Consider the following 115343-nt stretch of genomic DNA (forward strand, 5'->3'; position numbering starts at 1 on the left):
GCCAATGGAATCTCACATCAAACGGCTTCGACGAACCCCCCGAGCTCTGCGCTTCGATTCGCCGCAGCAGGTCAAGGGACTTGAGCGAGGGGCGGTACCACTGGCAGGCGCGGGAACGCCGGTGATCGGAGCCCGTCCAATCTAGAGCCGCCCACCCGCTGTCGGGCATGCTGGCGGCCGAGAAGATCGCTGCGGTGATTTTATCAGGCCGCATCTGGAATATAGTCTCATGCGACCTGCAACGGGCCGAAGGCGACGGTTTCAGTCGGGGACGGCCTCAAAAGCCTTGACCGAAGAAGGCCGGATGAGGCCTATTTGACCCCAGCACCGCTGCTCAATGCGGCTTACCCAATGGCGGAGTTTGACTAAGTTAGGAAATCCTATTCACTCAGGCCGCGACTCCTTGTTTACGAAGTCGTCAGCAAGGATCCAGCAAGCCACTTTTAACAGAGCCAACACAGAAGGAAACCCGTGGCACTCAAATTGAAAGCCGGAATCATGTTGATTGTGGCAATTGCCGCAGCCTGTCAGGCGCGCGCCGAAGATAGTGACCTGTGAACTGCCCTCTGGGGAAGTAAAGAACTTGCCGGCAGACCTTGAGGCTTCCGTGCCCGGCTTTGCTGCGCCAAAGAAAGAATTCACCTTGCCTTCCATGGATCTCTACAGCCTGGAAAAGCCAATTTCGGCCTTTGGCTATATGAGTTCAGAGGTCTTGATACAGCCGGGGCGCATATTGCTTGCGATTTCTGGCACCAACTTGGACGCTGTGATCAAATCGCAAGAATTGACGGTAGCCGATATGGATATCTTACCTGCGCTGAAACAGGTCGGCCTAAATACAGCGATCGTTGCGTTTCGGAGCGGCCAGGAAGATTTAGCATCGAAGGTATTATTAGGTTGCGAATATCAGATGCCTGAGGCTGCCTGGCCCATCGGCGGATCGGTCGATGATCTGAAGTTGGCCCAATAACCCTATCGAGCCTGTCAGTCTATGATATGATAAAAGGATTAAAATATCAGGCTTTGATATGTTAATCGGTCATATAAAAGCAGGCTACAGTCTGTCTCAACGAGATCGTCTCCCGCTCCGGCTTCAGGACATGAAACCTGACTCCAAACCCAAGCCTGTCAACAAGATAGCCGATCTTACAAAGGCATCTGGATCGGCATTGCGCGCAAGCCGCAATGGCGCTGCCTGATCCTGCTCACGGGGCTTCGCCGAGATAGTTGGCGAGGGAGTGCCTGGTTCAGAGCACTCGAACCTGTTGGTCGGACGGCCGTCCGAACTTGGTGGATCAATCTCGCCTCAAGCTTGCCAGTTCCGGCGTGACGTTCAATTCGTTTGAGAGCCGGGTTCCTGCCAACGGGCGCCGTAAACCCTGCCACGGGACCGAAACGGCTCCGCAGCATCTATGGCGATCGCAACCTTTGGCGACTTGGTAGAGGCGCTCGAGGAGAGCTGGACGCAGTTCGACCGCTTTCAGTTGGGCGTCGAGGTCACCCGCGTGGGACGCGCTCAACCGAGCAGCTGGTACATCATTATTCGAAATTCTTGGTCCTGTTTCCTGGTTCAGCGCAAAATTACATCCGGCTTGCGACAAGGAGAAATACGATGAACTTCCGAACCATCATCGCAGCCACCTGCACCGCCCTTGCAGTTATTGCTGGCTTGACCGCTCTTTCGAAAGAAGGCCGAGCCGAACCGCTTGTACTCGAGACTGATCTCAACACGAGTATCCTTCAAGCAGAGATACCGGACACTGAATTGACTCGCGACGCAACGCGCCTGGTTCGGAAGGCGGAGGGCGACTTTCTGTTTGAGCACTCTGTTCGCGTCTATCTCTGGGCTTCCCTGGCGGGCCGGCGCAAAGGCCTCCCCTTCGATCCAGGGCTACTGTATGTGGCAGCCTTGTTTCATGACTTTGGTCTGACAGGCAGGTACGGCCAGAGCCATCTGCGTTTCGAGGTGGACGGCGCAAACGCCGCACGTGACTTCTTGAACAGCCACCGCGTGTCTGAAGCTTCAAGCGAGACTAACTGGCTTGCGATTGCGCTGCACACGACGAATGGAATTTCCGCCAATCTCCCGATCGCGGCTCTGGTTGCCGAAGGCGCCAATATCTTGTCGGGGCAGGCTACGATAATTTCACGAGTGCCGAGCGCAATGCTGTCGAGGCGGCTCATCCACACCCACCCCAGTTTGCGGATGGCTTCATGCAAATCCTCTACAAGAGTCTTGAGCATCGTCCATACACCACAAGGCACCGGGCTTGCCGACGTCATGGCTTATAAAGACCCTGCCTTTCGCCGCAGGGACTTCAGCATCTGATGCGCAATTCGAAATGGGCCGTTAGCGACTAAGTGGACAGGCAAAAAAAACGTGCTTCCAGGAGCAGCAAACTCAAGGAGTTCATCATGACACCCGACACCACTAATCCATATCCAGAACAACAGGAGGCATCCATGATGGCGTGGCGCGTCCATGACTTCGGCTCGCCCGAGGCAATGAAATTCGAGCCTGTCCCGAAGCCGGCACCTGGCCCAGGCGAAGTTCTGATCAGGGTCAGGGCCGCTGGAGTGGGCCCATGGGATGGATGGATCAGGGCAGGCAAGAGCGCCTTGCCTCAGCCCCTGCCGCTGACGCTCGGCTCCGATCTATCCGGAGACGTCGTCTCGATCGGCGCCGATGTGGCCGATCTTGCGGTTGGGGACCCGGTCTATGGCGTAACCAATCCGAGGTTCATCGGAGCATATGCGCAGTATGCGGTGGCGTCGGCGGAGATGATTGCTCGCAAGCCTGCAACGATCAGCTACGCAGATGCTGCCTCCGTACCGGTGATCGCGGTCACGGCCTGGCATGGCCTGTTTGATCAAGCGCAACTCGTCTCCGGGCAAAAGGTGCTCATTCATGGCGCCGCCGGAAATGTCGGCGCCTACGCCGTGCAGCTGGCTAGGCGTGCGGGTAGCGAGATCATCGCCACTGCTGCCAGGAGAGACTTCGCCTACCTCCGTGAACTGGGCGCGGATACTTTGGTCGACTATCACAGCGAGCGCTTTGAAGACGTTGCCCGGGATGTGGACGCTGTCCTTGATCTCGTCGGCGCCGAAACGCAAAGGCGTTCGTTTCAGATCCTGAGGCGCGGCGGAAAACTGATTTCGGCTGTCTCACCTCCCGATCAGGATCTTGCCAGGCAGCATGGGGTTGAAGCGGCGTTTTTTCTTGTCAGGGTCGGAACCGAGTACCTGACGAAGATCGCCGAGCTGATCGACAATGGCGATTTGAAGACGCGGGTGGGTGTCATCCTCCCGCTTGAGGAAGCGTACGTGGCCCATCTGATGCTTGAGGGCGTCCGCATTGCGCCAGGGGGGAAGATTGTTCTCTCAGTTTAAGCTAACTGCCCGGTAAGGTATCAGGGAGCTTGTTCAGGATGGAGCGGGCAAGCGTGACTGACCTATCACCTCGAGCAGCCGATCACACGATCGGGTAAGGTTCTTCATCGGCGTCGTCGCGACGCCGAGAAGGAGCCCGGATGCCGCGTCGTCGGACGACACGTACCAGGCCGACAGCGGCGATGGCGACATTCCAAAGCTGAAAGCTGCGCGAGCCGCTGCCACGTCTGATACATCCTCGGGCAATCTCAGTAAGACGGCCAAACCGGTCGCCTCGGCGCTATCAACACCAACACGCGACCGCAGGTAATCCAACAGCGCCTCTTGTCTGGCTGCGTAGGCGCGCTTGGTTCGGCGCAGATGGCGGATATAGTGACCCTCCTGCATGAACTCTGCGGTGGCGACCTGTATCGCAGGTCCAGGGGCCGGCGCCAGACAGGCTGCCATCTCAGAGAACCGGCCGACGAGATCGGCCGGCGCGACAACGAAACCAAGCCGTATTGCCGGGCTGATCGTCTTGCTGAACGAGCCGATGTGGATGACGCGCCCACCCCGGTCGAGTGATGCCAGCGCCGGCGCGGCGCGTCCCGTCAACTGAAGCTCGCTCAGATAGTCGTCTTCGATGACCCATGCGCCAGCGTTGCTGGCCCATTCGAGGAGACCAAGACGTCGGTCAAGCGACAACGCCGGCCCGAGAGGGGCCTGCTGCCCTGGAGTCACGACGGCAATCTTGGCGTCGGGATGCTGACGCAATCCGAAATCAATATCGATGCCATCCACATCGACGGGAATTGGTGCGAGCGAAAGGCCGGAAAGCTCAAGGCCTTTTCTTGACCAAGGGAATCCCGGATTTTCGACCCAGGCGGCATGGCCAGCCAGAGCCAGGACGCTGAGCGCTAAGCCTAGGCCCGCGCCGAATCCACCGGTGATGATCACCTGCGAAGGCGAGCAGTTGATCCCTCGGGCGACGGCGAGGTAGGAGGCAATCTCGCGCCTGAGCTCGAACTCGCCGCGCGGATCGGGATAAAGCGGCAACGCACCTGCCTTTGTGCGGGCAGCCTTCGCGTGGATGCGTGAGAACAACGTCGCTGGGAAGGTGTCGGTTGCTGGGACGCCCATCTGGAAGAATGCCGGTCCCTTCGTCATCTCCAGATAGGTCTCCAGAAACGAGCCTGCCTGTGGCAGAGGGTCGCCTTTTTTGATCGCGTGAGGGCGCTGCGCAACCCGGGTACCTGAGGCTCGGGACGCTTCGATCAATTGTGCGGCGGCTAGTTTTGCGTATGCAGTTCGAACTGTTCCCCGCGCGACACCAAGCTGGGCAGAAAGATCCTGCCATGACGGGAGTCGTGCGCCGGGCACCAACACCCCGCTTTCAATTGCCAAGACGATCCCTTTGCGGATCTGCTCCGATAGGGACGTTTTGGCTGACCGATCGACATTGAAGTTCAGTGGCTTGTTCATGAGCCATGGTACAGGATTTTGCTTCGTTCTTGGTACTTTATTCTGACCTTCCGACTGGCCATCTTTCCAGTGTCAGAAGGAGAAAACCATGAAAATCCGCATTATCCTCCCCGCAATCTGCGTCGCACTCGCCTTTAGTCTCGGCGGGCAGGCCGTTGCCCATGACGGCCAAGCCGAAACGGTCATACCCAAATTCGATCAGGCGATTGCTAATATCCCCGGTAAGTCGCTTCGTGTCGTAGAGGTTGATTATGCACCGAGCGCAGCATCGCCGGCACATAGCCACGCCAGGTCCGCCTTCATCTACGCCTATGTGCTCGCAGGCGCGATTGAATCAAAGGTGAACGACGGCCAAATCAGGATATACAAGGTTGGCGACAGCTGGTTTGAACCACCTGGCGCGATCCATTCGGTGAGCCGTAACGCGAGCAAGACAAAACCCGCAAGGTTGCTCGCAGTCTTCGTTGTCGATGCTGACGAGACCACTCTTACCACCCCGATCAAATGAATGGGATCCGGACGCTAACCAATGACAAGCCGGTGGGACGACAGCCATCTCGCTCACAACCGCACCGACCCGCTCGGCGGGATACCCCATGTCATGCAGAGCGGCTCAGCCGGCCGGTTGTCTAGTTTATCGACCGGCCTCGCAGCGAAGGAGATATAGATATGAATACAGACGAGCTTTCCACCTTAGGAATTCCTGACAGCAAACTGACCCGCGATGTGACGCAGTTTATTCGCGACACGGAGAGCGATCTGCTTTTCCATCATTCTGCGCGCGTCTTCTGTTGGGGTGCCATGACAGGAAACCGCAAAGGCATGATCTTCGATCCCGAGTTGCTCTACACGGCTGCGATGTTCCACGACATTGGCTTAACGGCGCACTACGAGAAAAGCCAGCTACGCTTTGAGGTCGATGGGGCCAACGCCGCGCGCGAATTCCTCAAGAGTTACGGCGTCACCAACAACGACCTGCAAATCGTCTGGAACGCAGTCGCTCTCCACACGACGCCCGGCATACCGGAATTCATGGATCCTGAGATCGCGCTGCTCCAGAGCGGGGCCGGCATGGATGTTGCCGGCCGCGGCTACGATCGGTTCACAGATGAAGAACGGCAGGCTGTTGTCAAAGCTTTTCCGCGTGAAAACCACTTCAAGGAAGGGATCATTGACGCGTTCTATCATGGCATGAAACACCGCCCCCACACCACCTTCGGAACCTTCAATGATGATGTCCTGACGTTCAAGGACCCGAAGTTTCAACGGATCGATATGTGCAGCGTCATCTTAGGTTCAAGGTGGCCGGGTTGAACTGGGTCACCGGCAGGGTGCAGTGCCTTGATGACTTCGTGTCTCGGAAAAAGCACCTCTAGCTCGCCTCGCTCACGAATTCGCGCGGGGAGCTCTTCGACAATCGGGTGTCGGCTGTCGAGAGCTCGACAGATTTGCACGACGGAAGTGAGAACGAGGGTCAGGGCGCAACTCGATTTGTTGTGTGGCCGACTTTTCATCTGCCCCTCATGGGCGCATGGGCGGAACCGCCCTTTATGAACTTCCGGCGGTCGGGTTACAGCCATCCAGCTTTTCTGAAGCGGGAGTAGAGGATACCACAGACGACGACGATGACGGTCAGGACGACGTAGTAGCCGTACTCTGTCCCTAGTTCCGGCATGTGCTCGAAGTTCATGCCGTATATGCCCGCGATCGCAGTCGGCACGGCGAGAATCGCGGCCCATGCGGCGAGCTGCCTCGTAATGGTCCCCTGCCGCTGCTGCTCCAGAAGGTTGGATGCCTCGAAGACCGATGTGATGATGTCCCGCAGGCCGCCCACGACGCTATCCACGCGCCGGACGTGATCATGGACGTCGCGGAAGAACGGCTTTGAGTTCTCGTCGACGCAGGGCAGGTCCAGGTGGGTCAGCTTTCCGACGACTTCCGACATCGGCCCCAGCACGCGCTGGAACTTGATGACCTGACGTCTCATTCTGAAAATGCGCCTGATCTGCTCGCGTTCCAGGAAAGAGATCAAAACGTGCTTCTCGAGCTCGAGGACCCTGTCTTCCATGGTTTCCACCATCGGAAGATAGCCGTCGACAACGAAGTCTATAATGCCATGGAGAACATAGTCCGGGCCGTGCTCGAGGAGCTGCGGCGAATGCTCGAGCTGTTCCCGGAGACCCTTATGCGACTTCGCGGATCCATGCCTCACCGAAATCAGGTGATGCTTGCCCACGAAGATGCATGTCTCGCCATAGGCTATCTTGTCGCCTTCCAAATGCGCCGTCTTGATGACCACGAAGAGTTGGTCGCCGTAGACGTCGACCTTCGGCACCTGCTGCCCGTTCAGGGCGTCTTCCACTGCCAGCGGATGCAGCCCGAACATCATCTTTAGACTGTCCATTTCGTCGGAAGTGGGTTCTGCGAGGCCTATCCAGACAAACTCGCCGTCTCGGGTTGCGAAGGACTGGGATTGAAGCGCTACCTCCTCGGCGCGCTTGCCGTTTCGGTAGATGTACGATGCGATGACTGTCATAGGATACTCAGAAGTTGGGGTAGCAGCGCGGCTATTCGCCGGTTCATCAACGCGGAGAGTCGTGGAAGGTTCGCTCCCGGCGCTACAGCCAGTGTAGATCAGATGCTGAACTGTTCGACGATTTCCAAGACCCTGTTTGCGGGAAGCTTGAAGTAGGTCGATGGGTCGACGCCTAGCCCCGACTGCGCGATATGAGGTTATCCTACCACCGCGTAACGCCAAATTCGGGTTGCCGATCAGCGTGCGTCGACCGCGATAAAACGATGTCGCGGAGGCGATCATGGTGTCGCCAATGAACAGCGCCGAACCTGTTAACCCTGGAAAGAGCGTCGCCGCACCAATGCCGGTGACGCGACGAGGCACGATACCTGCTCGAACAGGCGCAACTTGCTTAGAGAAAGACATCCGTGGTTAGGTCTGAACAACCCGTCATGCGCTTGCACAGCGCCGCCGCTGCGTTTGCGAGGAGGGAACGCTGGCCGATTGGGTCCCAATGCTGTTGATGTTTCGAGAAACCGAAATATAACAGCAACTGCCTCCCTTCCCAGACGATGCCCGCCATCGGTCCCATTTGCGCAACACAATCCTAGCGAAAGACGAATATGACAAAACGGAAAAGGACCTCGATCGTCAGTACCGGGATTGGTGGACTTGACGAAATCCTACGCGGTGGCCTGCCGGCATCCAATCTTTACATGCTGCAGGGCGCGCCGGGATCGGGCAAGACAACGGCCGCGCTACAATTCCTGCGAGCCGGCGTCGAGGCGGGCGAAAGCTGCATTTACGTGACGCTTTCGCAGACAGCTGCGGAACTCGAAGCCATTGCCGTGTCGCACGGCTGGACGCTCGACGGGATCCGCGTCGAAGAGCTGTCCACATCCGGCGCGGTCAACGAGGCCGACGACCAGAGCATATTCTTGACCACTGATCTCCGGTTGGACGAGACCAGAAAAGCCATCGAAGCCGCGATCGAGAAACATAAGCCCCGCCGCCTCGTCTACGACTCCCTACTTGAGATCCGCTTGATCACCGGTGACTCGCCGCGTTTCCGTCGCGAGTTGATCGGCTTCAAGTCCTTCCTGGCGAAACAGGACGTCGTGGCGCTGTTGCTGGACACGCAGACAGCCGGCAACGACCGCAGCGGTGAGGAGGTGGAGGGGCTGGCGCACGGTGTCATTCGCTTCGACAAATCACTGGAAGAATATGGCGGCGTACGCCGCCGCATCGAGGTCTCGAAGATGCGTAGCGTGCCTGTGGCTGACGGCTACCACGATATGGCGATACGTGAAGGTGAGGGCGTCGTCGTCTTCCCTCGTATCACGCCGAGCACAGCGCCAGAGATCGCCAAGCCACAGCTGATCAAGTCTGGCGTGGCCGAACTCGACGAGATGTTCGGTGGTGGTCAGGAGGCCGGAACAACCACACTCGTAATCGGGCAATCCGGCACCGGCAAATCAACGATGTCATCTCTTTATGCGACGGCGGCGCTGGAACGAGGCGAGAATGTCGCGCTGTTTCTCTTCGAGGAGCGCTTGGAGACGTTCTTCCGCCGCTCCGAAGGTTTGGGCATGGAACTGCGGCAATTCCACAAGGATGGTAAGCTGGTCCTGCGGGATTTTAACCCGAACGAGATTTCGCCCGGTGAATTCGGGCAGATCGTTCAGGAGGCGGTTACCCAAAACAGGTCGCGAGTGGTGGTGATCGACAGTTTGACCGGTTACCTCAACTCTCTGCCGCATCGAGAGAAAGCCGTTCGCGACATCCAATCGCTCCTGAAATACCTCGCCCGGTCCGGTGTCCTGACCATGCTCATCGTCGCGCAGCACGGCCTGCTTGGTCAAAATGTTGGGATCGACGTCGATGTCAGCTTTCTTGGCGACACCGTCCTCCTGCTTCGGATCGTTGAGCACGAAGGCCGCCTCCGCCGAAACATCACGGTGGTCAAGAAGCGTCATGGACCGCACGATCTCAACGTCCGCGAGCTGCTGATCGAAAGCGGCAGCGTAAGTGTCGTGGCCTACAATCCCTTGCCTGATCCGAAATGAACATCGTTACGCCCGAAAGCGAACTGGACTGGGTTCTCGTCCTCGCTCCTTTTCGCAAGGACGCGGAGTATATAGCGGCGTCTCTTCGTGAGCAGGCGGTCGAGGTCAAAGCAGTCAAGGCCGACGAAGATCTGGTCGAGCATCTTGCCTTGTCACCCGGGATCATCGTTATCACCCACGAGGCACTCAGTTCCGAGGTCGTAGGCAAAATCGCAGAACATCTCGCCGAGCAGGCTGGCTGGTCTGAAGTTCCAATCGTCGTTTTGTTGGAGCGGTCTGCGCCAGTCGCGAGAATACGCACCCGATTGCAGGCTTCCTGGCCAGATGCTCGCCTTCTGTTCCATACCCGCCCGATCGCACCGTTGGAATTCGTGAACGCCATCCAGTCGAATATGCTGGTGCGACTGCGCCAGCGCCAGGTTCGCGATTCCATCGAACGGGAGCGAGAGCTGCGTCTGGAGCTTAATCATCGGGTAAAGAACATCCTGGCGAGTGTCAGCTCGATCTTCCGGATGACCAGGCGCGGCGCGGCATCTGTCGATGACTTGGCCGACGATTTTACAAGCCGCCTTCAGGCGCTTTCCAACGTCCATACTGCTGTCTTCGAAGCCGGCGGGGAGGAGGTCTCGCTGTGCGACGTCGTGGGCCTGACGGTTTCTCCGTACAACAGTGATGGCATGAGCCGCATCAACGTCAGCGGCCCTGAGATCATGGTCGGCCGCGAGGCCGGAACCACGATAGCGCTGTGTTTGCACGAACTCATAACGAATGCGATCAAATACGGCGCATTGTCAGAGCCCGATGGAACGGTCGAAATCGTCTGGACGATCGCGGAAGCGGGCGGCCCCAAATTAAGCTTGAAATGGATTGAAACGGGCGGTCCGCCGGTGCGTGAACCGACGCGGCAAGGCTACGGCACGAGATATGTTCGCTCAGCGTTCGCGTCCTTGTTCGGATCGCTTCCCGACATCTCCTTTGCCCCAGACGGCTTTCGGTGCAGCGTGAGTGGTCCGTTATCGCGCGTCACGCCGCAAAACCACAATACGGCAGATTAGCATTTGTTCAGGCAGCACTGTTCCTGCGCCGCGATTTAACCAGAGTGGTTCACCGAGCGCGAGGCCTTGCCGGGATCCCGCCGCGGTTCCATTGCCCACATCCCAGTCGAAGCCCGCGGGCCCCAGGCTGCCAATCGACCACTGTCACAACAAATCCATCAGAATCCTATCACCGTACCCCTTTGCGGCGCGTGGCGTGGTCGGACCATCCGACACCCTCTCGCATGAACTCTTCCGAGGCTTTTGCGTTGTGGTAGTTCTGCCCGCAATTCAGGTCAGCCACGAGGCACGATGGAATCCCCAATCAATTTTCCCGCCGAACGCCTTCAACAAATCCTCAACAGCGCCATCGATACCGGGATCATAACCCTCGACGCTGAAGGCAATATCACCAGCTGGAGCAAAGGTGCCGAGAGGCTGCTTGGGTGGTCGCAGGAGGAGATGCTCGGAAAGACGCTGATCGAAATCTTCCTAGATGACGAGGGCGCCCCCGATTTGCTGGCAGCTGAGCTGGAAGATGCTCGACTGAACGGCAAAGGAGGAGGCGAAGGCTGGCGGATGCGCAAGGACGAGGGACGGATATGGGCGGTGGGAGAGACAACGCCGCTCTTCGATGACGGGCGCGAGCTGGTTGGGTTCGTGAAAATCCTCAGGGATCGTACCGAGCAGCGACAAATCGAGATCGCCCTTCGGGAGCGCACCCGAGCTTTGGAGATCCTCAATCGCGCGGGCGCCAGCCTTGCACGCGAGAACGATCTGGAGAAGGTCGTTCAGTTGGTGACCGACGCAGGCGTCGAGCTGACCGGTGCGCAGTTCGGCGCGTTCTTTTACAATGTCATCAACAAGGCCGGCGAGAGCTACATGCTCTACACACTCTCAGGTGTGGCCCGGGACGCGTTTTCGAAGTTTCCCATGCCGCGCAACACCGAAGTCTTTGCGCCGACGTTCCTCGGCCAAGGCATTTTGCGCTCTGACGACATCACGAAGGATAGCCGCTACGGAAAAAACCCACCACGCCAGGGTATGCCGGAAGGCCATCTCCCGGTCCGAAGTTACCTTGCAGTTCCTGTTATTTCCCGAACAGGAGAGGTTATCGGCGGACTCTTCTTCGGCCACGAGAATGTGGGTGTATTCGATGAGGAATCTGAAAAGGGCTTGGCGGGTCTTGCTGGCGAGGCAACAGTCGCCATCGACAATGCGCGGCTATTCGACGCCGCTCAGCGCGAGCTGCTTGAGCGGCGGCGCGCCGAGGAGGCTCTAAGGGAGCTCAATGCCAATCTCGAAGATCTTGTCAGGCAAAAAAGGGATGAGCTTACACGCAACGCCGATGCTCTTCGACAAGCACAAAAGATGGAAGCGGTCGGGCAGCTGACGGGTGGTGTCGCCCATGACTTCAACAACCTCTTGCAGATTATTGTCGGCAACCTGGACACGCTGATGCGAACTTTGCCGCTTGAAGCTGGCCGCCTGCGTAGAGCGGCCTCACAGGCGATGAATGGTGCGCGGCGCGCCGCGGCGCTGACCCAGAGACTTCTGGCTTTCGCTCGCCGACAGGCGCTTGACCCGAAGCCCGTTGACGCGAATGCGCTCATACGAGGCATGTCGGAGCTGCTGCACCGTACGATTGGCGAGATCTACCAGATCGAAGTAGTGCTAGCTGGTGGCCTCTGGAGGACAGAAGCGGATCCGAATGAGCTTGAAAGCGCCTTGCTCAACCTGGTGATCAACGCACGCGACGCGATGCCCGGTGGTGGGAAACTGACGGTCGAGACTTTCAACGCTCATCTCGACGAGGCGTATGCCGCAATGCACGCCGAAGTCATTCCCGGCCAGTATGCCGCAATCAGTGTTTCCGATACTGGAACGGGTATGGAGGCCGAAACCCTTTCTCGCGTTTTTGAGCCGTTCTTCACAACCAAGGATCAAGGTAAAGGCACAGGCCTCGGGCTCAGCCAGGTCTACGGTTTTGTCAAACAGTCAAAGGGTCATGTGAAGATTTACTCAGAGGTCGGAGAAGGCACGACTGTCAAAATCTATCTCCCCAGGCTGTTGGCCGAAGGCGCGGAGGAAGAGGTGGCCGAGCGCGCGCCGATCCCTGAGGCGGCAGACGGCGAATTTATCCTCGTCGTCGAGGATGATCCGGATGTGCGGGCATATTCGGTGGAGTCGCTGCGAGAGCTGGGCTACCAAATATTGGAAGCGAAGGATGGCCCTACTGCCCTCCAACTACTGGCGGCCCACGGACCGGTTAATCTGATCTTCACCGATGTTGTCCTTCCCGGGGGGATGAGCGGAGCGGACGTCGTCGCTAGGGCAAGAGAAATGTATCCAGAAATGAAAGCGCTGTTCACCACCGGCTATTCGCGCAATGCTATCGTGCATCATGGCCGCCTGGATAAGGGCGTAAACCTTCTGACAAAGCCGTTCTCGTTCGAAGACCTGGCGGTACGAATAAGGGACGTTCTTGACCTCTGAAATAAAGTTTCAGTATGGATCCCCAGGGCGGCGAGGTGGTGGCTGAAAAGTCTCGGAAACTGCCCCATATTTGGTCCCCGCTTCTGGCGCGGCAACCGGCGGCCTTTGTGTTTTCCGGAGGCCTAGTCAGGCTTCGATCAGCCAATGGCCTTGATGCTGGTAGTCTTCTAGGGTTCCATCGACTGAGACGTCATATGACCAGCAGCGCGCCACGCAGCCCTTAAGCGGTGTTGGACATTGTATTTTAAATTGGCGCCTTTAGATTTTAAATTAGACGGAATGTGAATTAAGAATGGCCGGATGAAGACCGATCCTACCATGGGTTTCTCCTGTCTGCGTTGATCGTTTGACCGGTAAAACGGCTTCCAAACGCCAGGGATTGATCTGCTGGTCACTCACCGATGGCGGCGCGAACCAGACCGGCCGGGAAGGGTCCCCGTGTGAGGCAATTTGATTGAGCCCGGGTGACCTTTAACCCACACGGAGGCCCAACATGCTCCGGCTCGGCCGCTCGAGGGAAATCAATGAAGCGAAGAGACGGAACCTGAAGGTCAAAACGAAGTTCGGCACCGAAATTCTCCAAAAGGAGCCAATGATGGTACCGAACGCATCCCTTGTTTCGCGCCTCGCCGTTGCAGGCGCGTTCATCTCGCTCGCACAACCTGCAAGCGCTCAAACCTCTGACAAGCTGACGAACAAAGCCAAGGAACTGGTTGCCCCGATTACCGGCAAGACCGACGAGCGCCTGCAGAAGGTCGCAACCTTCGACCATCAACCAACCGGCGTTACCGTGTCCGAAGATGGTCGAATTTTTGTGAACTTTCCACGCTGGTCGGAAGATGTGCCCGTGTCCGTCGCCGAGGTCATGACCGACGGTTCAATCAAACCCTATCCCAACAATGAGTGGAACGCTTGGCGCAATGCCAAGATGTCGGAGATCTCGCCGAAAGATCACTTCGTCACGGTACAGAGTGTCGTTGCGGATCAGAAGAGCTCCCTCTGGGTCGTCGACCCAGCTGCACCCAACAGCGAAAAGACAGTCAAGGACGGGCCGAAACTGGTCCAGGTCGACCTCAAAACCAATGCCGTCAAGAAGGTCTATCCCTTTTCGCCAGACGTCGCTGGACCCGCAAGCTATCTCAACGACGTGCGAATCGCCCCCGACCGCGCCTTTGCCTATTTCACGGACTCTGGCATTCCGGGCGGCCTGGTCGTGCTGGATCTTCGCTCGGGCAGGGCTTGGCGGGTGTTGAGCGGTGATCCATCAACGCAGGCCGAAAAGGATGTTATCGTCGAAACCGACGGCAAACCATTACGCCGTCCGGACGGCCGCCAGCCGCAGTTCAACGCCGACAGTATTGCGCTTACGCCTGACGGCAAGACCCTCTATTGGAAGGCATTGACCGGCAAGACCATGTATCGGCTGCCGACCGATGCCTTGCAGAAGGCGGAAACGGATCCCAATGCGGTTCGGCCCGAGAAGGTCGCCGAGACCGAGCCGACGGATGGCCTTTGGATCGACCAGCAGAACCGCATCTACCTCAGCACGATGGCGAACAATGGCATCAAAATCCTTGGCGCTGATGGAACGGTGACGCCAGTGCTCGAAGACAGCCGATTACGCTGGCCGGACACATTCGCCCAAGGACCCGATGGCACAATGTACGTGACCGCATCGCATATTCAGGACTCGCCTTGGTTCAATCAGGCTTGGACCGACAAAAACTTTACTCTCTTCAGATTCGCTCCGCCGAATTGAAAGGCACGTACCTGCTCACGCAAAACACGTTACCGCTTCAACGTGATCCACACTTAAAATAACCGCGCAAATTTGCCGGCTTTAGCGCAAGCGGAAAGTGGCCCAATCTTGCTGAAATCCAACAGAAGCTGACCAGAGCGGGTCGGGACGCCTGTGACGACGTCGCGACGTCAAGAGGTTCTGGCGCTGAAAGCGAGGGAAATTTGTTCATGTTGCAGGAAACTCTCGTGAAACGCGTTTCCGCAGGCGTGCTCGACGTTGGCTATTACGAGACAGGGCCTGCGGATGGCATGCCGACCATTCTTCTTCATGGCTTTCCATACGATGCTCATGCCTATGACGAGGTGGTGACTAATCTTGCCGGCGCTGGCCACCGCTGCATCGTGCCATTTTTGCGTGGCTACGGTCCAACCCGGTTCTTATCGTCGGAAACGCGGCGCTCAGGCGAGCAGGCGGCACTAGGCGCGGATTTGCTGGCGTTGTTGGACAGCCTCGGTATCGAAAGAGCTATCCTCGGAGGCTATGACTGGGGTGGTAGAGCCGGCTGCATCGTCGCTGCGCTATGGCCTGAAAGAGTAGTCGGCCTTGTGAGCGCCGGTACGGGCTACAACATCCAGGACATCGCTGGCGCCGCCGAGCCGGGACCGCCTGATCAGGAGGCACGTGACTGGTATCAATACTACTTTCACACAGAGCGTGGCCGCAAAGGCCTGGACGAGAACCGGGGCGAGATCAGTCGTTTTCTATGGAAGACCTGGTCACCATCCTGGTCCTTCGATGACGCCACATTCAAGAGAAGCGCGGCCGCTTTCGACAATCCTGACTTCATCGATGTCGTAATCCATTCCTATCGGCATCGTTATGGCGTCATTGGAGGCGATCCAGCTTATGCAGAAATCGAAGAGAGATTGGCACGCAAACCCGATATTGCCGCTCCGACCATCGTAATTTTGGGCGCGGACGATGGCGTCGACCCTCCTCAATCGAATGACGAGGAGGCCAGAAAGTTCATCGGGTTCTACCACCGTCGCATACTGCAGGGTGTCGGGCACAACGTGCCGCAGGAAGCGCCGACCAGTTTCGCGGATGCTATCCGGGAACTGCGCGAGCGGGATTGAGCGGCGTTTGGCCTTGCGATGTGATTGCTCGACCAAGCTTCTACCTCACCAAACGATTTGGCACACTCGGCCGGCCTTATCAATGCAGCTGTGCGATGAGGCGGTTACACGACCGCCTGTCCAAAAGCGATCACCTGCCATTCGCTGTTGGCAGAAATCGTTTGTGGGTAGCGGCGAAGACTGGATTGGGTCATCGCCCATCGTCAATATCTTCCCTTCCCTGGCATCGGCTACATTCGTGCTGCAGGCCGGGCTCGTTCTCCTGGGGTCGAATATCGCAACCGCGCCGCCCAATAGAGCCGGACGAAACGCGCCCCCGAGCCTTGCCAGGCCAGTGAACGAACCGGCGCGGCGCGCCTATCCGAACCTTCAGGTCATCGATGAGACGGGACTGGTCGTCGCGCCGTTTCCGCAGGCGGCGCTGTTTCTTGCCGGAAAGGCCCTAACGCCGTATAGCCGGGCCGGTGGCTCGGCCGGGTGCCTGACTGATTTCTTCGTCGGCGCGCATGCTGCGGTTCATTAGGTTTTGCTACCAACGCGAGAGGTTGGTCGACACCGGTCATACTTCCCAACTGTCGTTGCGATCTCAGCGGCTCATTGATTTCGGAATTTCGGCCGGTTCGCCGCCGGGACGACCCGCTCGAAGAAAAGCAGTTGCTCCTCGCCAGTCATATTTGAGGCTTCAAATATCAGCCTGTCTACCCGCCGAACCGCCCCAGCCTTCTTAGTCAAAGCTGCAATGACCTTGGCCGGTGTCTTTGGTGTCAGCGTCATCGCAAGGGCTTTTGGCCCCGCCTCGAGTTTGGCGATGCCAAGCCGTCCCGCTGCAAGCTGCAGTCGGGTTGTCCGCAAAAGCAGGAGTACATCCTGCGGCAGTTCGCCAAACCTGTCCTCGAACTCCTCTTCGAGGTCGTCCATCTCGCTCAGTGTGGATGCCCTCAAAAGCTTGGCGTAGAGATTGAGCCTCACCGCCGGATCCGACACATAGTCCGACGGTATAGTGCCCGCCACACCGAGGTTCACGATGGCACGCAGCGGAGTACCCGCTGGTTGTTTGCGCAATCTCGCGACGGCACCTGCAAGCAGCTTCTGGTACAGGCCGATGCCAATAACCTTCATGTGCCCGGCCTGGTCCTCGCCAGCAATGTCGCCCCCGCCGCGCAAGTCGAGATCTCGAAGGCTGATTGAAAGGCCGGCGCCCAGGCGGTCGTTCTCGACGAGGGTCGAAAGCCGCAAGCGCGTTTCATCGGAGAGCTCGGCGTTTTCTGTCAGAAGAGTGGCGATGCCCTGAGCTCCGCCGCGCCCGACACGCCCGCGCAACTGATGGAGCTGTGCCAGCCCGAACCGGTCAGCCTGCCATACGAACATGGTATTGGCGCGTGGCACGTCGAGGCCGTTTTCGATGATATTGGTGGCGAGAAGGACGTCGCCGTCGCCTTCCGCAAAGCCAACGATTGCTTCATCGATGGCCGCCGCCGGCATGTCGCCATGCGCGACCTTGACGGAAAGTTCCGGAACGATCTTTCGCAGTATCGTCTTGACGACGTCTATGTCCTCGATACGAGGCACTACAACAAAGCTCTGTCCTCCGCGGCGCTTTTCGCGCATAAGGCCGGTCCGCATTGACGCGTGGTCGAATACCGAAAGCGAGGTACGGACCGGCCGGCGTCTAAAGGGCGGGGTGGTCAAGAGGCTCACTTCGTGCACGCCCACCATCGCCGACTGCAAGGTCCGGGGGATCGGCGTCGCCGACATGGCGAGCGTATGAAGAGACGGTACGAGAGTGTTCATCGCCCGTTTTTCTTTCAACCCGAAACGGTGTTCCTCGTCGACGATTACCAACGCAAGATGGGCAAAGCGGACGTCTTTCGCAAGGATCGCCTGAGTCGTGACAATGACGCCAATCTCGCCAACGGCCAGTGCCGCCTTCACCTTTTTCGCCTCCCTCGGCTTGAGCAGGCGAGACAACATGCCGACCGAGACGCCGGTCCCTGCGAAGCGACGCGTAAACGTGGCAAAGTGCTGACGGGTCAGCACGGTGGTCGGGGCAATAACGACCACTTGCCCGCCGGCAAGTGCTACTGCTGCTGCAGCACGTAGTGCGATTTCGGTCTTGCCAAAGCCAACGTCTCCGCAGACAAGGCGATTCATCGCGCGTCCAGTCGCGAGATCGGAGAGGACTGATCTGATGGTTTCGGCCTGATCATGAGTTTCGGTAAATGGAAAACGCCGCGTGAAGGCGGAAAATCCGGCACGGGGCGGAACGAATGCCTCTGCCCGCGATGCCTGCCTGTGCTTGGCGAGCTTTAAAAGATGACGCGCAGTCGACTGGATGTCCGCTGCGATCTTTTCACGCTTGTTCTGCCAAGCATCGGTGTGAAGGCGGTCGAGTGTGACGGCCTCGGGTTCGGAGCCATAGCGCCACAGCTTTCCAAATTCCTCCATCGGCACGAGCACCGAATCCCCATCGCGGTATTCAAGGCGAGCGGCGTCGCGACAAACGTTCTCGACGGCTATGCTTTCCAGGTCTCTCAGAACCCCAACGCCATGGTCTTCGTGAACAACGACATCGCCGATCCGAAGCTCCGGCTCGACCAGAAGTGTACTGCAATTGGAAGCCGTGCTTATTCCATCGGCTGCGGCGACGACCGCTATCCTTTCTGTCACGTCGATAAACCCCTGGTCCAACTCACAGGCCAGTTTAAGAACAGTTCCGGGCTCGGCCTTCAGGACCGCCTCCCAGGTATCGATGGACTGGGGCGCCGTCCCGGTTGCTTGTCCCAGACGCCGACAAAGGGCTTCCGAGCCGTTGCCTTTCCCGGAAATGACGACCTTCAGCCCATGTCGCAGGCAGTCCTGCATCCAATTAATCAAGGCTGTGCGAGGGTAGGTGTCGGATGCCTCTGTAGGTAGGTCACCGCCTTCTTCGAGATCCAGTTCGCGTGCCGACACGCTGCTGGCCTGCCGCTCCCATTCGGCGCGGTCGAGGTAGAGCGAACGAGAGGAGGGGGCCTCCACCTCGCCGAAATCCTTGCGGGACTGGCGAGCGTCGTCGACGATCTCAAGATAGCGCTCCACCTGGTCGGTCGCACCCGGAGCGAGAACTACGGTGGCGTCGCCCAAGAAATCGAATACGGTTGGCATGTCTTGATAAAGGCGCAGAAGCAAGCGCATCACGGTATCCGAAGTCGGAACAAATTCTTCTGTAATGCCTTCGGTCAGAATAGCTTCGGATGCCGGACCGAATATCACCTTATCGAGATAACTCTCTGTCCGCTGAGACACACGGTCAAAGCCTCTCAATTCCAGAACGCTATCGTCCTTTGAAAGGACGATACGCAGAGGTCCTGGTGCGCCAGCAGGGTAGATGTCAATCACGCCTTCCCGAACTGCGAGCTCGCCGGGATCGTCCGCAACGCCTTCCTCCACATAGCCGGTCCGTTGGATGAAGTCTGAGAATGCGTCGCGATCGAACGCTTTTCCGACGACGAGTTCGAGACGGCTGTTTGCGATGACGGTCGCTGGCGGAATCCGTTGAAGCGTTGCATCGAGCGAGGTCAGAAACAATCGCGGCGCGTCGCTGGGCATGCTCCAGATCCGTAATGCGTCCATCCGCAAACCCATACAGCGCTGCGAAGGCGGCACGCGATCATAGGGCAGGCAGTCCCAAGGCGGCAAAACAATAATCTCGATGTCGGGGAAAAGGGCGCTGACGGCGTCAGCAATTTTGGTAGCCGCGCCTTCGCTCAATGCGACATAGCACAGCGATCGTTCCGAGCGTCGTAGCGAGGCAACCAGCCTCGTTGCTACCAAGCCGGGCGGCGGCTTAAAACCTTGCATTTTTTGGGCTGCGGGAGGAGATGCGGATGCCTTTTCATCTCTATACTCAACGATGCTCACAGGAACTGCCATTCTCTCGTCAGTGATATTACCAACGTGTAAGAACGGGGTCTTAATCAGCTTGTTCCACTCAGACAGAGGCAGCCTATCACTCCGAAGGCATCCTCAGCGGTTTCGCCCAGTGCCCTCACGCTGAAATTCTTCGGGCTGAAGGTCGGCGAGGTCTCGGGCGGCAAGTTCGAGGAGAGGATACGCGAACTCGTCGAGGCGGACCCCGATCTGGCGGAAATCATGGAGCCCTTCCTCGCTGGTCGACGCAAGCTGCGCGAAGAGTTCGCCAAACCGGACAAGAAGGTTCTCCAGGAGGCAAAGCATGATGAAGTTTGCAAGCGCCTGATGACGGTGCCAGGGGTCGGGCCGGTTGTCTCCCTCGCCTATGTCTCGACGATCGATATTCCCAGCCGGTTTCGCAATTCGCGGGCGGTGGGAGCCGTACTGGGCCTCACCCCGGTGCTCAACCAGTCCGGCGAAAGCAAGCGGGTCGGTCACGTCTCCCTATGCGGGGATGCCATGATGCGAAAGCTCTTCCGTTCCAAGGCATGCCGACTGTTCGATACCTATCAAGGCGGCCAAGCCTAAAGTGTCCATGCCGAAGACGTAAGCATCAGATCGTAACTAATACACAGGTAACAATCTCGCGCCAGACTCACGCCGGTCCGCACGCCATTTTCCGAGCAAACGCCTCTTTCGAGCTTCGTCGAGACTCCATATTCGAGTACGTTGGCGAAAAAACGCTCCACCTTTCACCTGCCGGTTTCCTTTTGTTTTCTGCCTGAGCGGAGAGGCTTTGGCTTTGGCGCGCGTGGATCAATTTCTGCGAACAAAGCTGAAACGTTCACCGAAAGAACCCGCGCAAACGCCTCGAGCGTAGCGACGGTGACATTTTCCATGCCTCTCTCGACCCGTCCGACATACGAGCGATCGATCTCGGCCTCGAGAGCCAGTCTTTCCTGAGAGAGACCTTTGGCCACACGAAGTCGTCTGAGATTCCAGCCGATGGTTTGTCGAACGTCCATCCCATAACAAACGCATATTCACGGCTTGACAATCGACGGACTGATAGTCCCTAATTAAAGCTGCAAGGAGGACGCTCCCATGGAACTACGCCAGCTCTCCTACTTCGTCGCGGTGGCCGAGGAGCTGCATTTCGGCCGGGCGGCCGCCAAGGTCCGCATCGCCCAGCCGGCGCTCTCCAACCATGTGCAGGCGCTGGAGCGCGAACTCGGCTGCGCGCTGTTCATCCGCTCGACCCGGCGGGTGGAACTGACCAGGGCAGGGGAGATCTTTCACGAGCGCTGCGTCGGGATCCTGAGCGAGGTCGATCTGAGTGCCGAGATCACTAGGGCGGTGGCCGGCAAGACGATAAGGCAGATCAGAATCGGCACCGTCTATCCGGCGACCACCGGCGTTCCTGGCGAAAATCGCCCGCAAGTACCCGGATATCCGCATCCATATATCAAGCGGCAATACCGGCGACATCATCCGCGGCCTGGAGAACGGCCAGATCAATCTCGGTTTCATCCGGCCGGTGGAAAACATCGGCTCCTTGCGCTTCTCCTCGATCGCCCATGAGCGGTACCTGCTGGCGGTGGCCAGGAGCAACCCACTGGCGGAGCAGGCGGAGATTGGCATCGAAGATCTGCGCTCTGAGAAGATCATCGCCTTCAATCGCAAGAACCTCTCCTACACAGAGCGGTACTTCAACGAGAAGTTCGAGGAATACGATCTGACCCGCAACATCGCTTACAGCTGCGACGACACCTATTCGCTGGTGTCGCTGGTCTCGGCCGGCCTTGGCATCGGCTTTGCTCCGGAATGGACCGAGGGCCTGCCGAACCGGGCCTTCGAGCTGAAGGCGGTCAGGGGCATCGACTTCCGGATCGGGCTTGGTGTCGCCTGGAATAAAGAGGATCCAACCGCCTCGCGCGACGACATCGTCGATATCGCCCGCTCATTGGCACGGCCGGGCAGGTGAGGCGAGGGAGCCCACGGGTACCATGCAAACGGAACGGCTTTGCCGGGGGCAGTCGGTCCCGGGTTCCGCTCGTTCCCGAGCGGCGCTCCGCTAACCCTCCTGCGGCTGCCCTTTTAACCGGTCAAGCCCTGCGCGAACTGGCGCCGGCGCGGACGCGCCTTTGCCTGGTATGCTCATTGTTTGTGAGGGGCGTGCCTGCCGTGGCAGGCAGGGCGTCGACACGAGAATTCGACCGGCCAGGAGCAGCGCATGTCGATCGCTGCCATAGCTGAAACGCCGTGTCTCTACGAGGGAGGATCGGCTTGAGCACTCAATGGGATCTGTCGACCGGTATGTGCAGGAAAGCTCCCGCCTTTTCGGCGGCTGCTCGCAAGTGCTTGTCTCTTGTCCACAGCGTTGCTCGCTGCTCCAGGAGGATCGACGCCAACAAGTGGGCATCCGTGTAGCCAATACCCATGCTGAAAATGCCATGTCGATCGATCATTGTCATGACTTCGTCATGCGTGGCGACGATTGCTTTGCGCTGGGCCGCAAGAAAAGCTAGGACGCTGCGGCGATTCCGCAGGCTGCCAAGAGCCATTTCGCCGATGACGCTCGGGTGCAAAGTAGTCGATCATCTTCGATCACGCAGCGTAGCTCGGCATTCATATGGCGGAAGTGATCAATCCAAATCGAGGTGTCCGCGAGTATCACTTAGACGCCGGGCTCCGGCGGCGCGGAGCTGCCTCGGCGTCGGGCATGGTTCCTCCCAGCGCAATGAGGCGTTTTCCCGATTCCACGCGAACAAGTGTCTCCAACGCTTGGCGGATAAGCGCTGCGGTCTCCTTGGTGCCGGTCAAGGACCTTGCTTTGTCCAAGAGTGTGTCGTCGAGATTGATCGTTGATCGCATCATCCGCCTCCGTGACAGAGCACACAAAGTGGCACCATTTGATGATAAAATCTATGCATGGGAGCAGCCAAGGCGCGCGTCGGCCGTTCGCAGAAGGATGACGTCCTTGCCCTGGTCAATTCCAGTGGTCTCGTCGAGCCGAGGGACAGTGGACAGCCTACATCCCGCGTCAGCGCCTGCACGTGATTGGAACGCGCCGGCTGGGCGTCTGCGCCGTGGTAGCATCCGGTCCTGTTTCAAGGGCGGCGGGAAGCAACTCAATGAGCAGATGCGCTGAGGGCTGCTTTTGCCGTTGCCAGCGAGCTTGGCGCACCGGATCGACCGGCAAGCAGGCTCAAAGGTTCGTTTCACTTATTCAGCGCATCTTTTAAAGCCTTGGCCGGCGTAAACGCCAGCTTCTTGGCCGCGGCGACCTTGATGGTCGCGCCAGTTGCCGGATTGCGCGCCTCGCGCTCCGGCGTTGCTTTCACTTTGAACTTCCCAAATCCTGGCAGCGAGGTTTCGTTACCGTCCATCGCAGCTTGAGTGATCGAGGCAATCACGGCCTCGACGATCGCCTTGCCCTGTGCCTTCGTCAGGCTGTGGTCGCCTGCAATCTTGTCTGCGATTTCATTCGTGGTGGTCATTGTGCTTCTCCGCATCATTGTTCCTGCGGAATCCCTGACAGCGGATTGAGCTTATGTCATTGAGGCACTGCGGCATCGTGTGTTGAATTGCCCGGATTTCCACAGTTTCCGAACGTCGCCAGCCTAGCCCGCCTTATCCGTGCCGCTTCCAGGAAAGGAAGCGCAGCTTCCGTCCACCGCGGACACCTGTTCCTTCTCTGCGCCCGCTTTCCAATTCTGCCCGCGCAACTCTTAGCATCGCAGGAATGAGCGCGTTGATCGAATCAGTCTCGAAGCAAAACGTCTGCCGGCCTATACTATTGCCGATCTCGGAAATCAGCAGTCGCCTTGGCTTTGACGAAGCGACCAATTTTGTAAAATTCTTTCGGCGAGAGACAGGTTCAACTCCGCGCATACTTCGCTGAGAGGCTATCCGAAACGCCGGATCTTTGACCTGTCGGACGCGTTGCATCGAGGCCGCAGGTGTCCATGCTGCCACACTGTCGGGCTGCGCTACGTCTAGCTCTCTGCCTTTAAGGCATGCTTGACGCGGAGGATGGTAATCACAACAGATCCCACAACCACCGGAACAGCGACGAGCATGATCATCGGATCGAAATGGAATCCTGCGTGGTCTGCTGTCTCAAATATAAATTTCAGCAAGCTCAGCAAGTAGTAGCTAATCGCGATCATCGAAAAGCCTTCGACCGCGCGCTGGATCTTGACCTGCGTCGCGGCCCGATCAGCCATCGCCTGGATCTGTGTAGAGTTCTGGAACTCAATCTCGACCTGGATTCGGGTTTGTAGCAGGTCGAGCAGGTGCATCGCAGCCCTTGATAGGTGCTCAAGCCTCAACGCGGTTGCTTCGCAGGTACGCACCGCAGGCTTGAACCGGCGCTCCACGAAGGTTCCGAAACGTTGAAAGCCGGGGACATGGGTTTCCCGTAAAAGCGCGATCCTTTCTTCAACGATTTTGGCATAGGCAGCGGTTGCGCCAAACCTGTTTCTGGTTTCCGCGGTGGCTGAAATGATATGCGAGGAGAGAACAGTAATTTCCTCGAGCAATTGCTTGTGCTGATGTGCAGGCGTACTCAAGTTTCGATTGGTCAGCCGAACGAGCTCCGCGTCATATCCGCCCAGAAGCGGGGCAAGACGACGCGCCTCCGGCAATCCGAGCAGCGCCATTGACCTATAGGTTTCGATCTCAAAGATCCGCCGTACCATGCGCCCCAGCCGATGTGCATTCAGGTCCTTGTTGAACAGGATGATCCTGCTTGAATTGTCCCCTCGAACGCGAAAATCGGAGCAAACTTGCGCCGCCCCGCCGCCGATTGATGACGCGGCGGTGTCGCCGAAGTCGAGGGATTTTAGAACCGTTCCCAGCTGGTCCGGAGGGTTTCCGAGGACAAGGATACTCACGTGGCAAACGAGGAGAGGAGAGCTCAACCCTGCTAGCCGCGCAAAATCACCCTCACAAAGGTCAGTTTCCGGCCAATCCTCGGGCTCGCTGGCCAATTTTCGGACCCGCGTGACAGTCACGAACTCAGTGTGCCGTTCCACTCTGACGGAAATTCCACCATCAGCTTGGAGACTATCGTGGAACTCCTTGATCACGCCATCCGACGGCATGAAAGCAAAGTGTTCGACGATCGCCGGACCGGTGAAATAAATCGACGGTCGAGCGTGAAGCTCCGAGTTGAAGTCTGCGGGCTTCTGTTCAAAAGCAGCTGGACGAGACACCTGTGGTGCGGAAGCAGACCCCGTTGGGAAGAATGCTTCCTCTGCGCCCTTTGAATTCATGTCTGTCTTCCCCATTTCCGAAAGCACACCATCGGCAAGCCTATATGAAGCCAATGCAGTCAACTTGAAAAGCCCTGCGTGAGTGCAAATGATTTGGCGCCCTCGTCGAGGTGCGAGCTGTAGCGGTCGACTTGTGCGGCAAGCCAGGGGCGTTGCTTTCCTGTTAACAGGACTAGACACTCGGTCGGCTGACGCCGAGCGTGCCCCCATGCACACCTCCGAGCTTTTGAACGGACATACGGGAGGTAAGGCCGATAACACCTTCGTCAGGTCCGACGAACCGTTTCCTTGTTAACACGCGTCTTAAGCAACCATTCAGACGACATGCATTGTCATCTTCTAGTCTTTCCAGGCATCCTGCTCGGGCAGCTCAAAATGGCCGCAACATTGTGACGCGAGGTGAAGTTATGCTGACCGAACGCGAGGATCAGTTTTACATTGGTGGGAAATGGCAGGAATCTGGGGACGCAAACCGTCTGCCTGTTGTGAATCCCGCGTCGGAACGTGTTGTCGGGCATATTGCTGCGGGCGGTGCTGATCACGTCGATCTCGCGGTTGCTGCTGCGCGCGACGCGTTCCCAGCCTTTTCTCAAACATCGGTGGCTGAACGGCTCGGTCTGCTCGGCAGGATGCATTCTCTCCTGAAAGAAAGAGCAGAGACGTTCGCGGAGGCGCTTGTTATGGAAATGGGGGCGGCGATCAGCTTCGCGCGGGCTTCCCAGGTTCCTTTTGCTTCCGAGCACATCCGTGTCCAGATGGAAACTCTCTAGAAGTACCGCTTCGTAACGATTGATGAGCGTACCGCGACCGCCAAGGAGGCGATCGGGGTTTGTGCGCTGATCACCCCCTGGAACGGGCCACTTTAACTGCGAAAGGCGCTCCCGCGATTGCGGCAGGCTGTACCGTCGTCCTCAAGCCCAGTGAACTATCACCTTAAAGAGGCGCCGGGCTGTTGCCGTTACAGCCGCGCAGCAAAAGCGGCCCTCGTCGCACTGGACAGACAGATCATATGTTTGGCATTCGCGACGGCAGCACGAGCCACGGATATCAGAAGCGCGGGCGCAAGCCGGGTAAAAGGAAGGATTTCATGAGCGATCCGGACTTGATTGCTAAGCGACAGAAAGCTCTGGCTCGTATGGAGGCTGCAGAATGAATGGTGGCGAGCATATCTCAACGCTAAAGCCGAAGGCATCTCATCAGCCCCCGCTCCTCCCTAGCAACCCGGCCTAGCCGGTCGGATCGGGGGCTGATCCGAGGAACAAGTGTCGCGTTTCTAATTGGCTAGAACCGTCGCGGCTCTAACCAGCTTTGACAAGTCGAAATAGTGGGTCCGGCGTTCCGATCCTTTCAAGAGCTGAGAATGAACGCGTAACGACATCATCTTTACGAACTTACCTTGTAAAGATGATGTCGTTACGCTATATGGTCCTTCTAGACAGGAGCTTCCCATGCCGACCTCGCACACAGGCAAAAGCCCGGACGCAAGCGTGGCGCTGAATATGCGCATCAAGCCTTCGACGCGCAACTTGATTGACCGCGCCGCCGAGATGCTAGGCAAGACACGTACAGATTTCATGCTGGAGGCTTCCGAGCGCCGTGCCGAGGAAGTACTACTTGACCGGACGATCTTCACTGTCAGCGCAGAAATCTACGCTGAGTATCTGGCCCGGCTCGATGCGCCAACACAGCCCAATGAGCGTCTTAAACGCACCATGTCGACCAAAGCGCCGTGGGATGAGGTGTGACCTTAAGCGTACCCGCGCCACTTGGTGACCATCACGAGCTAGCCGAATTCCATTCTGGTGTCCCTGAGCTTGACGATTGGCTGCGTCTCCGCGCCCGCGCCAATCAGGCGCGCGGCGCATCACGTACCTTCGTCGTGTGTGAGGCGAACCGCGTCATCGCCTACTACGCCCTCGCTTCCGGCGCGGTAAGGCAATCGGAAGCGCCGGGGCGTTTCCGGCGGAACATGCCTGATCCGATACCAGTCGCCGTGCTTGGACGCCTTGCCATTGATCAAACCTATCAGGGACGTGGTTTCGGCAGGGCGTTAGTGCGCGATGCAGGTCTGCGCTTGATCAATGCCGCCGAGATACTGGGGATTCGCGGCGTTTTGGTCCATGCGATCTCGCATGACGCACGAGCCTTCTACGAAGCGGTTGGTTTCCTGCCTTCCCCGTCCGACCCCATGATGCTGCTAGTCGGGTTGCATGACCTCAACAACGCGTTGACCTCCTTACCAAGCTGATTGCTAAATCGCTGAAACCAAATCACGAACTTCGGCGAAAGTAATGAGGTGCCGAGGGTTCCGGTCCGTTCAAGAGCACTAACGGGCGGGGCCTCGGCTCAGTCGCACCGATTTACAACGATTGCTTCGAGTCTTTCTCGCAACACCTGAGCGGGAACTGTAATCTTGGACAGATTTGGCTGGATTAGAGTGATTCAGTTACGGTATCCGTCGGACTGCGAAGCGATTTGCGCGAGCGGGACAGCGAGAGAAGGCACGTCCGCATCTCCTAAAGCAGGACCTTGATGAACGCGGATATGATAGTCGCCTGGGCGGTGGAAAATGGATTCCATGCGATGGATTCCGGGGAATTATCGTCGCCATGACAATGCGGGCGTGATCACGATCGAGATAAAGAGGATGCCTCTCGCACTGTCCTCCAGCTCCTGAACTGGATGAGGCTGGACTTTGCCGTTTGTAGAGCGCCCCATTCTAACATTTTGGTGCCGACGCTTGGGAGCCTTTCAAGCGATCATCGCGCGATTGTGGATGCCATCCCACGCCTGCCATTCGCGCATGGTGAAAAAGGTTAGGCGCTTGTGGTAATCCCCGTTGACGATCTCACCAATCGCGCACCTTATCACGCTTTGATAGCGCAACGATACCGGAGCCAGTTCTTGATTGGACAGCCAGCTCCGATTACGAGTCCGATGGCGACTTGCAATAAAAAGGTAGCGATGTCACCAAATGAACCAGCAAAAGCCTAGAGCAACGCTACGAACCGTTGCCCAGCACCTACTTCGGCTTTCTGTTTGCGGCGGTCGTGATCTCCAGCCTGCCGCTGCTCGTCCTCTACCTTCTGTTCAGAAAGCACCTTCAGGCCGGGTTCTCCATGGGCGCGGTCAAGGGCTAGGCTCAGCCCGTGTCGTCACTAATTTGCAAAAGCAGGAGTAACGAACATTCTTTGTGTAGAAATCCTTGGACCGCGTCAGGCGCAGGTCTCCCAACGGCCGGAACCGCAAGCCTCCGGTGATATAGTCAAGATCCAGGTCCTGATCGCGCCCATGTGCACGGAATGGCAATCTTGGCGTTCTGGCAAGCTTTCGTGTGAGCTCGGTCATGAGGCGGTCGGCGTTGTTGTCGATGCCGCACAATCAAAGCGCCTGAAGGTCGGCGACCGCGTCATCGTCATGCCGCATGCCGGCTGTGGCGTCTGCCCGGCTTGCCGCTCGGGGGAACATATCCACTGCACCTCGCAGCGCGATCTTTTGGACGAGACGGGTTCATCGTCCGGCATCGGCTGTTACGCCGAATTCCTGTTGAAGCCGGATTACCTGTTGCAACTTGTCCCTGACGACATCGAGACGCATCACGCCGCAATGGCGATTTGTGCCCTCGGTCCGAGCTTCACGGCGATGCACCGCATGCACGTAACCGCACAGGATACCATGCTGATTTCCGGCTGCGGCGCCGTCGGCCTTGGGGCGATCATCAATGCGCGAACAATTGGCGCGCGCGTCATCGCGCTCGAATTGAACCCATATCGCGCTGCACTGGCGCAGGAGTTGGGAGCAGAGCTGGTCATCGACCCCCGTGCGCCGGACCTTATCGAGCAGGTGCGGGCCGCAAGCGGCGGTTATGGCGTGGATGCGGCCCTCGACACCAGTAACAATGAGGGCGCTCCCGCAGTGGTCCTGGAGTTGCTGCGGGCGCGGGGGAGGCTTGCCTTCGTCACCTGGAGCGGTTCGCTACCGGTCAACCGCATCACGGGCAAGGGCATCGACATCTTTGGCGCTTGGCACTGGAACCATGACGTCTTCGCCGAAGAGTTGTTGCAGCGCGTGCGCGATGCCAGGCCGCTTCTCGACAGATTGACCACGCATCGTTTCGCCATGTCGGAGGTCGCGTCTGCCTTTGCTCTTCAGGAAACCGGCAATTGCGGAAAGGTGCTGCTCTATCCGGGCAAAATTCCTCAGGCCTGAAGGCCTCAGAGACAAGATGCGGCCGGGGACGCGTTGGCCGCCGCCCGCCAACAGAATCAATTTGGGAGACTATTCATGACGTTCAGACTCGGTGGCTATGGGATCGAATATGGGGGTGATCCCGAAGCCTATGCGCGCACATGTGGAATTCGGGTACAACGCGGCCTACATGCCGACCATCAAGCTCGAGAACCGCCAAGAAATCGCCGATCTGGTGAAAAGCTTCGCCGCCGCCGATCTCGTCATTGCCGAGGGAGGTGCCTGGAAAAACCTCATTGCCCATGATGATGTGACGCGGAAAGCCAATCTCGAATATGCCGTGCATCAACTGGCTCTGGCGGACGAACTGGGAGCAGGCGCCATCGTCGCCTACCACGGAACCGTTGGCCATCCCGATGACCGGTGGCAGCTGAGCGACAATTACGACTATGGCCCGCATCCAGACAATCAAAGCGAGGCTGGATTCCAGCGCGCGGTCGATACGGCCCGCTATGTCATCGATATGGTGAAGCCCAAGCGCACCAAGTTCTCGTTGGAGATGGTGCCGTGGCTGGTGACCGATACCCCGGAAAACTATCTCAAATTGTTAAAGGCGATCGACCGGCCGCAGTTCGGAGCCCATATTGATGCGGCAAATATGGTCATCTCGCCGCGGCTCTATTTCAATACAGGAAGGATGATCCAAGATTGTTTCGCCCTTCTTGGACCCTGGATCGTTTCGTGCCACGCGAAGGATCTGGTGATGAAAGGCGGACCTGGAACGATCTCTTTCCATTTGGATGAAGTCGTGCCCGGCGAAGGTAATCTCGACTACAAGGCTTATGTCACCGAGATTGCCAAACTCGGGCGCGAAGTTCCGCTCATGCTCGAGCATTTCGATGTGCCCGGCTATCGGCGTGGCCTCGCGCACATCAAGACGGTCGCACGCAGCGCAGGGGTTGTTTAAGAGCGGTGACCAGCTACGAAACTCTTGTGACGATTGGACGGGCCGTGCGCCCCAGGCGCGTCACCGTTCGTTTATACTCCCGAACACATCGAGCAGGCACGCTGAACGAGCCGCAGGCGAAACCTTTCAGGTGGAAGGGGTGTTCATCGGATGCGGAATGCCGCGAGCAAATGTCACGGCTTCCTCCTTCAGCCAGTCGGCAAACCGGACCGCGCTTTTCTTCTTGCCAAATGACGGGCCCTCGATCAGGCGATAGGCATAGCCGGGCAGAATGGGTCCCTCAATTCTGCGCAACGTTCCGTCGCGCAGTTTCTCATCGACGAGTACATTGCTCGTCAGCAATGGACCCAGGCCACGTTCGGCGGCGTGAATGGCCAGTGTCTCTTCACTGAACCAGGATATCTTGAAATCGCCGCCAACCTCGTGCGGCGTCTCCGCCAGCCACGTCGACCACGTCGGGCAAGGGAATGCGGGGTTCTTCCACTTGTAGGCAAGCAGGGGGCGCTTGCGGTAGTGGTCGATCACGGGCTGCCGCTCGGAGTTCGATATCGATGAGGCGGCCACGGCCAGATAGACGTCCCGCAGAAGTATCATCGGTTTCGCCGCGAGATCGACCGGCCCGTACCGTATGGCGAGATCGATGCTTTCGGCCCGGAGGTCGACCACTTTTTCCGAGGCGTGGACGTTTACGACGACATCGGGAAAAGCGGAATGAAACCGGTCGAGCCTCGGCATGAGCCAGCGCTCGGCTAACACCTTCGTCATCGAGACGGCGACGACATCGGCTTCTTTTTCTCCGGAAACCTGAGCAAAGGCTTCGGCCAACTGATCAAAGCCGTCACGCAATCTCGGATAAAACGCAGCGCCCGCCTCGGTCAGGACGACTGCCCTTCCCGAGCGTTCGAAGAGCTTCTTGTCGATCAATTCTTCCAGTTGCCGGATCTGGTGGCTCACGGCCGTGACCGTGACGAAGAGTTCTTTCGCCGCTGCGGTGAAGCTGCCGTGTCTTGCGGCAGCTTCGAAGGCCCTCAACGAATTCAGCGGGGGAAGTTTTCGCATTCCAGCTCCTCGACGTATGGATCGGCGGGTCTTCATAACACGGCTGCATCTCTTGGAAGGGCGATAGAACTATTCCATCCTTGTTAGAGCCGTTGAAGCCTTGATGCCGGCCGGACGCAACGTCCTGGGCGGTCCTGCTATCTGATATCGATACCCGCATCCATGGAAAGACAAAACCCGCCTGTCCGGCGGAGCGCGCCGTCTTCATCCGATTTTGAAATGCGCCTCGGTCGGGTCCATGTTGTTTACGGGTACCATGTCCTGGGGGCAGGCGGAGAAGACGATGATGAGATCCATCTCCGCCCTGAGGGCGATGTACTCGCCCGGCTTGCTGGCCGGAGGCTGGAATGAAAGGGCACCGTCGGCTTCGACCGGAACGTTCATGAACAGGTTGAGAGGGCTCGGGGTTCCCCCGGCCTTGAGCTGGATTGCCGCAAGCGCATTGTGGAGATTGTCGGTGCAATTGTCGTGATAGCCGTGTGCACCGAGTTGTCCGTATCGGTGAATGTCGCAGGCTGCCATCAACGTATCGTGGATACCGGGGGTCGTATCCTCGACGATGGTGAGAATCGGTTGGCGCCTGTTCGTCTTGAATACATCCCCGGCTTTCGGAAACAAGGTGAGCATCGACGCCCGGCTGTGCTCCATCGACATGAATTCGGTCAGGTCGGTTGCGTTATAGGCCCAAGTATCGACAACCTGGGATCCATGGGTGTTGATGACGGTGACCACGCGACCGGCGGCGACATGTGCGGCGATCCCTTTTCGGGCGGGAATCCGATACACCGAATTCGAATCCAGCTCTGTCTGCTTGTTCATTCCTCGAGACCTTCCGTGTCGTATCGTTGTGAATCAAAGAAGCAGAGTGGCTTAGCGAATTCCAATAATAATAATGGCATTCACTATAGCTAAAACCTATAATCAAATGAACCGATCACAGGGCGACAGGTTTGGCGTAATAGGGTAGATCATCCGTCCGCGCCTGATAACGGCCGGCCTTTTCCAGCTCATCGACATAGGACACAATTTCCTCCAGCGGAGCGAACCAGACATCTTTCGTGGAAAGGGTGTGTTCAAGCCAGCGCTCGACGACGCGCCATCGGGCCAGACGCCCCGTCAGGAACGGGTGCCAGATGCCCATCCAGAATCCACCAGCCTCGTATTGCGCATCGAACTCCTCGAAGGAGGCCGCGAGACCTTCCGTCGGCGACTTTACGGGCATCATGTAGCCGATCTCCGCGAAATGCGCGAAGGGAGGCCAGTCGTCCGAGCCCCAGTGCGGCGGCACCTCGAAAAGCGCGCCTCCCGCGGTTTTCATTCTGTAGGGAATGTCGTCCGCCATCAGGGATGAATCGTAGGTGAAGCCGTGTTCGATCAGGAGGTCGATCGTCGACTGAGTCGCGTTGTAGACGGGCGCTCTGTATCCCCGCGGTCTGCGTCCCGTCATCCTGACATGCACGTCGAGCGCCTTTTCGAACCAGTGGCGCTGTTCCGGCGGCGAAATCTCGCTCGGGTCCTCGTGGATGTATCCGTGATGGCCGATCTCGTGGCCGCCCGCCAAGATGGCATCAACGATGTCGGGATACTGGTTCATCGTCCAGGCCGGGATGAAGAAGGACTGCTTCAGACTAAGGCGCCTGTAGGTCTCCAGAATGCGCGGGACGGCAACCTGATCGTACCTGCCCATGGTGATCGGGTACAAACGGTCGAAACTGTCTTTTGGTTTCGCGATATGGATGAGACTGTCCGCGTCGATGTCGAAGGAGATCGAGCAGGCGCATCGTGCTCCGTTTGGCCAGGGGATCGGGTTCTGGATCATGGTTATTTTCCTTGTGATCTGAGAATATGGTCGATGCGGACCGCCGATCGAAGCAGGCGGCCATCGTGGCCATTCGGTGCTGAGAACAGAGCCGAGGTATTGCCGCCGGAACCGTCAGTGCCGGTCGGGATCGCGAAGCCCGGCATGTCGAGAAAGCTTCCGATCATCGTCAGCGACAGGGTTTCCAGGTTGACCCGCGAGAACACGTCGTCGTCTTCCACATCGAGAAGGTGCGGAGCCGCATGTTTGACCGTGGGGATGACAAGTATCCGGCCTCTGAGTGCCTGTGCCGCGTCGAGCATGAGTTGTCGCCGCTCGCGGTAAAGCGTGGTGACCTGCTCCTGAGAAAACCCTGATGATGCGAGGAGCCGCGAACGGACCCTACGGTCCAGGATGATACCGTTCTTGCTTGTCACGACGTCCTTCAGAAAAATCCACGCCTCATGGGAACCCAACCAGCCGCTTGTGGCGATGAGGTCGCGCACCCGTGAAATGACATCGACGCGGCCGGAGGTCACTCTGGCACCGGCCCGCGCAACCGCTGCCAGCGCGATTTCCAGATTTTTCCTGACGTCGGGCTGGACATCCAGTTCATTGAGGATCGCGCTATCGATCACGAGATCGAGTTGGTCCGTCGGGAGGGGGCGGACAGGCTCCGGGGCGATCCCGCGCATGGCCTGATCGATCAGCAGGCAATCCGAAGCGGAGCGCGCGATGGGGCCAAGCGTATCGAAGGAGCTGGCAAGCGGATGGACGCCCCGCATGGGATATCGACCCGTGGAGGGCCGAAATCCGTGCAAGCCGTTGAAAGCGGCGGGAACGCGAATGGACCCGGCCGTATCGGAGCCGATAGCGGCGAGGACGACGCCCCGCTCGACCGCGATCGCCGAGCCTGAAGACGACCCGCCCGGGACGCGCTGTTCCGGGGCATAGCCGGGAATCGGAGTTCCAAAATGGGGGTTGATGCCAAGGCCGGAGAACGCAAACTCGCTGAGGTTTGTTTTTCCGATCGATATGAGCCCCACACCGTGGATCGAGGAGACAACCTCGGCATCCTCTCGGGCCGGTGCCAGATTTCTGCGGATCTCCGATCCCGCGGTCGTCACGGTTCCGGCAATGTCGAGGAGATCCTTGACCGCAATCGGAACACCGTCGAAGGCACTCAGCGGCTTGCCCTCCCGGTGGCGACGATCCGACGCTTCGGCCCGAACCAAAGCCTGATCGGCCTGGATGGATATGAAGGCATGGGGCGCGGAGACGGCCCGCGACAATGCCTCATCGACAAGCTGCATCGATGTTGTTCGACCGGTGGCAAGGGCCAGCGCGACTTCGGAAAGGCTTTGCATTTGGAGTTCTTTCCGGCTCACTCGGCAGCGATCGGGCAAACTTGGCCGATCAGCTGGTCGACGAGGCACGGCACCGCCTCAAAAGCCTCCCGGACCGATTTTTCATGCCTTTCGTCGCCGAATTCCTGATAGTCGATGGCAAGCACGTGGCTCTCTTCGACGCCGAGATAGTTGGCGCAGGTGACAATGTGCGTCTCCAGATGGTTCATGTGTTCGCGAACCCCACCGACGCCGAAGCCGAACTCGCCTCTCGCGCTGAGTATGACGAGCGTCTTGCCCGACATGATCGGTGCCAGGGGGTAGTCGCCTCTTTGAAGATCGAAAGTGAAGGTTTTCCCGATCCGGATGACTTTGTCGAACCAGGACTTGAGAGCCGCGGGCATTCCATAATTGTGCATCGGCGCGCCGATGACGATCAGGTCTGAACGGCCGACCTCGTCGATGAGGGTGTCGGAGAGCTTCAGTTCCCGCTGTTGAGCCGGAGTGAGCGTCTCGGCGGGCGTGAAGACGGCGGCGATCCATTCTTCGGTGATGATCGGCGGTGGAGACCGTCCGATATCACGCGTTATGACGACCGCCGACGGATCCTTTGTCTTCCAGTGATCGACAAAGGCCGCAGAAAGCCGACGGCTTAAGGATCGGTCGCCGCGAGGGCTCGCATCAATATGCAAAATCGTGGTCATGAATATGCCTTTCGCTGAAGATCTAAGACCGTTGGATCATCGCGCAGATCGGCATGCATGCGTTATTGAGGTTTCTTTTGGAACTCTTGAGTTAAACTTAAGAATAAATCCCGGCCAGAACGCAGAGGCAGCCATATAGGGCTGCCAAGCAATCCCGTCTTACATGCTTCTCCCCTACTTTCCACTTTGGCTCAACCCGGGTTGAGAAGTTTTCATTTTCATAAATCTGTCACACCTGCGGAAAGTGGCGTCCGGGAGTAGGAGCAACAACCTGACAGGGGAATCCAATGTCAAAATCCGCCAATTTCACCTCAGACGAACTGTCGGCATACGACGTCCATGGCATCGCGCCGGTTCCAGTGTCGCACCGAACGTCGTCACCACTCGACCAATTCTGGATCTGGGCCGGCGCGAACGTCGCTCCGATCAACTGGGTTCTGGGAGCGCTCGGAATCCAGATGGGGCTTAGCCTCTGGGATACGTTTCTCGTCATTGCGATCGGCAATCTCGTGGGGGCAGCGCTTTTCGCCACATTCTGCCTCATGGGATACCGAACCGGCGTTCCGCAGATGGTTCTCACTCGCCTCGCCTTCGGTCGCCGCGGCGCCTACCTGCCGACTTTCGTGCAGCTTCTCATGGCGATGGGCTGGGTGGCGACGAACACCTGGATCGTACTCGATCTTTCGGTCGCTGCGCTCGATCGCATGGGAATTGGTGGTGGGATGGAGGTGAAATATGCGATCGCCCTCGTCATCATGGTGGTCCAGATCGGGATAGCCGCCTGGGGCTTCAATGCGATCAAGTATTTCGAGCGCTACACGATGCCGGCGATCCTGCTGATCATGGTCGCGATGACATTCATGGCGTCTTTTACGGTTGATATCCAATGGTCCACCTCAACAGTCACGGGTATCGCGCGGTGGTCCGCGATGAGCCAGCTGATGACGGCAATCGGTATTGGCTGGGGCATATCCTGGCTGGTCTATGCGTCTGACTACACGCGGTTTTCAAAACCAGGCTTGAAACCGTCCAGCGTCTTCAAGGCAACGTTCCTGGGAATGTTCGTGCCCACGGTCTGGCTCGCCACGCTCGGCGCGGCGATTGCTTCCGCCGGCGTCGGGTCCGATCCGGCCCAGCTCATCATCGCGGCGTTTGGCGTGATGGCCTTGCCGGTCCTGCTCGTGCTGGTTCACGGGCCGATCGCAACGAACATCGTCGTCATTTATTCCGCCGCGCTTTCAAGCCTTGCCATGGATATCAACAAGCCCCGCTGGGTCGTTTCGCTCGCTTGCGGCGTTGCGGGATCGATCATTCTCTACGGCTTCATGCAGTCGCAAGATTTCGCGCATGCGTTCGAAACGTTCATGGTGACGATGGTCGTCTGGATCAGCCCCTGGGCTGGCGTAACCGCTGCCGATTTCTTCGTTATGCGCCGCGGGTCGATCAATGTCGACGAATTGTACAAGCCGCACACGACGAGCCGGCTCGGTGACGTCAACTGGACCGGCGTCCTGTCATTGCTGGTCGGCGTCTTCGCTGCCTATCTCTTCCAGATGAGCGTCGTCGAAGTCCTTCAAGGCCCCCTTGCCCTTGGCCTGGGCGGAATTGATCTTTCCTGGCTGGCCGGCTTTGTCGTCGCGTTCATGGCCTACATCGTTTCTCACAAGCTCCGAAGGACCGCGGATGTCGGCGCGTCCGCACTGACGTTGCCTGTCCGTGGCGAATGAGACCGAAGGGGTCGCGGCAGCGCGACCATCTCTCCGAGAAAAGGAAATGCAATGACTATCGTTCTTCAACAGGACAGCGTCCTGAAGGCGCTTTCCGGCGGGGCTGAAACCGATTCTTTCCTCGGCAACGTGGTGGAATTGGCGATCGTCACGAGCGATCACAAACGTACCATGGACGGCCTGCTGAAGCTCGGCATTGGACCTTGGCGCGTCTACAAGTTCAGCCCCGAAAACACGGAAAACCAGACCTACAGGGGTGAAGCGGTTTCATTCGAGCTCACCGTCTGCTTTGCGCAGTCTGGCAATATGGTCTGGGAACTGATGGAGCCGGTCTCGGCCCGACGATCTTCGCGGACTTCCTCAAGGCGCACGGCGAAGGCATTCATCACGTGGCCTATGACTGCAACAATATCCCCTTCGAGGAACGGATTGCGGAATTCGAGCGCCGCGGTTTCAAGAAGATACAATCGGGGTCGTGGATGGGGCGTAACCACTTCGCATTCTTCGCCACCGAGGAGGATACAACCACCTGCTTCGAGACATATGCGTTCCCGGATGACTGGGACTATCCGGAACCCGACTCCTGGTATCCACCGCTGCGGGATTGAGCCCGACTTAAAAATCCTGCCCGCCCTTTGAGGGGGTGGACAGGACCGACGGCTTCAAGGATGCCGAAATGGCTTGGTTTTATCTCGCGCTGGCGGGGTTTTTCGAGTGTGGGTCGGGGATCGAACCGAAATATACGCACGGCTTCACACGGACTCGGTAAACGTCCGGTGGCTCCGTTTCATGACCATACGCCCGCGTCAGGAAAACCTAGGCCGCTAATCCACGCGACCGTCATTGAAAGCCTTGCGCAGGATCTCCACGAAATCCAGTGCTACACGCGATAGCTGGTCGTGAATGGGGTAAAGAATGGCGATCTGGTATGTGATCGTCGGCTCGAAAGGGCGCAGTTCGACCTTGTCGGTAAAGGCCGCGCTGATCACAGGGTCGATAAGCCCGACGCCGTGACCGGAAGCGACGAATTCGCAAGCGCTCGTGAGGAATTCCGTCTCAACAACGACATTCCAGGCGGCATTCATCTTTGAAAAAGCAGCGGCGATACTGAGGTAGAGGGGATCGCCCTTGAAAAGAGTCACGAAGGGAATTCCGTCGAGCTCTCGTGGCGTGAGCGTGTCGAAGCGACACAGCGGATGTCCCTTCGGAAGCATGCATACGCAATCGAACGAGAACACCTCCATATGCGAGATAGGATAATTCGTCGGAAGTTCGGAGATCGCGATGTCGAATGTATTCGTAGAGATTAGTTCCTTGACCGCCTGGGATGGCCGCGTGATGATCTTGAGTTGCAGGTCGGGCCTGTCCGCCGCGAACGATGACATGAGCCGTGGCAGCAAGCTTATCGAAACATTGGGATAGGCAACGATGCTGAGGGAACCGCGCCGGCCGGACCTGATCTCCCGCGCGGCCTGCGCAGTTCCTTCGATCGCGTCGAGGGCCTTGCTTGCTTCAACGTAAAATAGCTGGGCTTCGGGGGTCGGATGCAGCCGCGAACCACGTCTGACGAAAAGCGTCAGGCCAATCGAATGTTCAAGTGCGGCAATCGTGGTGCTGACGGCAGGCTGCGACATTCTAAGCATTTCCGCGGCGCGGGTCATGGTGCCGTGGAGCATGAGCGCGCGAAAGCATTCGAGTTGTCGTAATCTCATGCCTTCTGGTAATTTCTTCTTCGGCCAACCACAATCGTTTTTCTGCTGTCGCGGATTGATACCTTCAATCGGCATCGGCAGACCTGGTCGTCGGCGCTTCAGGTGCGGCTCGATGCATCATCGCGATCTTGCACGGCTATCTGTTCGGGAAAATATTCCGTGAAATCGAGCATGGAGGCTCAGGCGAATGAGCAGTATCAAGGTTCGGCCGCCTCTTCTGGCGATTTTTGTCATTGGCGTCGTGGGTGTCGGATTCGCGATCGGTCTAACCATCAGGCCGGGCGCGTGGTACGAGTCGCTCGAGAAGCCGTTCTTCACCCCTCCAAACTGGGTGTTCGGTCCAGTGTGGACAGTCGTATATTTGCTGATCGCGATAGCGGGCTGGCGCGTAGCGTTGAGCGAAGGTTTCAGCTCGTCGGCGTTCCGTCTTTGGGGATTGCAGATGGTGTTGAATTGGGCGTGGACCCCGATCTTCTTTGGTGCCCACTCTATCTCGCTGGGGCTGATAACGATCCTGAGCTTGTCGGCGGTTGCTATGTTTTTTATGGCCAAGGCTCGTGACGGGTGGGCGTTCTGGTGTTTCGCACCGTATATTGTCTGGCTGTGTTATGCTTCCGCATTGAACGCGGCAATCCTGGCGCTCAACTGAGATGGATTATTTCCGAGGTGCTCCTCAGGCAAACCGCAAACTATCCTTCGCGATCGCCTGGAGGACGAAGTGCTTCCCCATTTTGCCGAACGGAAGGCGATCGCAAGGCGGATGGATATATTGCGGCCACCGCCGTAGCGAACGGCCTTGCCGTCGCAACTCGCGACACAAGCCCTTTGAGGTCGCTGGGTTGAAAGTGATTAGCCCCTGGCTCCCATAAACATCCTGTGATTTTAGGTGCCGTGGGTTCGACTCCCATCAAGCCCGGCTATGCTCAGCGACTGATTGCATAGTTATTCATTCGGTATCTTCGAATTCCGGAGGACGGGATCTGCATTGCTTCACAGATGGTTGGTCTGGGCGGCAAGGCAGATAGCTTCACGAGATTCCTGATGGTTTCAGATAATTCTCACAGAAACCGGCGACCGGTGGACAACCTGTGTCCGGGATCAAGACGCTGTCACCAGGCATGATGACGGTGAGGAAAACCGACACCATAAGGCTTTGCCAGAAGACATTACCGCATCAAACGGCCCAACGAGCTTGCGCATCACATTCCATTCAAACGAGGAAGGCGTGAATTTTCAGGTGGTTCACCAAGTTCCGAACCAATTAGTCGCTTCGGGCGCGACCACTGCTCACGTGATACTTCGCTAAGAACAAGACCATGACCTGGCCGATCGGGAGCATAGGCGAATCCATCGCGAATTAGGATCGGCTGCTCCACAAGGTGATCAAAATTCTGGAACGAGTATTCGAGCCACTCGACTTCCGGGAGTGCGACGGCCATGTGGACGCCTACTTCCAGGAACGTATTTCCCAAGCAAACCGGAATGCCAAGCTCGGCAGCCAGCCATCCGATGCGCATGACGTCCGTGACCTGGCCATGAACATTGAGCAGATCGGTTGCGAAGTTCTCCATGAGAAGACGCTTTCCACTGGCATCCAGATACTCTCCGCTGTTGATCTGCGTCCAGTTCACGGCGTGACGGAGCGTACGCAAGCCCTCGAAGTCATGGCGAAGAATTGGATCCTCTACCCACAGCAGGTCATGGCCCGCATCGCGGATCGCCGTCAATTTGACGAGCGCCTCCTTGGAATTCCAGGCTTCATTCGGGTCGATCATAATCTGCGACCCGGCGGGGACGACCTCTTTGAGCAGGTCGAGCCGGCGCATGTCCCGCCGGAAGTCGGGATGACCGACCTTGATCTTGAATGCCTGGTAGCCGAGGGCGGCGGCGTGCGAGAACAGCGCGCGGAATGCCTCGTCGCTGAGATGAAAGTCTAGACCGCTGGCATAGGCGCGGACCCGGTCACGGCGGCTTCCGAGCAGCTTATGCAAAGGCAATCCCACTTCCTTGGCCGCCAGGTCCCACAATGCGACCTGAAGAGCTTCGTGAAACGGCAGCGAGAAAGCCCGCTGATTGCCGCCTCGCGGGCGGTTGACGCGATGGACCAGCCCGATCGCTTCTTGCCCCGCGATCGCGGGCCATGCTTCATGCTTGAACACGGCTTCGATCTCTGCTTGATCCGGCAGGGGATGAAAGAGCGTTTGAATAAAGCCGAGCCCAACCTTTCCGGTTTCGCCGATAAGTTCGAGAGCGGCCACGTTGACGTCATCTGCACGGACCTGACTGTCGCCGATTACCCTGTCGCGGGCGAATTGAAATCGGGTTATACGAAATCCGGATAGGGGCATGGAGCGTGCTTTCTGATCGCTTTATATTGATAACTGATCTATCAGAGGTATTATCGGACGGATGAAGAAATCGCAAGCGCGCAAAGCGAAGGCAACTGTACCGGAGGTCGCTGCCCCCCGGCTCAGCGATCTCGCCTATGATCGCATCCTCGAAAGCCTGTTTGAACGAAGGGTCCCTGTTGGCGCATTTATCTCCCAAAGCGAACTGTCCGAGATTGTCAGCGTGCCAGTTGCGCCGCTTCGCGATGCGTTGCGCATGCTGGAAGCCGAAGGCATTCTGACAATCCATCCTCGTTCCGGCATCCAGTTCGTGAGGCCCGGCCTTGAGCTGACGCGCTCGACGTACCAATTCCGCGCGATCATTGAACGCTCAGCGATTCGCGTGTTCGCCGAGGAAGCCGGAGAGGACTTGATGAACAGCCTGGAAGTCCGGCATTCCAGGCTTTTGCGAAAGCTCGAGAAGGATGGTCTAACGCCTGACCATATTGCGGAAATGGACCTCATCGAGCTCGATCTTCACGGTCAAATCATCGCCGCCTTGCGCAATCCACTCATCGATACCGCATACCGGCGCATGCACAACTATCTGCGTTTGCTGCGATTGGAGCGCAAGGTGACGCCCCCCATGCTTATTCGAACGCTGAAGGAGCATCTGGAAATCCTTGAAGCATGCTCTTCGAGAAACGCCGACACGGCCGAGAAGGCGCTTCAAGCCCATTTCCAGGCGGCGATAAATCGCAATCTCGGCTTGGCTTGATCCCAGGCTATCTAGGTCAACTCCGGTGTTGCCGTGCATGCAAAAGGCTGCTATCTCCATCTGATCGATCAGATCGCCATTCTGATATCTGGGAGGATGAAGAGATGCAGATCACCAAACGCGAATTCCTTGTTGCGACAGCAGCGCTAGCGCTTGCCAGTGGTGTCCGCTCCGCAAGTGCTGCCACAGCGATCAATTATTGGCATCACTTCGCCAGCCAGTCGGAAATGGCCGGCCTGGTGAAAATCATCGAGCTGTTTGGGAAATCCCATCCAGGCATCACGGTCACACAAGAGAGCATTCCGAATTCGGAATATATGGCCAAGGTTTCATCGGCTGTCGTGGCCGGCGGGCGGCCCGACACCGGAATGGTCATTGCGGAACGCTTTGCCGATCTGACGGCGATGGGCGCGCTGACCGATATCACCGAGCGGGTAAAAGGATGGAAGGGAAAAGCCAATCTGCCGGACAACCGGTGGGCTGGCATGTCTCAGGACGGCGCGATATACGCGGTTCCGGCCTATGCTTTCGTCGACTGGATGTACTACCGGAAAGACTATTTCGAAGAAGCGGGCCTTTCGGGCCCACCAAGGACTTTTGATGAGTTTGTCACCGCTTGCCGGAAGCTCACCGATCCGGCAAAGGGACGCTACGCTTTCGGAATGCGCGGGGGCGCGGGGGCGTTCAAATACGTCATCGACGTCATGGAGGCCTTTGGCTCGCCAATTGTAAAGGACGGTCAGGCGGCCATCGATAAGGCTGCCGCGGTGGAGGCGATCACCTTCTACTCAAGTCTGTTCTTGAAAGAGAAAGTCGTTCCTCCAAGTGTGCCGAACGACAGCTATCGGCAGATCATGGAAGGTTTCCGAACTGGCCAGACAGCCATGGTCTGGCACCATACCGGATCGCTGATCGAAATCTCGGCCGCCTTGAAGCCGGGAGAGCAGTTCGCCACCGCTCCAATGCCCGCGGGACCGAAGGCACATATCGCGCGTGTTGCCTACGCCGGCAACGGCATCATGAAGGACGACAATATCGACGCTGCCTGGGACTGGATCAGCTTCTGGGGAGAAAAAGACGCTGCGATAGCCTTGTTGGAAGCGACGGGTTATTTCCCGGCATCAACGGCAGCGCTTGAGGATGAGCGCATCAAGACCAATCCAATCTACCAAGCCGCTTCGCAGACGCTCGACTTCGGTCGTCTGCCGAACAGTTTCGTCGGCGCTGCGGGCTGGTCCGAAAATGTCGTCAATCCCACGTTCCAATCCGTTCTGACGGGTCAACTCACCCCTGAGCAGGCCGTCGACCGAATGATCGAGGGTCTGGAGACCGCGCTCCGGTAGTGAAGCCGACGCGACGAGAAGTCGTCGCGTCCCAGAGGACGGCAAGTCGCCGTGAAAAAATGAAGCCAGCCTTGCACCGTGGTCCACTTACGCTTCTCGGCGACCTGTCCGAAACACGCTACTGGGTCTACTTTCTGCTGTTTCCGAGCCTGATCCTGCTTTTGCTGGTGGTCGCCTATCCGACCCTTTATGGCTTCGTCATCAGTGTACGTGAAATGCGTCTCACCCGACCAGCTCTCAACGGCTGGGTCGGGGCAAAGCACTACGTCGCGATGATGTCGGATCGGGTGTTTTGGATATCATTGAAGAACACGGCGATCTGGGTGGCCGCAGCCATCGCAATCGAGGTGACACTTGGCTTCATCGCCGCAGTCGCGCTGAACCGCAATGTTCCAGGCACGAAGCTATTTGGTGTGTTGATCCTGCTTCCCTACTTTTTGCCGAACGTTGTCGCAGGGCATATGTGGGCGCTTTTGCTCGACCCTCGTCTGGGTGTCATCAACGATCTGCTGGTGCGCAGCGGCGTGTTGAGCACCTACAAGGCATGGTTCGCCGATCCGGCCACAGCCCTGGCCGCGACTATCCTTGTTGAGGCATGGCATGGGTTTCCATTCTTCGCACTGCTGTTTCTGGCCGGTCTCAAAGGCATTCCCGAAGATCTTTACAAAGCCGCTGCTGTCGACGGCGCAGGGCCGGTTCGGCAGTTCAAACTGATCACCGTGCCGATGCTGAGAACGGTGATCACCGCGGCCGTTATCCTGCGCGTGATCAGCCTGGTGAACTCACCCGATTTGCTGCTTGTTCTGACAGGTGGGGGGCCAGGAAACGCCACGCAGGTGCTGTCGCTCTATGCCTTCCAAACCGCCTATCGCGAATTCAATTTCGGATATGCCGGGGCACTCTCGGTCGTCATGTTCGTCATCCTCATGGTGTTCGCAACCCTCTACATCAAGTTCACGCGGGTCTCCAAGGAATGACGATTTTCAAAACCCGTCGCGGTCGCCGCCTCATGGCCGATATCCTGACCTATGCCGTGCTCTTGATGATGACGACTTTCTGCCTCGGACCCATCGTCTGGATGTTTTTGACGTCCCTGAAGAACGAAGCCGACATCGTGACCTCCCAGATGCAGTACATTCCCCGCACGATTACGTTGCAGAACTACCGCGCAATCTGGACGCAATCGAATTTTCCGGTGCTGATCACAAACAGCCTGGTGGTGACGACGATCACGGTGGCGATCTGCGTCCTGACTGGAACGCTTGCAGCCTACGCATTCTCGCGGCTATCGTTCAGGGGCCGCGACAGACTAATGCTCAGCTACCTCCTGGTGCGGATGTTCCCGGCCGTCATGGTGATCATTCCGCTCTTTGTGATGATGCGGACCGTTGGCCTCGTCGACAGCCGCTTCGGCTTGGCGCTTGCCTATACCAGCTTCCTGCTGCCGCTGTTCGTCTGGATGCTTAAAGGTTTCTTTGACGCGGCCCCGAAAGAGCTTGAAAGCGCCGCCCGTATCGATGGGTCCACCAGATTGGGCGCCATGGTGCGCATCGTCTTGCCGCTCGCGCGCAACGGTCTTGTCGCCAGCTCGGTGTTTATCGCGATCGCCGCCTGGAACGAGTTCATTTTCGCGCTGATGCTGACGACCGGACAGGGATCGAGGACCTGGCCGGTCGGTCTGCAACTGATGGTCGGCGAGTTTCAACTGCCCTGGGGCGTTCTTGCTGCGGGTGGCATGCTCAGTATTCTGCCAGTCGTCATTCTGTTTGCGTTCGTCCAGCGCGCGATGGTCCAGGGCCTCACCGCAGGCGCGGTCAAGGGTTAGGAGACGATCATGTCGAGCTTGTCCATCAGGGATGTTCAAAAGTCTTATGGCGCATTCAAGGTGCTGCACGGAGTAGACGTCGACCTCGAGGATGGTGGCTTTCTCGTGCTCCTTGGACCGTCAGGATGCGGCAAGTCGACCTTGCTCAATATCATTGCGGGATTGGATGAGCCGTCGTCTGGTGATATCGCGATCGGCGATCGATCCGTGACGGCCCTCCCACCGAAGGATCGAAACATCGCCATGGTATTCCAGTCCTACGCGCTCTATCCGACCATGTCGGTTGAGCGGAACATTGGCTTTGGCCTCGAGATGCGTGGTGTTCCGGAGCAGCAGCGCAGGGCGGAGGTGCAAAAGGCGGCCGAACTGCTGCAGATCGGCCACCTTCTCGATCGGCTTCCAGCCAACCTCTCCGGCGGGCAGAGGCAGCGCGTTGCCATGGGGCGGGCGATTGTTCGCAGTCCGGATCTGTTTCTCTTCGACGAGCCGCTCTCAAACCTTGACGCGAAGCTGCGCGTCGAGATGAGGACCGAGATAAAAAGGCTGCACGAACGCCTCGGCACGACTATCGTCTACGTGACCCACGATCAGATCGAGGCGATGACGCTGGCGACCAAAGTCGCGGTGATGAAGGGCGGCTATGTCCAGCAGCTTGCCGATCCCAGGACCATCTACGAACGACCTGCAAACATGTTCGTCGCCGGCTTTATCGGATCTCCCGCGATGAACTTCATCAGGGGCGAATTGATCTCGGACGACGGCGGCTCCCGGTTTGAGAGCGGTGGCGTGATCGTGCCTGTCAGTATACCAGATAGCGCAGCCAGACGCCGGGATTGTGTCCTTGGGGTAAGACCGGAAGAGCTTAAGGTCGTCGAGAGGGATAATGCCGCGATCCACGGAGTGATAGACGTCGTGGAACCAACGGGTCCAGACACAATGGTCACCGCTGTGGTTGGCGACCACGCGATCGTGGCCAGAGCTGAAGCGCGCTTCCAGGGACGCAGAAGCGATCAGGTTCGTTTTAGCGTCGATGCGCAGAGCATCAACCTGTTCGATGCTGAAACTCAGGATCGAATAGAAACGGGGGTTAACCCACAGCACTTGTGAATTATCGGACCGCGAGTCCGGTCTCTGTCGAGAGCAAGATGACATTGGATAAAGCCACCTCGACATTGCCCACCATCCCTCTTGCGAATGTCTTTCGCCGCGCCCAATCCCTCGCGGATTGACGAAGGTACAGCGCGAAAACGCCGCAGACAGGCCAGGAAAGCGGACGTCGTCGATGTCGTTTCGCGACCATCTCCACGCCTTGCCATCGTTTCCGACGATGCAATCAGGCTTGATGGAGAAATCAGGCTGCTCCGGGATCAACTGGCGGGGAAGCTTCGGCTGCAAAACGCACAACTGAAGAGCATGCTGGATCGGTTCGAACGCTGAACGCCGCATTATCCACTCTCCGGGTTTCGGCCTGAAGAACATATAGTCTTTAAGGCGTCGCCGAAAACGCGGCTTAGGGCTGACTAGCGACCGAAACAGTAACCTGCGCTCGCGCTCGGATGTCCGCTGATCAAAAGAACTGGCGCCGGTTCGTATCTCGCGATGACGTTTGAATCCACGCAGGCGCCGGCATTATAATCGGGCTCAAAATCGACGAGCATAATGTGTCCATCAATTTGCGTTGCTTCATCGATGGCGAGGAACAATGCGGCCTTTGCGACTTGCGGCTCACCAAGCGATGACGCTTAGTCGTGGATGTTTGTGTTTCGTTGCCTGCCTAAGACCTGCGCTGGTGCGGACCGGCAAAAGCAGGGCAACCGGGATGTTTGGAGTTCGCCCCATGACGGATCAGACCTATACGCTTAAGCAATTGGCACAGGGGCATCGACCGATCCGGATCGGCTTTTTCCTGGTGCCGGACTTCCCTCTGATGACCTTTGCAGCGGCGCTCGACTCGTTGCGGCAGGGCAATCGTCTGGCCAAGCGAAAGGCCTTTGAGTGGCTCATCCTGTCGGCGGATGGCGGCCATGTGAAGTCCAGCAGCGGACTAGGCTTCGATGCAGATGCGGCAATCGGCAGGGCGCCGCGCTGCGATATCGTCATCCTCTGCGCAGGCATCAATTATGCCGATGCCTATGATGCCAATGTCTTTGCATGGTTGAGGCGCATCCATTCGGAGGGGTGCGTGCTTGGAGCAGTCAGCACTGCGGTCTTCTTCCTGGCAAAGGCGCGATTATTGGAAGGGCGACGATGTGCCGTTCATTGGGAGTCGCTTGCAAGCTTTCGCAGCGAGTTTCCGAACTGTCTCGCCACCGACGACATTTTCGCGATCGACGGACGTTTTCTGACCTCGTCGGGCGGAACGGTTACATTGGACATGATGCTTTACCTCATCTCTGCAGTGGAGGGTCGGGAGTTGGCAGCACTCATCTCGGACCAGTTCAACCACGCGCGGATACGGCGCCAGGATGACGTTCAGAGGATGTCGCCCGAAGATCGTTTCGGCATCCGGAACGCCAAGCTCGCCTTCGTTGTTCGTCGGATGGAAGCCAGCCTCGGCGATCCGGTCGAAATTTCCGATCTCGCCAGTAGCGTGGCGCTTTCGCTTCGACAGCTCGAGCGGCTGTTTCACGCCAACCTCGGCAAGAGTCCTACCAATTTCTACATAGAGCTTCGCATGACACGCGCGAAAGAACTGCTGGTCTACACGGAATTGGCGATCGGTGAGATCGCCGAAATCTGCGGTTATCAGTCGGCTTCGCATTTCGGCCGTTCATACCGCACGCGGTTTCGCGAGAGCCCTGCCGCGACTCGAAAGGCGGAGAAACGGCGAGAGGAGCCAATGTCATGAACAATGTCGATTCGCGCAGAGAAGATGTCGGATCACCGCATGTCACAGAGGTCCATCCCGTCTTAACGTAAATCAAGACGGATGGGTGACGGACAAAAAGTCCGCTGCGACCGAGCCTGGGGCGAGTGTCTTGCCGGCCGGTCCGACCAACAAAAATTCGGAACAGTTAAAGCGCTAACCAGGAGATGACAACCGTGGACAAGTCTGAGCATTCCTATATCCCGACTCTGGTCGAACAGATGTCGAGCGGCTCGATCGGCCGCCGAGAATTTCTGCGAAAAGCGACGCTTCTTGGTATTTCGGCCGCAGCCGCATATTCTCTGGCCGGCGTTCCGGTGCCAGGCGGCGCCCGGGCCGACGATATGCCGAAGGGCGGAAACCTGCGCATCGGCATGCGTTGCATGGAAATCAAGGATCCGCATCTGGCCGATTTCGCCGAAAAATCGAACGTCATCCGCCAAGTCTGCGAGTATCTGACCCTCACCGATCGCCACAACATTACCCATCCTTATCTGCTGGAAAAGTGGGAAGTCAGCGACGACCTGAAGACGTGGACGCTCCATCTCCGCACGGACGTCAAGTGGCGCAAGGGCAGGCCATTGACCGCAGACGACGTGATCTGGAACCTGAAGCGCGTCTGCGATCCAGCAATCGGTTCGTCGATGCTCGGGCTCTTCACCGGTTATCTCGTGCAGGAATACGAAACCGGCGAAAAGGACGAGAAAGGCAATCCCAAGAAGTCGAGCAAGCTCTGGGCCGACAACGCCATCGAGAAAGTCAACGACCACACCGTCCGTCTCAACTGCTCCTCGCCGCAGATTGCCGTGCCCGAGCACCTCTATCACTACCCGATGTTCATCATCGATCCCGAAGAAAATGGCGCTTTCGGTCCTGACGCGAACGGCACGGGTCCCTTCGTTATCACCGAATACGTCGTCGGCAAGGGCGCCAAGTACAAAGCCCGCACCGACTATTGGGGCACCGGGCCTTATCTCGATACGTTCGAATATGTCGACCTCGGCGACAATCCGGGGGCCGGTATCGCGGCCATAGCTTCCAAGCAGGTCGATGGCCTGTCGGAAGCCGACGCGGTCCAGATCAATGCGATGAAGAATTTCCCGCATGTGGCGGTCCACCAGGTCGAGACGACCCAGACGGTCGTTGCCCGCATGCACCCCGATATCGAGCAGTTCAAGGACAAGCGCGTGCGCCAGGCGATGCGCTATTCGATCGACCGCGACAAGGTCATTCAGACGGCACTCCTCGGCGCCGGCATTCCCGCCGAAGACCATCACGTCGCGCCCTCGCATCCCGAATACGCGGCACTGCCGAAATATCCGCGCGACATCGAAAAAGCGAAGAAGCTTCTGGCAGATGCCGGCTATCCGGATGGTTTCGAATTCGACATGGTCACACGTCCCGATCCGATCTGGGAACTGAACACGGCGCAGGTCCTTGCCGAGCAGTTCAAGGACATCGGCGTAAAGATCAACATCAAGTCCCTGCCCAGCGCCCAATACTGGGAAGTCTGGACAACGGCGCCATTCAGCCTGACTGCCTGGGGTCACCGGCCGCTGGCGATCATGACATTGTCGCTTGCCTATCGTTCGAATGCCGCCTGGAACGAGTCCAATTATTCCAACGCGGATTTCGACAAGCTGCTGACCGAAGCCGAGGGCATCCTCGATCCGAAGCAACGCAGCAAGGTCATGGCGAAGATCGAGGCGATCATGCAGGATGACGGGCCCATCGTTCAGCCCTTCTGGCGCGTCTTCTCGACCGTCATGGACAAGAAGGTCAAGGGCTTCGAGCTCCATCCTTCTCAATACATCTTCGCGCATCAATACGCGATCTCGGCGTAACCTCCCGGCTGGCGCCTGGCCGCGTCCGCGCGGTCGGGTGCTGGGCTCGGACATTCGGATTCCTCCGGCTATGGCGAATTTCTTCCTCAAGCGCTTGGCGATGATGGTCGTGACGATGCTCTGTGCTTCGTTTCTCGTCTTCGCCGTTTGCGAGTTCACTCCCGGCAGCGTGGCGCGCAAATCGCTCGGTCCTTTCGCTACCCAGCAGCAGGTGGACCTGCTGTCCCAGAAACTGAAGGCCAATGATCCGCTGCTGGTACGCTACGGCCGCTGGCTCGGTGTGCTCGTCGGCGCAATTCCCGATCCGCTTCAGGATCCGACCACCGGGTTAAACTTCAAGGATCCGCGCGGCGCCCAGTACTTCGGCAACTTCGGCTACTCCACCCTGAATAAGCTGCCCGTCAACGATGTCATCTGGGATCGTCTCGGCAATACCTCGATCCTCGCCGGGCTGGCGTTCTTGCTGATCGTCCCGCTGTCGATCATTTTCGGCATCCTGTCGGGGTTGAAAGAAGGTGGGGTGCTGGACCGGACGCTATCGGTCATCTGTATCACCTTCACGTCTATTCCGGAGTTCGCGTCAGGCGTCTTCCTGGTGACGCTTTTCGTGATCCTCTGGCCGATCCTGCCAGGCACCAGTCCGCTCAACAGCGATGGCGGCTGGGCTGTGCCGTATCAGTTCGTCCTGCCCGTCGCGGTGCTCGTCATCTATGACTTCGGCTATGTGGCCCGCATGATCCGGGTCTCGATGATCGGCGTCATGGAGCGGCCCTATATCCGCACCGCAATCCTCAAGGGCATGAGCACGCGCCGCATGGTTCTCGGCCACGCGTTGCGGAATGCGATGATCGCGCCGTTCACCGTGTTGCTGCTGCAAATTAACTTTCTGATCAGCGGCGTCGTCGTCACCGAGCTCGTCTTTGCCTATCCGGGCTTCGGCCGCCTGATCCTCGATGCAAGTCTGTTCGGCGATATCGCAACGCTCGAGGCCGCTACATTGATCACCGTCGCCATCGCCGTTGTCACGCAGCTGCTTGGCGACCTTGGCTACATGCTGCTCGATCCACGCATCCGGGTGAGGTAAATCATGGCTGTTCGAGGCAATATCAGTGGAGTGATCGCCGCACCGCCAAAGCGTGCTGCAAGGCCCAACTGGATGCGCATCCTTCATTCGCGCACGGCCGTCGTCGGGTTGTGCCTTGTTCTCTTCTGGGTGCTTGCAGCCCTTCTTGCGCCCGTCCTGCCGCTACCGTCGCCGACTGATTCCGATGTCATGGCGATGAGCAACCCCTATCCTTCCGCTGCCCACTGGCTGGGAACCGATATTCTCGGTCGTGATATGCTGTCACGGTTGATCTTCGGCGCCCGCACAGTGCTCTCCGTTGCGCCGCTGTCGGTGGCGGTTGCCATGATCGTCGGCATCACGATGGGGATGATTGCAGGCTATTATGGGGGCTGGGTCGACGTGTTGATCAGCCGCTTCTCGGACATCATACTGGCATTTCCGGTTCTCGTTATCTACGTCATCCTGATCGCCAATATCGGACCGTCGGTCCTGAACATCGTCATTGCGACGATGATCGCCTCGGCGCCGGGTATCGGTCGCATAACGCGCGGCCTAGTGCTGGGTCTGAAGCAGCAGGAATATGTCGCGGCAGCAAAGCTGCGTGCGGAAAGCACGCTCTACATCATGATCGTCGAACTGCTGCCGAACTGCCGCAGCCTCCTGATCGTCGATGCCTGTCTGCGCATCGGCTACACGATCATCACCATCGGCATCCTCGGTTTCCTCGGCCTCGGTTTGCCGCCACCGAACCCGGACTGGGGTGGCATGGTCAAGGAAAGTGTCACTGTACTGAACGTCTGGCCACACATGTCGCTTATCCCGTCTGCCGCGCTCGTCAGTCTGGTCCTCGGCTTCAACCTGCTCGCCGACGGCATGCGGGAGGCATGGAAACCATGAACATCATCGCGTCCAGTCTTCAAGGAGCGGCCATGTCCATCACGCCAATGATCGATCGCGAACCCCTTCTCGACATTCGAAACCTGCGCATCGAGTTTCGCGGCAAGAGCGAAACGGTGGTTGCGATCCCCGATCTCTCGTTCAAGGTTATGCCCGGCGAAAGCTACGGTCTCGTGGGTGAATCGGGCTGCGGCAAGAGCACGACGGCCATGGCGATCATGGGTTATCTCGGCGCGACCGGCGTTGTTGCCGGCGGCAGCATCCGCTTCAACGGCAAGCAACTGGTCGATGCCGCCCCCAAGGAACTGCGTTCCATCCGCGGGCGGCAGATTGCGATGGTCTACCAGGATCCGATGAGTGCGCTCAATCCGGTGAAGACGATCGGTGCGCAGCTTGCCGAAGTCCCCCTGCTTCACATGGGCGCCAGCAAGAAAGACGCGATGGCCATGGCGGAAGCGATGCTTGCCGACGTCCGCTTGCCGGACCCTGGTGACATGATGAAGCGATATCCGCATCAGCTCTCCGGTGGCCAGCAACAGCGCGTGGTCATCGCCATGGCATTGCTTGCTAAGCCATCCCTTCTGCTGCTCGACGAACCAACGACCGGCCTCGATGTGACTGTCGAGGCTGCGGTCATCGATCTGATCGAAGAATTGCGCCAACGCTATTCGACCAGCCTGCTGTTCATCTCGCACAATCTCGGTTTGATCGCGGAAAGCTGCGATCGTCTCGGCATCATGTATTCCGGCGAGATGGTAGAAGAGGGAACGACATCAGAAGTATTCCGCCGGCCGAAACATCCGTATACGCGCGGCCTTATCGATTGCATTCCCGACATTACCGGCGATAAGCGCAGCCGCACGCTCGCTGCCATCCCGGGTTCGATCCCGCTGCCGCAGGAACGGCCGCAGGGCTGTCTGTTCGGGCCGCGCTGTTCGAGTTTTGTCTCCGGCCTCTGCGACCGTCCGGACCTTGCTCTGGAGCCGGCGGCGGAAGAGCATCTGGTGCGCTGCGTCCGCTGGCCCGAAATTTCGGCAGGAGAAGCGACGGTTGCTCCGGTCGAGACACAGATGATTGCAAGATCGACGGCGATAACATTGTCTGATGTGAACCGTCTCTACCCCGTCGGCCGCCGGAAGACCGTCAAGGCAAACGAAGCGGTCAGTTTCGAAGCGGCAACAGCCGAGATCGTGGCGCTGGTCGGCGAGTCCGGCTGCGGAAAATCCACGCTGGCGCGCATCGTGACGGGTCTCGACAAGGCGACGTCGGGCGAAATCCGCATGGCTGGCGAGAATATCGCCGAACTGCAGGCCAGCGAACGTCCACGCGCGCTGTTGCAACAGATCCAGATGATCTTTCAAAATCCGGATAGTACGCTCAATCCCTCGCATTCGGCCGCTTTTTCCATTCGTCGTTCGATCAAGAAATTCGGTATCCGCAAGGGAAAGGCGGAGATCGAACAGCGCGTCCGCGAGCTCCTGGAAATGGTGCGTCTATCTCCAGCCGTCGCGGACAGAAAGCCGAACCAGCTGTCCGGCGGTCAGAAGCAGCGTATCGCCATCGCACGCGCGTTTGCGGCGGAACCTTCGCTCATCGTCGCTGACGAACCTGTCTCGGCACTCGACGTTTCGGTGCAGGCCGCGGTCGTGACGCTTCTTCTCGATATTCAACGGGAAAAGCATGCCACGATGCTGTTCATCAGCCACGACCTGGCGCTGGTTCGTCACGTAGCAGACAAGGTTGTGGTCATGTATCTCGGCAAGATCATGGAGCAGGGGACCGTCGAGGAAGTCTTCAGTGAGGGTGCGCATCCCTATACCGAAGCACTTCTCTCAGCGATCCGCAGCCCGCACCCGGATGAAGCGCCGCGCGAGCGTATTCGCCTGTCCGGCGAAACACCGAGCGCGGTCAACGTACCCGCCGGCTGCCGTTTTGCGACGCGGTGCCATCGCAAGCTCGGCAGCATCTGCGACACCGCTCCGCCCCCACTGCGCAAGATGTCCGATACGCACGAGATTCTCTGCCACATCGATCAGGCAGATCTGGCCGCCCGGCCTTCCGTCCTTGCTTTCGCCGAAAAGGCATAATGATGCGCGATCCCGATCGGATTGGTGAATTCTGGCGGAAAGCCGCAGGGCTTCGTGCAATCCTGCATGTCATGGCGAGCATCTGCATCGTCGCGACTGGCAATTCTCTTCTGACGACCACGGTTTCCCTGCACCTCAGTGACCCCGCAATCGATCCCCACATCGTCCAGTTGTTGCTGACGGCGTTTCCCGTAGGCTTCCTTGCCGGCTGCCTCTCAGCTCGTGTCATGGTCGTCCGCTTGGGACACGAGCGGGCTTTCCTGGCCGTCGCATTGCTCGCTGCTTTCGGCGCCTGCGGCTACATGCTGACGCAAGCCGCTCCGGTCTGGTTCTGCCTGCGTCTGATAAACGGTTTTTCCATCGCAACGCTGTTCGTCGTGTCCGAAAGCTGGATCAATCTCTACGCTGACCAGAAGAACCGCGGAGCTTATTTCTCGCTCTATATGCTGATGACGTCGCTGGCGACCCTGTTTGCGCAATTGCTTGTCGAAGCGGCCGGAGCGGACTCTCCCCATCTCTTTCAGATCGTGCTCGGCGTCATCCTTCTTGGACTGATCTACGCCCGCTTTATCGGTGGACTCTGGCCCACCTTGCGCCTGCCGCTGGCAGTAGCGGTCGAGGCCGGCAACGCCCACTCCGGGCATCGCTATGGCATCTGGCGGCTCGTCGCTCTCGCACCGGTGGCTGTCGTCTGCGTCTTTCAAGCGGGCATGACGAATATGAATGTCTATACGATGACGCCGATCTATGCGGAGCGGGTGCACCTCGACGCGGCGGTGGCGGTGACACTGGTAACCGCTTTCAGCCTGGGCGGCATGCTCGCTCAGGCCCCGGTCGGATGGTTGTCGGATCGTATGGACCGGCGCGTTCTACTTCTCGTTCAGGGATTGGCGGGAGCAGGACTGTGCGCAGCAATCGCCTGGCCCGGAAGCTATCCGCAGATGCTTCTCTACGGTCTGTTTTTCGCCTATGGCGCAATTGCGCTGACGATCTATCCGGTCGGTATCGCTTACGCTAACTCACAGCTCGATAGCCGCCATATGGTCTCGGCATCGGGTAGCCTGCTGCTCCTTTATTCGATCGGCAACATCATGACACCTGGGCTCGCCGCCCAGCTGATGGAGCTGTTTGCACCGCAGGCACTCTTCCTTCTGCTCGGGAGCGGCGCGTTCCTGGTTGCTGTCGCTGCCTGCTTCAATCTCTTTCGCCGTCCGATCGGCGCCACCAAACCTTGCCTTGTTTCGGGAGGAAGCGAATGACGCCCGCCAAGCCTTATGACCTCGTGATCCGTCGTGGCCGTGTGGTACTGCCGGATGCGACCAGACAGATCGATATCGGCGTTCGCGACGGCGCGATTGCGGCGCTCGGGCCGGATCTGCCCGAGGGGAAACATGAAGTCGTGGCTGAGGGGCGCATCGTGCTGCCCGGCGGCGTCGATAGCCATTGCCACATGGATCAGCAGCCCTGGGAAGGGAAGGCGACAGCGGACGATTTCAACACCGGCACGCTGTCGGCGATGTGCGGCGGCACGACAACTGTCGTGCCTTTCGCCATGCAGATGCGTGGCCAGTCGCTACGCGACATCGTCGAGGATTATCACGAGCGCGCCCGTTCGAAAGCGCGTATCGACTATGGTTTTCACCTGATCGTCGGCGATCCATCAGCCGAAGTGTTGCGCGACGAGATCCCTCAGCTGATTGCCGAGGGCTGCACTTCGATCAAGATCTACCTGACCTATGACGGGCTGAAGCTCGACGATTATGAGGTGTTGAATGTGCTCGACCTTGCGCGTGCTCAAGGCGCGATGGTCATGGTTCACGCGGAAAACGATGCCTGCATTCGCTGGTTGACCGAAAAGTTCATCGCCTCGCGCAAGACTGAGCTGCGCTATCACGAAAAGGCGCATTCGGCGATCGGCGACCGTGAAGCGACCTTCCGGGCGATCAGCCTTTCGGAGCTGATCGAGACGCCGATTCTCGTCAGCCATGTCGCTGCGGGCGGCGCCGTCGAAGAAATCCGCCGCGCCAAGGCGCGGGGGCTTCCGATCTACGCCGAAACCTGCCCCCAATATCTTTTCCTTTCGGCCGAGGATATCGACACCCATGATCTCTCAGGCTCCAAATGCGTCTGCACGCCGCCGCCACGCGACAAGTCGAACCAGCCTGCAATCTGGGCCGGTATCCTGGACGGCACGCTGGAGGTTTTTTCTTCGGACCATTCGCCGTGGCACTATGCGGATAAGATAGCGGGCGGGCCGGGGACACCGTTCCACCGTATTCCTAACGGTATTCCCGGTATCGAGACACGGCTCGCCTTGCTCTTTTCTGCTGGCGTGAACGGCGGCCTGATCTCGCTGCAGAAATTCGCTGACCTGACCGCCGGCGCCCCGGCGCGGCTGTTCGGTCTTCATCCGCGCAAGGGCAGGATTGCCGTAGGCGCAGACGCCGATATCGCGATTTGGGATCCGGATCGCAGCATGACGATCACCAATTCGCTCCTGCATCACGCGACTGACTACACGCCTTATGAAGGACAGGTCGTCAAGGGCTGGCCCATCATGACGATCTCGCGGGGCGATATCGTCTGGGACGACGGAAGAATCATGGCCGAGCCCGGGCGCGGCCAGTTCATTGCCCGACAGCGACCTTTCCCACCGCAGCAAGGTCTTTCGAAGGTCCTCGCATCATGACCGCATCGATGTCACGTCTTGACGGCAAGGTGGTCTTTCTGACGGGCGCTGCGAGCGGTATCGGCGCGGCACTTGCGCGCCGCTGCATCGATGAAAGCGCTTCGGTGATCTGTGCGGATCAATCGCCGGAGGGCGTCTTGGCGCTCGCGCAATCCCTTGGCCCCCGTGCTTTCGGCATCCAGTGCGATGTGACCGACAATATTTCGGTCGGTCGCGCGGTAGGGACCGGTACCAGACATTTCGGTCGACTCGACGGTCTTGTGCACAATGCCGCGGCACCTTCGATGGACGGCACGGTCATCGATCTTGCTGAAAAGCAATGGCGACTGGAAATTGATGTCATCCTGACGGGTGCCTTTCTAGTCGGCAAGCACGCGCTTCCGGCGATGATCGAAGGCGGCGGCGGATCCGTCGTCTTCATCGCATCGCAGTTCGCGCATGTGGCGACCGGCAAGGCCGTCGCCTATTGCGCGGCAAAGGCCGGGCTCGTGCATCTCGCCAGGGCCATGGCGGTCGATCACGCCGGCGATGGTATCCGCGTCAACAGCCTGTCGCCTGGTGCCGTGGCGACGCCGAGATTGCTGCAGCGGTGGCCGGACCTCGAGGCGGCCAATGCCGGGCTCGGGCCTGCGCATTTGCTCGGCCGTATCGCCAAGCCTGATGAAATCGCTGCCGCCGCCGCCTTCCTCTTGTCGTCGGATGCATCGTTCGTCACCGGAACTGACCTCCTGGCCGACGGCGGCTACGTTACCCGCTGATACCTGCGTTGAAGATCTTTTGGATGGATTTGAAATGACCCTTCTTGTCACCGGGGGAACCGGCTTCGTCATGAGCGTCCTTGCGCGGGAATGGCTCGAACGCGATGCCAAGGCGCGTGTCGTCATTCTCGATCGCGCCGGCCTTGATGCGATGGCGGAGCGCTATTTTGCGCCGGTCCGCGATCGACTGACCGTGATCACGGCCGACATTTGCGAGCCCGCCCAATGGGAAGCGACACTCGACGACCACGATATCCGCTACGTGGTCCACGGCGCCACCGTCACCCCCATCTCGCGCGGCAGTGCCGCCGAGGCAAAGCGCCAACCCGAAGCCGAAGATCCCGCCAGGATCGTCGATATCAATTTCATGGGCACCGTGCACATTCTCGAATGGCTGAGAAAGCGTCCGGGCTTTCAACGCCTCGTCTTCGTCAGTTCGGGCTCGGTCTACCGTCATCACGGGCCGGACTGGACGGGCGAACCGCTTCCCGAAGACGGCTATGTTGCACCGCTGACACTCTATGGCATCTCCAAATTTGCAGCGGAGATGGTGGTCAACCGCTACGCTGATCTTTTCGGCCTGTCGGCGGCCTCCGTCCGGCTTGCATCGGTTTATGGGCCGATGGATCGGGTCACCGGCAGCCGTAATTTCCGGCATGTTCCGAACCGCGTCGCCCATATGGCGCTTGCAGGGGAGACCGTGCGGCCGAATAGCCTGGAACCTGTTGGCGACTATGTCACTTCGACGGATGTGGCCGGCGCAATCATCGCGCTGCTTCTCGCAGAGCGCCTGCGTTATCGGCACTACAATATCGGAAGTGGCGGGACTTCGACCATCGGCGACATCATCGGCTGGGCAAAGGAGCGCGCGCCTTCCCTGCAGGTCGAAGTGAGCCCTGCGGAAACCGCCAACGTCATCCAGGACCTTTCACTGAAGGACGGCATGTGGGGAGCCTACGACATCGCCCGGATCGCGCGAGACACGGGCTGGCAGCCACGCAGCGCCAGGCAGTCGTTCCACGACTACATGGATTGGATCGTCGAGAACGAAAATCAGAGCGAGGGAAAGTGATGAGCGCTGGTGCAAAAGATCAATTGCGCGATTTTGTCGGCTATGGCCCGAACCCCCCGGTCATCTCCTGGCCAGGCGGGGTCAAGCTGGCGATCAACCTCGTGCTGAACTACGAGGAGGGCGCGGAGTATTCCTGGCTCGAGGACGGACGAAACGATAATTGGGGCGAGTACAATATTCCCAACAGCCCGCCGCTGCGCGACCTCGGCACCGAGACCCATTTCGAATACGGCAGTCGCGCAGGCGTCTGGCGCCTGGCTCGCATGTTCGACCGTTACGATATTCCGGTAACGATCTCGGCCTGCGCCGTTGCACTGGAGAAGAACCCGGCTGTCGTCGATTGGATGAGTGCCCGCGGCCACGATCTGCTCGGCCACGGGCTGCGCTGGAGCGAATATTCCGGCATGCCGCGCGATGAGGAGGAGCGGCAGCTTCACGAAGCACTGGCCCTTTATGAGAAATTGACCGGCACAAGGCCGATGGGTTGGAATTGCCGATCCTTTCCAAGCGTCAACACCCGTGACCTGATCGTCAGGGAAGGCGGCTTCCTCTATTACTCGGACCCCTGCAACGACGATCTTCCGTATTTCCTCGATCACGAGGGTACGAAGCTTCTCGTCGTGCCCTATTCGAAGACGCTGAACGACAGCCGCTATCTGATCGCGCCCGGCTACAGCAATCCGCGCGATTTTGCCGAGGATTGCCGATCGGCGATCGACTACATGATCGGCGAAGCCGACGAGACAGGCGGGCGTATGCTGACGATCGGCGTGCATGCCCGCTGGATGGGCCAGCCTAATCGCGCCTCGGGTCTGCGTGACGTGATCGAGCACGTCAAGAAAACGCCAGGTGCGGCCTTCATGCGGCGCCAAGATATTGCCCGTTACTGGATCGATCATCATGGCTGACGGCACGCATGCACTGCCGAATGACCATTTGCCCGCCGAGGCGAAAACGATGAGCGGCGCCGAATATGTTGCAGGGGTCCTGAAGGAGGAAGGCGTCAAGCAGATCATTGGCTTTCCAGCAAGCGAGCTTTTCGATGCCTCAGCGGCGCTTGACATTCCGCCGCTCATTGCGCGGACGCAGCGTGTCGCCGTCAATATCGCAGAGGGCTATGCCCGGGCGACGGCCGGCAGGGAGCTTGCCGTTGTCACTGTGCAATATGGCCCGGGAGCCGAAAGTGCATTTGCCGGCATTGCCCAGGCTTTCAACGACCGCGTACCGATGCTGTTCTTGCCGACCGGCTACCCGCGCGGATCAGAAGCCATCGCCCCGAATTTCGAATCCCGCCGCAACTTTCGGCACATTACCAAATGGTGCGAGGCGGCAACGCAGGTCGATGATCTGCCCAAGCTCATGCATGCGGCGATATCGCGTGTCAGGAATGGGTCGCCGGCGCCGGTCCTGCTCGAATTGCCTGTCGATCTGCTGGCTGAAAGGCTTGATGCTCTGCCGGCGGATCATCGCCGACCGCGCCGCAGCGTACCGCAGGCCGGTGATCGTGAGGTGGTCGATCTGGCCAAGAGCCTGCTGGCCGCCAAAAATCCCGTTATTCTCGCGGGGCAGGGAGTGCTGTCAGCCTCGGCGACGCCGGAACTGATCGAGCTTGCCGAACTCTTGAACATTCCCGTCATGACGACGCCGAACGGCAAGAGCGCTTTTCCCGAAGACCATCCGCTTGCTCTCGGAACAGCCGGGCGTGCCCGACCCGCGACCGTCGACCATTTTCTAGCAAAGGCCGACGTGGTGTTCGCGCTCGGCAGCAGCCTGACGCGCTCCTACTACATCCTGCCGATCCCCGAAGATAAAACCATCCTTCATGTCACGCTCGACGATGCGGATCTCGGCAAGGACTATGCGATCGCCCAGGGTGTGGTCGCAGATGCCGCCTCGGTCCTGAAACAGATGATCGCACTGATCCGTCGCGATCACCTGCCTCTCGGCGAACGTCAGCAGCCGGCGGCGGAAATCGCTGCCGTTCGCGCGGCTTTCATGGAAAAATGGATGCCGCTCCTGACGTCGGACAGCACGCCGATCTCACCTTACCGTGTCGTCTGGGAGATCATGCAGGCGATCGATCCGAAGACCTCGATCGTCACACACGACGCCGGCAATCCGCGCGACCAGTTCTGCCCATTTTATGTGGCAAGCACACCCGGCGGCTACATCGGTTGGGGAAAGACCACCCAACTCGGAAGCGGCCTAGGCTTTGCGATGGGGGCCAGGCTTGCTCGCCCCGATGCGACCGTCGTCAATCTGATGGGAGAGTCCGCGTTCGGAATGGTCGGCATCGACTTCGAAACTGCGGTCCGCTGCAATCTGCCTGTCTTGACCATCGTGCTGCGCAACAACGTGCTCGGCGGCTACGCGAAAAGCATGCCGATCGCCACCACGAAATACGGCGCGAATCGGGTAACAGGCAGTTACGCACCGATCGCGGAAGCTCTCGGTGGTTACGCGGAATGCGTCGTGGATCCGGAAATGCTGCGCCCCGCGTTGCTGCGTGCCCTCGACAAGGTCAAGGCCGGGCAGGCGGCGCTTATCGAGGTCGTCACGCACGAAGAGCCGCGGCTCGCGGGTCTATGGTAGGGGAGGCGAGGGCGACTATGTTCGACACGCTGATCACCGGCGGCATGGTCGTCAACGCAAGCGGTCAACTTCCTGCGGATATCGGCATTCTCGACGGAAGCGTCGCGGCCGTCCTAGCGCCTGGCGAGCCCGCCATGGCGCGCGGCTTCGTCAATGCGAGCGGCAAAAAGGTGCTGCCCGGCCTGGTCGATGCGCATGTTCATCTGCGCGAACCGGGAATGACGCAGAAGGAGGATTTCGAAAGCGGCACACACGCAGCGGCGCTCGGCGGCGTGACGACCATTCTCGACATGCCGACGGACGATCCCTGGACGGCGACTGCGCAGCAATTGTCGGATAAGATGGCGAGCGCGGCGGGCAGAATTCATGTCGACGTCGGCTTTCAGGCCGTGGTTTCAAAGAGTTATGACAGCCTGGAGGCCCTGCTTGCTTTGTCGCCGGTCTCTCTTGAACTGTTCACGGCTGACGTACCCGTCGACTATCGGTTCGATAGTCTGGATGCTGTCACTGAGACGCTGCGCCGGCTGGCGGGTACCGGCGCGGTGATAGGCGTTTCCCCCGGCGACCAGTCGATCCTCGAGGGAGCCGGCGTGCGGGAGCGCAGTGTTGGCGTTCCGGCATTTTTGGCCAGCAGACCGCCGCTCGCCGAAGCCGGCGGTATTGCACGCGCGGTACTGGCGGCGGCTGAGACCGGCGCGCGCGTGCATGTGCGTCAAATCAATTCGAGGCTCGGCGCCGAGACCTGGAGCCGTCTTCGGAGCATGGCTGATGTCACCGTGGAAACGACACCGCAGAACCTGTTCTTCACATCCGACGACTACGAGACGGAAGGTGCCCGGCTGAAAGGATCGCCTCCGTTTCGCGGTCGCGACGATGTCGCGGCCTTGCGCCGAGCGGTCTCTGAGGGCCTGATCACAATCATGGCGACGGATCATGCGCCGCACAGCCCGGCCGAAAAGTCGGCAGTCTATGGATCTTTCGCAGATATTCCCGGCGGGATGCCGGGTCTTCAGACATTGCTCTCGGTGATGCTGGACCTTGTGGCGGAGAAGGTAATAGGGCTTTCGGATCTCGTGCGGATTTGCGCCTACAATCCCGCTCATCGCTTCGGACTTGGACGTTCGAAAGGCTCGATTGCCGTCGGCAGCGATGCCGACATTCTAATTGTCGATATGGACCGACCGACTGTCATCACCAATACCGAGCAGGCCTCCCGTGCCGCCTATTCACCATTTCACGGCAGGCGCACGGCCGGCCGGTTGACCGACGTCTTCCTGCGCGGCGCACGCATCGTCAAAGACGGAACGCTTATTAATCCCCGTCGCGGCCAAGTCGTCCGCAGGACTGCATAAAGGAATGCCGATGCGTTTGCTCGACAGGAAAATTGCCATTGTCACCGGCGCGAGCTCCGGCCTCGGCCGGGCGATCGCACTTCGCTACGCCGAAGAGGGCGCGGTCGTCGTGATCGCCGACGTCTGCGAGGCTCCGATCGAGGGGGGTGAAACGACCCTTTCCTGCATCGTTGCGGCAGGCGGAGAGGGCATGTTCGTAAGGACCGACATCTCCAACTGGGCTGACGTCGATGGGCTGGTCTCACAAACGGTGAAAGAGTTCGGTCGGCTCGACATCATGGTCAACAATGCCGCGATCTATACCTCGACCAATCTCCTTGAAACCTCGCCCCAACAATGGGATAGGGTGATCGCCGTCAATGTCACCGGGTTCTTTTATTGCTGCAAGCGAGCCGCGCAGCAATTTCTGGCGCAGGAGCCGACCGGTGAAACGCGTGGCCGCATCATCAACATTTCATCGCAGCACGGCATGGTCGCTTGCCCTGGTGATTTCCCATACGGCGTCAGCAAGGGTGCAGTCGTACAAATGACCCGGCAAATTGCCGTCGACCATGCTGCGACAGGTATCGTTTGCAATGCGATTGCCCCCGGCAAGATCGTCACCGGCAAACCGGGTGTCGCCAACGATCCCGACGCTCTCGATTATTCGCGCCGTCGCACCCCTTGGCCGCGGCTCGGCGAGCCACACGATGTCGCGAGTGCCGCGCTTTTCCTCGCCAGCGACATGGCGAGCTACATGACCGGCGTTAACCTGATGGTCGATGGCGGCTGGATGGCGGGCTGATGATCACAGCGTATGAAGATCGCCAATAACGGAAAGGAAACGGACCATGGATCTCGGATTGAAAGGCAAGACTGCCCTGGTATTGGGCGCCGGCGGCGGGCTTGGCGGGGCAATTGCTAAAACGCTCGCCGTCGAAGGCGCGCGGATCGCGGTTGCAGATATCGACAGGGAAGCAGCGGATAAAACGGTTGCCGATATCCGCACGGCTGGCGGCTTAGCGATGGCGCTTCAATGGGACCTTGCCGAACTCGGCGTGATCGAGCCCAATCTCGCCGCCATCGACGAGCAGCTCGGCTCGGTAGACATTCTTGTCAATATCACCGGCGGCCCGCCGCCGACGCTCGTTTCCGGTCAGAGTGCCGAGAGCTGGCGTAAATACTTCGACAGCATGGTTCTGTCGGTCATAGCAATCTCCGATGCCGTACTTCCCAGGATGCGTGAAAAGAAGTGGGGACGCATCATCACCTCGACATCATCTGGCGTCGTCGCGCCCATTCCCAATCTTGGCCTGTCGAATGCCCTGCGCATGTCGCTTCTCGGATGGTCTAAAACACTGGCGGGCGAGGTCGGTCGTGATGGCGTGACCGTCAATGTCGTCTTGCCAGGTCGTGTCGCCACACAGCGTATCGCCTTCCTCGACGAACAGAAGGCGAAGCGCGAAGGGAAGGCCGTCGAGGAGGTTTCAGCGGCAAGCACTGCATCGATCCCAGTCGGGCGCTATGGTGATCCGCAAGAATATGCCGATGTCGTCACGTTCATGGCAAGCAGGCGCGCCTCCTATCTGACCGGATCGGTGATCCGGGTGGACGGGGGGCTAATCTCAAGCGTGTGATTGCGCCCTGCCTTCGCTTTCTGTTGACAAGCAGGGCCTTTGACTGAAATTTCGACTGCCTTGACTGCGAGAAGAAGCCATCGGTTGACCAGCGATGTTTGCTATGGCTTTAACTCTCAGTCATGGGCGGAGCCATTGAATTTCCAATGGACAGGCGCGGCTAACATATTTGATTGGCCGCATGCTCGCCGGGCGAGAGGCCGCTCCTCCGATGGCCTGTTGTCGCGAACGATGCGCCGCGCAGGCGCTGATTTGCATCACTTTTCAAGCAAGAGTGTTCTGACGCCAAACGATGGGTCTCGGCCGTCTTTTTCAAAAGCTGCGTGACGCGATCAAATACAGCGTCGCCTGCAGCCTTCGGTCCTTGCGCTCGAGTGCCAGCACCATCTTTTCGAGTTCGACAATCTCGGCGACGTCCGGCGTGTAGCCGCCAAACCCGTCTCCGACGGATTCGACAACCCGTTTGCCGTACGAGCTCGGCCCCAGCACGTCGTCCGCGCGGATTTAGCGGAACTCGCTTCCGCCGTCGAAAAAGCTTTCGCCAGCGACGAGATCGACTTTGCGTCGCGTTTGGCCGAAGCGAAGGATCGAGCTGACATTGCGCGAGGCCGTGAGCCTAATCGTCAGCGGTTCGCCATCCTCCCAATCAAGGTCGAGCAGCATGCCGCCGCGAAGGCGCAAGCCACGGATACTGCCGCCCGGCCATGCCGTCGGCAACGCAGGGAGTAAATGGATTTCCCCCGGACGCGACTGCACGAGCATTTCCAGGATGCCTGCCGCGCCGCCGAAATTTCCGTCGATCTGAAAGGGCGGATGAGCGTCGAACAGGTTTTTGTAGCTTCGTTCCGGTGTGAGAAGCAGTTTCAGTACGTTGTGGGCATGGTTGCCATCGCGCAGCCGCGCCCAAAGGTTGATGCGCCAGCCGATGCCCCACCCCGTCGCGTCGTCCCCGCGGATCTCCAGTGAACGGCGAGCGGCGGCGGCGAGGTCGGGCGTTCTGTCCATGTCGATCTGCCAGCTCGGGTAAAGGCCGTAGAGATGCGAGACATGGCGGTGATGCATCTCCGGCGCCTGCATGTCCCAGTCTTCGAGCCATTCCTGTAACTGGCCATTCGCGCCGATCCTGTCGGGCGCAAGGCGCGGCAGCACACGATCGATGTCGGCGACAAGCTCGGGCTCTCCACCGATTGAGACCGCGAGAGGGCGCAGGAGACCCAAAAAATCGCGGATGAGTTGGCTGTCCATCGCCGGACCGGCGCAAATCGACGCTCCGTACGGGTGGGCGTTTTCGGGTGAAAGCGATGGGTTCGTCACCAGATACTCCGTGCCGGGGAACGGAACAAGCACGTCGAAGAGGAAGTGCGCCGCCTCCAGGGCGATCGGAAATAGTCGACGTCGCATCGCTTCGGCGTCATCAAGGTAGTCGCATGCGTCCAGCAGCTGCGCCATCAACCAGATACCGCCCATTGGCCAGAGTCCCCACTTGGCGCCGTCGATCGGTCCCGTTGCGCGCCAGAGATCGGTATTGTGATGCATGACCCAGCCGCGGGCGCGATAGTGTACGTGTGCCATCACCTTGCCGGTCTCGGCAAGCTCTTCGGCCATTTCGACGAGCGGCTCGAGACACTCGCGCAGATTGGCCGGCGCCGGCAGCCAATAGTTCATCTGGAGATTGATGTTGGCTGTGTATTTGCTGCCCCAGGGTGGATCCGTTTGCGCATTCCAAATGCCCTGCAGATTGGCCGGTTGCGTCCCGGGACGCGACGAGGCAATCATCAGATAGCGGCCGAACTGGACATAAAGCGCTGCCAGCGCCGGATCATCGCCGCCAGCGAATCCAGCGATACGTTGGTCGGTTGGAAGCGACGCCGCAGGCGTCGATCCGAGATCAATGGCGAATGCGCTAAACAGTCGCCGATGCTCCGCGATATGGTCGTCGCGCAACGATACGAAATCGCGCGAAGCGGCTCTTTCAAGTCTATCGATGATATCGCGCTCGGGATGTCCCAACACGTCGTCGTAGCGCCTGAAGCTCGTCGCCGCGTCGAGAAAGACCAGAACCTCGTCAGCGCCTTCTACCGACAAGCCTCCCCCAGAAGCGTTCACCGTTCCACCGCTGTTGATAAGCCGGACGCCAAAGGCGAACCGGAGAGCGGCGGCAATGCCGGATTCCGCTTTGCCCTTCCCCGAAAAGCTCAACTGCGATCCCTCTCCTATGCTCATCTCTCCCTGCTGCGGACTGTCGATGGAGATCCGGCAGCTGATCGCGCGTTTCCGGTCAGCCGAGAGGCGTAGGACGAGCACACCGTCGACCGGCGACACGAAGGCTTCGCGCAGGTAGGCGATGCCGTGGGCGGTGTAAGACGAGGTAGCGATGGCGGTATCGAGATCGAGCGCACGCCGATACCCGGAGACACTCTCGGCGAACTTGAATTCGAGGCGGAGATCGCCGATCGGCTGGTAGGACATCTGCTTGATCGGCCGTGCCATCAGACGTTTTTCGGCCAGCGCCTCGGCGTCCGCATAATGGCCGTCGAAAATCAGCTGCCGCACGGTTCCCAGATGACCAAAAGCGTCTGGATTAACGGGCTGATAGGGACCGCCGGCCCAGAAGGTGGATTCGTTGATCTGCAGGTGTTCGCGCAGGGGATCGCCGAAGACCATGGCCCCGAGCCGGCCGTTGCCGAGCGGCAGCGCGTCCGTCCATAGCTGTGCGGGCGCATCGTACCAGAGAAGATGAGACGTCATGACTACCCCGCCGGAAGGGTGTTTGCCGGGCGCGCCCCGCGGATGCGCTCACCGTCCCCACCGAAGAGCAGGGCCCTTCGTGCGGGGAAGCCGGCGGTGACGCTTTCCCCGGGGCGGCGGATGGTCTCGGAGCGGTCCTCGATGATGACGGCCTGCCCGGAACTCAGCGTGCCATAGATGAAACGGGTGCCGCCGAGATTTTCCACCACGTCGACCTTGAGGTCAATTGCGCCGCCGGCATCGTCGTGTCCGGTGAAGTGCTCGGGCCGAATGCCGGCCTTGATCAAGATGTCGCCTTCGCCGTGCAAAAGGCCCGTCTTGAAGACAGCGCCGCAATCGAGCCTGACAACGCCATTGGGGTCCAGCGTGCCATCCAGGAAATTCATCCGCGGGGAGCCGATGAAACCGGCGACGAAGAGGTTGTCGGGGTCGGCATAGAGCGTATCCGGTGTCCCTGTCTGCTCGATCTTGCCTGCTCGCATGACGACGATCTTGTCGGCCAGCGTCATCGCTTCCGTCTGGTCATGGGTGACATAGATCATCGTTGCGCCGATGCGCCGGTGCAGTTTCGCGATCTCGACACGCATGGACACCCTGAGTTCAGCGTCGAGGTTCGACAGCGGCTCGTCGAACAGGAAGACGGCGGGATTGCGCACGATCGCCCGGCCGATGGCGACACGCTGACGCTGACCACCGGAGAGTTGCGCCGGCTTGCGCTTCATCAGCGGTTCTATCTGCAGTGTTGCCGCCGCAACGGCAACGCTGCGCTGGATCTCGGCCTTTCCAAGGCCCGCCATGCGTAGCGAGAAGCCGATATTCTGCTCGACGGTCATATGCGGGTAGAGCGCGTAGTTCTGGAAAACCATGGCCACGCCGCGCTCGATCGGATCGGCTTCGTTCATCCGCCGCCCGTCGATCTTGAGGTCGCCTGCCGTGATCTTTTCGAGGCCGGCGATCATCCGTAGCAGCGTCGATTTTCCACAGCCGGAAGGGCCGACGAACACCGTGAACGAGCCATCGTCGACGCTCAGATTGAGATTGCCGATCGCCTCAAAGCTCCCATAGGTTTTGTCGATATTCTGCAATTCTACGCTGGCCAAAATTTCCTCCCTTTGACCGCTTGGCAAGCAGAGCGCGTCAGGTGATCCGTCGCGTCGAGCCTCGCAGGATGATGTCGCATTCGAGAACGATGCTGTGCGTCGCGCCGCTCGAGGATTCCGTCAGGCGTTCCACGAGAATGTCCGTGATCTTTTCCGCGATGCCGGCGACCGGCTGCGCGACCGCGGTAATGCCAGCTTCGTAGAGCCGGAAGACCGCTACGTCGTCGAAGCTCGCCAGCGAGATATCGTCGGGCACGTGACGGCCGTTCTCCTTTAGCCAGCTGAGTGCCCCGACCGCCATGCCGTAATTGGCGGAGAAGATAGCTGTGGGTGGGCGCTCCAGCGACATCAGTCGCTTGGTCGCCTCGTAGCCGCCATCCATGCGCCAGTTGCCGCGCACTGCCAGGGAAGCATCCACGACGATGCCCCGCTCACGCAGCGCCTGCTCGTATCCGGCCAGGCGTTCGATGCCCGACGAATTGCGCGGGTCACCCGTCAGCATGCCGATGCGCGTATGGCCGAGATCGATCAAATGACTGATTAGGCGGTAGCTCGCGCGGTGGTTTTCGACCATCACCCGGTCAGCCGCGAGCCCACGCACGTCGTTATTGTAGAAGATGATCGGCACGTCATGTTCGATCAGGTCGTCCACCCGGTCATAGACTTCGGCCGTACCATCCATGATCAGCGCATCGACGCGCTGCGCGGCGAAAAAGTCCAGCGCTTCAGCAACAACGCGCGGATCGCCGCCATGGCAATAGGTCAGGAGCGCGCGACCAGTCGAGCGGACCGAAGTGGCCAGGTGCTCCAGCATGCGGGCATGAAACTCATCGAAGGTCGGGACCAGAAAGCCGATCATATGGGTTAGATCGGTACGGATAGACGCAGCCGCCGCATTTCGCCGGTAGCCGAGCTCCTGGATCGCCCGCTCGATCTGCTCGCGGTTCGAGCGACGGACCGTCTCGCCGTTGAGATAGCGCGACACGGTGCCGACAGCGACGTCCGCCACCCTGGCAACGTCGATGATCGTGGCTCCCCGCCGCCTTCCGGCCGTCCGATCCGTTTCATGCATTTCAAGCGGGCTCCTGCAGTTATTCATCGGATTGTGACGCGTTTTCGCGTCCATCTCCCTCGTATAGCCCGGCGCCTGGCCGCTCACCAGCATTGAGAGCGGCGGTGCGAAGTCTGACGCATGGAAGGCGTCGATCCTCATCACGCGCCTTCGAAGACCACGGCACTATGGATGCGCAGTCGTGGTACCGTGATGCTGATGGCGCCGTCTGGGCCGGCTTCCCAGGCCAGATCCTCTCCGGTCATGGCATCGAAAACCCGCTTCGGCTTTGCCGGCAACCGCACGCTGGCGTTAACCGGGCCGATCGCCGGGATGTCCTCGATCATTTCCATCACCCGTGTCGAGCCGTCATCGCCACGAACATCCTTGCCGCGGATCTGCGGCGGTCCGTAGAGAAGATGCAGGATGTGGCGATTGTGCCCAATCTGTCGGGTCAGCGTTGCCCGGCCGGATGAGGGAAGATCGGTAACCATCGCCGGATCGGGAACGAGACGATCGAGAAGCCCGCGAACGACATATTTATAGAGCGGCTGACCGATGGCCCGGTAAAGCCGAAAGATCGGGTAGGCGATATAAGCGGTGCCCCCATGCTCGGTCACGGCAGCGCCAAGCATATCAGCGGCTGTATCGTCCGGAGCATGCTGGTGCGAGCAGAAATGTTTGTAAGACCGGTTGAAGTAGGAGGGGTAGATAGCGGCCAGCACCGTTGCGTCGACCGGGCGGACGGTTTCGGCTTCATCGTAGAAAACGAAAGCCGTTTCCGGCATGGACGGATCAAGGTCCTTGCCTGCCTTCACATAGCTCGGTTTGAACGCGACTGGCGTTGGCTGCCGCTCGATGCCGAAATCGACGGCAAATGCACCATCATCCCCGATGCCCGAATGCCAGGAGGCGATGATCTTGCCGCCACTGGCGAGATAGGCTTTCAGCCGCGACGCAAGCGCGGCATCGACCGGGATTTCGTCCGGCAGGATCAGCAGCCGGTATTCCTCGAAACGAGCGGAACTGTCGAGCACGTCGAAGGGCCGCTTCAGTTCCTGCAGCATCTGTGCCGCGCCATCGTCGCTCGGATGGTTGCGCGCGCCCTTGGGGTTCATATGCTCGGCCGACAATATGGCGATCTCGGAGACCTGCTTGGCTCCATGCAGAAACGGCTCCAGCTTTTCGACGCGTCGATAGGCCGGCGCGATCGAGGCATAGGTATCAGGATTGATGGCGCCGTTCGGATGCAGCTGGTCGCCCACCAGGCACTTCGATCCGAGCGCGATCATCTGCGCACATTCATATTCCAGTGCGTCAGGGTGCTTGAAACCGCCGAACTCGCCCCACGAAGTGTGGAACTTGCCTGTATGAGCCAGGAAATCCATGCCGAGCGTTGCCGCGTAGCGCGCGCTGGACGGAAAGTGATCGTAACCCCAACCGCCGGTCGGCAGGCTTTCGAGCTCGAGATGAGAATAGGTGGAAAAGCGCTTCGGGCCCTGCTTGTGGATATGTCCGCAATTGTAGAAGACGCGAAGATTGGGGAACTCCTTAAACAGCGCCTCGCTCGTTTCGCGGCGGAACTGTTCGTTGACGGCCTCGTCGTTCTTCAGCCGGTCCGCCGAATTTTCCGGATCGAGACCCTCGCACTGCATGCGCTCGATGCAAGCCGGGCAGACACAATCCGGCGTGAGGATGATATCGAAGAACAGACCCTGCGTGGGATAGCTTTGCGCGACTTCGCGCGCCTGGTCGAGAATGTATTTCCGTAGGCCGGCATGGTTGAGGCAGAGCGTATGCCACGCCGGGCTGAGCTGCTTACCCGCCGAAGGGTCGTCCGGACGGTCGTGGTGGTATTGGTTCGACGCGGTCATGGCGCGCCATTCGGGGTGTTCGCGCGCCGTCAGCTCGTCCCACTGTACCGATATATAGATCGGGCTTTCGATATCGCCTGCCGACAGCGCCTTCACCATGTCGCCGAGGAGGTCCGGGCGGGCCAGCCGCGGATGCGGCTTGCCGACCTTGGTCGGATAGTAGGACCAGCCGTGATGGCACTTGGCGAAGATCGTAATCGAGTCGACATGCGCCGCCTTCAGCGTTGAAACGAAGATATCCGGATCGAAGTCGGCGCCGATGCCGGGAATATGTTCCGACGTATGGAAGTCGAGATGGATCTGGCGGTAGCGCAACGGCTTGTTTTTGGTGTTCGGCATGGTCCTATTCCTTTGCGCCGGTGCGGGTTTGAGAGCCGGCGGCGAACTGACGTTGGAAGACAAGAAAGACGAGGAGGGGAACGATTGTCGTGATGATCGCCGCCACCGAGCGCAAGTCCCAATTGATCTCGTAGCTGCCGGAGATGCGGGCAAGCAGCACGGGCAGGGGTATGTCGTTGCGCAGGAAAAGCATCGGCAGCAGCAGGGCGTTCCAGGTCCAGAGGAACTGCAGGATTCCGACGGCGAAGATCGGCGACAGGCTGTTCGGCAGTACCACATGACGGAAAGTCGCAATCGGTCCGCAGCCGTCAATCTTGGCGGCTTCCACTAGTTCGCGCGGGAAATCCTCGAAGAAATTTTTGACGAGGAAGATCGACCAAGCAAAGGACATCCCGACATAGGGAATGAGAACGGAGAGAATGTTGTCGATCAGCCCGAGATCGCGCCACAGCGTGAAGAGCGGAATGATGACAACCTGCTGCGGCAACACGAATGCGTTGATGATGATGATCAGCAAGATGCGGCGGAACGGGAAATTGAGGAAATGAAAGGCGTAGGCCGCCGCCGGCGTCAAAAGCATCGTCAGCGCCGTCGCGATCCCCGCTGTTTTCATCGTCACCCACATGGATTGGGACAGCGGATATTTGTCCCAGACGCGGTGCCACGCGTCGAAGGTCAGATCGAAGCGCTCGAAGTGCCACCAGCCAAGCGAGACGCCCTCGGGAGGACGCAGGGAGGTAACAACGATACCGACGATTGGAATGACCCAGATGCAAGCGATGATGCCGACGAAGATGACAATCCAGCGGGGAGCCTTGCCGATCATTTCGCACCTGCCGTTCGCTGGATGATGGCGGGGATCGAGACGATGAGCACGGCCAGCAGCAGGATGACGGTCGCGGCGGCGCCATAGCCCAGTTTGAACTGGGTCATGGATTCCCGGTACATGAAATAGCCGACCGTCTCGGTTGAGCGCACCGGTCCGCCGCCCGTCAGGATGTAGATGATGTCGAAGGCGCGCAGCGAACCCAGAAGATTGATGAAAACCGCGACACGCACGCCGGGCATCGACAGCGGCATCATGATATGGCGCATGGTCGAGAGCGGCTTGGCGCCGTCCATATAGGCTGCCTCGAGCACGGATTTCGGGATTGCCTGGATGGCGGCGAAGATCAGCATTAAGGGCAAGCCCACGCCGCTCCACGATGCGGCTATGATGAGCGCCCACAGTGCGGTATTGGCGTCACCGAGCCAAGCATGCGAGAAGCCGGAAAACCCGAAAAGCTGAATCAGCGAATTGAGCAGGCCGCCGGCATCGGCCCTGTAGATGCCGATCCACATGTAGCCCGAAACTGCCTCCGAAATACCGAAGGCGGCAAAGATCATCACGCGGAACGGCAGCGTCTGTCGTGGCGCGAACGCGCACGTCATTGCCAGAGCCCAGCCAATCGAGACGGAAATCACCGTCGTCCCGATCGTGAAGATCAGGGTCGTTAGCAGCGTGCTGCGAAAGGCGGCGTCCGAAAACAGCCGCACATAATTGCCGAAGCCGATGAAGGAAGGCTTCCGCAGGCCCTGTATGTCCCAGAAGCTCAAGCGGATAGTCTCCACCAGCGGATAGACGACGGCGACGGCAAAGAGCACGATGACGGGTGCGATCAGGATCAATGCGGCGGGCGTGTCCCTGAGCAGACGCCGACGGCCTTGAATGCTGACCGCCAGCGGCGAAACCTGCATCACGCCCGCCGCCTCCCGCGCCGGGGAAGCCGAGGTGCCGGCCATCAGTAGGATCCCTGGGCCTTGGTTTCGATTGCCGCAAGGACGGAATCGATATTGGCAGCCGAGGGATCCTGGAGAAATTTCTGCAGTTGCACCCGATATTCATCGACGAGATCGCCGGGCAAGAGATCTCCGAGCACGAATTGCAGCTTCGAGCTTGCGACCGCTGATGTCGCCACCTTCTGCGTCTCGCCATAGAGCGACGTGTCGGTATTGCTGCTTGGTGACGCATAGCCGTTCTTGGCAAGAATGTTGGCGGCCTCGGCGCTTGTCCAGAAATCGAGGAAGGCGTCTGCTGCCTTCGGATTGGGGCCGTTTGCCGTGACGAGCAGTTCCTTGGTATCGACGCTCGACGTGTCGTCATGACCCATCCCGAGGGCGGGGAACTGGAAGAGACCGTAATCCTTACCTTCGGTGAGTTTGTAGTCGTTCTTGGCGCGGTTATTCATCCACATGCCGATCAGCAGGTAATTTTTGGCATTCGCCTGGAAGATTTGGTCGGCTTCCCCGTCCCAGTCGTTGGCGAGCATGCTGTTCGGCGCTCCGCAGCAGCCTGCGGTCAACATTTCGGCATATTTTGTAAGCGCATTCTTCACGGCCGGATCGGTCCACGAAATTTCGTGCGCGCCTAGCTTCGAAGCCGTCTCGACGCCTGCCGTTCTCAGCAGCAGCGTTTCAAACCATTCGGCATGCGCCCAGTATTTGCCGGGAATAGCGACCGGAGCCGCGAACCCAGCTTTTGTAAGCTTCGCAAAGCTGGCGACGAACTCGTCCCAGCTCCTCGGCGGCTCGGTGATGCCCGCCTTGGCAAGGTGCTCCTTCTTGTACCAGATGCCGGAGCGGTCGCCAAAGGTGTAGGTCAGGCCATAGGTCTTGCCGGCTATAGCGCCGAGATCCTTCCAGGATTGGCTGATGAGCCTGTCCCAGCCGAAGGATTTCCATTGGTCGTCGATCGGCCGCAGCATGCCGGCATCGAGCAATTCCTTCCGGAAGGCCGGCCAGGTGTTGTAGAGGACATCGACCACTTCGCCGCCCATGAGTGCCGTGCGGATGCCACCGCGCATGTCTCCTTGGCCGGTAATGGCAACTTCCCTGATCGTCACTTTCGGATATTTCGCGGTAAATGCATTCTGGATCTTATGCATCATGTCGAGCTCGGAACCGCCGAGCCAATTCAGCACCACAAGTTCGCCACTGACGATATCCTGCGCTTTGGCGCTGCCCGCCAGCGCCATCAATGCGGCACCTCCCGCACCCGCAAGCAGGGTGCGGCGACGTATCTCATGTGAGAATCCACTGCTGTTGGTCATGTCACATCCTCCCAAACGTTGACTTTGCCATTCGCACCAATTTAATTGAAACGTTATCATCTATCTTGAAACTAGCAAGGGTTTATCTGATAGTGCTGCAAAACATAGGAGCATAAAATGACCCGGCTTAAGCACAGCGTAGCGGTCGTCACCGGTGGCGGTAGAGGAATCGGTCGGGAGATCGCCCTTTGGCAGGCGCGCGAAGGCGCCAAGGTCGCAGTGCTTGCACGAACCGCCACTGAGATCGAGGAAACAGTCTCGCTGATTGAAGATGAGGGCGGGCAAGCGATCGCTGTGACGACCGACGTCACCCAATACAGCGCCGTCGAAAATGCTTTTGCGCGGATCGCATCTGAGTTCGGTCAGGTTGATACGTTAGTCAACAATCACGGTTCCTTCCAGGCTTTCGGACCAATATGGGAGTGTGATCCTGTTGCCTGGTGGCGGGATGTGGAGATCAACTTGCAAGGGACGTTTCACACCTCCCGCACGGCTTGTTCGACCATGTTGGCGCGCGGCAGAGGCCGGATCATCAATCTCGTTGGCGGAGGGACGGGCAACAGTTTCCCGCACGGTTCTGGATACGCATCGAGTAAAGCAGCGATCATGCGGCTGACCGAGTGTCTCAATGATACGACGATCGCTCATGGCGTACGCGCCTTTGCCGTCGACCCGGGGCTCGTACGCACTGACATGACGGAAAAGCAGTTGTTTTCGGAGGCAGGCAAAACTTATCTGCCCGCCATCCAGCAGCTCTTCGACGATGGCATCGATATCCACCCTTCTCGAGCTGCACTTCTTATCGCGGACATCGCCGCCGGCCGTTTCGATGTGCTTGCTGGTCGCCTGTTGCGCGGCGTCGACGATCGAGATGTGCTGGAAAAGGAAATGGACGCTTTGGCTGAAGCCGATGGAAGGGCATTGCGTTTCAGCGCGATAGAGCAGCAGAAACTCTGATGGCGATGAAACGGCGCGCCGAGCAGTAGCAGCGCTGCCTTGGCCGGCAGCCCGGAGCGCCGCGCGATCGGTGCGTTGGGCGGCCGCCGAGACAGCGAGAGGATAGACCGCGCTGCAGCCGGCGCCCATCAAGGCAAAGCCCGCCAGCGCGACATAGGGATGCGGCGCCCCCGACACGGCGCAGATGCCGATGGCCGAAAGAACAAGCAACATCGTGGCGACGGCCCGCGCGCCAAACCGATCGACCAGCGGATCGACGAACAGGCGCGCCAGCGCCATGCAGAAGGTAAAGAGCGTCAATCCCGGTCCGCCAATGAAGGGCTCGACCGAAAACACATCGCGCATATAGATCGCCGACCAGTCGATCCCGGCGCCTTCGACGAGAAAGGCCGCGATGCCGATCACGCAGAGCGGCATGAGGCCCCAGGTGGGAAGCGCTACCAGCGGTGCCTTGCCTTCATGCAACGCGATCCGCGCCAGCGTATGCCGAGGACAACAACCCCGACAAAGGTCACGGCGAGATGGAGTTCCATCGAAATGCCCGCTTTGGCGGACGACCGATGAGAAAAGCGCCGTGACGAGGCGAACCGGACGGCGGCTCGGCCACCGTCCCAGTCCACGAACTACCGCCCACCCTCGATCTTGCGATGGCGCTGGTTGATGCCGCCCTTGCCGTAGGGATAGTCGAGTGGCTGAGGCGCGCTCACCTCGTTCAGTCTCGCCATCTCGTCGTCGGAGAGTTTGAGCTTCATGGCGCCGAGATTGTCGGCGAGCTGTTTCGGTGTGCGGGCGCCGAGGATCACGGAGGTGATCGCCGGCTGCGCCGCTGTCCAGGCGAGCGCCACCTGCGCCATGCTGACACCATGCGCCTTGGCGATCTCTTCGACGACGCCGATGATCGCCCAGGTTCTCTCCAGCGCATTGCGCGGCGCATAGGATTCGCCGCCGCGATTGGGGTTTTCACCGAGGCGGGTGGCGCCGGTCGGCATCTCGTCGCGCTTGTACTTGCCGGTCAGCCAGCCGCCGCCGAGCGGTGACCACGGCAACAGACCCATGCCGGCATCCTGGCAGGCCGCGACGATCTCGAGTTCGATGTCGCGCACCAGCAGGTTATATTGCGGCTGCAGCGTCACCGGACGGGTATAACCGCGCGCCTTGGCGATCTCCGAGGCCTTGGCGATGTGCCAGCCGACATAATTGGAGAAGCCGTAATAGCCGATCTTGCCGGAGGATACCGCATCATCGAGGAAACGCAGCGTCTCTTCGATCGGCGTCAGCGCGTCCCAGGCATGCATCTGGTAGAGGTCGATCTGCTCGAGGTCGAGGCGGCGGAGCGAATCGTCGAGCGCCTGGCTAAGATGCCGACGCGACAGGCCGATATCATTGGGTCCGTTGCCCATCGGAAAGCGTCCCTTGGTGGCGACGATCGCCTGGCGGGCCTCGGTCGGTCGGGCCTTCAGCCAGCGTCCGATGATCTCTTCCGACTTGCCGGCGCTGTAGACATCGGCGGTATCGATGAAATTGCCGCCCCAGGCGAAATAATCGTCGAGCAGCTTGTGCGAGGCGGCCTCGTCGGCCTCCGCGCCAAAGGTCATGGTGCCGAGGCAATAGGCGGTGACGACGGTCCCGCTGGGACCGAGCTTGCGATAATCCATCTTTTCCTCCTCTTTGAACACAACCGCGGCATCAATGGCGGCTGTCATTTCGATGTCGACGGCGGTGAATGAACGAGCAGCGAACTGCCTTCACACGTCCCAAACGGGCACCAACCGCCGTAATGCAGCAATTCAAAAATGCTACAATGTTGTGAAAAGCCGCGCGGCGTTGTCGTCAGAAACCGGCGACGTGCAGCGATTTGTAGGGGGCTTCGAGCGCCTTGACGTCATCACCGGTGAGTTCGAAGCCGACCGCGGCGATCGCATCCTCGAGATGGCTCATCTTGCTGACGCCGACGATCGGCGAGGTAACGACCGGCTTCTGCAGCACCCAGGCCATCGCGACCTGCGCCATGGACGTCTTGCGCGCCTTGGCGACGGCTTCGACGGCCTCGACGACGTCCCGATCGCCGGTCTTCTCATACATGCTCTTGTTGTAGCGGTCGGTGGTGGCGCGCTTGGTCTCGGTGCCCCAGGGACGGGTCAGCTTGCCGCCGGCAAGGGGGCTCCAAGGAAGGACGGCGATACCCTGATCGCTGCAGAGCGGCAGCATTTCGCGTTCTTCCTCGCGATAGGTGAGGCTGACCTGGTTCTGCATCGAAACGAACTTCGTCCAGCCGTTGACCTCGGCTGCATGCTGGAGCTTGGAAAACTGCCAGGCCCACATCGAGGATGCGCCGATATAGCGGGCCTTGCCGGCGCGCACGACGTCGTTCAGCGCCTGCATGGTTTCTTCGACCGGGGTGAACGGGTCGAAGCGGTGGATCTGGTAGAGATCGACATAGTCGGTGCCGAGGCGGCGCAGGCTGTTGTCGATCTCGCTAAGGATCGCGGCGCGGGAAAGACCCTGGCCGTTCGGCCCGGGACGCATGCGGCCGAAGACCTTGGTCGCCAGCACGATCTCCTGGCGGGGCGCCAGTTCCTTGAGCAGGACGCCGGTGATCTCTTCGCTGGTGCCCTGCGCATAGACATTAGCCGTATCGAAGAAATTGATGCCGGCGTCCCATGCGCGCTTATAAAGTGGCCGCGCCTCTTCGAGCCCCAGAACCCACGGGCGTTCGTCGGTCTGCTTGCCAAAGGACATGCAGCCGAAGCAGATGCGGCTGACTTCCAGCCCTGTCTTGCCAAGTCTTGTGGTCTTCATGGTCTTTCCTCAAAGTTGTTGATCGGCGGTGCCGGAATGCGCCTCGCGGCATCATGCGCCGGTAACGTATTTTCGCCAGTTGTGTTCTTCCTTGAAACCGAGAACCTCCCGGATCTTCCGGTTCGAGAGCGGCGCTTCGAATTCGCCGAGCTCCCGGAGGATCGGCGTGTTCGTCGCCCATTTGCCGAGGAAATCCCGCGTTGGCTCGCTTGCCGTGATCGTGTCGTTGACGGCATTGAAGACCTGGAAACCGAGGCCGTCGGCCCGCAGGCAAAGATCGACGATCTGCCCGAGATCGCGGGCATCGATGTAGCTCCAGGCGTTGCGCTTGCGCGATGGCGGATCGGCAAGGAAGCCCGGAAAACGCTCATATTCATGCGGTTCGATGACGTTGGCGATCCGCAGGGCGTAGATGTCGATGCCGCTGCGCATCGCAAAGGCGCGGGCCGTCTTCTCGTTAACGACCTTGGAGAGCCCATAGCTGTCCATCGGGTCGATGTCATAGTCTTCTTCGAGCGGAAACGAATGGAAATCCTTGTCGCCCTCGGCAAAACAAACGCCGTACGTGGTTTCGCTCGACGCGATGATCACCTTGGGAATGCCGAGCTTCACCGCCGCTTCGATGACGTTGTAGGTCGAGGCCGCATTGACCAAAAAAGTCTGGTTGTCGGGCTTGAGCAGCAGGCTCGGTATAGCGGCGAAATGCACGACGGCATCGACCTTGGCCGGTCCGCCCGGCGCCTGCAGATCCTCGCCGCTGAAATGCATCGACAAGGCGTTGAAGGTCTGGCCGCTATCGCTGAGATCGGTGATCAACGTCTGCACGCCGGGGCAGTTCAAGGGAACGAGGTCGAGGTTGCGGACCTTGTGTCCTTTCCCCACCAGATATGGAACCGCATGGCGGCCGGCCTTGCCGCTACCGCCGGTAAAGATGATCCGCTTGCTCATGTGATGTGTCCGCTTCCTGATGAAGGTTCGATGGAAGCGGTACAACGCGGGAGAGCGATGAATCAATAGAGTGGAAATCACTGTACCGATGAATCAGGCTCATCGATTGGAAACCGTCGCTAAAATCCGTTCAAGCCGCGAACGATCTTGATCAGCGCGTCGACGCCGAAGGGAAGCTGCCGCCGGCTGGAATAATACATCGAAAACGGCGGGCCCATCGATGCCCATTTGGGAAGGACGACTTCCAGGCGGCCTGCGGAAACGTAGGGGCTTGCCAACCGTTCCAGGCAATAGCACAACCCGGCGCCTTCCAGAGCCGCATTGATGGCAAGATCGGTTTCGCCTGATATCAGCGCTCCGGGAACGTCGATCTCGCGCCGGTCATCGCCGCGTTCGAATTCCCACTTGTAGATCTGGCCGCGGCCCGTCCGTATCCGGATGCAGTGGTGGGAATTGAGGTCCTCCGGCATGACAGGGCGACCATGACTTCTGAGATAATCAGGGGCAGCAACCGCGACCCACTTTAAAGGAGGAGTGAGAGGAACTGCGATCATGTCTTCCGGGATGGTGCCGCTGTACCGAATACCGGCATCGAACCCGTCCGCGGTGACATCGATGAACTGGTCATCCACGGCGACCTCAAGCTCGACATTCGGGAAGCGTTGCTGGAACACCGGAATGGCTGGCCGCAAAAGCAGAACGGCGGCATCTTTCAGAACATTGATGCGAATGCTGCCGGCGCCACCTTGATAATGTCCGTTCAAGTCCTCCAATCCGGAGTTGATAAGCTCGAGCCCGGCAGAGATCTTCTCGGCGAGGGCTGTTCCGGCGGCGGTTGGTGCAACGCTGCGGCTGGTTCGATTAAGGAGGCGCACGCCCAGCCTTTGCTCAAGCGCCTTCATGCTGTGGCTCAGGGCGGAAGCCGTTACTTCTAGGTGATCCGCCGCTTTGCGAAAACTACGGTATTGGACTATCGCGAGAAAGATCGACAGCTCGTGAATTTCATTGCGCTTGAACTGCATTATTGATCTCAGGAGGCTAATTTGGCGATACTTCGCAACCGGTCTTAAAGGCTCTAGCTCGTTCGGTGCAACTCAGCACCCGGATCCTGCTTTACCGGCTCGGATTCTCCACTGCTGATCACAGAATTACCTTGTATCATAGAGCCTTTCAATCTCCGGCCATGGTATCGAAAGCGTGAGAGCTGCGTTGGCCAATGTTGCGATGGTTCCGTGGCTTCTTTCCGAGGCGCGGTCATTGTCGAGCACGTCCCGACCGCTTGCCCTGCAGCTCGGGATCCTATTTGCAATTTGGATGCCACGAGGTGGCGCGACAACGCGACGGCAATGGCCGCGCTATTGCCTAATGGCGGCTAATGGCGCCAAGTCGAACTAGCAGGTATCCCGCACCGCCGATCTCAATCAAAAGATCTGCTCTCATTTCCCTGTCGGTTACGACCTTGATTTTGGTCCATTTGTCGACGTCAGCATCAAGAGGAAAGGGCAAACTCTCTCGCAGCATGAGGGTAAGCTCAGGCGTTCTGTCCGACTTATAGATGCAGATCCTCATCGCACGGCGCCCAATTGCACGAGTTCATGACGGTTATATTGCGCTGCGTCATGATCTATTGCAACGCCGCAAAATCCTTTTCCGCAGTGCCCTCGTCGACGGCAGTTTCCCTTGTCGCTAACCCCGCTGACTTCCCCACTGACCTGGGTCACGAAAGGTTAACCACGCAGAATGCCGCCGACCGTTTCAAGGCCGAACGGGTGTTCGCCGATGCTTCGATGGTCGTCGACCCCTGATTTTGATCGACATCTCGGAGATGATCCGCGATGCCGGCTACTACGTAGCCGAGGCGACTTCCGGCGACGAGGCGTTCGCGTTCCTCGAAACGCCCGGCTCCCTGGAGCTCCAAACTCGCAGCCGTCGAGCCGACGGCGAGGATCCACCAATGTCCCCGTCGTCATTGCCATGATGATTTGCCGAGAACGCCTGGATCGCAACCTGCCGACCGCTATGGAAGCTTGCCTTCCCGTTCAACGCAATCTATATTCTGTTCAACACAGGAGCATCTCATGGGCACCCAACCACAAAGTGCGGCGGAACGCGAAGCGAAGGTCGCGTTAGCCCGCAACAAGCTCGTGCTCGAGCAAGCGAAGGCCGTCGGTCTCCTTGGCACGGCGAAGAATACCCGCTTGTCGGGGCGAGTGCCTTCGGAGCTGATCGAGGCAGCTAAGAAGCGGGCCCATGTTACCTCCGACACCGAGCTGCTGGAATTGGCGCTTTCACGGCTGGCTCTCGAAGACGACTTTGGCTCGCGCCTGGTGGGCCGCAAGGGCCGCATCCCGACGGATATCGATCTTGGGATTTGATCTCTCTGAAGCCCTCCGATCACTAAAACCCCAGAAGCACGTCGGGTCGCTCGAGCGCAGGCCCGACGAAGATCTTCCCTGGGTTGCTGACGAACCGGCAATTGGAGGGCCTCTATTCCTGGACACCAGCGTCTATCTGGATGTGCTTCAAGGGCGCTCGCCGGTGGAGGTCGATAGGCTGATTACGTATCGACTATGCCACCATTCGGCGGTCTGCCTGTCTGAGTTGACCCATGCCTTCGGCCGACTGGACCCCAGGCACGCCTCAACAAAGGCGGTCCTCGACACAATCGCGGCGACGGTCGATGACATTCCGGAACACCGACTTCACGCCCCAGATGCAGCCATCTGGGGACATGCCGGCGTGTTGGCGGGTCTGCTCTTTCGTCTGAGCAGCCTGCCAAAGGGGGAGGGACATGAGCGCCGCTTCGTCAATGACGCCATGGTTTTCTTGCAGGCACGGCAGCTGGGTGCGAGCGTGCTGACTGGCAATGTCCGCGACTTCGATTTCCTCTCACAGATCATACCGACCGGTCGGGTCATCCTCTATCGAGCCCGAGTGGGGGCGCGATCATTATGAACGCCCAGTTCTCACTCTCGGTCGCTATTCTGCACGAACTGGAACAGCTGGGGCTGGCACCGACAACAGATGTCAACTGCCCGCGGCATACGCAGGTATTCTGCGTTTTGTGGCGGCCGGCTCGATCCGGTAGGTGATGCGCGCCGCCGCCGAGAACCTTGACGCCCGCCGTTGTCAGAGCAAGGTACGACCGCCTCGGTCGATCAGATCACGCCCCAGCCGCGTTAAGCAGCATTGATTGGCATCTCGAATGCGATGCGCGACGTCCGGTCGAACGTCACCCGTCGACGCTAGGAAGCTAGCGGCGTTGCTCGATGTAGCCCTAAAGCTGGAAGAGTGATGGCCACACGCAGACCCCCAGTCGCCTTGTTTTGCGCGGTTGCCGAACCACCGTGCCATTCTGCCGCCCGTCGTGTGATCGCCAAGCCAAGGCAGATCGCACGGATCCGTGCCGCGAGCTCGCCCGGTGAACAAGGACGTAATCATCCGCCCCGAGATTGAGACCGGAAATGCGGTCGACATCATCTCCACGAGCCGTCATCATCAACACGGGCACGTCGCTTACCTGTCGAATTTTCCGCAAGACCTCAATGCCGCTCATGCGGGGCATCATGATATCCAGAACGACGATATCGGTTGAAGGCGACATCGCTTCGCAACACCGATCCTACCATCCGCGGTTGTCTCGACAACGAAACCCTCCTCGGTCAGGTATTCGCCGAGCAAATTTGTAAGCTCGATATCATCATCGATCAAAAGCACGTTGGTCATGTAATTGCACCCGTCAATTCGATGGGTGCAGCTTAAGGCTAGCAGGCGGGGAATACAGCAGTTTTACCTAACTTAACACGTTCTTGACCGACATTAACATCGCGATCCCTATAGTGCGGCCGACAGCTTCAGGGCAGCCGGGATTTCATGCGCATAGTTTTCTCCTCAGTTTCCATCCTCGCCATTTTGGCGGTACTCAGCGGTTGTACCAGTCTTGGCGCACTCAAACCTTCGAGGTCTGTCGTGGCGCCCTATTGGCACGCGACACTGCCGCACGGAGGTCGCTCCCCCGAGCTCGTCGCGTGGTGGGCAAGCTTTAAAGATCCTTCGCTGACGGAGTTACTGACGCTGGCTGAACGGGAAAATCCCACGGTTCAGGAAGCTGTCGCCAACATTGACAAGGCGCGTGCGACGCTCGACAGCGCAAGGGCTGGCCTCTTCCCGTCGCTGGGCGGGTCCGCCTCGGCAACGCGCGAGGCTAACAACGGGGACGACCTCAACAAAATCGTGGCTGGAACGAACAGGAGTGGCGGTCTCGACGCCGCCTGGGAACTCGATTTGTTCGGCAAGACCAAGAAAGAGACACAGGCCGCGGCCTTACGAGCCCAGGGCAAGGTCTGGTCGTGGCATGACGCGCGGATCTCGGTCGCTGCCGAGGTCGGTGATTACTATGTCCAATATCGCGCCTGTCGTCAGTTGGAACAGCTTTACCGTGACGAGCTTGCATCGCAGAGAGAAACGATACTCGCGACTGAAAAATCGGCGCAGTCCGGCTTTACATCAACAGCCGATCTGGCGCTCTCCCGAGCGAGCGCTGCGACATCCTCTTCCAATCTGACGGCCCAGCGCGGGGACTGCGAAATCATCGTCAAGTCATTGGTCCAACTGACGGCCACCGATGAGTTGGTGATCAGAACATTGCTGGATCACGGTAAGAGTCGCATTCCACAGCCGTCATCGTTGCGGATCCTCTCTGTACCGGCGGATGTTTTGCGACAAAGGCCCGACATCAACGAGCTGGAAGCGGAAGTCGCGGCAACGATTTCAGATGTCGGCGCTGCGAAGGCCGACCTCTATCCCAGTCTCAGCTTGAGTGGATCCATCTCAATCAGCCAGTCCACCGTAACCGGCAGATCGGTTCCGTGGTCATTTGGGCCCGCATTGTCGATACCGCTGTTTGATGGCGGGACGAAAAGGGCTGCCGTCAGAAGCGCAGTTGCGGATTACGATGTTGCTGTCGCAAGTTACAAGTCCGGCGTCTTGACGGCTGTCGCCGACGTGGAGACAGCTCTTATTCGTGTCAACACAGCTCTGAAGCGTATCGGCGATGCAAAGACCGCCGCTGACAATTATCAAAGCTACTTCCGCTCGGTCGATGAGAACTGGAAATCCGGTGGCGCCAGTATCCTCGACCGCGAGGAGGCCCGTCGTTCGGCACAGTCCGCCGCCATCACCCTCATCGAAATCAGGCGCGACGCGGTCCAGTATTGGATCGCCCTCTACAAGTCTCTCGGCGGCGGTTGGGCTGCCCCGGCTGGCGCGCCAATTGCCTCTGCCAATGGAACACACTGATGCGTAGATTTGCTTTCATCCTGGTCGCGACGACGGTCGCGTTAACGCCCTATCTTGCGCGTAGCGAGGACACCGAACAGAGTACCGCTCAAGCAGCTGCCTTGACCGTTGCCGTCGCCGCTCCGCGGACCCTGGAGTGGCCCGTGACGATACCCGCGAGTGGTCGCCTTGCCGCCTGGCACGAGGCGGTCATCGCGGCCGAGGTCAGCGGCCTAAAGATCTCCGATGTTAGAGCGGATGTGGGCACCGCGGTAAAAAAAGGCGATCTGCTCGTCCAGTTCGACGCCGAGACCTCTCAAGCGGAACTGGAACAACAGCAGGCCACCGTTGAAAAGCAGGAAGCGGCTCTCGACCAGGCAGTCGCGGACGCTGATCGCGCTCGTGGATTGACCGGCTCAGGTGCGTTGTCCAAGCAGCAGACGACGGAATATCTGATTTCCGAGCGGAAAGCGAAAGCCGACGTCTTATCTGCCAAGGCAGCACTTGCCTCTGCCCAACTGACCTTGGAGCGCACGAAGGTTTACGCGGTAGACGACGGGGTTATTTCCGAACGCTCCGCATCTCTTGGAAACGTTGTGAATGCCGGTGATCAGCTGTTCAAGCTGATCCGGCAAAACAGAGTCGAATGGAAGGCCGAGTTGCCGGTCAAACGGCTGGCCGATGTCAAGGAAGGGACCAAAGCCGTCATAAAGACGCCGGTCGGTGACGTCGGCGGCGAGGTGAGGTTGGTTTCGCCGACGACCTCGACAGACAATGGTCGCGTGACTGTTTACGTGACCTTGCAGCCGGACCAGGGAATGCCAGCACCCAAGACGGGCATTCTGGCGAGTGGCTATTTTGAGTTCGACCAGAAAGACGCTCTGACCGTGCCTGAGGCCGCGGTGACCCTCAAGGACGGATTTTCTTACGTTTTCATCCTGAAGGAGGCTGAAAAGCTCACCGTGGCGCGCAAGCGCGTCGAAACGGGCCGGCGCCAAGACGATCGTGTCGAAATCGTCTCGGGGATAGACAAGGTCGACAAGGTCGTCACATCCGGCGGCGCCTTCCTGGCTGACGGTTCGGTTGTAAGAGTGTCGGAAGACGCTCAGTCAGCGAAGAACGAGGAGGCGAAATGAATTTTTCCTCCTGGTCCATTCGCAATCCCGTTCCGCCAATTCTGCTTTTCATTTTATTGACGGCCTGCGGGCTATGGGCCTTCAACCGTCTCGATATCCAAAATTTCCCCGACATGGACCTTCCAACGATCGAGATCAGCGCGTCGCTCGATGGAGCAGCCGCATCTCAGCTTGAAACGGAGGTCGCGCGTAAGATCGAGGATGAGCTGACGGGCCTCACCAAGCTGGATTCCGTTACCACGACGATAACGGACGGTTCGGTCAGCATCTCGGTAGCATTCGAAGTCGGAAAGGACACCCAAGAAGCCCTCGATGAGGTTAAAAGTGCTGTCGACCAGGCGCAGGATGAGCTGCCGGAAGAGATGAATGCGCCGACCGTTACGAAACAGTCGCTAAACTCTTCGCCCTTGATCACCTACGTCGTGCGTTCGGATAAGCTGGATTCGGCTGAACTTTCTTGGTTCATCGATAACGACATGTCACGTGCGCTGATGGCGGTGGACGGTGTTGGCGAAGTCGGCCGCCTGGGAGGGGTCGACCGGGAAATCAGGGTGGAGCTGAACGCAAACCTGCTCGACGGCTTGGGATTGACCGTAAACGACGTCAACAGCCAGGTTGAAGCGGTACAATCCGACCTGTCGGGTGGCAAAGGTAGAATTGGCGGCGAAAGCCAGTCCGTGCGTACATTGGCTGCCGTAAAGAGCGCCGAGCAACTTGGTGCGATGGCGATCCCCTTGCCCGAAGGCAGCTGGGTTGGCTTGGATGAACTCGGAACGGTGACCGATTCACACAGCGATCTAACCTCGCTCGCTTATCTGAATGGCAAGCCGGTGATTGCCGCTCAGATCAAACGGTCGAAAGGTTATTCGGATACGGCGGTCACTGACAAAGTCCGTGACGCCATGAAGGTATTCGCCGCGGCCCATCCCGAAGTGACGATTGAAGAGGCTTACAACACCATCGTGCCGACCGAGCAGAACTATGAATCGTCGATGCATATGGTCTACGAGGGGGCGTTGATCGCTGTCTTCGTTGTCTGGTTGTTTCTTCGCGATTGGCGGGCGACGCTTCTGGCTGCGGTGGCATTGCCCCTATCGATCATTCCCACGTTTCTCGTGATGTATATGCTCGGCTATTCGCTGAACACCATCACGCTGTTGGCAATCTCGTTGGTGGTCGGCATTCTCGTAGATGACGCGATCGTCGAGATCGAAAATATCGAGCGACACCTCAACATGGGCAAAAACCCATTCGACGCGGCGATGGAAGCGGCAGACGAAATAGGTATGGCGGTCATCGCCACCACGTTTACACTGGTTGCCGTGTTCCTACCCACGGCATTCATGGGTGGAATTCCCGGCATCATCTTCAAACAGTTCGGCATCACGGCTTCCGTTGCCGTTCTGACTTCTCTCTTGGTCGCACGGTTGGTAACGCCGATGATGGCGGCTTATATGATGAAAGCCAGCGGCAAGGCGCACGAAGAAGACGGTCGCATCATGAGATGCTATCTTTGGCTCGTGAAAGGCGCACTCCGCCGCCGCTGGATACCAATACTCGCAACAGTCGGGTTTCTCGCATTCACGGCACTGCTTCTATCTCATCTGTCCACGGGCTTTTTCCCGGCATCCGACGATGGGCAGACCCAGGTTAGCCTAACAACGCCATATGGATCGACGATCGAAGCGACCGATGAGGCCGCGCGCAAGGCATCGGCGATCATTGCTGGCGTTGACCATGTCACGTCGGTCTTTCAGGCGACGGGCACGGCCTCTACGGGAGGGATGAACGGCACGTCAAAAGCGAGCACCAACAGCGCGACGCTCGTCGTCAATCTCACGCCGATCGATGACAGAGATGTCAAGCAGTCACAAATCGAAGCCGATTTGCGCAAGGCATTGGAACAGCTGCCCGGCGTTCGCCTGGAAATCGGTTCCGGCGGCAATGGCACGCAACTCACCCTGACACTGGCAGGCGACAATTCCGAGCTTCTTGAAAAGGCCGCGGCAAACCTCGAGGCTGATCTGCGTACTCTTTCGGGCATCGGTAACGTTACGTCATCGGCTGCCATGCAAACGCCTGAAGTCACGATCAAACCTGACTTGGCGGAAGCAGCATCCCTGGGTGTCACGTCCAAGGCCATCGCCGAGGCTATTCGCGTTGCAACGGCCGGTGCCTACGACACCGCTTTGTCCAAGCTCAACCTGCCGGAGCGCCAGGTCGCCATTCGGGTCATGCTCGATACGGCAAATCGACAGTCGCTCGACGCCATATCGCTCATTCCTGTCGAGGGAAAAGAGGGTAATGTCGCGCTGGGTGCCATCGCCGATATCTCTCTTGGATCCAGCCCAAGTCAGATAGATCGGCTGGACCGGTCACGAAACGTCTCTTTGACAGTCGAACTGAACGGCAGAAACCTTTCCGACGTGACGGCAGAGGCCGCGCGATTGCCCAGCTATCAGAACCTGCCACAGGGTGTGAAATTCGTTGAACAGGGCGAGCTCAAGCGTCAGAGCGAGCTGTTCACCAGCTTTGGTACGTCGATGGCGATCGGCATCTTCTGCATTTACGCCGTTCTGGTCCTTCTCTTCCATGATTTCCTTCAGCCGGTGACAATCTTGATGGCACTGCCGCTGGCACTTGGCGGCGCCCTCTTGCCACTCGTGTTGACCGGCACCAGCTTCTCCATGCCAGCGGTTATCGGCCTTCTTCTCCTGATGGGTATCGTATCGAAAAACTCCATTCTCCTTGTCGAGTACGCAATCGAGGCGCGCCGTGCCGGAATGTCTCGTTACGACGCCCTCGTGGACGCCTGCCACAAGCGAGCGCGACCCATCATCATGACAACCATTGCCATGGCCGGCGGCATGCTTCCGGCGGCACTCAGCCTTGTTTCCGGTGACCCAAGCTTCCGCCAACCCATGGGTATCGTCGTGATCGGAGGACTGATCACCTCGACATTCCTGAGCCTTCTTGTCATCCCCGTCGTCTTTACATTTCTGGATGATGTTCTGAACTGGCTGAAAACGAGGCTCCAAGAAGATAACAGGCACACCGCCGAATAGCCCTTGGAGCGTCCGATGCGATTTCTGGCGAGGATCCCTCATCTCACTGCGGTTCCACTGACGCGCATGACCCTTGCTGGGCTTGTTTGCCTTTTGATCGGTTGCACCACGGCGCGACCAATCTTTCAGGAGGTCGATGCACGTCAGGCGGAAATCGCGGGGTTTGAAAACATCCGCGCCCCATTGGATGGCGAGATCGATTCAGCGATCAGGAAACGCTTTCAGAGGACTGGATCCCGGGTCCCTCGACAATACTTGGCGATCTCAGGCGGCGGAGCCGGTGGAGCTTTCTCCGTCGGTGTTCTAAAAGCATGGTCTGAGCGCGGCGATCGGCCAACCTTCGACCTCGTGAGCGGCGTTAGTACCGGGGCCCTCATCGCACCCTTCGCTTTCCTGGGAACGAAGTATGACCTCGTCCTCGAACATCTCTATACAAGCGGCGTCGCGACGGAACTGCTCGACCGAAAATTCATCGTCAGCGGTCTGCTCGGCGAAAGCTTGTATTCTCAGAAGCCCCTGAGGGAGATGGTGGAGAGATATGTGGACAAGCTCCTTCTCACCGAAATTGCCGACGAATACCGAAAAGGCCGAAATCTTTTTGTCCTGACGACAAATCTCGACACTCAACGTGCCGTTCTTTGGGATATGGGCGCCATAGCGAATAGCCCGCGGCCAGACGCTCTCGGCCTCTTCCAAAATGTCCTGATCGCATCGGCCAGCATTCCGGGCGTTTTCCCCGCCGTGCGGATCAATGCGGTGGTTGACGGGCGGCCGATCGTTGAGTTGCACTCCGATGGTGGGCCGTCAGCTCAGATCATGACCGTTCCGGAGGCCGTATTATCGAACGTCGATCTGCCGGTTCCCGCTGGGGCTCGGGGATCCGACATGTACTTACTGGTGAATAACGCGTTGATGCCCGAGTTTGCCGTGACGGCAAATTCGACGTTGTCGGTTAGCACAAGGGCGTACTCAATCCTTGTGAAGTCGCAGACGCGTCAATCGCTTTACGCGGTCTATGAATATTGCCGCCGGGTTGGTGCCCAGTTCCATATGGCTACCATCGACGTCATGGTGCCCTATAAGATAAGCGACCCATTTAATACTGGATACATGAGAGCCGTTTTCAAGATCGGCTATGACCGGATGTTAAATGGTCGGCTATGGCGTGATCGACCGACGTTCTCCACAACACAGTAATATTACGAAGGCGACTGGCTCTTCCATTCAACTCTATCCGCGCCCGCGGGCCGCCGCCGACAGGTTGCGATGATCGAGGAATTGCGAAGAAATTGCATTATGTATTCGATAAAATATGACAAGCTGATCGATGAGACGCCATCCTGGCTTGACGACCACGAGAAAATCACCCGCGCATACATTGAAAAACGGACTGACGATGCCGCGGGTTTACTCAAGGACCACATCGAGGGGGCAAGGAAGTGTTTGCTCGGGGTGCAAACCGGATGATCCTCAGGAGCGTTGAGATTGCCCTGCTCATGGAGCACCGTTCGTCGGTCTTCCGATTTTCCTGGTGCGCGAGTTCTGCTTCTCGTGCGTCCCTACCGCAATCGATCTTATCGCTGCCCCTCGCAGCCGAATATTCCATCGACCACAAGGGCCTCTACGCTACGGGTCAGTCGGGTGGCGGCATGATGACGATGGCAATGGATATCAAATACCCCGAGCTATTTCGGCCTCCCTCCCGGTCGCCGGACAATGGGACCCGGCGCTGGTGAAGCCCCTGGCCCATAAAATTCTCTGGATCCTCGTGTCCCAGGACGATGACAAGGCTTGGCCCGACGAAAGTGCCATGATTGACGTGCTTTCCAAGGAAGGCGCCACTGCCGCGCGGTTTTGGGGCCGCACCTGGAATGCAGAGCAGTTTCACGAACCGTTGCGGAGATCGACGCAGAACGGAGCCCGATCAACTTCGTGGCCTTCCGACAGGTAACGGTAATGTATCCAGTCTCGACGACATCTTAGAGTCGTCGTCGGCGATGATCTCTCCATATTGAGGCGCGAACACGAAGGCGGGTCGCGCGATCTGATCGGCAGGGCTCGCCCATGCCACCGCACCGAGACCCTGGAACAGCGTGGCCTCCGTCTCGGTGCTTGTGGCACCGGCGCCGTGCATGAACAGCACCAGCGGATAGGAGCGCGCGGGATCGTAATCCCGAGGTACGAAAAGATTGTACGGCAGTGTTCGCCTGGTTCGTGGGTCCATGAATTCGCGTTGGCGGAACTCATCGACGACCAGGTTGCGGACCGTGGTTGTTCGCAATGCCAACGGCCTGGCGATATGACTGTTCCATCGCTCGTCCGAATGGGTTCGATCTGGGTAATGACAGCCACCTCGCGGCTCTAACCAGCTTTGACACTATGACATCACGGTCTGCGGTTCGCAGCTCTTCAAGACCAGTCTCTTGCTACAGGCTCCGCCGATAATCGCCATGGTGCAATGAGGCGCGGTTCAGCTGGTAGATCTCCTAGACAACTGCTCGCGCAGTAGAATTCGGCGGCCTACTCCCTAGCAAGTCGGCCCAGGGCGTCCAAAGGATCAAAATTCAGTATTCTTGCCAGCTCGAGGAACTCGATGACGTCGACGCGACGTTGGCCGCTCTCCAATCGGGCGACAAACGACTGGTATTCGCCAAGTTTGTCAGCAAGCTCCGTCTGCGTGAGACCTGATGCCTCTCGCTTCTCGACCAGCAGCGCTATCAGCGCTCTATGCCTTTCCGTGCCGAGCGTCTTCGCCACGTTCACCCACCTTGTCTAAGATGGGGTCTTCGATTATATCTGATTTCCAGTTATCTTAAATTCAGATAATTTGCTTAATCCTCGCATCGATCGTGGAACCCCTCATGGAACTACGCCAGCTCTCCTACTTCGTCGCGGTGGCCGAGGAACTGCACTTCGGCAGGGCAGCGGCCAAGGTCCGCATCGCCCAGCCAGCGCTCTCCAACCATGTGCAGGCGCTGGAGCGCGAACTCGGCTGTGCGCTGTTCATCCGCTCGACCCGGCGGGTGGAACTGACGCGGGCAGGGGAGATCTTCCACGAGCGCTGCGTCGGGATCCTCAGTGAGGTCGATCTGAGTGCCGAGATCACCAGGGCGGTGGCCGGCAAGACGATAAGGCAGATCAGGATCGGCACCGTCTATCCGGCGACCACCGGCGTGCTGCCGGCGTTCCTTGCAAAGATCGCTCGCAAGTACCCGGATATCCGCATTCATATCTCAAGCGGCAATACCGGCGACATCATCCGCGGCCTGGAAAACGGCCAGATCAATCTCGGCTTCATCAGGCCGGTGGAAAACATCGGCTCGTTGCGCTTCTCCTCGATCGCCCATGAGCGATATCTGTTGGCGGTGGCCAGGACCAACCCACTGGCGGAGCGGACGGAGATTTCCATCGACGACCTGCGCGGGGAGAAGATCATCGCCTTCAATCGCAAGAACCTCTCCTACACAGAGCGGTACTTCAACGAGAAGTTCGAGGAATACGATCTGACCCGCAACATCGCTTACAGCTGCGACGACACCTATTCGCTGGTGTCGCTGGTCTCGGCCGGCCTTGGCATCGGCTTTGCGCCGGAATGGACCGAGGGCCTGCCGAACCGGGCCTTCGAGCTGAAGGCGGTCAGGGGCATCGATTTTCGGATCGGCCTCGGTGTCGCCTGGAATAAAGAGGATCCAACCGCCTCGCGCGACGACATCGTCGATATCGCCCGCTCATTGGCGCGGCCGGGCAGGTGAGGCGAGGGAGCCCACGGGTACCATGCAAACGGAACGGCTTACCGGGGGCAGTCGGTCCCGGGTTCCGCTCGTTCCCGAGCGGCGCTCCGCTAACCCTCCTGCGGCTGCCCTTTTAACCGGTCAAGCCGTGCGCGAACGGGCGCCGGCGCGGACGCGCCTTTGCCTGGTATGCTCATTGTTTGGAGGGGCGACTTTGCCACGCCGGGCACGGCGCCTAGGAGGTCAACCCAGCTGTCATCCAATAACATTTTAAAGCTCAGCCGCACTAAGCTCCGCTCCAGCAAGCGTTCCTGCTCATGTCATTGTTGCGGCTTTTTCGTAGCGCTACAATTATTTCGCGACGGGTGGGGGCAACACAATGCGCCTCGGATGCCCTGTGCCGGGCAGACGAGCTGGACTGACCTTAGCTACGGAAAAATTCCCCACCACGATAGGCGGGGCTTCGATCTTGCTGGTTGGCCGACGGTTCTTAGAACTTTACGCCAATGCCAAACTTGAGTTCGTGCTGATCGAGGTCGACGTCAACGCCGAGAACGTCCTTCTCGCCAAAGTCGTTGTACCGATATTCACCACGAGCGAAGATGTTGTTGGTGATCGCGAAGTCGAGGCCGGCTCCTACGGTGTAGCCGTTGAAGGTCTCCGTTTCCTTGTCAAGGCCAGGCAGATCTACGTAACCGCGCGTCGCGGTCCAACCGGCTGCGCCATAGATCAGCGCCTTGTCGAAAGCATAGCCGACACGACCACGAACAGCGCCGGTCCAATCGGTCCCAACGTCAGCTCCCAGCGCTTCCTCTTCATTCCAGTTGTGTTCGAGGTTGCCCTCGATGCCAACAACAATGTTATCGAACTGGAAGTTGTAACCCACAAAACCGCCGAAGATGCCGCCGTTAAAATCCTCGGAAGCGCTGGCACCACCGGCGCTGAAGTCACCGTTAAGCCATCCCGCGCCGCCATCGATACCCAAGTACGGACCGGACCAGGTAAATGCAGGAGCGGCCGCAACGGGAGCGTCCGAAATGACCGGGACCGCATCGGCCGCAAGCGCGGTGGTCGAGACAAGAGCGAGTAGCGTTGCGGCGGCTATCAACTTCATTTTCTGTACTCCGTGTCATACTAATACAACCAGAGGATATAACTCAATCCAACAAAAAGCTGTAGCAGCGGGGGCACACTCGCGAAAATGTACGGTACAGTACACGGTGCGCGCGGCGATCTTGAAAGGCCATCGGCCACGGCTGGCGCGCGTCGCGCCCCTCCCCAGTGCTCAGGCGCGCTGTCCGCTCCGCGCTGACAATGCAGCCGCTCCACGCAAAGTCGGATTGCTCACCGGCGCGCGGTCCCTGAGCGTCTCTCGCCACAAGTTCCCTGCCGGACAAAGACGCTCCCGTTGCGGTGCCCATGAACGCCGCGGGGTAGGTTGGGACGCTCACTGGCCACCAAGCGAGGGTAGTCCGCTCATTCGCATCTCCGACTGTGCTCCGCCTCGCAAATTGGTAGAACGAGCGCCTGCGGAAATTGATAAGCTTCCACCGCCGGACCCGGGCGGTAGCAGGTGAACAATCTAGCTTGGTCGACCTAGACTTCCGTTCCTGCGAGCTTCATCTCATGGACTCTATGGCAAGTGACGCCGCGCGGGCGAACTTAGCGCTTGAACGGATAGCCTTCGCCACAACCTCCGTCGCCGCGTAAAGGATTACAGTCATGCTCGCAAAGAGTTCCAATTCGGTTCGCCTGCGCCTCGCCTGGGGTGAAGTCAGAGCAATCGAGCTCGTTAGGTTGAGCCGTAGGCTCGAAATTGAAATCGAACAGCAGTCCCCATTGCGGTCCTGATCGTCTCCGGGATCAAGCAACCGGCTAGCGCCACGATACCTGGCGTCCCAGTGTCGTCGGTTTTTGCGAAATATCGTCCGCAAGGATGCCATTACGACTGCAGCGTCCATCCGACGGCCATTGATTCAGATTTTATTAAACATGTAAGCGGATCCTAAAACGAGGGTGCAACACACCCGTGTCGAGCCGCGTTAGGCGATCACATATAGTAGGGATCGAACTTATGGCCGTTATTCTCGTCGTCGAAGACGAGCCGTCAATCCGCTTTCTCTTGTCGGATGAACTCGTGGATGCTGGACATACCGTCATCGAAGCCGCCAGCGCTTTGGAAGCCATCGCGGTGCTGGGCAGATGCGATCATTTGGACGTAATGATTACCGATGTCGACATGCCGGGCGGATTGAGTGGAATTGACCTGATGAAGCTAGTGAGATCCACTCGACCCGAGACGAGCGTATGGGTCGCGTCGGGCCGCGATGTCCGCTCGCAGATCGACCCCGGCGTTTTCTTCTTGCCCAAGCCATACGACTACCGCGAACTGGTCTATATTGTTTCCGAACGCGCTCACGTAAGGCAAGTGCTCGCGACCGACCAGCAGCGATCCGGTTGAAAGACTTCGAGAGAGCTCTTCCCGCCGCGCTAGGTACCGCCTACATCTTTCGAAACTGTGCCAGAGCCATCGCCAGGCCGGCTTCGTCGTAGGGTTTACCGAGAAGTACAGCGTCAGAGATCAGCTGGTGGCCATCGATCTGCGGAATGCCGATCATCCCCGATGAGAACACAATCCCCAGCTCTGGTTGTCGGCGCCGACACGCTACAGCGAGATCGGCGCCGGACATACCGGGCAGTCCATGGTCCGTGATCAGCACATCGAGGTCTTCCTGCCGCCGGATCGATCCTCAGCGCGTTTGTCGGCGGACAGCTCCACGGCCTCGTCCCGATGTCGTCATGCTACAAGTCTTGCGGCGATCCTGGTGATTTCCGCGATCAAGGTATGGCGGCACGCGTGAGCTGCCTATTGACCACGAGGGTCGTCTTCCGCAACTGCATGAGCTTCAGCCTGCGACGACCAAACCTCGCATCCTGTTCTTCCGACCGTTGCCTAGCAGCGTATCCCTCTATCGTAACGGTGGGCCAGGGAAGCGGCGGCTTGATTAATGCCACTTCACTTACCCGTGATTGCGCTGTTCGTCGCTCAACTGGTTGTACTTTTTCCAAACTTCTTCGACTTCACGCGAACACCAGGCTTGCCGATCGGCATCATTTTTTCCTTCTCGTCGGGAGCCGGCGCCATGCCCTGCTGTTGACTAGACTCCTTGATGGGGGGTTCGAGGCCTGGATGTTGGTCTGGAGTATCTGTTACCTTGGTCTTGTCTGCCATGTCGCTGCTCCTCGCAGGCTCGAAACGGGGTGCGCGGCGGGCTCCTGGCGAGCGGCTGCCGCATTTAAATCGGCGGCTTTCGGCGGGGGCAGTTCGGCCTGTAGTTGATCGATGCGCTTGAACATGATTGGGCTCCTCGTTGATGGTTGCATCCTGCAAACCTCGACCGTGACGTGTTGTTCCCAAAAATCGGAACGAGGCGTACGGTCTCAAGACTGGCTAATGAAACGGCCTTCCTAGATCGACCTTGGTTGCCCCTGCCGTCCTCGGCACCAAAAGGGGTGAGCAAATCTTTCTCAGTAAAGATAGTGCCAGCCGTCGCTATTAGCGATGTCTGGCGTCCGGATGCCCTGCCAGACCTCGTTCGCGATGGCGCCAACTGACAACTTCGAGGCCGAATAGAATTTTATCAGACTATTGTCGCCAAAATCGACGATGGCCGCCACCACAGATGGCCTGGCAACGCGGTGACGCCCCCGAGGCTCGCTTCGATGTGATAACCGTCCATTTCCGCCAAGCCGTCGCCCCTGCGACCTATGAACTGAAAGCAAACCTTTCTGCGCGTCAGGTATTCGACCGAGAAATGAAACGTGTCACCGTCGGCTGGGTTCGTAAGCAAATGCCAGTTCGGCAAGGATTTCGTGGAAGACAATCGGGCGTTTGCCATTTCGTGCAAACCAGCCGAGCCATCGATTGTTCCCGCACGATGCGGCTTTCCGGCTCGACATGAGGGCCAACCAACACGTGCGACGACAAGCGGAGCTCAGCCGGACCAAGGACTTGGTACCTCGGATCCGCCGCTCGACGTGCATGCATCCGCTGTCTGGATGCGTGGTCTCGAAATCTGTTCAAGCCCTGATGTCGAAGCAATTTATCGTGCTGTGTGGGAACACCTCCCGTGACGACCATTTTGTACCATTACAGACAAAGCTCTCGCGACCCTCGCCCGAATCTCCAATCGCTCCATTTCAGGCTAAACGAAGGGTTGGCAGATGATCGACAATCGAAACGAATGGATCGCTGCGCGTGCTTATGCGCTATGGGAGCAGGCTGGTCGCCCGTTAGGCCAGGACGAACTGCATTGGGAGCAGGCGGTTCTGGAACGCAACTTGCTTGAACGGACACATGCCTCGAGCGACGGCGCAGAGCTTTACGCTCGCGTGCCAAGGCGCGCGGATCCGGATCCGGTCGAGGGGAGAAGCGTCCTGATCGTGGAGGACGAGCCACAGCTTCGCTACAACATCGTCGATTTCCTCGACAAGGCCGGATACCGCACCCTCGAGGCGGCCAACGCAGACGAGGCGTTGATCCACTTACGGCACAACGACGTCGATGCGCTGTATACCGATATTAATATGCCGGGAAGCATGGACGGCCTGGGGCTTGTCGCCACCGTCCGCAGTCGGTGGCCGCACATGCGGATCATCGTAACGTCAGGCTTCGTGAATCTCTCGCATCGTGACCTAGAGGCTGGAGTAACGTTTGTATCGAAGCCCACCAGCGGACTTGAATTGCTCAATCTCATGGCCAATTCCGCCTAGGCGTGACCGACAATTGTGCTTGGCCGGTCGAAGCCTGGTCGTCTGCTTGAGACCGGGCCTAGTAACGTCGCAATTTGAACAGGGCATTCACAGCAAACAAAAAGTGAAATTTTCGCCCTTGTTCGAAACTAGCCTGAGTCTGCTGGTCAACCATTCACTACGAGACCAGGCGCAATGCGGAACAAAAGTGTACGACCCATGTATCTGGGACGCAGTTGCCGTGCCTCTTAGCCATCAAGAGCGACCCCGATGAACTTGCTACTTACCGTCTGGCTGAGGCCGATCGCCAGCACCTGCTCGCGCGAGCTGAACGGGTACTGCTGCCAAAAGGGATGGTACTTTTGCAGCCAGACCGTCGGCGGAGTACGTTTATTTTGCATCGACGGGCATAGGCAGGGGCGGCGATGACCTTTATTCCAGCAGAGATGCCGAAGACATACTTCTCGTGGTTGGTAGCCCCCGTCGCTCAACACGCTAGTTCCTTCAAGCGGCCGACTGGCCGGCCATTCTTCAGATGCCATAGCGCCGATCGAGTTCATCGAGGGCGGACCGCACGTCATCGATCGAAACTGGCTCTGGTGTACCGGGCGGCCGACGGAGGGCGGGCTTCGACTCGACCGCGTAAAAATCCGACGCCCAGGCGGCCAGGATCGTGCGCTTATCATCGACCGATAGGGACGGCTCTCTCACCACGTCGACCGGGCGCTTGAGCTGCATGCGCGGAACCAGAACCGCGGGGCCCATCGCCATCGCGTTGCCGATGGCCTGCCGCAGCATGTCGTGCATCATCGGACTACCTCAACGAACGTGTGGATCGCTGTCGCCTGGCAGACGAGACGCGGCGATCATGTTGTTTTCCGGCGCGAGAAGATCGTGTTTCTTCGCGAAGGCGGCAAACAGGCCCCGCGCGGTCTCTGCTTCGATCTCACCGCGCAACGCGGCTCTGCATGCCTTTAGTGCGACCGCGTGCGCCGCGTCTCTCGGTGAACCCGGCCATTCGACGAGATGCCGGTAGGCGTCCATCACACTGCGAACCTCGGCCGGAAAGCCTAAGCCGACAAAAATTGAGACAGGCTGTTTGAACATATCGGGTTTCATCGCTCTCTCCTCCTAACCCGTGTTGACGGGCGCCGTGGTCACGGCGCCCTTGGTCTGCGAACGACGCGGTCAAGCGGCCTTTTGTGCTTCGATCTGCGCGGGAGCAGCGGAATTCGGTGCGGGAGCGTTCAGTATGGAGATTTTCCGCGGCTTCAGTGCCTCTGGAATCTCGCGAACGAGTTCGATCGAAAGAAGACCATTGCTGAGCTCCGCCCTATTCACCCTCACGTGGTCGGCAAGTTCGAACCGATGTTCGAACGGCCGGCCGGCTATGCCGCGATGCAGGTAGCCTTCATGTGCGGCCTCCTGCTTCTTGCCCGTCACGGACAGCAGATTGGATTGGAAGGTGATGTCGAGATCGTTTTGGGTGAAGCCCGCCACCGCGATCGAAATCCGATAGCTGTCATCCCCGCTCTTGATGATGTCATAGGGCGGCCAGTCGTTGATCGAGCGGGCGCGCTGGGCGTTTTCGAGAAGATGAAAGACCCGGTCGAACCCGACGCTCGAACGGTAGAGCGGTGCATAGTCGTAAGATGTTGCCATAGCCATATCCTCCTTGAAGCAACATGGTACCGAAGCGCCGAAAGACGGCGCCTCCAGCAAGGCCAGCCCTTCCTTAGCGGCTGGCGGCATCGATTTGGTTTTTTAGAATTTCGGATTCAAGAGCCGCAACAGAAAATTTTTCGCGGGCCTCGTCACCCGGCCTCCGCCTTCCATTGACCTCGGACTTGCTTATGCCGAGAGAAGCCTGCAAATTTTGGACGGAGTACGGATCATCGCCCCGCGCCTCCAGTCGCAAGCGTTCAGGCCTCTGCTCTTGTTCCTGCTCCTGGAGGCTGATCAGTTTGGGTAGTATTACAATGTCCTGGCTTTCATCGCGCGTTCCACTTGCTGTCCTCCGTCCTAGGACCAAGGACAGCAAAGCATGCCATGCCCCTTGTCAAAGACCCGCCGCAAACACCGGGTGTTCTCCGTTCCGCAGTGGTCTAGCCGCGGAAGGCCAAAACTTCGTTATTTTCACCAAGACCAGACCGCCTGGATCTTCCACAAAAGAGATTGATAGCAAATTTCTCGCACTAGGAGTGGCTTTACATCGTCGATGTCATAGGGCACCGCCGGAATCGGGATCGAGGGTCTTGCCGTGGATTTAGAGAGCAGTGTGCGAACAGTAGATCTTATCTCGCTGGTATCATCCTGGGAAGACGGCGCCGGGAAAGAGCTTAAAAACAGCCGCGGAGGCCCGTACTTGCTACGGGGTTTCTGGTCGGGCTTGAGGTCACGTGGCTACCTCACCTGTTGCGTATGGTACGCGAGGAAGCATTACGCTGTCTACTCGGTCGTCCCCGGAACTGGCTCTAGCGTTGATGCGCGGAAAACTGGATGTTACCCATGGCGGCTTCAATGAAAAGGCCGCGAACTTGGCGTCTCCTCTAAAGGTTTTAGACCGAAACAAAGAGAGAACATTGCATTTTTCGCCCCGATATCAATAATCCGAGTTATCGGGTCCTAGATGCGGTGAAACTACTGGCGAGCCGAGGCGTTCTGATCCTGTGACAACAACAAGTAGGAGAAAGTAATGGCGGACGACAGCACCACCACGATCCGGGCGATTTTCGAGACACGCGAGGCAGCCGACCGTGCAGTTGAACACCTTGTTCAACAGCACGGCATCTCAAGGCCCGACATCTTCATTCAATCCACCACCGATCGAAATACCGTTGGCTCAGTGCCATCGGGCGGTGATGCTTCCCACGCAGACGGCGCCCGCGATGACGCAGCCCTCGAAGGCGACATCGAGGTTTCGGCGGATATTGCAGCCAGTCAGATCGCCGCCGTCCAACGCAGTCTCGGTGACGCCGGTGCGGTCCATGTATCGCGTCGATAGGTCAGTGATCGGAGCCGGAGTTCATGAGCGACAATCTTTCGAAATACCGCGCCAAGCGCGATTTCAAGAAGACCGGCGAGCCGAGCGGCGAGGCCCAGGTGAAGCCGTCGAACCGCCGGCGGTTTGTGATCCAGAAGCACGACGCTACCCGGTTGCATTATGACCTTCGGCTCGAACTCGACGGCGTCTTTAAATCCTGGGCTGTGACCAAGGGCCCGTCGCTCGACCCGCACGACAAGCGGCTGGCCGTCGAAGTCGAAGACCATCCCTTGGACTACGGGGATTTCGAAGGCACGATCCCGAAAGGCCAGTATGGCGGCGGCACCGTGATGTTGTGGGACCGCGGCTACTGGGAGCTCGAGGGCAACAGGACGCCGGAAGAAGCGCTCGCTAGGGGCGATTTCAAGTTCAAGCTGGAGGGTAAGCGCCTCCATGGCGGTTTCGTTCTGGTGCGCATGCGCAACGACCGCGATGGCGGCAAACGGACCAACTGGCTGCTGATCAAGCATCATGACGATTTCTCGGTCGAGGAGAACGGCGCGGCCATCTTGGAGGAAAACGATACGTCCGTGGCGTCCGCGAGAACGATGGAGGCGATCGCAGCGGGAAAAGGCAGGAAGCCAACGCCATTCATGATGCAGAATGGCGACGTCGAGGCGGATGCGGTGTGGAACAGCAATCACGTTTTCGCGGCCGAGGAGCGCAAAGCGGGCGTGAAGACTGCAAAAAAGCCGTCGGCCGGCAAGCGTGCGAACTCCACCATGCCGGTTTTCGTCCCACCGCAGCTGTGCGAAACCCTGGCGCGCCCGCCATCTGCCGATGGCTGGATTCATGAGATCAAATTCGACGGCTATCGCATCCAGATGCGAGTTGAGGATGGCGAGGCAACCCTCAAAACCCGCAAGGGTCTGGACTGGACGGCCAAATATCCGGCCATCGCCGCCTCAGCGTCCGCTCTTCCCGACGCCATCATTGATGGAGAGATCTGCGCGCTCGACGAAACCGGCGCCCCGGATTTTGCTGCGCTCCAGGCGGCGCTCTCGGAAGGAAAGACCGATAATTTGGTCTACTTTGCATTCGACCTCCTCTTCGTGGGAGGCGAAGATTTGCGCGAGCTGCCGCTCACAGAACGCAAGGAACGCTTGGCGACGTTCTTGTCGGATGCCGGCGAAGATCCGCGTCTACACTTCGTCGAGCATTTCGAAACCGGTGGCGACGCGGTTCTCAGATCCGCCTGTCGTTTGTCGCTGGAGGGGATCGTCTCGAAACAGGCTGACGCACCTTATCAATCGGGCCGCACCGAGACATGGGCCAAGTCGAAATGCCGGGCAGGGCATGAAGTCGTTATCGGCGCCTATGCGAAAACCAATGGCAAGTTCCGATCACTGCTCGTCGGCGTCCATCGCGGCAACCATTTTGTCTATGTCGGCCGGGTCGGCACGGGTTATGGAGCGAAGGTCGTCGACACGCTCTTGCCCAAGCTGCAGGCGATGGAGACATCGGAGTCGCCGTTCACCGGTATCGGTGCGCCGAAGAAGAGCCCTGATATCGTTTGGCTAAAACCAGAACTCGTCGCCGAGATCGAGTTTGCCGGCTGGACGGCCGATGGCCAGGTGCGCCAAGCGGCGTTCAAGGGCTTGCGGGAAGATAAGCCTGCGGCAGAAGTCGAGGCCGAGAAGCCGGCCTCACCAGCCAAAACCGAGGTGCCCGATCCCGAGACTTCGAAACCGGCGCCTGCGCGTTTCCGCAAGGGCGCGAAGGTGGAGGTGATGGGCGTGATGATCTCCAGCCCCGACAAGCCGCTATGGCCGGATGCCGGTGACGGAGAGCCGGTGACTAAGGTCGATCTGGCGCACTACCACGAAGCCGTCGGTTCCTGGTTGATCGACCATATCAAGGGGCGGCCATGCTCAATCATTCGCACACCGGACGGCATTGGCGGAGAGCAGTTCTTCCAGCGCCATGCGATGCCGGGGACATCGAACCTGCTGGAACTGGTCACGGTGTTTGGCGACAAGAAGCCCTACCTACAGATCGATCGCGTCGAGGGTCTTGCGGCAATCGCCCAGATCGGCGGCGTCGAGCTGCATCCGTGGAACTGTGAGCCTAATCAGCCGGAAGTGCCCGGCCGTCTGGTGTTTGACCTCGATCCTGGACCTGATGTCGATTTCTCCACCGTCGTCGCAGCGGCTCGTGAAATCCGCGACCGGCTGGAGGAGCTCGGGCTCGTCAGCTTCTGCAAGACGACGGGCGGCAAAGGACTGCACGTGGTGACGCCGCTTGCTGTGCCGAAGAGCAAGAAACTCAGCTGGGACATCGCGAAGGGTTTCGCCCATAATGTTTGCGAACAGATGGCGCGCGACAATCCGGATCTTTACCTGATCAAAATGGCCAAGAATCAGCGTGAGGGGCGCATCTTTCTCGACTACCTGCGCAACGATCGCATGGCGACGGCTGTCGCACCTTTGTCTCCACGAGCGCGGCCCGGCGCCGCCGTGTCGATGCCGTTGACGTGGACGCAGGTAAAGTCTGATCTCGACCCCAAGCGGTTCACGGTTCGCACAGTTCCTGCGCTGCTTGCGAAAAGCGCCGCGTGGCAGGATTATTGCGATGGTCAGCGACCGCTTGAGCAGGCGATCAAGCGCCTCGGAAAATTAAAGCAGGCAGCGTGAGCGTTCGGGGGCCGCATGGCGATGGGACGGGAATTCGAATTCGTGGTGAGGCGCCATGGAAAAGGAACTGAACGATACCGCTCCTGCTGAACCACGTGTTGGCGCGACCACTGACCTGCCCCACGATCGCATCGCCGTGCAGCGCTTTCGTCGCTAGTCTTTCCCGCGCGCTCGTTGGAGCGATAACTTGAAGGCCTGGTTCGTGCCCGGTCGCACCGCAGAAAGGCGCATCGGAGTTGGATTGGCCGAGATGGAAGCGGAGGCCGACACGTTTGCCGACGAGAAGGAAAGGGACGCATTCGCCTTTGATCCTATCGGAAGCCGCTATCTCGAAGCCGCGCCATCGGCCTTTCAAATCCGGACGCCATACTCGCGCGCCGTCGTGAACGAAATTCGTGAAATCCCGTTTGCGCGCTGGGACGCGGATCGCCGGTTATGGACTGTGCCCTACCGATCTTACGACAAACTCCGCCGACGGTGGCAGGCAATCGAGGCGACAGCCGAACGCAATGAACCCGAGGTTAGGAAAGCGCGCCGCGAGGCAATGAAGGGCACGGAGGAAGAGGAGGCATCGAAGGCGAGACTGAGCGAGCGTCGGCGAAAACGCTATCCGGTGCCTGCACACGATGTTCCGCCGCTCCGAGCGTGCGATCGGCACGCATGTTGGTGTCGTTATCTTCACCAGCACCGATGGCGAACTGGCAGATCCGCCACTGTGGGTACGTTCTATTTTCCTGCAGGACCAAGCCAGGAGTATGTTTGGGCGTCGTGGCGGACCGCTCGAAGAACTGGTGGCGACCTGGCCAGCGAGAACGCCACCCGGCGAGGAAGAACGCGCAAGAGGATGGTGGCTGCCAAACTTGGAGGAGTTGCGGTCCGCTCGGCAAAAGGCCAGATCAAAACGGCGCACCAAACAACGCAGGGGAGAGCGGGACGATACGGCGTGAACAGTTTGCACATCGTCGGGAGAGGAGCGTTCGGATTGATTGAGCAGATGCAGAAGGTACTCCACGAGTTTCCAAACTTGCCGCCGGTGGATCCGCGCGAGATGATCGTACTACGGACCGGTCCGCCTGCCCGCGATCGGCCCCGCTGGCGCCGCGATCCCGCCCAGCCCAATCTCCCCTTGGGTCCGGCCTGATCGGATCGAGCCATGCCTTGCCTTGCTGAAACCAAGCCGCCGAAGGGCGACGACTGGGTTTATGAGATCAAATTGGATGGCTCGCCTGTCGGTTCATATCGAGCCGACGGGCATTCGCATCCTGACGCGCGGCGGCCATGACTGGACGCGTCGTTTCCCGGCGAAACAGGCGGCCATGTGGCTTCCGGCTGGCACTGCAATCCTCGATGGCGAGGGGCTGTTCTCGACGAGGAGGGCCGGTCGTGTTTCAGCCTGCTGCAACAGTCGCTCAGCGGCGGGGGCGCAAGAAGAGCTCGAGCGACGCCATCGTCATGCCCTTCGAACTATTTCGATGCCCATGATCTCAGGAGGTCGGAGCTGGACGCGCCGGCATTAGTCGAGGTTCTCGTGCCGGCCAGCGAGCAGGCGATATCAGCCTTTCCGAGGAGATCGAGGCCGACGGCGATTAGCTGCTGGCAAGCGCCTGTGCGCATGGGCTGGAGGCATCATCGCCAAGCGTAGGAGTGAGCCCTATCGATCCGGCGGCTCGGCGATTGGGTGAAGATCAAATGCGTCCAGGATGAGAGCTTTGTGATCGTCGGCTACGGGCGATCAACCGCCGCGCGCGTGCCGAGATTGGCCGGCTTCTGCTGGCCGCGCGCAAGGCTGTCTAAATATAGCTGCTGCCTAGCAAACCTTTTGTCAATTTTGACGTTGTCGGACGAGAATAAGGTCGACGGAGCAACCTATGACAACATTCTTTTTTTCGATAAAAGATGGCGACGGCGAATTCCACGTCGACAATGGGCTCGAGTTCATCGATTTGGCCGCGGCGCTTGGTTATGCCCACCATGTACTTTCGGAAATGGCGGTGGACGGTATTCCAAACTCGCCCGAGGAAGAAAAGTCAGTCGCGATCGAGGGCCCGGACCGGCAGCCCATGGCGGTGATGTCCATTCGGGTTACACTGGACTTCATCCAGCCATCGGCGCCCGAGGAATGTCGTCTGGCCGCAGCCGACATTGATCGCGGAGAGCGAACACCCAGCTTTGACGGATGACGGAAAGCTGCCGGTGTCCTCCTATAAGGAGCCGCGGGCGGCTGATGAGGTGGCGGTTTATAAAAATAGATTAGGTTTAGGACTAGCGGACGTTGCCAGAATGACGCGATGTAATGCCGAGCATTATCGACATTCTCAACCTTGAGCGCCCAACGGGCCACTGAACCACCACAGGGTTCAGCAGACTTGGGAAGAGGCACTCATCCAGGCATTTCCATAGGCCACGCCAAGACGGATGGAGCACGGCCAGTGCCGTTACGACAGGCGCGGCGACGATATCATCAACTGCCGCTACCTGGCGGACGACACGCCACGTAGACCACTAGTGCTATGGAAAGCGCCATCGCCGTCGCTCCAAAGACAAGGCGATAAATCGCCGCCGCATCCAGAGGAAGTCCCGCGATGATGCCAAAAACGGACGACGACGCCGAAACTCCGAGAAAAACAAGTGTGTTGAGCGCTCCGAGCCCGATGCCTCTCATTTGATACGGCAGCAATGCCTGCGCCTCGGTCATCGCCACGGGATGAACATTGCCCATCGCGTAAAGCAAGGCCAATCCCGCGGATGCGGCGTAAATGCTGATATCTGGCGAGACCGCGAGAAGAAGGCCACTCAAAAGGCCCACGACGTAGGTTGCGGTCACGATCGTAGGCCCGCGCCATCGCAGAAGCGCGAATGGCAGCGTAAATGAAGTCGCTATGCCGACGACACTGACGGCCGTCAGAACAGCGCCGGTATCGGTGCCGTGGCCGAAGATGTCGGTGAGGTATGGTCCCGCCCAAGCGTTACGAAACGTGCCGCCCAGCGAAAGTGTGAAACAGATCGGTATCAGATAGGCGAGACGAGGCAACCTCCACGGTGCGCCCCCGGTCGTGTGTTGGCTGCTTCTAGCGGGCGGGGCGTGGCGCAACGAAGTCGCGACAGCAAGGGCGCATGCCAACATCATCGCGGACGCGGTCGAGCACGCGACGCGCCAGCCCCATTCGGCCGTAAAGAAGGATAGCGGGGATGCTGAAACCAGCGCGCCGATGGAGCCTACCGAACTCACGGTGGCCGCAATTCGCCCAGCCCGGTCCGGCGAGTGGAGGCGACCGAGATAATAAAGGGCGCCCATGAAGATCGGCGCGCAACCTATGCCGATCGCGACCTGACCGATGAACGCCGACCAGAAGCTAGATGATGAAGCGAGGAGCGCCGACCCCGCGGCGCCAACGACCATCATCAATGCCATGGGCCAGCGCACCCCCCAGCGGTCGAACGCGATACCCACGGGGATCTGTAGCAATGCGAATGACCCGAAAAACGCGGACGCGAGCCATCCGAATTCCGCGGGCGACAGCGCGAGGTCGTCCGCAACCAGCGGCCCCACCACGCCAAAATAGCTTCGGAAGTACATGCTCGCGAAGAAGGCGGCGCTTAGGGCTGATAGGGACATCCACATCCTTCTGCTGGTTCAACCGGAATAACGCTGCCGGTTGCGGCGGCCAACGCCGCTGCGCTTTACTTGCGACAAGCGAAGCAGGCCAATCTTCAGCGCTCCGCTAGGAGCCCTGGCGCCATCTGATTGCTGCTTCCGTCCGATTGCTGGCGCCAAGCTTGGACAGTATTTCGGTCATGTGATGCTTGATCGTTTTCTCCTGCAGGTTCAGCCGGCGCCCGATATGCTTGTTGGAAAGTCCTTCGGCGACCAATTCTATCACCTCGGTTTCGCGGGCAGTCAGTGAAGCCGGTCTGTCGAAGAGACTTTTTTCGACCTTGGACCGCATGGTCGGCGAGATGTATCTGGAGCCTCCAGCGACTGTCCGAATGGCCTCTGCAAGTCCGCGTGATCCGATACCCTTGACGACGTATCCCGCTGCCCCTTGTCGTAGCGCTGCAACAAGCGGGTCGACTTCCTCCGAGGCGGTCAACATCAGGACTTTTGTCTGTGGGCTTCGCACCACGATCTCGGAAATCGCTTCGATCCCTCCTCCGGGCATGGACACATCGAGCAGAACGACGTCAGGCCTTTGGGCCGCCACCAGCATGGTCGCGTCATCGGCACTTGCCCCTTCACCGACAACAACGAAATCCTCGATTTCGGACAGACTGCGGCTCACCCCTTCTCGAAAAAGAGGGTGGTCGTCCACAATCGCTATTGTGATGGCTGTCAAGCTGCACTCTCCATTTCCTCGGTGAAGAAAAACATCCGCCACCTGTCGATTGGCTATCCAACAGACATGGCAAGCAATCAGAAAACGTCCAGAGAGACACTGGAGTGGCGAACGAAGGCTTTTAGTTAGGCCTGTCTGATTTCGCCTCCGGCTACGAAGACCGGGTTTGTGATTTTGCCACCTGGCCGAGCCGGTCCGCCACGGGCTCAAGGGCTGAACTCAGTTCGGCATCCACCTCCGTCAGCCGCATCAGGTGACGTCGAGATTGCGCGGTCTCGTCCGGGCGTTCGACAGACGAAGGGACGATTTGCTGGTCGAATTTCGACCGGTTCACTCGCGGTGGATCACGACCGGTTGCTGTTGTCCTCACGAGACGATGACAGTGTTGTCTCAGGCGCAGGCACTTCTCGAATGTAAGCCGAACCACGAAAGATGGTTCGCTTTTTAAGATCGACCAGATCGTCACAAGTGACAGATACGTGTTCCTGGCTTGGCGGAACTCCCAAAATGCGTATTTCTGGGTGGCGTTGATCGCGCTTCGGGTTGCGTATTGGGGGAGTTGAGGGTTTGCCGCCAGCGAACGCCTGATAACTTCCAGTGCGCCTCGGCCCATTGGCAGGTGATTGGACGACATGTTGCCGGGATACTGCCGGTATCCAACCAGCCGTTCGGGGATGACTTCGATTTGATAGCGCGCGGCCAGCTTGAGTTCGAAGTCGAGATCTTCGCAGCCGCCAATTCCTGCAGCTGCATATGAGCTGTCAAATCCGCCGATCTCGAGCGCGACATCCCGACGGACAAGAAGCGCGCTTCCGTTGCCGACATATTTGAAAGTCAGATGCCGGGCGAAGATATATCCTCTGGCGACATCGGGCCGGCAGGAGCGAAGGATCTCGTCGTCACTATTGATGATGTAATGCAGCACATAAACCGCAGCCCACTGTGGGGTTAAGCGATTGAGCGCATTCACCTGCTTTTCGATTTTCGTGTGATGCCAGAGATCGTCCGCGTCAAGAAATGCCACAAACCGACCTGCTGCTTCCCGGATGCCGGTGTTCCTTGCTGCGGCAACGCCGCGGTTTGGCGTGGACAGCAGGCGGATCCGCGAATCTGCCAGCGCCACTTGCTCGACCACCCTTGCCGTATCATCGGTAGAGCCGTCATTGACGACGATGATCTCCAGGTTCCGGTAGGTCTGGCGCCCGGCGGATCGAAGCGTGCGTTCGATATAACGGGAAGCATTGAAGGTCGGGATGACCACCGAAACCAGCGGCCCGTTGAATTGACGAACGTCCCTCCGATCCGTGTCTGAAGAAAAAAGCATTTCAGATCCTCATCGGCCGAACAATGATGCTATTCGTTTCAGACGGAGTTCGTTTGGATTTTCGCCTTGTTCCGACATATCCTCGGAGCGTCACGCAAATCTCACCCGCCATGGTATGGAAGCCCGCAGTTGCGTTGCACTCTAATTTCGTTGCTGGTGTCTCATAATGGACTTTAGTCCGATGTAGCCCATCAGCCATAATCATTGCGTGTACATCCTCCGATTTAGATATGATTGGAAGGCGACGCAATTCGAATGAGCTGGGAGTACGGAAATCGGGCACATCACCCTGGCGATGCATGAATCGTCCGTCGAACGCGCGTCGCTCCGGCGCGAATCCCGCGCGCCGTCAGACGTTGGCGGAGAGACGCATTTGGACGTTCCAATTGGAAAGCATTCGAAGTGCCTCGTCCGGCCTCCCGAAGAGATAGCCCTGTCCCGTCTCGCATCCGAGCCGATGTAGCGCCTCGGCCTCCACCTCGGTTTCGACGCCCTCGGCGACAACTACCAAGTTCAAGCCGTGCGCCAAGGAGACGATCGCCCGCACTATTTCGAATATGCTTGGATTGCCGTTCATTCGCCTGACAAAGGACTGATCGATCTTGAGCTTGTCGAGAGGAAGATCGGCAAGATAGTTCATCGATGAATAGCCGGTCCCGAAGTCATCCAGGGCAATGACGACTCCCCGATCGCGAAGTGCGCGCATCTTGGCGATTGAGGCGCCGCCTTTGTCGAGGAACGCGGATTCCGTCAATTCCAGGCACAAGCGGGAGGCAGGAAGCCCGCTGCAGGATAATGCGTCCCGCACGTCGGCCTCGACGTCGGACCCCTCGAACTGAAGTGCCGAAACGTTGACTGCGACGCTGAGCTCGCCAGGCCAAGCGGCGGCCTCGGTGCAGGCTTCAAACAGAGTCCAGCGGCCGATATCGCAGATGATGCCGGAGGATTCAGCGATCGGGATGAACTCGGCCGGAGATATCAACCCGAACTCCGGATGGTTCCATCTGATCAAAGCCTCCGCGCCGACGAGGCGCCTGCTTCTGAATTCGATCTGCGGCTGGAACTGCAGGAAGAACTGCCGGTTCTGGAGAGCATCGCGCATGTCCCGCTCCAGCCGGCGCGACCGCGCTTGGCGAACGGCGGTAGAAGGATCGAAAGACGACCATCGTTGCCCAGGGCTGGCCTTGACGGCATCCAGCGCAGATTCAGCGGCGGCCAGACGAGCGCCGGGCGCCGCGTCGCCCGAGCGGGCTACTCCGAGGCGAACCGAGACCGGGACTACCGCGCCGCGGAGCAATATGGGCTCTTCGAACAGCCGCGAAAGACTATCTGCAAAATCCTCGATCCGACGTTCATCGTTTGTGAGGGTGGCGATGCCGAAATGGTCACCGTCCAGTCTTGCCAGCAAATCGTCGGCGAACGCGCTCGCCAGCCTGGCCGCCACAGCTTTCAAAAGCTCGTCCCCGGCGTCGCGGCCAAGAGTGGCGCAAAGCGACGAGAAACGTTTGATATCCAGCACCGAAACGAGGACCTCGTCTTCAATGGCGGCCAGTCGGGACGCGAATTCCCGACGATTGAGCAATCCGGTGAGGTCGTCCCGTTCGGATAGCTTCTTCAACCGGTGCTCATATTCGCGTCGCGCGGTGACGTCTCGCATGATCAGGCAACCGGCGAACCGCGAGCGCGCCGCCGTCGTCTGTTCGGTAGGCGAAATTGTGATGGACACCTCGTAGTGAGCGGCATGCGAACCACCGCTGCCGGTGAAATCGGCAAGAGCCGTGTGTATCCTGTTTGGTTCAGCATCGTGTTCTGAAACCAGCCTTCGCAGAATGCCGATCATGGCGGTGTCGGTGCCATCGAGAAGCAAGGTACCGACATCGACCCGCAGCAAGGCTTTTGCGGATTCGCTCGCCTCGACGATCCTCAGATCGCCGTCGAATGCAACGACGCCGTCCGAACTGTCGGCAATAATCCTTCTCATGAGGCGTCTGGTGTTTCGAGCTTCCCTGTTGGCCATGGCAACAAGCATTTGACCGAGGTCGACGCGTTCGTTCAGGGCCAGCATCCAGGCGAGCAGAAGCATCGACCACGGCACCGCTGTCCCGACAAGAAGGCCGTACTGCCGTTGCAGCAGGAATGCGCCGATTTCGCCGACGATGACCGTGGTCAGTCCGGCGGCCGCCATCGTCATAATTCGGGTCGAGCGCCCGCAGATCACAAGGACAATAAGCAAGACCGCAAACAGGAGTTCCAGCGGCGCCTGATCGAATATTCTCAGGAAGCGGTTCTGGAGGAGCGTTTCCGCGGCAAGCACGTGGATGAGCGGGCCGGCGATCGCTCCATATACGGGAACAGGGAAAATGTCTTTCAGCTCGGTCGCAGATGCTCCCACGACAACCGAGCGGTCTCTCATCGCCTCGGCCGGTACGCTTCCATTCAGCACCTCGGACAAGGAGATTGTCGGGATGGTCTCGGGCCTTATCGAGTAGTCGATCAGCAGGGAACCGGAACTGCTGTCGATCCTGCCAACAGCCGATGCAGCGGACTGAGTGCGGTTCCCGTCAAGCTGGCTTCCCAAATCGAAACGGCGGACGACTCCATCCGCATCCATAGCGACATTGGCGAATACGGGCCAGGCATTCTCAAGAAATTGTGGGATCGGCCTCGTCACCGCCGTCTGAGACGATGACGCCGTCTCCTGCTGCCGGAACACCGGCAAAAGCACACCTCCTCCGGCTCTCTTTAGCGCCGCCGCCAGACGGTCGTCCTCGTGCTTGCTGGAGAACGCACTGAAATCGACGTCGAGGAAGATGTCCCTGGCGCCTGACCCAATCAGCTTATCGACTAGGGTCGCATAAATGCTCCGCGGCCACGGCCAGGTCCCAACGGCGTCGAGAGAATGTTTGTCAATTGCAACGAAGATGACGTTGCCGGAAGCTTGGCGAGGAGCCCATTCGAAGCGCTTCGCAAAAAGGCTGTTGTTGAAGGCTTGAAAGATGCCGACGTTGGCTGCGGTGAGCGGCAGCGCCAGCATCGCGGCGATCAGCAGAATACGAGCCGACATGGTGCTGACGTTACCCGAGACATAGTCTCCGCCCGCTGTAGTCCTTCGACTCACTTGTCCTTGCCTTTGCCGTGTCCGCCGGAATTACCGTTACCATTGCCCCCGCTATTGTTGTTGCCCTTGCCGCTGTTTCCGTTGCCATTGCCGCCGGAATTGCCGTTGCCCCCGCTATTGTTGTTGCCCTTGCCGCTATTTCCGTTGCCATTGCCGCCGGAATTGCTGTTGCCGTTGCCCCCGCTGTTATTATCGCTCTTGCCACTGTTTCCGTTCCCGTTTCCACCGGAATTGCCGTTACCATTGCCGCCGCTGTTGCCATTGCTCCCGCTGTTGCCGTTTCCGTTACTGCTGCTGTCAGTGCCCTTGCCGTTCGCACTATTGCCATCGCTGCTGGCACTGGAATTCTTATCCTTGCCAGCAGTCGGAGACTTGTTCTTAGCCTCGGACGCCTCGACCGCACCCGCGATATTCGTGGTGCCGACGGCAGGGACCTTGGCGGCCGACGGTGCAACAGATATGATCTCGGGCTTGGATAGCTGGCCCCTTACCGTCATGCCAGCCTTGCTATCGACCGCTGCGCTCTGGCGCGGCCCTACATTGGATTGCTGGCCGCTTGCGAAGGACGTGACCTGGACTAGGCCGCGATCGACGGAGACGGATGCCTTCGTACGATCTACCGTCACGTGGAAGATCGTTCCTTTCACGACGGCCGCCAGATAGGGCGTCTGCACCGTCGTATGGGGCTGGCTTCGCTTTTCGATCTCAAGGTCCAGCGAACCGACCTGCTGGACGATCTCGGTCTTCCTGGAAAGAAATCCGTTGGTGGTGATGGAGGCCAGCGTATTTGGTTGGAAAGTGATGCTCTCCACGCCTCTGGCAAGCTGCATCCGTCCGCGCGGACCTGTCGAAACCCATGCCCGGTTAGGGACCACGTCTCCTGGGCTCAGGTCCAGCCAGTTCGTTCGGTCGACGGAATATTTCGCTTGATTCGTGGCTTTGACGACCCGCCAGTCGTCGGCAGCCGCGAACGCGGCTGTCGTCAACAATATCAGTGCGGCTATCAGAATTCGATTTATTGCAGGCATGAATGCTTCCCCGACGTTTCGGGTAGTGAAGCACTACCTAATTAAGAATGATTTTAAGACCGAATGCGGATTTTCGTATGGAGCGATTGGTACGAAAGCGTACGAGCCAGGGGATTTGAAAATTGGCTACGACAACGGACGCGCTCATGCTGCCGGCACTTGGACGCACCACGTCGCGCGCTCCAATTGCTCGGGCATCTCACTCGCGGGATCCGCACTCTCGCGCCCCATTCGATCCGCTCCCCGAGCGGAGTTGCCACGCGGTCCACTCGATGTCATGCGCGGCCGATGACGCGACCCCTTCCATGCACGCTCACTAGCCCCGGACTACCTGGGGGCTTTTTTGACAGCCCAGCAAGTTCCGCTCGAGCGTAAGCGGTTCTCTCCACCTGCAACCTAACTTGCGATTTACCGGGCCACGCCGATGGGTGATTGTGGAGTCACTCAACCAACCGTGCGGGTGCCACGGGGGCAACCTCACGCCGCTCGCTGCCGACGATGGGCGAGCCTGCGATGCTCATCCTGGGCGCTGCCAAAATAAACTCCTGTTCTTATTGGCGTCACCCCTCCGCCATACGCCCAGTCCTTGGCATCATCAGACCAAGCGAGTGGTCATCGCACCCGAGCACCTTCCAGCGAAATCGTAGACACCGTCCGATATCAAACTCGATCGGGGGGCCGGTCTAGGCAAAACATTTTCCATCGATGTGCGAGCTGCACACCACTAAGCGTTCTCCATATGCTGCGATCGGAAACCCTACAACGTTCGACAACTTTGAGACGTCATCAGGGAGGTTCTGACTGGAGTTGGCAACATTGCTAGAACCTCCCTGACGTCCTTTCAGCAAGGATCAGGAGAATTTAATGCGGATCGTGCCGAGGGAAAGCCGGACTTAAGTCCGGCTGGCGACGTCAGGACACGCTGCTCATATGTCATGTGAGGCAACGCGAAGGTCCGTGGAGGGGCCGAACAGAAGGGGAAAATGAAGCTCGGCCCCTTCCGCGTCCACGATCGCCACGATCGAAGCAGCGCTTGCCGCCGATCCGGAGATCGACAGCAGCGCCATCGAGATCAGGATGCTCGGTCCTGTCTTCCTGCTCGAAGGCTTTATAACCAAGGCTGTGGACCGCGACAAAGCCATCTCGCTTGCCGCGATGATCGTCGGCTGGGAGAAGGTGCAGGACCGGATGCTGAGCCGTTCTCCCACTCAGTAGGCGGATCCTGAGCTAGGACCAAGGTCGGACCGGCGGTGAGAAATGGTGCCCGAGATGCAGTATGCGGTAAAACTCCCACTGCTCGTCCCTGGAAAGGCGATCACAGATTGGGGCGGCGCCTTCGAATAACACCGGTTACCGCGCAAAATGCCCAATTGAACCCATCAGACCAAGGTCCTAGCTCTGGAACGCCGTTCGCGCCGGGGCATTTACCTTGTCAGAGTCATGAGCAGGAGGTATCGATGCCGACGGAAATCTGGCAAACGCCTATCGAGATCGCGGTCGGGGGCGGGGATCACTTCAAGAGCGTCAAAAACAGCCGCGAGGCCCTCGCGACCCTCATGACCTGTTGGCCCGAAAAGGGCGGCAAATCTTTCGCCATTGCGAAACGTGCCTGCATGAAGTCGCTCAGCGGAGAAGCGGAGCATGCCGCGGCAGCACGTGCCTTTCTGGAAGCGGCGATCGAAGTGGGTATTCTTCGCTCTTAGAGACCGCACAACACTTGCGCTCGTGGGCCACCCGCTCGATTTGAATTTGGATCGCCTCACGAGAGCGCTGAACTGGAGAAGCTTCGTCTTTCGATGCGCGTCACCGCGAGGCGCACCAAATGGTCGAAGCGCGCACACTCTTCGAGCGCATCCGTTCAATTCGACCCCGGTTTGGAAGGCGCGAGACCTGCTCCGAGATCGAGCAGTGCGTCATCCAAGAGAGGAGGCTAGGCTTCCGAGACCCGCTCGCTGAAGTCGGATGAGCCTAATACCCTAGCGGATAGAATCTTTGGCCATCCCATTGGAAAGCCTCTCGACGGAGCTGTCGGGCCTCCGAGCCTTCGGCGACGACTTGCAGGTTCAAGCCGCGCGCCAGGACATAATCGCCCGCACAATCGCGGTCACTGCGAAAGCTTCGCCGATCACCGTTCCCTATTCGTCGTCGACGACTTCCGTATCCGGACGGTCGCCGCCATCGGCATGTTCCGTCTGCCACCGACCATCGGCGAGTTGATAGGAGATTTCGGCATCGCGGCCTTCAATATGCTGACGCTGGGCTGCAGATTTGGCGGCGGCGAGCGCGCTATCGTGATCCGGATAGGTCTCCGACCAGACGTCCCCCAAACGGTAGCCGTAGCCGCCGTCATGCTCGCCGACGTGGTAAGTGATAGTGGCCATGCAGTTGTCCTCCTTGGCGTCGATATCAAGTTAGAGCGGAGCGCCAATATTCCAATCGCGGGGTCTCGCGCAATGGGCGGCAACCACCAGTCCGCAGGCTTATGAAGAGAAGTTTGACGACGGCAGGGCGCGGGGTCTGGTCAATCATCACCTGTCTGACGTCGGTACCACTGCGCATAAGCGTCGCGCTCGCCAGGCGCTTCCGCTCCGCTTAAGGCAGGTTCGGATCCGCCTTCCTCCAAAGGCGGCCCCTCACGACGATGTAGCGCGTCCGGCGTCTCCAAGAACGGCTTCTCCTTCGTCAGATACCATCCTCCAGCCTCGACGGGTCAACTATCCCGAGCCTAGACAAGTACGGCCGCTCGTGCCCGTCGACGAGGATCATCTCGGCGACATCGCTACGGTCCACGCGCCTGGGGTATTCGGCGACCGGCTGACGGTCGTAGACAGCAGATGCTCCGCCGTCGATCATATACAGGTTCAGCATCGACGTCGTACCGCGGGAGCGGCGGGCCTGGAGATGCGAAAACAGGTTCCGAGCGTGCGCTAAAGCCGGGCGAACCCATCGCGGGCATGATCGGGAGGCGGCCGGCTCGACGGGAACGACACGACGGACTGTCTTCTGGAAGAGCAGGTCGTCCGTCCTCGCCGATGGTTAGCCGAGCGTGGACTTCAGCCGTCGTCGAATTCTCGCAAGTTCCAACGGTTATGGCAGCAAGATTCTCCATCGACTGGACTCCGAACGGGTTGGTCGTCGTGTTCCATATACGAAAGCCCAATTGTCGGTATGAATATGCAAAAAGGGTGATCGCCGTCGGCCTTTGTAAAGCGAGATGAACGGTTCACTCGGCGGCTTGACGGATAGGGTACTCTCCTGGGAACTCCGCGGGAGCGATGATCTCGAATTCCGTCGGCATGGCGTGCTGATCTGTTCCCAGCAGCGCCAACGTCCAGTAGTCCGGATCCTTGCCGAAGACCGTAGAGACCTGAACGA

At 59.0% G+C, this 115343-nt stretch carries 92 protein-coding genes and 18 pseudogenes (1 of these 110 cut by a window edge); 63 read left to right on the forward strand and 47 right to left on the reverse strand.

Features of this window, described 5'->3' with window-relative positions; genetic code table 11:
- Window positions 1-583: 583 nt before the first annotated feature.
- From AC2444_RS35205 to AC2444_RS35215, 3 genes and pseudogenes are all read left to right on the forward strand, one after another.
- Window positions 584-970, forward strand: a complete 387-nt coding sequence (locus AC2444_RS35205) for a hypothetical protein (protein ID WP_260694306.1) — start codon at window positions 584-586, stop codon at window positions 968-970.
- A gap of 765 nt (window positions 971-1735) precedes the next feature.
- A pseudogene (locus AC2444_RS35210) lies at window positions 1736-2361 on the forward strand (HD domain-containing protein).
- 102 nt (window positions 2362-2463) lie between these two features.
- Entirely contained in the window at window positions 2464-3390 is a 927-nt protein-coding gene (locus tag AC2444_RS35215; protein WP_128450279.1) for an NADP-dependent oxidoreductase, read from the forward strand.
- Between the two features lie 33 nt (window positions 3391-3423).
- Here the strand turns inward: AC2444_RS35215 and pdxR are convergent, their stop codons facing one another.
- Window positions 3424-4851 carry a MocR-like pyridoxine biosynthesis transcription factor PdxR gene (gene pdxR / locus AC2444_RS35220; RefSeq protein WP_026157715.1) on the reverse strand — a complete coding sequence of 476 codons (1428 nt, stop codon included), beginning with the start codon at window positions 4849-4851 and terminating at the stop codon, window positions 3424-3426.
- A gap of 88 nt (window positions 4852-4939) precedes the next feature.
- On the opposite strand from pdxR, the gene AC2444_RS35225 reads away from it, so the two are divergent.
- Window positions 4940-5359, forward strand: coding sequence for a cupin domain-containing protein (locus tag AC2444_RS35225; RefSeq protein WP_003555132.1), 420 nt, complete (start codon window positions 4940-4942; stop codon window positions 5357-5359).
- 161 nt (window positions 5360-5520) lie between these two features.
- Window positions 5521-6165: an HD domain-containing protein gene (locus AC2444_RS35230; protein ID WP_128407015.1), complete on the forward strand. Its 645-nt coding sequence runs from the start codon at window positions 5521-5523 to the stop codon at window positions 6163-6165.
- A 256-nt stretch (window positions 6166-6421) separates the two neighbouring features.
- Here the strand turns inward: AC2444_RS35230 and corA are convergent, their stop codons facing one another.
- Entirely contained in the window at window positions 6422-7387 is a 966-nt protein-coding gene (corA, locus tag AC2444_RS35235; RefSeq protein WP_128450267.1) for a magnesium/cobalt transporter CorA, read from the reverse strand.
- Window positions 7388-7989: 602 nt separating this feature from the next.
- Here corA and AC2444_RS35240 point away from each other — a divergent pair.
- The 6 genes from AC2444_RS35240 to AC2444_RS35265 all read left to right on the forward strand — a co-directional run bounded on the left by AC2444_RS35240 (window position 7990) and on the right by AC2444_RS35265 (window position 16362).
- The gene (locus AC2444_RS35240) at window positions 7990-9432 is read left to right on the forward strand and encodes a DUF7125 family protein (protein WP_003555124.1); all 1443 of its coding nucleotides are present in this window, start codon (window positions 7990-7992) and stop codon (window positions 9430-9432) included.
- On the forward strand, window positions 9429-10487 hold the full coding sequence (locus tag AC2444_RS35245; protein ID WP_128450268.1) for a sensor histidine kinase: 1059 nt from the start codon (window positions 9429-9431) through the stop codon (window positions 10485-10487). Before AC2444_RS35240 ends, AC2444_RS35245 begins: the two co-directional genes overlap by 4 nt.
- Window positions 10488-10778: 291 nt before the next feature.
- Window positions 10779-12962 (forward strand): ATP-binding protein, encoded by a 2184-nt coding sequence (locus AC2444_RS35250; RefSeq protein WP_128450269.1) that lies wholly within the window; start codon window positions 10779-10781, stop codon window positions 12960-12962.
- A gap of 493 nt (window positions 12963-13455) precedes the next feature.
- A complete protein-coding gene (locus AC2444_RS35255; protein WP_128450270.1) occupies window positions 13456-14721 on the forward strand; it encodes an SMP-30/gluconolactonase/LRE family protein in 1266 nt (421 codons plus the stop codon).
- 209 nt (window positions 14722-14930) lie between these two features.
- The gene (locus AC2444_RS35260) at window positions 14931-15839 is read left to right on the forward strand and encodes an alpha/beta fold hydrolase (protein WP_003555118.1); all 909 of its coding nucleotides are present in this window, start codon (window positions 14931-14933) and stop codon (window positions 15837-15839) included.
- Window positions 15840-16002: 163 nt separating this feature from the next.
- Window positions 16003-16362 (forward strand): hypothetical protein, encoded by a 360-nt coding sequence (locus AC2444_RS35265; protein ID WP_245460545.1) that lies wholly within the window; start codon window positions 16003-16005, stop codon window positions 16360-16362.
- Between the two features lie 71 nt (window positions 16363-16433).
- Here the strand turns inward: AC2444_RS35265 and AC2444_RS35270 are convergent, their stop codons facing one another.
- Window positions 16434-19751 (reverse strand): DEAD/DEAH box helicase, encoded by a 3318-nt coding sequence (locus AC2444_RS35270; protein ID WP_245461315.1) that lies wholly within the window; start codon window positions 19749-19751, stop codon window positions 16434-16436.
- Between the two features lie 120 nt (window positions 19752-19871).
- Between AC2444_RS35270 and AC2444_RS35275 the strand changes: the two are divergent.
- A pseudogene (locus tag AC2444_RS35275) lies at window positions 19872-20279 on the forward strand (transposase); the annotation flags it as partial.
- Window positions 20280-20482: 203 nt separating this feature from the next.
- Here AC2444_RS35275 and AC2444_RS35280 read toward each other — a convergent pair.
- The gene (locus AC2444_RS35280; RefSeq protein ID WP_003555113.1) at window positions 20483-20755 is read right to left on the reverse strand and encodes a helix-turn-helix domain-containing protein; all 273 of its coding nucleotides are present in this window, start codon (window positions 20753-20755) and stop codon (window positions 20483-20485) included.
- Between the two features lie 79 nt (window positions 20756-20834).
- Between AC2444_RS35280 and AC2444_RS35285 the strand changes: the two are divergent.
- Window positions 20835-21714 (forward strand): annotated as a pseudogene (locus AC2444_RS35285) (LysR family transcriptional regulator).
- A 310-nt stretch (window positions 21715-22024) separates the two neighbouring features.
- On the opposite strand, the pseudogene AC2444_RS35290 reads toward AC2444_RS35285, so the two are convergent.
- From AC2444_RS35290 to AC2444_RS35310, 5 genes and pseudogenes are all read right to left on the reverse strand, one after another.
- Window positions 22025-22407 (reverse strand): annotated as a pseudogene (locus AC2444_RS35290) (type II toxin-antitoxin system VapC family toxin).
- Entirely contained in the window at window positions 22404-22604 is a 201-nt protein-coding gene (locus AC2444_RS35295) for a type II toxin-antitoxin system VapB family antitoxin (protein WP_012760413.1), read from the reverse strand. The pseudogene AC2444_RS35290 and the gene AC2444_RS35295 overlap by 4 nt, the downstream one beginning before the upstream one ends.
- A 107-nt stretch (window positions 22605-22711) precedes the next feature.
- A pseudogene (locus tag AC2444_RS35300) lies at window positions 22712-22810 on the reverse strand (LysR family transcriptional regulator); the annotation flags it as partial.
- 141 nt (window positions 22811-22951) lie between these two features.
- Window positions 22952-23230, reverse strand: a complete 279-nt coding sequence (locus tag AC2444_RS35305; protein WP_012760412.1) for an HU family DNA-binding protein — start codon at window positions 23228-23230, stop codon at window positions 22952-22954.
- 498 nt (window positions 23231-23728) lie between these two features.
- Entirely contained in the window at window positions 23729-25009 is a 1281-nt protein-coding gene (locus tag AC2444_RS35310) for a DUF3422 domain-containing protein (RefSeq protein WP_012760411.1), read from the reverse strand.
- Between the two features lie 407 nt (window positions 25010-25416).
- Between AC2444_RS35310 and AC2444_RS35315 the strand changes: the two are divergent.
- From AC2444_RS35315 to AC2444_RS35345, 7 genes and pseudogenes are all read left to right on the forward strand, one after another.
- Window positions 25417-25943 (forward strand): annotated as a pseudogene (locus AC2444_RS35315) (aldehyde dehydrogenase family protein); the annotation flags it as partial.
- 27 nt (window positions 25944-25970) lie between these two features.
- A pseudogene (locus AC2444_RS35320) lies at window positions 25971-26162 on the forward strand (ISNCY family transposase); the annotation flags it as partial.
- A 295-nt stretch (window positions 26163-26457) separates the two neighbouring features.
- Window positions 26458-26754, forward strand: a complete 297-nt coding sequence (locus AC2444_RS35325; RefSeq protein ID WP_017997340.1) for a type II toxin-antitoxin system TacA family antitoxin — start codon at window positions 26458-26460, stop codon at window positions 26752-26754.
- Entirely contained in the window at window positions 26751-27257 is a 507-nt protein-coding gene (locus AC2444_RS35330; protein ID WP_128407782.1) for a GNAT family N-acetyltransferase, read from the forward strand. The genes AC2444_RS35325 and AC2444_RS35330 overlap by 4 nt, the downstream gene beginning before the upstream one ends.
- Window positions 27258-28020: 763 nt before the next feature.
- Window positions 28021-28149, forward strand: a complete 129-nt coding sequence (locus tag AC2444_RS35335; RefSeq protein ID WP_017997338.1) for a hypothetical protein — start codon at window positions 28021-28023, stop codon at window positions 28147-28149.
- A 151-nt stretch (window positions 28150-28300) separates the two neighbouring features.
- Entirely contained in the window at window positions 28301-29218 is a 918-nt protein-coding gene (locus tag AC2444_RS35340; RefSeq protein WP_003555099.1) for a zinc-dependent alcohol dehydrogenase, read from the forward strand.
- 169 nt (window positions 29219-29387) lie between these two features.
- Window positions 29388-30164 (forward strand): sugar phosphate isomerase/epimerase family protein, encoded by a 777-nt coding sequence (locus AC2444_RS35345; protein ID WP_245461316.1) that lies wholly within the window; start codon window positions 29388-29390, stop codon window positions 30162-30164.
- 126 nt (window positions 30165-30290) lie between these two features.
- Here the strand turns inward: AC2444_RS35345 and AC2444_RS35350 are convergent, their stop codons facing one another.
- The 5 genes from AC2444_RS35350 to AC2444_RS35370 form a co-directional block, all read right to left on the reverse strand.
- A complete protein-coding gene (locus tag AC2444_RS35350) occupies window positions 30291-31259 on the reverse strand; it encodes a LysR family transcriptional regulator (RefSeq protein WP_348630200.1) in 969 nt (322 codons plus the stop codon).
- A gap of 168 nt (window positions 31260-31427) precedes the next feature.
- On the reverse strand, window positions 31428-32042 hold the full coding sequence (locus AC2444_RS35355; protein WP_128450271.1) for a DUF1989 domain-containing protein: 615 nt from the start codon (window positions 32040-32042) through the stop codon (window positions 31428-31430).
- Window positions 32043-32157: 115 nt separating this feature from the next.
- On the reverse strand, window positions 32158-33042 hold the full coding sequence (locus AC2444_RS35360) for a polysaccharide deacetylase family protein (RefSeq protein ID WP_128407785.1): 885 nt from the start codon (window positions 33040-33042) through the stop codon (window positions 32158-32160).
- Between the two features lie 2 nt (window positions 33043-33044).
- On the reverse strand, window positions 33045-34388 hold the full coding sequence (locus AC2444_RS35365) for an amidase family protein (RefSeq protein ID WP_017997335.1): 1344 nt from the start codon (window positions 34386-34388) through the stop codon (window positions 33045-33047).
- Window positions 34389-34405: 17 nt separating this feature from the next.
- The gene (locus AC2444_RS35370; protein WP_003555084.1) at window positions 34406-35071 is read right to left on the reverse strand and encodes an FMN-dependent NADH-azoreductase; all 666 of its coding nucleotides are present in this window, start codon (window positions 35069-35071) and stop codon (window positions 34406-34408) included.
- A 287-nt stretch (window positions 35072-35358) separates the two neighbouring features.
- Between AC2444_RS35370 and AC2444_RS35375 the strand changes: the two genes are divergently transcribed.
- Window positions 35359-36798, forward strand: a complete 1440-nt coding sequence (locus tag AC2444_RS35375) for a purine-cytosine permease family protein (RefSeq protein WP_003555083.1) — start codon at window positions 35359-35361, stop codon at window positions 36796-36798.
- Between the two features lie 248 nt (window positions 36799-37046).
- On the opposite strand, the gene AC2444_RS35380 is transcribed toward AC2444_RS35375, so the two are convergent.
- Together AC2444_RS35380 and AC2444_RS35385 are read right to left on the reverse strand one after the other, a co-directional pair.
- Window positions 37047-37265 (reverse strand): hypothetical protein, encoded by a 219-nt coding sequence (locus AC2444_RS35380; RefSeq protein WP_245461317.1) that lies wholly within the window; start codon window positions 37263-37265, stop codon window positions 37047-37049.
- A gap of 357 nt (window positions 37266-37622) precedes the next feature.
- A complete protein-coding gene (locus tag AC2444_RS35385) occupies window positions 37623-38585 on the reverse strand; it encodes a LysR substrate-binding domain-containing protein (RefSeq protein WP_245461318.1) in 963 nt (320 codons plus the stop codon).
- Window positions 38586-38697: 112 nt separating this feature from the next.
- On the opposite strand from AC2444_RS35385, the gene AC2444_RS35390 reads away from it, so the two are divergent.
- Both AC2444_RS35390 and AC2444_RS35395 read left to right on the forward strand, forming a co-directional pair.
- On the forward strand, window positions 38698-39159 hold the full coding sequence (locus tag AC2444_RS35390; RefSeq protein ID WP_012760403.1) for a TspO/MBR family protein: 462 nt from the start codon (window positions 38698-38700) through the stop codon (window positions 39157-39159).
- Window positions 39160-39183: 24 nt separating this feature from the next.
- Window positions 39184-39379, forward strand: a pseudogene (locus AC2444_RS35395) (PIN domain-containing protein); the annotation flags it as partial.
- A gap of 330 nt (window positions 39380-39709) precedes the next feature.
- Here AC2444_RS35395 and AC2444_RS35400 read toward each other — a convergent pair.
- Complete coding sequence (locus tag AC2444_RS35400; RefSeq protein WP_012760402.1) at window positions 39710-40858, reverse strand: mandelate racemase/muconate lactonizing enzyme family protein; 1149 nt, start codon at window positions 40856-40858, stop codon at window positions 39710-39712.
- 61 nt (window positions 40859-40919) lie between these two features.
- On the opposite strand from AC2444_RS35400, the gene AC2444_RS35405 reads away from it, so the two are divergent.
- The 20 genes and pseudogenes from AC2444_RS35405 to AC2444_RS35500 all read left to right on the forward strand — a co-directional run bounded on the left by AC2444_RS35405 (window position 40920) and on the right by AC2444_RS35500 (window position 63622).
- On the forward strand, window positions 40920-41615 hold the full coding sequence (locus AC2444_RS35405) for a GntR family transcriptional regulator (protein ID WP_017997329.1): 696 nt from the start codon (window positions 40920-40922) through the stop codon (window positions 41613-41615).
- 104 nt (window positions 41616-41719) lie between these two features.
- Window positions 41720-42958, forward strand: coding sequence for an ABC transporter substrate-binding protein (locus tag AC2444_RS35410; protein WP_012760400.1), 1239 nt, complete (start codon window positions 41720-41722; stop codon window positions 42956-42958).
- Window positions 42959-43017: 59 nt separating this feature from the next.
- Window positions 43018-43935 carry a carbohydrate ABC transporter permease gene (locus AC2444_RS35415; RefSeq protein ID WP_017997327.1) on the forward strand — a complete coding sequence of 306 codons (918 nt, stop codon included), beginning with the start codon at window positions 43018-43020 and terminating at the stop codon, window positions 43933-43935.
- Window positions 43932-44783 (forward strand): carbohydrate ABC transporter permease, encoded by an 852-nt coding sequence (locus tag AC2444_RS35420; RefSeq protein ID WP_017997326.1) that lies wholly within the window; start codon window positions 43932-43934, stop codon window positions 44781-44783. The genes AC2444_RS35415 and AC2444_RS35420 overlap by 4 nt, the downstream gene beginning before the upstream one ends.
- A gap of 9 nt (window positions 44784-44792) precedes the next feature.
- Window positions 44793-45890 carry an ABC transporter ATP-binding protein gene (locus tag AC2444_RS35425; RefSeq protein ID WP_012760397.1) on the forward strand — a complete coding sequence of 366 codons (1098 nt, stop codon included), beginning with the start codon at window positions 44793-44795 and terminating at the stop codon, window positions 45888-45890.
- A gap of 96 nt (window positions 45891-45986) precedes the next feature.
- Window positions 45987-46220: pseudogene (locus AC2444_RS35430) on the forward strand (hypothetical protein); the annotation flags it as partial.
- Between the two features lie 400 nt (window positions 46221-46620).
- Entirely contained in the window at window positions 46621-47631 is a 1011-nt protein-coding gene (locus AC2444_RS35435; protein ID WP_012760395.1) for a GlxA family transcriptional regulator, read from the forward strand.
- A 185-nt stretch (window positions 47632-47816) separates the two neighbouring features.
- Window positions 47817-49493: an ABC transporter substrate-binding protein gene (locus tag AC2444_RS35440; RefSeq protein ID WP_245459858.1), complete on the forward strand. Its 1677-nt coding sequence runs from the start codon at window positions 47817-47819 to the stop codon at window positions 49491-49493.
- A gap of 70 nt (window positions 49494-49563) precedes the next feature.
- Entirely contained in the window at window positions 49564-50577 is a 1014-nt protein-coding gene (locus AC2444_RS35445; protein WP_012760393.1) for an ABC transporter permease, read from the forward strand.
- A gap of 3 nt (window positions 50578-50580) precedes the next feature.
- The gene (locus AC2444_RS35450) at window positions 50581-51456 is read left to right on the forward strand and encodes an ABC transporter permease (protein WP_012760392.1); all 876 of its coding nucleotides are present in this window, start codon (window positions 50581-50583) and stop codon (window positions 51454-51456) included.
- Entirely contained in the window at window positions 51453-53543 is a 2091-nt protein-coding gene (locus tag AC2444_RS35455; RefSeq protein ID WP_017997319.1) for a dipeptide ABC transporter ATP-binding protein, read from the forward strand. Before AC2444_RS35450 ends, AC2444_RS35455 begins: the two co-directional genes overlap by 4 nt.
- Complete coding sequence (locus AC2444_RS35460) at window positions 53543-54802, forward strand: MFS transporter (protein ID WP_128450272.1); 1260 nt, start codon at window positions 53543-53545, stop codon at window positions 54800-54802. The genes AC2444_RS35455 and AC2444_RS35460 overlap by 1 nt, the downstream gene beginning before the upstream one ends.
- Complete coding sequence (gene hydA / locus AC2444_RS35465; protein WP_012760389.1) at window positions 54799-56232, forward strand: dihydropyrimidinase; 1434 nt, start codon at window positions 54799-54801, stop codon at window positions 56230-56232. Before AC2444_RS35460 ends, hydA begins: the two co-directional genes overlap by 4 nt.
- Complete coding sequence (locus tag AC2444_RS35470; protein WP_128407791.1) at window positions 56229-56990, forward strand: SDR family NAD(P)-dependent oxidoreductase; 762 nt, start codon at window positions 56229-56231, stop codon at window positions 56988-56990. Before hydA ends, AC2444_RS35470 begins: the two co-directional genes overlap by 4 nt.
- A 34-nt stretch (window positions 56991-57024) precedes the next feature.
- Window positions 57025-58062 carry an NAD-dependent epimerase/dehydratase family protein gene (locus AC2444_RS35475; protein ID WP_128407790.1) on the forward strand — a complete coding sequence of 346 codons (1038 nt, stop codon included), beginning with the start codon at window positions 57025-57027 and terminating at the stop codon, window positions 58060-58062.
- Window positions 58062-58970 (forward strand): allantoinase PuuE, encoded by a 909-nt coding sequence (locus AC2444_RS35480; RefSeq protein WP_012760386.1) that lies wholly within the window; start codon window positions 58062-58064, stop codon window positions 58968-58970. Before AC2444_RS35475 ends, AC2444_RS35480 begins: the two co-directional genes overlap by 1 nt.
- Window positions 58963-60654 (forward strand): thiamine pyrophosphate-requiring protein, encoded by a 1692-nt coding sequence (locus AC2444_RS35485; protein ID WP_012760385.1) that lies wholly within the window; start codon window positions 58963-58965, stop codon window positions 60652-60654. The genes AC2444_RS35480 and AC2444_RS35485 overlap by 8 nt, the downstream gene beginning before the upstream one ends.
- A gap of 17 nt (window positions 60655-60671) precedes the next feature.
- A complete protein-coding gene (locus AC2444_RS35490; RefSeq protein WP_128450273.1) occupies window positions 60672-62006 on the forward strand; it encodes a dihydroorotase in 1335 nt (444 codons plus the stop codon).
- A gap of 10 nt (window positions 62007-62016) precedes the next feature.
- Window positions 62017-62790 carry an SDR family NAD(P)-dependent oxidoreductase gene (locus AC2444_RS35495; RefSeq protein ID WP_128450274.1) on the forward strand — a complete coding sequence of 258 codons (774 nt, stop codon included), beginning with the start codon at window positions 62017-62019 and terminating at the stop codon, window positions 62788-62790.
- A gap of 46 nt (window positions 62791-62836) precedes the next feature.
- The gene (locus tag AC2444_RS35500) at window positions 62837-63622 is read left to right on the forward strand and encodes an SDR family oxidoreductase (RefSeq protein WP_017997312.1); all 786 of its coding nucleotides are present in this window, start codon (window positions 62837-62839) and stop codon (window positions 63620-63622) included.
- Between the two features lie 312 nt (window positions 63623-63934).
- Here the strand turns inward: AC2444_RS35500 and AC2444_RS35505 are convergent, their stop codons facing one another.
- From AC2444_RS35505 to AC2444_RS35540, 8 genes are all read right to left on the reverse strand, one after another.
- Window positions 63935-64111 carry a hypothetical protein gene (locus AC2444_RS35505; RefSeq protein WP_164902812.1) on the reverse strand — a complete coding sequence of 59 codons (177 nt, stop codon included), beginning with the start codon at window positions 64109-64111 and terminating at the stop codon, window positions 63935-63937.
- Between the two features lie 15 nt (window positions 64112-64126).
- On the reverse strand, window positions 64127-66370 hold the full coding sequence (locus AC2444_RS35510; RefSeq protein ID WP_128450275.1) for a glycoside hydrolase family 95 protein: 2244 nt from the start codon (window positions 66368-66370) through the stop codon (window positions 64127-64129).
- A 2-nt stretch (window positions 66371-66372) separates the two neighbouring features.
- A complete protein-coding gene (locus AC2444_RS35515; protein ID WP_012760380.1) occupies window positions 66373-67470 on the reverse strand; it encodes an ABC transporter ATP-binding protein in 1098 nt (365 codons plus the stop codon).
- Between the two features lie 37 nt (window positions 67471-67507).
- Window positions 67508-68542: a LacI family DNA-binding transcriptional regulator gene (locus tag AC2444_RS35520; protein WP_003554807.1), complete on the reverse strand. Its 1035-nt coding sequence runs from the start codon at window positions 68540-68542 to the stop codon at window positions 67508-67510.
- 140 nt (window positions 68543-68682) lie between these two features.
- Window positions 68683-70734, reverse strand: coding sequence for a beta-galactosidase trimerization domain-containing protein (locus AC2444_RS35525; protein ID WP_128408223.1), 2052 nt, complete (start codon window positions 70732-70734; stop codon window positions 68683-68685).
- Between the two features lie 4 nt (window positions 70735-70738).
- Entirely contained in the window at window positions 70739-71560 is an 822-nt protein-coding gene (locus tag AC2444_RS35530; RefSeq protein ID WP_003554805.1) for a carbohydrate ABC transporter permease, read from the reverse strand.
- Window positions 71557-72516, reverse strand: a complete 960-nt coding sequence (locus tag AC2444_RS35535) for a carbohydrate ABC transporter permease (RefSeq protein ID WP_128408222.1) — start codon at window positions 72514-72516, stop codon at window positions 71557-71559. The genes AC2444_RS35530 and AC2444_RS35535 overlap by 4 nt, the downstream gene beginning before the upstream one ends.
- Entirely contained in the window at window positions 72516-73823 is a 1308-nt protein-coding gene (locus AC2444_RS35540) for an extracellular solute-binding protein (RefSeq protein ID WP_128450276.1), read from the reverse strand. Before AC2444_RS35540 ends, AC2444_RS35535 begins: the two co-directional genes overlap by 1 nt.
- Window positions 73824-73940: 117 nt before the next feature.
- Here AC2444_RS35540 and AC2444_RS35545 point away from each other — a divergent pair, with 117 nt between their 5' ends.
- Window positions 73941-74780 carry an SDR family NAD(P)-dependent oxidoreductase gene (locus AC2444_RS35545; protein WP_003554802.1) on the forward strand — a complete coding sequence of 280 codons (840 nt, stop codon included), beginning with the start codon at window positions 73941-73943 and terminating at the stop codon, window positions 74778-74780.
- Window positions 74781-74837: 57 nt separating this feature from the next.
- Here the strand turns inward: AC2444_RS35545 and AC2444_RS35550 are convergent.
- From AC2444_RS35550 to AC2444_RS35570, 5 genes and pseudogenes are all read right to left on the reverse strand, one after another.
- Window positions 74838-75359: pseudogene (locus tag AC2444_RS35550) on the reverse strand (MFS transporter); the annotation flags it as partial.
- Window positions 75360-75403: 44 nt separating this feature from the next.
- Window positions 75404-76435 carry an aldo/keto reductase gene (locus AC2444_RS35555; RefSeq protein ID WP_487762932.1) on the reverse strand — a complete coding sequence of 344 codons (1032 nt, stop codon included), beginning with the start codon at window positions 76433-76435 and terminating at the stop codon, window positions 75404-75406.
- 175 nt (window positions 76436-76610) lie between these two features.
- A complete protein-coding gene (locus AC2444_RS35560) occupies window positions 76611-77579 on the reverse strand; it encodes an aldo/keto reductase (RefSeq protein WP_003554800.1) in 969 nt (322 codons plus the stop codon).
- A 51-nt stretch (window positions 77580-77630) separates the two neighbouring features.
- On the reverse strand, window positions 77631-78527 hold the full coding sequence (locus AC2444_RS35565; protein ID WP_128450431.1) for an NAD-dependent epimerase/dehydratase family protein: 897 nt from the start codon (window positions 78525-78527) through the stop codon (window positions 77631-77633).
- A 119-nt stretch (window positions 78528-78646) separates the two neighbouring features.
- Entirely contained in the window at window positions 78647-79549 is a 903-nt protein-coding gene (locus AC2444_RS35570) for a LysR family transcriptional regulator (RefSeq protein WP_012760372.1), read from the reverse strand.
- 1056 nt (window positions 79550-80605) lie between these two features.
- Between AC2444_RS35570 and AC2444_RS35575 the strand changes: the two genes are divergently transcribed.
- Together AC2444_RS35575 and AC2444_RS35580 are read left to right on the forward strand one after the other, a co-directional pair.
- Complete coding sequence (locus AC2444_RS35575) at window positions 80606-80902, forward strand: hypothetical protein (RefSeq protein ID WP_003554796.1); 297 nt, start codon at window positions 80606-80608, stop codon at window positions 80900-80902.
- Window positions 80892-81482 (forward strand): type II toxin-antitoxin system VapC family toxin, encoded by a 591-nt coding sequence (locus tag AC2444_RS35580; protein ID WP_128450432.1) that lies wholly within the window; start codon window positions 80892-80894, stop codon window positions 81480-81482. Before AC2444_RS35575 ends, AC2444_RS35580 begins: the two co-directional genes overlap by 11 nt.
- Window positions 81483-81859: 377 nt before the next feature.
- Here AC2444_RS35580 and AC2444_RS35585 read toward each other — a convergent pair.
- Window positions 81860-82253: pseudogene (locus tag AC2444_RS35585) on the reverse strand (response regulator); the annotation flags it as partial.
- Between the two features lie 147 nt (window positions 82254-82400).
- Between AC2444_RS35585 and AC2444_RS35590 the strand changes: the two are divergent.
- The 6 genes and pseudogenes from AC2444_RS35590 to AC2444_RS35615 all read left to right on the forward strand — a co-directional run.
- The gene (locus tag AC2444_RS35590; RefSeq protein ID WP_128450433.1) at window positions 82401-83825 is read left to right on the forward strand and encodes an efflux transporter outer membrane subunit; all 1425 of its coding nucleotides are present in this window, start codon (window positions 82401-82403) and stop codon (window positions 83823-83825) included.
- A complete protein-coding gene (locus AC2444_RS35595; RefSeq protein ID WP_128407547.1) occupies window positions 83825-84940 on the forward strand; it encodes an efflux RND transporter periplasmic adaptor subunit in 1116 nt (371 codons plus the stop codon). The genes AC2444_RS35590 and AC2444_RS35595 overlap by 1 nt, the downstream gene beginning before the upstream one ends.
- Entirely contained in the window at window positions 84937-88005 is a 3069-nt protein-coding gene (locus tag AC2444_RS35600) for an efflux RND transporter permease subunit (protein WP_128450434.1), read from the forward strand. The genes AC2444_RS35595 and AC2444_RS35600 overlap by 4 nt, the downstream gene beginning before the upstream one ends.
- A 15-nt stretch (window positions 88006-88020) precedes the next feature.
- A complete protein-coding gene (locus tag AC2444_RS35605; RefSeq protein ID WP_128450435.1) occupies window positions 88021-89202 on the forward strand; it encodes a patatin-like phospholipase family protein in 1182 nt (393 codons plus the stop codon).
- 60 nt (window positions 89203-89262) lie between these two features.
- Window positions 89263-89472, forward strand: a pseudogene (locus tag AC2444_RS35610) (GntR family transcriptional regulator); the annotation flags it as partial.
- 119 nt (window positions 89473-89591) lie between these two features.
- A pseudogene (locus AC2444_RS35615) lies at window positions 89592-89964 on the forward strand (prolyl oligopeptidase family serine peptidase); the annotation flags it as partial.
- Here AC2444_RS35615 and AC2444_RS35620 read toward each other — a convergent pair.
- Both AC2444_RS35620 and AC2444_RS35625 read right to left on the reverse strand, forming a co-directional pair.
- Window positions 89963-90289, reverse strand: a pseudogene (locus AC2444_RS35620) (hypothetical protein); the annotation flags it as partial. The pseudogenes AC2444_RS35615 and AC2444_RS35620 sit on opposite strands and share 2 nt — an antisense overlap.
- Before the next feature lie 236 nt (window positions 90290-90525).
- Entirely contained in the window at window positions 90526-90768 is a 243-nt protein-coding gene (locus tag AC2444_RS35625) for a helix-turn-helix domain-containing protein (protein WP_017997293.1), read from the reverse strand.
- Window positions 90769-90866: 98 nt separating this feature from the next.
- On the opposite strand from AC2444_RS35625, the gene AC2444_RS35630 reads away from it, so the two are divergent.
- On the forward strand, window positions 90867-91757 hold the full coding sequence (locus tag AC2444_RS35630; RefSeq protein WP_128450436.1) for a LysR family transcriptional regulator: 891 nt from the start codon (window positions 90867-90869) through the stop codon (window positions 91755-91757).
- Window positions 91758-92226: 469 nt separating this feature from the next.
- Here the strand turns inward: AC2444_RS35630 and AC2444_RS35635 are convergent, their stop codons facing one another.
- Window positions 92227-92850, reverse strand: a complete 624-nt coding sequence (locus AC2444_RS35635; RefSeq protein ID WP_003554784.1) for an outer membrane protein — start codon at window positions 92848-92850, stop codon at window positions 92227-92229.
- 960 nt (window positions 92851-93810) lie between these two features.
- On the opposite strand from AC2444_RS35635, the gene AC2444_RS35640 reads away from it, so the two are divergent.
- Window positions 93811-94197, forward strand: coding sequence for a response regulator (locus tag AC2444_RS35640; RefSeq protein WP_128450437.1), 387 nt, complete (start codon window positions 93811-93813; stop codon window positions 94195-94197).
- Window positions 94198-94237: 40 nt separating this feature from the next.
- On the opposite strand, the gene AC2444_RS35645 is transcribed toward AC2444_RS35640, so the two are convergent.
- Together AC2444_RS35645 and AC2444_RS35650 are read right to left on the reverse strand one after the other, a co-directional pair.
- Window positions 94238-94456, reverse strand: coding sequence for a response regulator (locus tag AC2444_RS35645; RefSeq protein ID WP_003554781.1), 219 nt, complete (start codon window positions 94454-94456; stop codon window positions 94238-94240).
- Between the two features lie 326 nt (window positions 94457-94782).
- Window positions 94783-94968, reverse strand: a complete 186-nt coding sequence (locus tag AC2444_RS35650; RefSeq protein ID WP_003554779.1) for a hypothetical protein — start codon at window positions 94966-94968, stop codon at window positions 94783-94785.
- 992 nt (window positions 94969-95960) lie between these two features.
- Here AC2444_RS35650 and AC2444_RS35655 point away from each other — a divergent pair.
- Window positions 95961-96509, forward strand: a complete 549-nt coding sequence (locus AC2444_RS35655; RefSeq protein WP_128450439.1) for a response regulator — start codon at window positions 95961-95963, stop codon at window positions 96507-96509.
- A gap of 510 nt (window positions 96510-97019) precedes the next feature.
- On the opposite strand, the gene AC2444_RS35660 is transcribed toward AC2444_RS35655, so the two are convergent.
- The 3 genes from AC2444_RS35660 to AC2444_RS35670 all read right to left on the reverse strand — a co-directional run bounded on the left by AC2444_RS35660 (window position 97020) and on the right by AC2444_RS35670 (window position 98150).
- Window positions 97020-97298, reverse strand: coding sequence for a hypothetical protein (locus AC2444_RS35660; RefSeq protein ID WP_003554773.1), 279 nt, complete (start codon window positions 97296-97298; stop codon window positions 97020-97022).
- 9 nt (window positions 97299-97307) lie between these two features.
- The gene (locus AC2444_RS35665; RefSeq protein ID WP_003554771.1) at window positions 97308-97607 is read right to left on the reverse strand and encodes a DUF982 domain-containing protein; all 300 of its coding nucleotides are present in this window, start codon (window positions 97605-97607) and stop codon (window positions 97308-97310) included.
- A 69-nt stretch (window positions 97608-97676) separates the two neighbouring features.
- A complete protein-coding gene (locus AC2444_RS35670; RefSeq protein ID WP_017997554.1) occupies window positions 97677-98150 on the reverse strand; it encodes an Hsp20 family protein in 474 nt (157 codons plus the stop codon).
- 684 nt (window positions 98151-98834) lie between these two features.
- Between AC2444_RS35670 and AC2444_RS35675 the strand changes: the two are divergent.
- The 6 genes and pseudogenes from AC2444_RS35675 to AC2444_RS35700 all read left to right on the forward strand — a co-directional run.
- Window positions 98835-98992 (forward strand): annotated as a pseudogene (locus AC2444_RS35675) (LysR family transcriptional regulator); the annotation flags it as partial.
- A 191-nt stretch (window positions 98993-99183) separates the two neighbouring features.
- Window positions 99184-99492 (forward strand): hypothetical protein, encoded by a 309-nt coding sequence (locus AC2444_RS35680; protein WP_003554767.1) that lies wholly within the window; start codon window positions 99184-99186, stop codon window positions 99490-99492.
- A gap of 23 nt (window positions 99493-99515) precedes the next feature.
- Window positions 99516-102164: a DNA ligase D gene (gene ligD / locus AC2444_RS35685; protein ID WP_128450440.1), complete on the forward strand. Its 2649-nt coding sequence runs from the start codon at window positions 99516-99518 to the stop codon at window positions 102162-102164.
- A gap of 187 nt (window positions 102165-102351) precedes the next feature.
- A pseudogene (locus AC2444_RS35690) lies at window positions 102352-103111 on the forward strand (hypothetical protein).
- A gap of 101 nt (window positions 103112-103212) precedes the next feature.
- Window positions 103213-103949 (forward strand): annotated as a pseudogene (locus AC2444_RS35695) (ATP-dependent DNA ligase); the annotation flags it as partial.
- 83 nt (window positions 103950-104032) lie between these two features.
- Window positions 104033-104344 (forward strand): DUF6894 family protein, encoded by a 312-nt coding sequence (locus tag AC2444_RS35700; protein WP_003554763.1) that lies wholly within the window; start codon window positions 104033-104035, stop codon window positions 104342-104344.
- Between the two features lie 281 nt (window positions 104345-104625).
- Here the strand turns inward: AC2444_RS35700 and AC2444_RS35705 are convergent, their stop codons facing one another.
- From AC2444_RS35705 to AC2444_RS35725, 5 genes are all read right to left on the reverse strand, one after another.
- Complete coding sequence (locus AC2444_RS35705; RefSeq protein WP_245460406.1) at window positions 104626-105780, reverse strand: MFS transporter; 1155 nt, start codon at window positions 105778-105780, stop codon at window positions 104626-104628.
- A gap of 106 nt (window positions 105781-105886) precedes the next feature.
- Window positions 105887-106498 carry a response regulator gene (locus AC2444_RS35710; protein ID WP_003554760.1) on the reverse strand — a complete coding sequence of 204 codons (612 nt, stop codon included), beginning with the start codon at window positions 106496-106498 and terminating at the stop codon, window positions 105887-105889.
- Between the two features lie 151 nt (window positions 106499-106649).
- Complete coding sequence (locus AC2444_RS35715; RefSeq protein WP_487762933.1) at window positions 106650-107822, reverse strand: glycosyltransferase family 2 protein; 1173 nt, start codon at window positions 107820-107822, stop codon at window positions 106650-106652.
- Window positions 107823-108171: 349 nt separating this feature from the next.
- Window positions 108172-110886 (reverse strand): EAL domain-containing protein, encoded by a 2715-nt coding sequence (locus AC2444_RS35720; protein ID WP_128450099.1) that lies wholly within the window; start codon window positions 110884-110886, stop codon window positions 108172-108174.
- A 50-nt stretch (window positions 110887-110936) separates the two neighbouring features.
- A complete protein-coding gene (locus tag AC2444_RS35725; RefSeq protein WP_128405692.1) occupies window positions 110937-111968 on the reverse strand; it encodes a FecR family protein in 1032 nt (343 codons plus the stop codon).
- A gap of 999 nt (window positions 111969-112967) precedes the next feature.
- Here AC2444_RS35725 and AC2444_RS35730 point away from each other — a divergent pair.
- A pseudogene (locus AC2444_RS35730) lies at window positions 112968-113183 on the forward strand (BON domain-containing protein); the annotation flags it as partial.
- 242 nt (window positions 113184-113425) lie between these two features.
- Window positions 113426-113671, forward strand: coding sequence for a DUF982 domain-containing protein (locus AC2444_RS35735; RefSeq protein WP_003554756.1), 246 nt, complete (start codon window positions 113426-113428; stop codon window positions 113669-113671).
- A gap of 432 nt (window positions 113672-114103) precedes the next feature.
- On the opposite strand, the gene AC2444_RS35740 is transcribed toward AC2444_RS35735, so the two are convergent.
- The 3 genes from AC2444_RS35740 to AC2444_RS35750 form a co-directional block, all read right to left on the reverse strand.
- Window positions 114104-114349: a DUF2188 domain-containing protein gene (locus tag AC2444_RS35740; protein ID WP_003554754.1), complete on the reverse strand. Its 246-nt coding sequence runs from the start codon at window positions 114347-114349 to the stop codon at window positions 114104-114106.
- 301 nt (window positions 114350-114650) lie between these two features.
- The gene (locus AC2444_RS35745) at window positions 114651-114836 is read right to left on the reverse strand and encodes a hypothetical protein (protein ID WP_128405693.1); all 186 of its coding nucleotides are present in this window, start codon (window positions 114834-114836) and stop codon (window positions 114651-114653) included.
- A 355-nt stretch (window positions 114837-115191) separates the two neighbouring features.
- Window positions 115192-115343, reverse strand: the 3' portion of a protein-coding gene (locus AC2444_RS35750; RefSeq protein ID WP_003554751.1) for a hypothetical protein. Its footprint extends 76 nt past the window's final position; 152 of the gene's 228 nt are visible here — the last part of the coding sequence; the start codon falls outside the window, past its right edge; the stop codon is at window positions 115192-115194.

The sequence above is a fragment of the Rhizobium sp. WSM1328 genome, assembly GCF_057653715.1.

Coding starts and splice junctions, on each gene's coding strand:
- AC2444_RS35385 (WP_245461318.1), bottom strand. CDS start 38,585: ATGCCGATTGAAGGTATCAATCCGCGACAGCAGAAAAACGATTGTGGT.
- AC2444_RS35365 (WP_017997335.1), bottom strand. CDS start 34,388: ATGCAAAGCCTTTCCGAAGTCGCGCTGGCCCTTGCCACCGGTCGAACA.
- AC2444_RS35595 (WP_128407547.1), top strand. CDS start 83,825: ATGCGTAGATTTGCTTTCATCCTGGTCGCGACGACGGTCGCGTTAACG.
- AC2444_RS35470 (WP_128407791.1), top strand. CDS start 56,229: ATGACCGCATCGATGTCACGTCTTGACGGCAAGGTGGTCTTTCTGACG.
- AC2444_RS35560 (WP_003554800.1), bottom strand. CDS start 77,579: ATGAAGACCACAAGACTTGGCAAGACAGGGCTGGAAGTCAGCCGCATC.
- AC2444_RS35305 (WP_012760412.1), bottom strand. CDS start 23,230: ATGACCACCACGAATGAAATCGCAGACAAGATTGCAGGCGACCACAGC.
- AC2444_RS35280 (WP_003555113.1), bottom strand. CDS start 20,755: ATGGACGTTCGACAAACCATCGGCTGGAATCTCAGACGACTTCGTGTG.
- AC2444_RS35270 (WP_245461315.1), bottom strand. CDS start 19,751: ATGGCAGTTCCTGTGAGCATCGTTGAGTATAGAGATGAAAAGGCATCC.
- AC2444_RS35590 (WP_128450433.1), top strand. CDS start 82,401: ATGCGCATAGTTTTCTCCTCAGTTTCCATCCTCGCCATTTTGGCGGTA.
- AC2444_RS35565 (WP_128450431.1), bottom strand. CDS start 78,527: ATGAGCAAGCGGATCATCTTTACCGGCGGTAGCGGCAAGGCCGGCCGC.
- AC2444_RS35700 (WP_003554763.1), top strand. CDS start 104,033: ATGACAACATTCTTTTTTTCGATAAAAGATGGCGACGGCGAATTCCAC.
- AC2444_RS35225 (WP_003555132.1), top strand. CDS start 4,940: ATGAAAATCCGCATTATCCTCCCCGCAATCTGCGTCGCACTCGCCTTT.
- AC2444_RS35310 (WP_012760411.1), bottom strand. CDS start 25,009: ATGAATTCAAAGGGCGCAGAGGAAGCATTCTTCCCAACGGGGTCTGCT.
- AC2444_RS35325 (WP_017997340.1), top strand. CDS start 26,458: ATGCCGACCTCGCACACAGGCAAAAGCCCGGACGCAAGCGTGGCGCTG.
- AC2444_RS35670 (WP_017997554.1), bottom strand. CDS start 98,150: ATGGCAACATCTTACGACTATGCACCGCTCTACCGTTCGAGCGTCGGG.
- AC2444_RS35360 (WP_128407785.1), bottom strand. CDS start 33,042: ATGATCCAGAACCCGATCCCCTGGCCAAACGGAGCACGATGCGCCTGC.
- AC2444_RS35745 (WP_128405693.1), bottom strand. CDS start 114,836: ATGCTGAACCTGTATATGATCGACGGCGGAGCATCTGCTGTCTACGAC.
- AC2444_RS35630 (WP_128450436.1), top strand. CDS start 90,867: ATGGAACTACGCCAGCTCTCCTACTTCGTCGCGGTGGCCGAGGAACTG.
- AC2444_RS35435 (WP_012760395.1), top strand. CDS start 46,621: ATGACGGATCAGACCTATACGCTTAAGCAATTGGCACAGGGGCATCGA.
- AC2444_RS35425 (WP_012760397.1), top strand. CDS start 44,793: ATGTCGAGCTTGTCCATCAGGGATGTTCAAAAGTCTTATGGCGCATTC.
- AC2444_RS35570 (WP_012760372.1), bottom strand. CDS start 79,549: ATGCAGTTCAAGCGCAATGAAATTCACGAGCTGTCGATCTTTCTCGCG.
- AC2444_RS35260 (WP_003555118.1), top strand. CDS start 14,931: ATGTTGCAGGAAACTCTCGTGAAACGCGTTTCCGCAGGCGTGCTCGAC.
- AC2444_RS35375 (WP_003555083.1), top strand. CDS start 35,359: ATGTCAAAATCCGCCAATTTCACCTCAGACGAACTGTCGGCATACGAC.
- corA (WP_128450267.1), bottom strand. CDS start 7,387: ATGACAGTCATCGCATCGTACATCTACCGAAACGGCAAGCGCGCCGAG.
- AC2444_RS35420 (WP_017997326.1), top strand. CDS start 43,932: ATGACGATTTTCAAAACCCGTCGCGGTCGCCGCCTCATGGCCGATATC.
- AC2444_RS35605 (WP_128450435.1), top strand. CDS start 88,021: ATGCGATTTCTGGCGAGGATCCCTCATCTCACTGCGGTTCCACTGACG.
- AC2444_RS35680 (WP_003554767.1), top strand. CDS start 99,184: ATGGCGGACGACAGCACCACCACGATCCGGGCGATTTTCGAGACACGC.
- AC2444_RS35475 (WP_128407790.1), top strand. CDS start 57,025: ATGACCCTTCTTGTCACCGGGGGAACCGGCTTCGTCATGAGCGTCCTT.
- AC2444_RS35450 (WP_012760392.1), top strand. CDS start 50,581: ATGGCTGTTCGAGGCAATATCAGTGGAGTGATCGCCGCACCGCCAAAG.
- AC2444_RS35345 (WP_245461316.1), top strand. CDS start 29,388: ATGCCGACCATCAAGCTCGAGAACCGCCAAGAAATCGCCGATCTGGTG.
- AC2444_RS35545 (WP_003554802.1), top strand. CDS start 73,941: ATGACCCGGCTTAAGCACAGCGTAGCGGTCGTCACCGGTGGCGGTAGA.
- AC2444_RS35440 (WP_245459858.1), top strand. CDS start 47,817: ATGACAACCGTGGACAAGTCTGAGCATTCCTATATCCCGACTCTGGTC.
- AC2444_RS35490 (WP_128450273.1), top strand. CDS start 60,672: ATGTTCGACACGCTGATCACCGGCGGCATGGTCGTCAACGCAAGCGGT.
- pdxR (WP_026157715.1), bottom strand. CDS start 4,851: ATGAACAAGCCACTGAACTTCAATGTCGATCGGTCAGCCAAAACGTCC.
- AC2444_RS35655 (WP_128450439.1), top strand. CDS start 95,961: ATGATCGACAATCGAAACGAATGGATCGCTGCGCGTGCTTATGCGCTA.
- AC2444_RS35500 (WP_017997312.1), top strand. CDS start 62,837: ATGGATCTCGGATTGAAAGGCAAGACTGCCCTGGTATTGGGCGCCGGC.
- AC2444_RS35735 (WP_003554756.1), top strand. CDS start 113,426: ATGCCGACGGAAATCTGGCAAACGCCTATCGAGATCGCGGTCGGGGGC.
- AC2444_RS35370 (WP_003555084.1), bottom strand. CDS start 35,071: ATGACCACGATTTTGCATATTGATGCGAGCCCTCGCGGCGACCGATCC.
- AC2444_RS35485 (WP_012760385.1), top strand. CDS start 58,963: ATGGCTGACGGCACGCATGCACTGCCGAATGACCATTTGCCCGCCGAG.
- AC2444_RS35230 (WP_128407015.1), top strand. CDS start 5,521: ATGAATACAGACGAGCTTTCCACCTTAGGAATTCCTGACAGCAAACTG.
- AC2444_RS35705 (WP_245460406.1), bottom strand. CDS start 105,780: ATGTCCCTATCAGCCCTAAGCGCCGCCTTCTTCGCGAGCATGTACTTC.
- AC2444_RS35635 (WP_003554784.1), bottom strand. CDS start 92,850: ATGAAGTTGATAGCCGCCGCAACGCTACTCGCTCTTGTCTCGACCACC.
- AC2444_RS35725 (WP_128405692.1), bottom strand. CDS start 111,968: ATGCCTGCAATAAATCGAATTCTGATAGCCGCACTGATATTGTTGACG.
- AC2444_RS35255 (WP_128450270.1), top strand. CDS start 13,456: ATGCTCCGGCTCGGCCGCTCGAGGGAAATCAATGAAGCGAAGAGACGG.
- AC2444_RS35215 (WP_128450279.1), top strand. CDS start 2,464: ATGATGGCGTGGCGCGTCCATGACTTCGGCTCGCCCGAGGCAATGAAA.
- AC2444_RS35535 (WP_128408222.1), bottom strand. CDS start 72,516: ATGGCCGGCACCTCGGCTTCCCCGGCGCGGGAGGCGGCGGGCGTGATG.
- AC2444_RS35530 (WP_003554805.1), bottom strand. CDS start 71,560: ATGATCGGCAAGGCTCCCCGCTGGATTGTCATCTTCGTCGGCATCATC.
- AC2444_RS35295 (WP_012760413.1), bottom strand. CDS start 22,604: ATGCGATCAACGATCAATCTCGACGACACACTCTTGGACAAAGCAAGG.
- AC2444_RS35410 (WP_012760400.1), top strand. CDS start 41,720: ATGCAGATCACCAAACGCGAATTCCTTGTTGCGACAGCAGCGCTAGCG.
- AC2444_RS35400 (WP_012760402.1), bottom strand. CDS start 40,858: ATGCCCCTATCCGGATTTCGTATAACCCGATTTCAATTCGCCCGCGAC.
- AC2444_RS35540 (WP_128450276.1), bottom strand. CDS start 73,823: ATGACCAACAGCAGTGGATTCTCACATGAGATACGTCGCCGCACCCTG.
- AC2444_RS35455 (WP_017997319.1), top strand. CDS start 51,453: ATGAACATCATCGCGTCCAGTCTTCAAGGAGCGGCCATGTCCATCACG.
- AC2444_RS35715 (WP_487762933.1), bottom strand. CDS start 107,822: ATGCTTTTTTCTTCAGACACGGATCGGAGGGACGTTCGTCAATTCAAC.
- AC2444_RS35640 (WP_128450437.1), top strand. CDS start 93,811: ATGGCCGTTATTCTCGTCGTCGAAGACGAGCCGTCAATCCGCTTTCTC.
- AC2444_RS35415 (WP_017997327.1), top strand. CDS start 43,018: ATGAAGCCAGCCTTGCACCGTGGTCCACTTACGCTTCTCGGCGACCTG.
- AC2444_RS35600 (WP_128450434.1), top strand. CDS start 84,937: ATGAATTTTTCCTCCTGGTCCATTCGCAATCCCGTTCCGCCAATTCTG.
- hydA (WP_012760389.1), top strand. CDS start 54,799: ATGACGCCCGCCAAGCCTTATGACCTCGTGATCCGTCGTGGCCGTGTG.
- AC2444_RS35350 (WP_348630200.1), bottom strand. CDS start 31,259: ATGAAGACCCGCCGATCCATACGTCGAGGAGCTGGAATGCGAAAACTT.
- AC2444_RS35240 (WP_003555124.1), top strand. CDS start 7,990: ATGACAAAACGGAAAAGGACCTCGATCGTCAGTACCGGGATTGGTGGA.
- AC2444_RS35495 (WP_128450274.1), top strand. CDS start 62,017: ATGCGTTTGCTCGACAGGAAAATTGCCATTGTCACCGGCGCGAGCTCC.
- AC2444_RS35575 (WP_003554796.1), top strand. CDS start 80,606: ATGGGCACCCAACCACAAAGTGCGGCGGAACGCGAAGCGAAGGTCGCG.
- AC2444_RS35520 (WP_003554807.1), bottom strand. CDS start 68,542: ATGCATGAAACGGATCGGACGGCCGGAAGGCGGCGGGGAGCCACGATC.
- AC2444_RS35510 (WP_128450275.1), bottom strand. CDS start 66,370: ATGACGTCTCATCTTCTCTGGTACGATGCGCCCGCACAGCTATGGACG.
- AC2444_RS35390 (WP_012760403.1), top strand. CDS start 38,698: ATGAGCAGTATCAAGGTTCGGCCGCCTCTTCTGGCGATTTTTGTCATT.
- AC2444_RS35740 (WP_003554754.1), bottom strand. CDS start 114,349: ATGGCCACTATCACTTACCACGTCGGCGAGCATGACGGCGGCTACGGC.
- AC2444_RS35250 (WP_128450269.1), top strand. CDS start 10,779: ATGGAATCCCCAATCAATTTTCCCGCCGAACGCCTTCAACAAATCCTC.
- AC2444_RS35525 (WP_128408223.1), bottom strand. CDS start 70,734: ATGCCGAACACCAAAAACAAGCCGTTGCGCTACCGCCAGATCCATCTC.
- AC2444_RS35460 (WP_128450272.1), top strand. CDS start 53,543: ATGATGCGCGATCCCGATCGGATTGGTGAATTCTGGCGGAAAGCCGCA.
- AC2444_RS35445 (WP_012760393.1), top strand. CDS start 49,564: ATGGCGAATTTCTTCCTCAAGCGCTTGGCGATGATGGTCGTGACGATG.
- AC2444_RS35340 (WP_003555099.1), top strand. CDS start 28,301: ATGTGCACGGAATGGCAATCTTGGCGTTCTGGCAAGCTTTCGTGTGAG.
- AC2444_RS35355 (WP_128450271.1), bottom strand. CDS start 32,042: ATGAACAAGCAGACAGAGCTGGATTCGAATTCGGTGTATCGGATTCCC.
- AC2444_RS35665 (WP_003554771.1), bottom strand. CDS start 97,607: ATGAAACCCGATATGTTCAAACAGCCTGTCTCAATTTTTGTCGGCTTA.
- AC2444_RS35660 (WP_003554773.1), bottom strand. CDS start 97,298: ATGATGCACGACATGCTGCGGCAGGCCATCGGCAACGCGATGGCGATG.
- AC2444_RS35650 (WP_003554779.1), bottom strand. CDS start 94,968: ATGGCAGACAAGACCAAGGTAACAGATACTCCAGACCAACATCCAGGC.
- AC2444_RS35480 (WP_012760386.1), top strand. CDS start 58,062: ATGAGCGCTGGTGCAAAAGATCAATTGCGCGATTTTGTCGGCTATGGC.
- ligD (WP_128450440.1), top strand. CDS start 99,516: ATGAGCGACAATCTTTCGAAATACCGCGCCAAGCGCGATTTCAAGAAG.
- AC2444_RS35720 (WP_128450099.1), bottom strand. CDS start 110,886: ATGTCGGCTCGTATTCTGCTGATCGCCGCGATGCTGGCGCTGCCGCTC.
- AC2444_RS35405 (WP_017997329.1), top strand. CDS start 40,920: ATGAAGAAATCGCAAGCGCGCAAAGCGAAGGCAACTGTACCGGAGGTC.
- AC2444_RS35555 (WP_487762932.1), bottom strand. CDS start 76,435: ATGGATTATCGCAAGCTCGGTCCCAGCGGGACCGTCGTCACCGCCTAT.
- AC2444_RS35245 (WP_128450268.1), top strand. CDS start 9,429: ATGAACATCGTTACGCCCGAAAGCGAACTGGACTGGGTTCTCGTCCTC.